This window comes from Brevibacillus sp. SIMBA_040, from assembly GCF_046535075.1.
Taxonomy (GTDB): Bacteria; Bacillota; Bacilli; order Brevibacillales; family Brevibacillaceae; genus Brevibacillus.
Genome location: NZ_JAWRXI010000012.1, coordinates 1 through 113,713, shown reverse-complemented (window position 1 = coordinate 113,713; position 113,713 = coordinate 1). Strand labels below are relative to the sequence as shown.

The window sequence follows — 113,713 nt, the reverse complement described above, 5'->3', positions numbered from 1 at the left end:
AGAGCAGGAGTCCCAAAAAGATGGATTCAACGGAGGACAGTCCCATCGCGATCCCAGCACCATAGCCTAGAGCCAGGGGAACGATGATACCCGCAACTCCTACGTTGGTAGAGGCTTTGGCTGTACGCTTGAATTCATTGATATCGGTTTCCAATCCGGCAATGAACATGAGGAGGATGACACCAATCTGGCTAATTTCCTTGATGATTTCTGTGTCTGTCACCAGCCCCAAAACGGTAGGTCCGAGAACAATCCCGATCAACAGCTTGCCAAGCACAGACGGTTGACCCAGCCGGACGCTGATGTCCCCGGCAATTTTGGAGGCAATCAGGATGACTGCTAATTGAAAAATGAGCATGTAGTTTCCCCCTTTAGTCAAAATAAAAAGGAGCCTGTAATCACAGGCTCCTAAATGTCGACTGAAAAAAGACAAAAAGAACCCTATGATGACAGGCTCCTCCAGAAATACATAAGCTATTCAGTTGCTTTACGAAAACATTTTAACATGCTAGACAAATAAAGTAAATACAAACTGACAAACGGTTGGGGTTCGTGTCATGATAAGGCATAGATGCGATACGTGAAGCCATTGGACATGATATAAGCAGGAGGAGAATCGTTTTGACACCTGATCAAAAAGTAGAAAAAATCAGCAAGGCAAATGCAGAGCATTACATATGGGGAGAGCAGTGTGATGGATGGCATTTGGTAAAGGGGCAGGAGCTGAGCGTCATTCACGAAAGAATGCCGGGAAATACAGCAGAGGTCCGTCATTATCATGAAAGGTCACGCCAGTTTTTCTTTGTTCTCTCTGGAGTAGCAGTATTGGAGGTAGCGGGAGTAAGGCACACGCTATCTGCACAGGAAGGCGTGAATGTACCTCCCGGGGTAGCACATCAAATGAAAAATGAAGCTGCGGCTGATGTTGAATTCCTCGTGATTTCCCAGCCTACGACGAGAGGCGACCGCATCCATGTAGAATAGATGGAAAAAGCAAAACCCTGATCACAGCTGCGGTCAGGGTTTTGAATATTCTTGAAGTTATTTCATGTTCATAAAGTCGGACATAGCCGCGAAGGCGTCTGTTAAGGCGTGCAAGCTTTCCGCAGTTTGGTAAGCGAAAATAGGCAAACCTACAACAAACAATAATGCTTCTCCGATGTACTTGGCGATCATAAGATCTACCTCCTTTTGGTTTTGATCCATTATGCGGATAGAGCCAAAAATCGGTAACCGTATGTATCGGCATCGCTGTCTGAGTGCTGCATGCGCCGGAATATTCGCGAGCGCATCGGTTGCCTTGCCGCCATCGGGTAGGTTTCAATCATGCACGGATTGATGGGAGATTGATAAGTATCACTCTGTTGCCAATCCAAAGCCAGCTTTGTTGTGGGAATACGCCGTTTCAAATAGTAAAGCGACGTGAAGCATCCCGCAAACAGGGCGAGCAAGGCGAAGAAATCATCCACCGAAAGCAGCAATAGCAAGTCTTCCATGGCGATTCTCCCCCTTTCCTTTGCTTAAGAACGAGGTACCTTGTTCTTAGTATCCACCATTCTACTCCTGTTCACATAATCAGGCAATAGCGAAAAATACGGAGGTTCCTATTTGAGCTTTCCAAGCGACAAATTGACTCGGTAGTTGCCAAAGGCAAGTAATTCTTCCAAAAACGCATTCAACGCGTTCTGGTCTGGTACGCGGACAACGAGCAAATAGCAGCCCTCGCCGCTGATACGATGGGCACCTGTTACTTCGCTACGTTCTTTGGCAAAACGGATGAATGGCTGATGTTCTGTCGTCTTCATAAACATCGTAACCATTGCGGTAAGTGAAGGCCCCACTTTGGTATTGTCGATAAGCGTCGTATAGCCTGTAATAATTCCTTGTTCCTCCATACGCCTGATCCGGTTGCCGACTGCTTGGCCGCTCAAATGGACCTGTTCACCTATGTCCTTCCACAAAAGACGGCCATTTTCACGCAGTAGGGCAAGAATGGAGAGATCGGTCTGGTCGAGCATACTAATCTCCTTTCACGGTGAAAGTGCAGATGCCTGGTTTGTTTCGCGGCATCAGCGTGGAGCTCTGTACAATGAAGGTAATCCATTCTTATTATACCGACGAAGGAGAGATCTGACATGCATATTCAGCTGATCCGGCATGCTACGATAAAGTTTACGTACGGGGGACAGACTTTTTTGGTTGACCCGATGCTAAGTGCTGCGCATACGTTGCCAATGACAACAAATACGCCCAACCCGGTGGCAAATCCACTTGTGGAGCTGCCGTTTTCTGTGGAAGAAGTGCTGGAGGGTGTAGACGCTCTCATCGTGACGCATACACATCCAGACCATCTGGATGCGGAGGCGGTAAGCAAGCTGCCGAAGCATTTGCCGCTGTTCTGTCAGTTACCGGACGAAGAAAAATTGCATCAGCTTGGATTTGAACAGGTCATCGTTGTGGAGGATGAAACCAATTGGCAAGGCATCCAGCTCCGCCGAACAGGCGGACAGCATGGAACAGGAGAGATCGGGAAGCAGATGGGACCTGTCTCAGGATTTGTTTTGCGCGGAAAAGACGAACCGACGTATTACCTCGCGGGAGATACCATCTGGTGTGAAGAGGTAGAACAGACCCTCCAGATGGATCAGCCAAAAGTCATTACGTTATTTGGCGGAGCAGCTCGCTTTTTAGTAGGAGATCCAATCACGATGACCAAAGAAGACATAGAGAAAGTGGCACATGCTGCTCAGGGCAGTCAGATCGTCGTCGCTCATATGGAAACGTGGAATCACTGCCTGCTCAGCCGCAAGGAGCTGCGTGAGTATGTAGCCGCGAAAAATCTCTCCGGGCAAGTACACGTACCAGAGGACGGCGAAAGCCTAGATTTTGAATAAAACGTACCAGAGGACGGCGAAAGCCTAGATTTTGAATAAAACGTACAAGAGGAAAACGAGAAAACTCCGTTAAATCAACGGGGTTTTCACAGTTTTCAACGCTTTTTAATCTCCCCGTCCATCCCAACAAAAAATGCCTGACCACCCCCTAAGGCTGGGCCGAGAAAAAGGGAGAAATAAGCGAAGGTCTTAGGGACACCAACCGAGGCGGAGTGGAAAAAGCGGAACACGGTCTCAGACTCCAACCTTGAGGCGCTTCCATGACCCAGCTGCTTTTGGAGTCGGTTTCGCTTTTGAAACGCAGTCGGACAGGAATGACCCGCGAAGAAGTGGCCCTACGAACCTGGAGCGTTTTCTCCCTTTTTCTCCTCTCACCTTCAGTCCGAGCCAGGTATTTTTAGGCTCTCCCACCATTTGACAAATAAGATCTCACGTAATAAACTATTTTTACGTAAATCATTTATGTCATGAGGTGTTTTTGTGGCACATGAACAACTGGAATCGTATGTAGTCGAGACGCCGGAGCAAGCAATGGCACTATTGAATCCGCTGCGTGCGGAGATATTGAGCCGTCTGGTTGAGCCGGCATCAGCTGCCGAGGTGGCGCGTGGGATCAATGAAATTCCCCAGAGGGTGAATTACCATCTGAAGGCTTTGGAAAAGGTGGGGCTGGTTCGCCGAGTGGGAAGTCGTCAGGTGCGCAATCTGGTTGAGGTGCTGTACCTCGCGATTGCACGGACCTACGTGCTCTCGGAAGGCTTGAACTGGGCGAATGAAACCGTGCAGCAGATGAAGGATCAGGGAGCGCTGTCCCACCTGGTGAATACAGCAGAACGGATCAAGCGTGACGCCCTCCTGTTGATGGAGCGCTCCGATCAGGATCAAGAGATTCCGAGTGCCACGCTAGACACGAGCATCCGTCTCGCCAGTGCCGAGCAGCGCAGTGCTTTCGTGGAGGAGTACGTCTCTCTCGTGAACCAGCTCGTCGAAAAGTATCAGTCGAAAGCAAAAGGACAGGAAACGTATCAAGTGATTCTCGCCGTGTATCCAAAAGAAGGAGGAGAAGAGGCATGAAGGCAGAGGCAGCAGCAACAAGCAAGTCCAGACCTGTAGTCGTATGGGAAAGAAAACCAGAGCAGCAGCGAGGAAATGTGATTGCACTCCCGAACCGAAACACGCAGGGAGGTGCCAGCGAAGGCGAGTCTGTTGTGCAGACGTGGACAGTTGGTCCTGCCGACAGCCCTGCTGTGGTTACACAGGTCTCCTCTGGCTTTAGCCGAGTGGGCAGCAGTTTCTCTTCACCGCAAGCAAGCCGCATGAGTATGGCAGCGTAATCTAGTCTCTTCATTTTTGACACAAACAAGGAGGGTTTTTCATGAATCTGATTCCAGTAGTAGTAGAACAAACGAGCTATGGGGAGCGTTCTTATGATATATACTCTCGCTTGCTCAAAGACCGCATCATTTTTCTGGGGAGTGCCATAGATGATCAGGTGGCAAATGCCGTAGTAGCTCAGCTGCTGTTTTTGGCAGCAGAAGATCTAAAAAAGGACATTCACCTGTACATTAATTCCCCGGGAGGCTCTGTCACAGCCGGGATGGCGATCATCGATACGATGAAATTCGTTGCGCCTGATGTATCTACGATATGCACAGGCATGGCTGCTTCGATGGGGGCGATGCTGCTGGTAGCCGGAGCACCGGGCAAAAGGTTTGCGCTTCCGAATGCTGAAGTCATGCTTCACCAGCCTTGGGGCGGAAGCCAGGGGCAGGCGAGTGACATCAAGATTGCCGCCGATCGGATCATGAGACACCGAAACATGCTATATACGATCATTTCCGAGCGTACAGGCAAGACTGTCGAGCAAATTGAAAAAGACGCCGACCGGGATTACTTCCTGACCGCGGCAGAAGCACTTGAATACGGGCTGATTGATAAGGTGATTGAGAAGCTGTAGAGACAAAGGGAGGGGCAGGGATGAGGATTCTCTTATTGGGCGGGACACGATTTATTGGGCCACATGTGGTAAAAAGACTAGCAGAATACGGGCATGAGCTAGCGATTTTTAATCGGGGGCTTTCATCTGGTGAAGCCCCTCTGCCACAAGGAATGGTCTCGATTAAAGGAGACCGTTCCAAGCTGGGGGAGTATCGAGAAGCTTTCCAGTCATTTGCTCCTGATGTGGCCATCGATTTGTTTCCTTATACAGAAGCAGATGCTCACTTACTGATGGAGACATTTCAAGATTTGACCGGACGAGTGGTAGCGGTTAGCAGCTGTGATGTATATCGAGCCTTTGGACGAGTAAATGGAATAGAAACAGGCCCCGTAGAAGAAGGACCGCTCACAGAAGATTCCCCTCTCTGCCAAAAGCGTTATCCATTCCGTGGTGTTCGTGAAGACCGAAGTGATTATGACAAAGTCCTGGTTGAAAAGGTCGTGCTGAGTCACAAGCGTTTGCCAGGTACGATTGTGCGTCTGCCGATGGTGTACGGACCAGGTGATTACCAGCATCGCTTATACCCTTATTTGCAGCAGATGCGCGATGGCAGAAAAACGATCCTCATGGAAGAGGGCTTTGCCTCATGGAGCTGGGCACGCGGCTACGTAGAAGATATAGCAGAAGCCATTCGTCTGGCAGCTACGCATGACGTGGCCAAAGGTCAGATTTATCATGTGGCGGAGCCTGATTGTCTGACGATGAAGCAATGGATCGAAAGAATCGCGGCGCAAATCGATTGGCAGGGCGAAGTAATCAGTGTTCCTGCCGCAGATCTGCCGGTTCATCTCGTACCACAGATCAATCACCATCAGCACATCTGCCTGGATACAGGAAAAATCAGGCGAGAGCTCGGCTATCAGGAAACGATCACCGATCGGGAAGCCATGCGGCGAACCATCGAATGGGAAATCGCGAATCCTCCGGAAGGTGTCATGCAGATGATCAACTATACCGAAGAGGATGAAATCATAGCGCAGCTAGGCATTATGAAATAAACAGAGAGCCTCGTACATCGTGCGAGGTTTTTCTGCGTCGCAATTTTGGTTTGAATCAAAAGGGGACAGGGAAAGAGAAAGTGTATCGTTTCGACAATATTCGCAATGAATACATATCTTTCAACAACTAGGGGGTTGCGAATTGAAAATCAGAGCAAAATTTATCCTGTCCTTCGGTGTGATTCTCGCCACTATGTTCAGCTCAGGCATCTATATGTATATGCAAACAAAAATGCTTAACGACTCTTATGTAGAAATGATTGAGGACGGAGAACTGCTGACGGAGCTGCGAGAAATGCAGTTTGTTCTGACCGGCAGAAATAATGATGAACGGGCTTACCTGCTGACTGGCAAGGAAGAGTACACCGTAGAGATGAAAGAAAAAGCAGAGAAGGTTCAAGCTCTGTTTGGAAATTTGCAAGGCTATCAAAAACTGTCCGAACCGCAGCGTGAGCTATTAGGACAAGCAGAACAATTGTATACAGCGTATTTGGACGCAAGCAACAAAGCAGTAGATGCACTTCATCACCAAAACCGTGATGAAGCGATTGCGCAGCATTTTGGCAAGGAGCGCGAATCGCGAAAAGAGATGGACACGGTTGTTGCTCAGTTGGTAGAAGATGTGAATGCGGAAAAGAAAGCAGATGAGGCAGATCTAGTCGATCAGCAAGTGGTTTCCAAGGTTATTCAAATCTCCTTAAGCCTGGTTAGTATTTTGCTTGCAATCGTCTTTGCTGCTTATTTGGTACGCACCATTGTCTTGCCGCTGCAGCGTGTGAACAAGCAATTACAGGAGATTGCAGACGGGAACGGAGATTTGACACAGGAGCTGAAGGTATCGTCCAAGGATGAGATCGGGATGCTGGCTCAGTCCTTCAATCGGATGCTGGACAATTTGCGCCAGCTTATTCTGCAAATCAGAGGGCATGCGGAACAAGTGGCAGCCTCCGCTGAGCAGCTGACAGCGAGCTCGGAGCAAACAAGCAAGGCCACAGAACAGATTGCTGAAACGATTCAAGAAATGGCCGCGGGTACGGAACGACAAGCGCAAAACGTAGAGGACAGTCACCAGGAAGTAGAAGAGATGGCCGCGGGTATCGGGAAAATTGCAACACGCGCGCAGACCGTTACGGACACAGCGAATCGTACAGCAAAGCTGGCTGGTGATGGCAATCAGACAATCCAGCAAGCCGTCGTACAGATGAACGGCGTAGAGGACACTATGAAGAGCTTGACCCATTTGATGAATGGATTGGGCGAGCGCTCTGGGCAGATTGTCCAAATCGTGGAGCTCATTACCCAAATTGCCGGACAGACAAATTTGCTTGCACTCAACGCAGCGATAGAAGCAGCACGGGCTGGCGAGCAAGGACGAGGCTTTGCGGTTGTAGCCGATGAAGTAAGAAAGCTGGCAGAACAAGCTTCCTCATCTGCTCAGGAAATCACCCAGCTGGTCGAAGTCATTCAAAAGGAAACGCTCGAAGCCGTATTGTCTATGGAAAAGGGTGCCCAAGAAGTGACCGTCGGGATGGGAGGCGTCGTGCAGGCGGGTGAGGTCTTCTCCCACATTCGCGATGCGGTTTCCGGTGTAGCCAAAGATGTCCAGGACGTATCGGAAGCTTCCCGGACGCTGACAGATAGTACTCAAAAAGTAGCCCATTCCATGCAAATCATCTCGACGGTGACGCAAACTGCAGTCTCGCGTACTTTGGATGTGTCAGCGGCCACAGAAGAGCAGCTCGCGTCCATGGAAGAAATCCACACATCTGCCGCCTCTCTTGCCAAGCTGGCAGAGGATCTGGAAAAATTAATCGGTCGCTTTAACGCTTAACCAAATGTCAAAAGCCTCAAGCTGCATTTTTAAATAGCTGCTTGAGGCTTTTTTTGCTTGTCTCACGCTACAGCCAGGTCACCCCAGCCTCCACAACGAAAGCCGGCGATACACGAGAAAAATCAACACATTCCCCATCGCAGCAGTCAAAAACACGTCCCATGGACCGAGTAGAAGCGTCATCCACCCGGACCCATAAATGGAGAAAACAATCCCCAGCTTGAAAATAGACCCGGTGATTCCGCTGATTCTGCCAATCATATGCGCGGGCGTAGTCTCCTGACGAAACGTCCAGATACAGATATTTTCAATCGTGCTGATGAGCCCTGTGAGAAACAGAGACAGACAAAGCACCCACGCGCTAGAAGCAAATACCATTAGAAGATAGGAGAGACCGAGCAGCAGGATCGTCATCCCCATGATTTTGCCAATCGGAAAGCGTCTGCGCAGACTTGCCACCACAGAACTGCCGAGCAGACCACCAACTCCTGCGACGGAGAGCACGAGACCGAGCTCGGAGTTTTCCAGCTTCAAATGATCCTTGGCAAAGAAAATAATCATCGCATCGTACATGCCGGATGTGGCATTGAGAAAAATCACGAGCAGCGTAATCAACCAAAGAGGACGATTTCCCAGCAGCTCTCTCCAGCCGGCTTTAAACTCCAGCCAAAAGCCGCCTGTTGCCTGCACGGATACATCGGTGCGCTCCAGTAAAGAAATCGCGATCAAAGCGAGCAAATAAGCAATCCCGGTAATGAGCAATCCAGAGTGCAGGCTGGACAGAAGTAGAATAAAGCCGGTGATTGCAGGGCCCATGATTTCAATAAACGTGCTCATGAAAGAAAATCGGGCATTGGCTGTGGTGAGCAAGGGTGTCGGAACGACTTGCTTGATCATACTGACCCGCGCATTGTTGAAGCCATAGTTGAAGGCCATGAGCAGAAATCCTGCAATGTAATAATGGATGACTTGGGCATGACCCGTTTCCGTTAATCCATACAGCATAAACAATAGCACCATCTGTCCAAAGACCATCCACTGGGACCACCGCTTTTTGGAGAAGCGATCCACCAGCACGCCAATGAACATGGCAAGAAGCAAATTCGGCAAAAACTCAATGGATTTCATCGTCGTCATCGTGACGGGTGATTGTGTCAATTCGTACAAAATGAGCGGTAATGCCAATTCATATACCTTTGCTCCACAAGCCAGAAAGGCTGAGGTGAAAAAGAGGATGAGAAACGGTCGATTACGCCAAATGGACTGCTTAGCGGGTGTACCCGATTCCATCGCAGGGGTCGTTTTTGCTAGGGACATGTAAGAAACCTCCTTCTTCGTCTTTATTGTAGCTAGGAAAAGGGGAAGAAAAAGGGTAGAGTATTTCCTAGACGACTTCCCCTTTTAAAAAGAGGTGAGCCCTTACATGCAGATTGCCGAGCATTATTTGCACCTGCGCCAGCATTTTGCGGGTAGACAAGAAAATGAGCAACAAGAGGTTACGTTGGCTGAACTGGGTGCTGTTTTTTTCTGTACGATCCGTAATGCCAAGATGATCATTAAGCAGCTGGCAGAACAGGACTGGATCGAGTGGATGCCCGGCAGGGGCAGAGGAAACGTATCCCGAATCGTGTTTTTGCGAAGCGTGGAGCAGGTGGTTGTGTCTATGGCCAAAGCACATGTCGCGCAGGGGGATCTGGATAAGGCTATGCTCCTGCTAGGCGACCCGAAGATTCCGCTTCGGGCCAAAGAACGCTTTTTTGAGTGGCTGTCAGGGCAGTTCGGATTTCGTTCAGAGGAGATAGAGAAGCGTACTCGCGATACGTTGCGGATGTCCTTTTACAGAACGATACCGGCTCTGGACCCTCCTTTTGTAGGCAGACGGACAGAATCGCATATGGTGAAACAAATTTTTGATACACTCATTCGTTATGACGAGCTGCAAGAAGCTTTTGTACCGCATCTGGCTCATCACTGGGAAGCTGACGAGAGCGGGACACAGTGGACTTTTTATTTGCGAAAAGGGGTATTGTTTCACCACGGCCGTGAGCTGACTGCACATGATGTCGTCTGGACGTTTGAGCGGATAGCTGATCCGAAAACAAAATCACCCTATCGCTATATGCTTTCGGACGTGGAGACAGTCGTGGCTGTTAAAGAAACGACAGTAGGGATCAAGCTCAGACGCCCGAACCATATGCTGCTCTCCTTTTTGGCATCAGATCGAATGTCGATTATTCCTGGCGAGGTCGTCGCCCAAAAAGGCACGGAGTTCACCAGGCTGCCAGTCGGTAGCGGTCCCTTTCGGCTAATCCGAAACGATGAGCAAATGTTTATTTTGGAGGCTGTTCCCACCTATTTTCTCGGCAGAGCACACCTGGATCGGGTAGAAATCTGGGTAGTACCTCAGAACAGCCTGCGGGAGGATTATTTCTCTAGTCTGGGAGAGGTGCACTTCCAGACTTTTTGGAAGAGTCTGGAGCTTCTGGAAAGGTGGAAAGGGCTAGAGCGAATCGAAAGGGGTTCTTCCTATCTTGCCTTTAATCTGAACCGCACGGGACCGCTTCAGAAAAAAGAGGTTCGGCATGCGATCCATAGCCTGCTGGATCGGGAGAAAATGATAGCGGATTTAAGGGGGAATCGGCACGTTCCTGCCGATGGATTTTTACCTGATGAAAAAGCCGTGTCGTCTAATGAAGCCCCGATGGATATTCAAAAAGCGCAGGAGGTACTGCAAAAAAGGATCGACAAGGATGAACGAATCAGGCTGTTCACATACGAAGGAGCAGGAAACGAAAATAATGCAGAATGGCTGCAGAAGCATTTTGCTCAATACGGATTATTGCTCGACGTCACTGTGGTACCGATCGAGGAATTGAAAAAACCGGAAATACTGCTTCAGGCAGATATGGTGTTCTCGGGGGAAGTATTCGATGAACAGTGGGAACTGGGGTTGGTGGAATTGTACAAATCGGACGCCAGCTTCCTGCGAATGATGTGGGACCCCGCTACTCGGGCGCATCTGGATGAGCAACTCGATTTACTCATGCAGGAGCGGGAAAAAGAGGCACAGCGAGAGCATCTTCGCGTGGTAGAAGACTTGCTTCGTGAGCAGCATGCTTTGCTGTTTGTGTACCATGCCCTGCAGCAATCTGCCTATCATTCTGCCCTCGCAGGAGTATCACTGAATGCGCTAGGTCTGGTGGAATACAAAAATATTTGGTTCAAGCAGTAAAGATAGGATGAGAGTGTCTGTTGCATTGCCTATGATTTGCGTTAAGATGGAGCTTACGCTTTAAGAGACGGAGGGAAAAATCATGCAGCTATTCCGTTTTGACCAACCTGCTGGGAGAGCAATCGACCGCTTTGATTCGGTCAATGCTACGATTTCGCGCATCATGCGTACACCAGGCTCCGTGCAGATCGGGTGCATTCATTTGGGGGAAGCGGGTGTCGTTGGGTACCATCCGGCAGTATGCCCGCAGCTATTTCTCGTTGTAAACGGTGAGGGCTGGGTATGCGGTGAAGATCGGAAGAGGGTTCGGGTCGGACCTGGTCAGGCGGCTTTTTGGACAACAGGCGAAGGGCATGAATCAGGCAGTGAAGCCGGAATGACAGCGATCATCATCGAAGGCGAGGGATTGGATCCGGCTAGCTTCATGCCACAAATAGATTCGTAACAGTCGGACGTATCTGGCCATTTTATGCCGTTCCACCTACCGTGTACAAGCTCCTCAGACAAACAGAAGAAAGTCGGTGTGAAAGGCAAATGTTATGGAAAACGCATCTCGTGTTGGGGGCAATTGCTGGCTACTATGCCTACCCTTCCTGGAAGGGCAGTGTGATTGGCGCTACAATGGCATTGCTGCCCGATATTGATCAAGCTAGAAGCAAGCTTGGGAACATGGTTAGACCCGTATCAAGGGCTGTCCAAAAAGGCTTCGGCCATAGAACGATCACGCATTCATGGGTCATTTTGCTCGTTCCTGCCCTGCTGCTAGGTGATTCTCCGGCTGCCCTGGCTGCACTCTGGGGAATACTGTCGCATCTGATCAGTGACATGCTCGTAGGACGTATTCAGCTGTTATGGCCGCTCAGGTTTGGCTGGATTGGTATCCCGCTATCCAAAAAGATGTACACTGCGGTAGATCAAATCGTTTTTTATGCGGCGTTGGGATATATCATCTATGCCGGTTATCAGTGAAGTGATCTTGTCGGAGTTGACGTAGAAGCCCTCCTCGGACAAAAAAATCCGAAAGAGGGCTTCTTTTGTTTATTCCGATTCATTTTTTGCTTTACTAACACAGGTTGAACAGATCAGTTTCCCTTTAAAGTGTAATGTATTTAAGGCATTACCACAGAAAACACATGCGGGTTCATACTTCTTCAATATGATACGTTCATCATCAACATAAATCTCTAATGGATCCTTGATGTTAATATCGAAAAGGTCTCGTAGCTCCTTTGGTAGTACGAGTCGCCCTAGCTCATCGACTTTTCTAACAACCCCGGTTGCTTTCATCGTTTTTCCTCCATTTTTATATAGATAATAGTGAATTTTATTAATTTATACAATCCAAAAAATAAAAAGGAACAATGGAGAAGGAACTGTTTGAGTGATACGAGTATTTGCCAGAACTGATACAAAAAGGATTTGCTCTGATCAGATGAAAGCAGACGTGGGCAGGGTTGTTAACCCGCATGTACCGATATCTGAGAGAACGAACGCAAAGCAAGAGTGAGAAGAGGGAGAACAAGATGAAAGCCTTCCTAGGAGGGCTATATTTAACGTATAGGAATTTATAAGCGTATGACGCTTATGAATTCCGGAGCGCATGTAAACATTCCGCTAAACGCGGTCGCTCCACCTTAGGGAGGTCTCGATAGAGGTTTTCTTATACTGACTAAGGCTACACTGGATCAACCAATTTTATTTCATATCTATCATTTCTAAGATTTCATCGTAAGTCATTTTTTTGATTACGTTGTAGTCTAAGGCTCTAAGTATAAATTCACGACGCAATTCTTCATGCTCATTTTTTGGCTCAGGAAGATTTTCTCCTGTAGCAATAGTGTTAAAGCGTGGATTAAATGTTTCCATATTGTCGTCTGCGTTAAGTTCTACTTTTACTTCTTTTGTAGTTCCGTCATTTAAGGTGAGGAGATAACTTGCCTTTACAAGGTAACCGTCATCAGTAGAGTTTCTCTCAGCAGATAAATTATTAACAGTGACATTCTTGGCAGGTAGAATACCTTGTTTTTGCATGTTCAAATAATTTGCGAACTCTTTATGAACTGTCGATAATTCTCTCTTTACTTGTTCTTTTTCGTCAGGACGGATGTTCCATGTTAGTGAAAAATATGTATTCCAAAGATTATTTTCATCCTTTTGTGTAAAGAGATGGTACCATTCTATTGCAAGTAATTCCATCATGCGACTTAAGGTAGTGTCATGATTTTCTAGACGATCAAGAATTTCCAATTTTTTTCTATAGTCTACAACTGGAGATGGATTATCTTGTACCATTGACACCTCTTTGTTACCAGTATGTACTGTTAGTGCTTGATTATTATTAGCCGTACATCCGGCAATTAACAGGACGGAAAGTGAAATAAGATAATTTTTATTCATCAACTAAACCTCCCAATTTAGGTGAAAATGTAAAATATTATTGTATATGGCTAAATTATATAATACAATCTGATTTGTAATAATATACCATAAAATAAAGTAATTGGTAATATGAAAAAAGTCTTGGTTAGTATGTTTGGCTTAGCTTTAGCAGCATCGGCCATATTAGGTACAGGTACTGGAAAGGTCCAGGCAGCAGGAGAAAATCCATATAACGCTTTTAACTGGTATTATGTTACAGACGGTACTATATTAAGTAAAAAATATAGTAAGACTCATAAGGGAATAGACATTGCAGTCAATAAAGAAACAGTATATAGCCCTCAAAGGGGGACAGTTCTAAGTGCTGGTTATTGGACAAGTGCTGGGAATTATGTGGCAATTGAGACAAAAGATAGAGATCCTGACACTAATACTAAGCTTGTTATAAGGTTTCTTCATTTACATTCCAAATCTGTATCTACAGGTGATTCTGTAAGTAGAGGGGAAGAAATTGCGGTATCGGGTAATACTGGTACAGACACAACTGGCCCTCATTTACATATCGATGTCAACAATGAAGGGGAGTATGATGGGAAATATATTACCTATTCAAATACAATAAACCCTATATTTTTCTGGCCTCGCTACTTCGATGGCCCAACGTTTGCTCTGGATGAGTCCATAAGTGAATCTCATGAAAAGGAATTTCATGACAGTGAAGATGAATTACTACATAAATTTGATAGTGAGGAGTACTTTTTTGAAGATACACTTATCAATTATGTAGGGGAAGAAGAATTTTTAAATTGGATTAACTCACAACCGTTAGAAGAACAAACAGTACCCAATTTTAAAAAGGCCTTTGGCATCTCTGATGAAAAAGAAAAAGAGTTGAAACAACAAGCTTGGGAATAGTCAATCACGTAATTTATAGAAGAAATACGATGACTTGACTACAAATCATTAATGAAAACGACCCGTCTCTGTTTTAATTAGAGACGGGTCGTTTTCAATATTTGTATCTGTCCATGTAGTCTGAGGTATAGAGTCAGTCAAGAAATTTGTGTAACCTAGTAAAACGAACTCTAGCAACTGTCCGTGCTGCGGCTTGACTTGGAGCCTCTATGGGCATGGCTGCTTATGCGATCCAGCGAGTTTTGGTATAGCCCTCGCATTGGCAACCAAGGCGCTATGGCGATATTCGCGGTGAATTTAAAGCGAACACTGAAACTGGCGGACTAAAAAGGGAAATGTAGTAACAAAAAAGCGACACCCACCAGGGAAAACGGAATAGGTGTCGCTAATTTTTTTTACAAAAATCTCAGATCACTGGCAAAACCTAAGTTCTTCAGTGGCCTCCTTTTCCGACGGGGCTCTTTGCTGTACGCGTACGATTATGGCATCATGAATTGTTGAACCAACGCTTCGTTTTCAGCCATGAATTTTTCCAAAGCCATACCAGCTTCTTGCTGGATTTCCATCATCTGCGCATCCGTGATGGTTGCCAGGTTGATTGCATTGGCATCAGACATAGCTGGGATTTCCAGTGCTTTGCCGAATTCCTGTTTGGATTTCACCTTCATGCTCACGCCTTTTGGCATATCAGGTGTAGGATTATCAAAGTTGAGCTTGATACTGCCTTCTGAATCACGGCCATTGTCGCTAGCTGTTTCAGACAAGGTCACATTACCAGAGAGCTTAACAGGCTGAGCTGAATACTCATCAGCAGCTACGAGTTTGAAATCGTAAACGCCTGTTTCCTTCTTGTCTTGCTTCGTTACTTCGAAAGTAGTGTTAAAATCGAAAACAGGATCAGCAGTTTCTTTTACGAGAACCCCGAATTTACCTGCTTTTTTACCATTTTGCTCGGTTGCTTTGTAGGTGAAGGATACTTCTCCTTCTTTTCCTTCTTCAGGAGCATTGAGCGTATAGCGATAGTACGTATCTGCGCCTTTATTGTAGGAAGCAGTGCTGAGCACGAGCTCTTCCTTGTTGTCTTCCTTCACGAGCAGCTTGCGGGACAGGATTTGGTGATCGCCGTCCACCAGTACAACCATTTTGATCTCATCCTTGCTGTTCTTGTCGGTTTCGTTGATATCAGCAATCAGGTCGTCAAAGCTCTGGTCGTAGTTTTTCTTGAATTCGTCCTTGGAAATTTCCTCGACAGGATAACCGCTATCCTTCATTAATGTAGATACTTTGTTATAACGGGTGTAGATCAAATCAAACAGCTTTTCATCTGCTTTTGCTTTTTCAGCCAACTGCTTTACGAGAGCAGATGCTTCTTCTTGATTAAACGTGACTGTAATTTCACGTGCAGCGGCTTGAAGGCCTTCCTCTGAGAATGAAACATCCTTCTTCAGGGTCACTTGGCTGTCTTTCACATGATCTGCGTACAGGAGAGCATAAGGCGTCATGACGCTCTTCACTTCATCTTCCTTGATGGAAACAGCATTGTACAGGTCACGATAAGTGAGGAAGCGCTTCGGCAGCTCTTCACCCAGCTTTTCCTTGATAGCATCACGATCTTTGAGGTCAATATAGCCATATTTTGAATAAAACTCTGGCAGACGGAAGCCCATCAGCGTATCGTTAAGGAAATACTCAATCGTAGCTAGCTTTTTGTCCTTGAGATGAACTTCAAAATTTCCGGTTTGCTGATTCTTTTGCTCGTCGATGTTGCTCTGCATTACAAGCTTGGCGCTTTTGAGCATATCAAGAATTTTTTGGGCTTGCGGATCAGGTATGGTAGCATCTACTGTAATTTCGCTCAACTCGGTAGTTGAATGAACGGGTTTTTCCAAATAAGGCTTCATGTAGGCTTCGTATTCTCCATATGCCTTGGATACATCCGCAGAAAACTTCATCATGCTTTCTGCTTCAGCTTGCAGGTAGATGGATTTTGAGCTTTTAAACAAATCAAACTTGGCGTAGGCGGTCCCTAGTCCTCCTAGCACAACAACAACTGCCGCCCCGGCAATCAGCAGTGTTTTTTTCATACTTTTACGTGGCGGGTTCAAGTTTGGTGTGGTTTCCATGTTTTCCTCCCCTAATCTCTCTCTAATGAAGTACGATTCGCAAAAAGGTTTTTCGCACTCGATTTCGTATTGTACCACAAGGCAGAGTGATGAAAGGGGTTTCCAGTAAAAATTTTCAAAAATGAGGAAGAAAGACCCAAAAAGAGAAGATCACTCATCATCACGAGCAGTATTAAAAAGGGGGAACCGTCGTGGACTTTCGCGTGCTGCAAACGTTTATGATGGCGGCTACAACGGAAAATTTCCATCAGACAGCAGAAGCATTGTATATTGCCCAACCAACAGTCAGTCAGCATATCCGGCAGCTGGAAAAGGAATTGGGAATCGATCTGTTCGAGCGAGTGGGCAAGCGCGTGCGTTTGACGGCTGCCGGAAAGCGATATCTGCCACATGCAAAAGGGCTGCTGGAGAAGTGGCATCACGGAATTGAGGATTTGCAGGCATGGAGGCAAGGCTATCGGGAAAAACTGCAGCTTGCGGTGTCGCCAATCATTGCCCGCGCTCGTTTTTCGCATTTGCTGCATCGTTATACGAAGCTGTATCCGGACGTTGATATTTCCATTAAAATAGTGGATTCCGTAGACATCGGTCCGCTTGTTCAGAGTGGACAAGCAGACTTGGGCTTGACTCGTATTGTACCAGGGGAGTTTCAGCTAGCGACTTATATGCTGTACGAAGACCCTATTGTTTTTGCTGTCCCGCACAGTGGTGGAGATATGGAGGCGCCACTGCCGGATTGGGAGACTGAGGTGCAGTCTAATCGGCTGTTGACTCATAACCATCCGGGGTATTGGGACGAGCTGTTGTTGTTACTACGTCAGCGAGGGCTGTTTCTGCGAACGATGGCTGTGTCACAAGTGGACATTACGAAAAGATTTATCGAGGATGGGCTGGGCGTTTCCTTTTTACCGCGTTCGGCAGTGAATCGAGAGCTTTTTGAAAATCGGTTTATTGAATTACCGACGCCTGGCTTGCAAGTGCCGAATGTCGCCTCGTATCTGCTTGTACCAAAGGGAGGGATTAGCGATCCAGCCCAGCGTTTTGTAGATGTTTTGCAAGCATTGTACTCGCCGATGCCTCCTGTACAGGGTAGCGGGCGTTTCTATTGATTGATTACATTTTGTAATCGATGATTCGTTCTTCTTCTATTTCCCTTTGCATTTGCGAATTAATATACTGAAAGAAAAGAGACGGAAAAGGAGTGGCGATCATGACGAAACAGCATACTTTGGCAATTGGACTGGATGGTATCGCCGTAGCAGAAACCGATTTGAGCCTCGTAGACGGCATTAACGGCATCCTGGTTTACCGTGGGCATTGGGCTCGGGATCTGGCGATTCATCATACCTTTGAAGAGGTTGCGCACTTGCTCTGGTTTGGACATTTGCCGAGCGAGCAGGAGCTGACCGCATTAAAGGATAAGCTGAAAGCAAATAGGGAGCTTCCTGAGCATGTAAAAGGCATCCTCAGGCTTATTCCCGCTGATGTCGATATGATGAGTGTATTGCGCACAGGTGTATCAGCGCTGGGCAGCTCAGCACATGGCTGGCCGCCAAGCATCGATGAGGTTATTTCGTTGGCTGCGAAAATGCCGACGATTGTCGCGTATCGCTTCGCCTGTTTGGAGGGGCGTGAACCAGTGGCGCCAAATGCCGAGCTGGATCACACTGCCAACTACCTGTATATGCTAAAGGGTGAACAGCCTAATTCTGCACATGTTCGCGCACTGGATGCGTATCTGATTTTAACGCAGGAGCACGGCATGAACGCATCTACCTTTGCTGGACGTGTCGTCACTTCTACAGAGTCTGACCTGATTTCCTCGATTGCAGCAGCCATCGGTACACTGAAAGGGCCATTGCACGGCGGAGCTCCGTCTGAAGTGACTGAGATGATCGAGGCGATCGGCACAAAGGAAAATGCAGAACCGTGGCTAAGAAACAAGCTGGAGAATGGTGGACGCCTGATGGGCTTTGGACACCGTGTCTACAAGACAGTCGATCCGCGAGCTACTGCATTGCGCGTCGTAGCATCCGAGCTATCCGCCAACGATCCGTGGTTTGATCTGGCAACACATGTAGAGAAGGTAGGGCTGAGGCTCCTGGAGGAATACAAACCGGGCCGCAAGCTGAATACAAACGTGGAATTCTTTGCAGCAGCAGTGATGCGTGCGGTAGGACTGGATGAAAATTTGTTTACCCCGACCTTTGCTGTAAGCCGCGTTGTGGGCTGGAGCGCTCACATTTTGGAGCAATCCGCTAAAAATCGCATTATTCGTCCGCAATCGAATTACATCGGCGCTATGCCGGAATAATAGATGTGAGGTATCGTACAAAAGCTATCCGCTGCTCGTGGGTAGCTTTTTTTCTTTGCTCATGGCACAGCACTTTTTACGAATAAGCTGGAAAGTGCAACTAAGCATTGCAGAACGAGCTAACTTTTGGGATGATAGTGAAAAAAAGTAAGGAGTGGAGCAAATGGCTTTGTTGGCTACCCCGTTTCAATTCAAAGGGCTTACGTTGAAAAATCGTATCGTCATGCCGCCAATGTGCCAATACTCGGTAGAGGCACATGATGGCACGCCTACTGACTGGCATTTTGTTCATTACATTTCTCGCGCTGTGGGGGGAACCGGACTGATTATCATGGAGATGACGGATGTCGAGCCGGATGGACGTATTTCCAATGGTGATTTAGGCTTGTGGTCAGACGAACAAATTCCTGCCTATGCTCGTATCATCTCCGAAGTACATAAGTACGGTGCAAAAATCGGCATCCAAATTGCTCATGCCGGACGAAAAGCAGAGGACGCAGAGGTTCCCGTATCTTCATCTGCGATCGCTTTTCCGGGGTCCCGTTACAAAACGCCGCGTGCTTTGACAACCGAAGAAGTCAAGCAAATGGTCGTCAAGTTTGCTGAGTCCGCAAGACGTGCGGTTGAAGCAGGCGTAGATACCATTGAGGTTCACGGTGCGCACGGTTACTTGATCCATCAGTTCCACTCTCCGCTCACAAACCAACGGGATGATGAGTACGGTCAGGACAAGGCTTTGTTTGGAGTAGAAGTCATCCAGGCGATCAAAAAAGTGATTCCGGCAGACATGCCACTGATCATGCGTGTTTCGGCGCTTGAATATGTAGATGGTGGCTATGGACTGGAATACAGCACAGAGCTGTGCCGTCGATACAAGGAAGCCGGCGTCGACATTTTCCATCTGTCCAGTGGAGGAGAGGGTCCGATTGGTTCAGGTGGACGTCCGGGAGTTCATCCTGGCTACCAAGTACCGTTGGCTCGCGCAATCAAGCAGGCATTGGGAGTTCCGGTCATTGCAGTAGGAAATCTCGATGATCCGAATCTGGCAGAGGCATCACTCGGAAATGGAGATACAGATCTTGTCGCCGTTGGACGAGGCATGCTGCGTGATCCATATTGGGCGCTCCATGCAATCAAGACGCTTTCTGCTGATGAGCTAGAGCCGCCAAAGCAGTATTCACGGGCATTTTAAACAAGCAAAAGGCCGATAGGAGAGAGGTACTGGCGTAGTCTGCAAATGACTGGGCGAGTGCCTCTTTTTACTGCCATCCTCACACGTGCTGATTTCCGGGAGTACGATGTTGAACATCAGGGCGCTCATCGAAGAGATGGTCAACGTAAGCATCAAAATCCGAATTAATACTTGTTTGTTTTGGTGCGATTGTTCCGTTTGCATTCTCACTCCACCTTAAGGAGTATGACCTGACCATTTCACAAGTGAGCTGGTTGTCAACGGCATATGGTTTGATCTACGCGATTGGGACAGTGACCTACGGAAAGCTCGCTGACAGCTATAAGCTGAAAAATATACTGACCTTTGGACTTCTGGTGTTTGCAGTCGGGTCACTTCTCGGGCTTGTCTCCCAAACGTTTTGGATGGCGCTCGCAGGAAGATGCTTGCAGGCGGTAGGTGCTGCGGCTATACCGGCGACAGCCATGCTCATTCCCGTACGCTACTTCCCGCCAGAGAGCAGAGGCTCTGTTTTGGGAATGACGGCAGTTGGTCTGGCAATTGGCGGTGCACTCGGTCCGGTCGTAGCCGCCTTGATTGTCAGCTTTGCCCATTGGCGCTGGCTATTTGCAGTACCTCTTCTGATTCTCATCACGGTCCCGTTATACCGAAAATATTTGGAGGATGAGCAGCAGCTGACTCGCCGAGCTTTTGATTGGGTTGGGGGCGGTTTACTCGCGATTAGCGTAGCCTCGCTGCTTTTTGGAGTGACGAACACTTCTTGGTGGTTTGTGCTAGGCAGCTTGGTTGCACTGGCGTTATTCATTGCCCGGATTCGTATAGCTGCTGAGCCATTCGTGACACCGACCGTTTTTACAAACAGGTCGTATATAGGCGGTATTGTCATGGCCTTTCTTATAAACGGAATGGGGGTCTCGCTCTACTATTTAAGCCCCTTGTTTCTGGCTCAGGTGCAAGGAATATCGACAAACTGGATTGGCTTTGTCATGGTTCCTGCCGCACTCGCCTCTGCCTTTCTCAGTAGAATGGGCGGCAAACTGGCTGATGCGAAAGGGAACGCCTATTTGTTCTATGTGGCCTCTATTTTACTGTTGACCTGCTTTGGCTTGCTTTCCTCCTTTACTGGCATATCGGTAATCGGAATTGCACTCTTTCTGATTTTTGGAAATGTCGGTCAATCCTTTATGCAGATTACGATGGCCAATTCGATATCCAGGACGCTGTCCAAAGAGCAAGCGGGAGTAGGCATGGGGATTGCTTCGGCGATTTACAGCAAAGTCATTGATATTGGCTCGCAGACTACCTGGAATCCGGTCAATTCGTATGCAAATGGCGTCATTTTCAGCAATATTTACTTTGTTCTGGCTCTTGTGCATGCAGGATTATTATTGTTTTTCTACACGAGACAGGGAAGGGCCAAAAAAGTGGGGGTGCAAGCTGAGGCCTGATCGGTCGTACAGGCCAAACAGTTTCTGTGGTAGACTAAGACAAAATCTTTGACTGGAAGGTGGTCCCAGTTCATTGAAAGAGCTTTCTGCCATTCGGTTTACTGACCAAGAACCTCTGTTTAGCCAAATCTATCACTTTTTAAAAGACGAAATCCTCCGTAATCACTTGCCCTACGAGGAGTTCCTCCCTTCGATCCGAAGCTGCGCCGAGTCGCTTCAGGTAAGCAAAAATACGGTTGAAGTCGCGTATCAGCTTTTGGTATCGGAGGGCTATGTCAAAAGCCTTCCAAAGAAAGGGTATCAGGTGGTTTACTTGGCTGACTCGCCTGCTACCCTTCGCACAACCAGTTTTACGGAACCGCAGCAGTCTGTGATTCGGTATGATTTTCGTTACGGCAATATTGAGCTCGGGACGTTTCCTTTTCACCAGTGGAATAAGCTGCGGAACAAAGTGATCGCCGAGCATCAGCACAATTATATGGTGGAGGGCCTGCCCCAGGGGGAGTATGTTCTGCGAAAAGAGCTCTCGAAGCTACTACATGAAGCACGGGGAGTCATCTCCACTCCGGAGCAGATCATCATCGGAGCTACCCCACAGCAGCTCGTTTCGCTTATCACGCAAATTTTGGATCGAGATCGTCATTTTATCGGGGTAGAAAATCCGGGCTATGACGGTGCGAGAAATACATTTTTACATGGTGGCTACCACGTACAAGGCATCTCGCTCGATACGGACGGTGTTTGCATCGAGGAGCTGTCTCAAAGTGGAGCGAATGCGATGTACGTCAGCCCATCCCAGCAATTTATCCACAAAATGACGATGTCTCTTGAGAAAAGGAGGCAATTAGCCGAGTGGATCGATACCCAAGCGTACCTCATGGAGGATGACTACGAATGGGAATTCAAGTATCAGGAGAGCTATATTCCTTCAATCCAGAGCATGTCTGCGCAAAAGGTCATCTATATCGGGAGGCTGTCCAAAGCGTTGCAGCCTCTCACAAACGTGAGCTATATGGTCCTGCCGTATGAGCTGCTCTCCTCCTTTCACCAGCGAGTGTCTGAATACGACCAACCCGTTTCCCGACTGGATCAACTGACGCTGTCTGCGTTTTTGTCCGATGGATATTGGCATAAGCATTTGCAGCACATGCGAAAAAGTTACACGGAAAAGCGAAATGCATTTCTTTACGCTATCTCTCAATACATGGAGGGACAGGTGAAGGTGGAGGGGAAGGACACAGGATTGCATGCTTTTTTGACCGTGAAAAGGAAGGGGACAGAAGCGGAGCTCATGGAGCGCGCCTACCAAAATGGTGTGAAGGTATACGGAACAGCCAGATACTGGTTTCGTGGCTACACGGAATATCCGACGGTTTTATTGGGATATGGCGCACTCGGTCAGCAGGACATTCGTGATGGCATCAGGCTGTTGGCAGAAGTCTGGTTTGGGTAATGCGCGTCTTGTCTGTCCCAATCATCTTGTACAATCTGTCCCTTCATGGAGCGGTGCGGGTTCCGTTACGATGGACTGGAATCCGACAGAGAAAAGGTGGAGAGACAGATGAATTTTATTTTTGATTTGGATGGGACGATTTGCTTCAAAGGTCAACCGATTTCAACGAGTATACTCGATTGCCTGCTGGAGCTAGAGCAAGCGGGGCATACGGTAGGGTTTGCCTCCGCGAGACCATGCCGAGATATGCTGCCCGTTCTCGACGAGAGATTCAGGAATCATCTTCTTATCGGGGCAAATGGAGCGATGACCTATTATCAGGGAAGCCTTCAGCGCCATGCTCCTATCCCTCATCGGCTGGCAAATGAAATCATTACTATACTAAATGATCACCGCGCGCAATTTTTGATCGATGATAAGTGGGACTACGCCCATAACTGTTTGGCTGAGCATCCCTTTCTCCAAAATATCGATATGCAGCAATCAGCGAGCCGCGTTGACTTTGATCAACTGGATCACGTTCTGAAAATCCTGATTTTGTCGAGTGAGCGCTTTGACGATTTGTCTGCGAGAATGAAGGAGCTCGATGTCACGATGCATTATCATTCGGCGGAGGGAATTCTCGACCTTACTTCTAAAGGGGTAAATAAAATGGCGGCGCTGAACGAGTTTGGTCTTGGCGATGAGCCGTTTATCTGCTTTGGAAATGACATGAACGATTTGCCGCTGTTTAAGCAGGCGCATCATTCCGTATTGATCGGAGGCTATGAACCACTGCTTCCATGGGCAAAGGAAAGGATCACCGTGGACGATCTGGTGGAGCAATCGATCATTGCCAAATTGCGCGAGCTGGGAGTGGCGTACAAGCCTGCCCATACGTAATTGTTTTCAGGTTGAATCGGTTTACAGCCACCATTTTTCCTGCGGCAGAAGCCTAACGTTGGCAGCAGGAAAATTCCGTTCAAACCACAGCTTCATCTGCATCTGTTTGCGCACTCCATTAACAAGGGATGGTGCATAAATAACAGATCACCAGGCTGTGATTGTAAAAGGAAGCGCTCCAGCACATCATCAGAAGGAAAAACGGCAAGGAAAACGGTACGGACGGCTTCATGTCCCTCTAGCATGAAGCCATTAAACCGCTGAACAAACTCGTCTGTGAAAAAAGACCGCCAGTCAAAGCCGAACGGATCGTAAACCATGGGGATGAAGCGGGAAAAGGCCGGGTCAGCGCCCCATTCCTCCATGCGAAACAGCTTTTGCAGCTCTTGTCCGATTCGAATACGCGACTCCATATTTCCCGCCTCCTGTCTACTCATACCCCATTAATACATCACCATGTTCCCGGTTTCCTTCATATGCTTTTCGGCTTGCTTTAACAAAATGATCGTAGCGATGACAAGCAGCAGCAATACCGCCGCTAATAGCCCGACCTTGGGTGCAAGCGCCAGCAGTGTTTCCCCTTCCATCAACAGACCCCGGACAAGCTGAAGCGCGTACGTCAGAGGAAAGCAAAAGGATATGACCTTGGCCCACAGGGGAAAAGCCATCGGGGGGAGGCGAACCCCGGAGAAAATCAGCATCGGCTCATCCAGCACCGTATACAGAAAGCTCGCATCACGGGAAAACAGAAACAGAACCGAGAGAAAGCCACCCCAGACAACAGCCGATACAAGCAGGATGAGAAAGGCGAGGATCGGTGCCCACCAGCCGCTCGGATGAATGCCGCCTACGAAGAGTAAAGCCAGCAGGACAAAGCAAAAGAAAAGCCAGACGCCCTCGACGAGCGAGGAAAGCGAGCGTCCGTATAAAAAAGCGAGTCGGTTGACAGGGCTGATAAAAATCATTTCCATCGTTCCGGCTTGCCTCTCAAAGCTCATTTGCCAGGCGGATTGTACCAGACACCAGTAAAAGATATAGCCGAGATAGCCAGTCAGCAAAAAAAGCGGCAGCCGATCGGCAGCAACGAACCGGGCAAGCGGTGAATCTGGTCCCATACGAAAGGGGGCAAAGGAATAGTAGGCAGTCACAAACATGATGACAGGCCACACCAACAAGCTGAAATAGATCATTTTGCTGTGAAAGGAATGGCGATGTTCTTTTTGAATTTCCGCCCATAGATAGCTCGATAGCTGTCTCATGCTCCCCTCCGATCCGCCATGTGCAGGATGACGTCTTCAAGTGATGGCAGCTGGGTGTGCAGGCGAAGTACAGGAGAGTGGTGTGCTGCTAAAAGGGACAGGAGTGGCGTTGTCATATCATTTTCACCACGGAGTATGACCTCCCATGTCTTGTCGTCGGTTTCGGTTACCAGGCGGTGTCCGCCATAACGCATAACCAGCTGGCGCAGATCGTGATTCAGCGAATCCGAGAGCGCAGGAATGACGACATGCAGGGTCGTTTCCAGATTGAGCGATTTGGTTAGATTCGCAGGGGTATCGTGGGCGACCAGCTTCCCTTTGTTAATGATGTACACCTCGTCGCATAGCTCCTCAACCTCATGTATATAGTGACTGGTCAAAAGGATTGCCTTCCCTTGCTCCGACGCCAGCTCTTTTACATGCTTGCGCAATTGCCGGGCAATCGGGGCATCCAGTCCCAGTGTAGGTTCATCGAGGAACAAATAGCGCGGGTCATTAATCAAACCACGTGCGATTTGCAGGCGTTGCTTCATGCCTTTGGAATAACGCTCGACAGGTGTATCAGCTGCATCCATGAGTCCGACCTGTAAAAGCAAGGCATCGATCCGGTGCTTTAAGCCCTCGCCTCTGAGCCCGTAGAGACTGCCAAAATACTGCAAATTTTCCCGCCCGGTCAGGCGCCAGTACAGCATTCGTTCACCACCGGCAATCATGTTTACTTTTGATTTGACGAACCGATCGTCTTGAACTGCGTCATAGCCATCCACTGTGATCGAGCCGCTCGTTGGGGTCAGCAGAGTAGAGCACATTTTGATCGTCGTTGTTTTCCCCGCCCCGTTTATTCCGAGCAGCCCGATGATTTTTCCTGGCTCCATGCGAAAGGAAAGATCAGAAACCGCCTCTACCTCCGTCCATTTCCGCAATAGCCATCCGCTTTTCTCCTTTACCCGATAAACCTTTCTTACATTTTCCACGATGAGCATGATGTCGGCCTCCTTTTAGCCAAAGATAGATTCAACTACGCGTTTTTCCATTCGCCGCATACTCCATGTCCCAATCCATAGATAGACGAGGGAAAGCCCTGCCATATGAAACAGCTGCGGGGAAACAGCGATCAGCGGTTTGCCCTGGATCACACATTGGCGGAAAGCATCGAGGGCAGGTGCTAGCGGCATGATCTGCCCCAGCGGCTGTAGCCATTCCGGCAGATAGGGAATGGGAAAGGTCACGCCCGAAACGAATGCCATGATGACAAATAGCGTATTTTGCGTAATATACGTATCGCGAAAACGGAGCATAAGGCTGCCCAGTACGAGAGCCTGACAGAAAAAGGCGACCGTAGACAAAATCCAGACCAGAGCGGCACTCCAAACATTCGTATTGGCGAGTGTGAGGCCAAATAGGGCACCGACCACGAGAATCACCGAAAATTCAAACACCGTTCGCATTACCTGCTGGCAGACATTGCCCAAAAAGTACCCCCGGCGAGGGGAGGGAGTGAGGAGGAGCGCCTCTAATGTCCCTTCGCGAAGCTCAGTAATCAGTGAACGACTGACATTCATCAGAGTCGAGACTGCAAAAGCATAGAACGCCCCGCCTAAAATGGCGTAGGAGAGATAGTCGGACGAACCGGAAAGCTGAATGAAGCGATCATCCAGTTGTCCGGCGAACACGTAGTGATAGGCAAAAAAGGCAAAGAGCACGGTGTATACACCTGATAAGATATGGCCGATGACAAAAGACCACGGATAGGCGCGCAGCATCACCAGCGTATTGCGGATAAAGGTGGCTTTGGCAACTTGAAGCACGTTATTTCCTCCAATCGGGTAGAGTCAGTCCTGGCGCAGGCATATCAATAAATTCGTGCAAATCGACTGCCAGCTGTTCGAGGCGTGAGGTGATGCCGCAATAAAACACATAACGACCTCGCCGTTCGCTCCAGACAAAACCGGCATCAACCAGAAGCTTCAGATGCTTATTCACAGCAGGCTCACTAATCCCGTGCAGGTCTGCCAGCTGCTGTGTACAGTAAGGATGGTCGAGCAGCGATTTGAGGATGGCTGTTCGGGTAAGATCACCGAAAACCTTCATCTTCGTAATAAAATCAGCGGGAATGGCTGACTTGACTGCTGTCCCTGGGACATCGACGGGGAATCCTACGCTAATTTGATCGCCATAAATACCCAGCAAGAGATGGGGCGCAACGTAGGTAGATACACGCAGATGAATATGTGCGAGCTGCTGATAGGTAAAGGAATACGTTTTTGCCTTGTGAAAATGAATGGCGTCTTCATGTACGTGCATGCGAGGGTGCACCTGTGACAAAAAGCGGATCGGATCAGCGCCAATCAACTCTTGTGCCTCATGTACCGCGCGGACGAGCCACGGCTCGATGCGACGCTCCTCAGCCTGGAAGTAAGGGAGGTAGTCGTAGCAAAACTCCAGAAAGCTGCGTTTGGTTGACAATGGATGGCGCAAAAGCTCTCGATGCTCTGGCTTGAGCTGTTCAAACACATCATCGGTTCGTCCCTCCAGCCATTGCTTGATTTGCTTCGGATGATAGACGGGACCGATCATGGCTTCAGCAAACTCACTGGCGTCCAGGGCTTGGATGCGTTCCAGCCCTGCTTCAACAGAGTGCTGGTACATCTCTTCCCAAGGCATCAGGACGTCCATGATGTCAAGAAATTTGGAGGACATGGCAGAGAAGTAATGCAGCTTTTCCGTGAGTGGGCGGGGTAGCACAGCCAATGTTTCCTGCGCCCAGCCGAGACGCGTGACATGGTGCTCAGGGTTTTCGAGCACATGCAGGCTGAGAAAAAATTCATGACCGGGCACATACGCAATCGAGAGGTGCTTTTTGAGCCAGATCGGCAAATCCTGCATAATGAGTTCCTCCTTTCTTTTACGGTGTGATTTCTTCGATTAACCATTTGGTGAATCCATTTTTAGGGTAGGCAAAAGTGAAGAGATTATGCCGGAAGCTGTGCTGAATGTCAAGGAAAGAAAAACAACCGCTGCTCCGAAAAGCACGCGGTTGTGTAACAATCAAGCTATGTCTCGGTTTGTGGCGGCGAAATGGAACGAAGTGCTTGCACAGCTTCCTGCATGGCTTCCAGATCAGCGTCATGAAGCGATTGCTCCTGGTAGCGATACTGTTCGTAGTAGCCGGTAATTCGGGCTGCCAGCTCTACCCGGGTTGGATTCGGCAAAGGATGTTTCTGAATCCGACGCAAAAACTCCTGACTGGTCTCATGGCGATGAATCGTGAAGCCTTGCTTCGCCATTTCCTGCAAAAACTGAAAGTACGCATAGCGAGCAGGCTCCTCAGCTGGACCTACCGGTTTTTTAAACCAATGGGAGACATCCCATGAAGCGTTCTCCCCCTCGGGGGTGTTGGCGACAGAGGTATAGACTGTAGGAGAAGCTTCAGTAGCTTCCTGTTCACGGTCTTGACTTGCCTGATACCGCCTTTTCCACATGTATCTACCCAGAACAATCAGAAAAACGAGTATGACTGCACCGATCAAGTAAGGCTCCAAGAAGGAAAACAGAGGCTCACCCGTAGCGACCTGTTCGTGAGGCATTTCTTCGGCTTGCCCTGGATTGTTTAGCAAATCATTCACACGCTGGTCCTTGCCCATTTTCTCAGACAAGCCCTCGATCCATTCCGTCAGTTTTTGGAGCACGGGCTCGAGCAGAAAATAAAGTGCTGATCCGATGGGCCCTTTTAGCCATGACCACAGCAGCTGCAATAAACCAAGCAGGGCAGAGCCGACGACCAGATAAAGAGTAGTCAGAAGAAGGCGGGAGCCCAGCACCTGAGCTCCGAGGAGCCATTTTATCCGGGTAGGCAAGCGCACGGGTAAAGACTCCACACGCAAAACGTACGCACCCATGACTACGAGAAGATAGCTGCCGAGAATAAGGGCTAGCATTGAATAATAGGCGCCAGGGTCAAAGGTGTCAGGATGAGCAACGGAACCATACAGACCAGCTACAAGCTGCATCAAGCAAACCATCAGGGCCAGGACAAACCGCCTCTGCAAGCTAGCGTGCCCTATACCGTCAGCGGAAACGGAATGGATTCGCCAATAAAAGATTCCTGTCAACAGTAAAGCGACCAGCCAGGAGCCAAACATGTAAAAACTGAACAGCCCGACGCAAGCGACAGTAGGGTAGAGCAAAAGATGAAAAAGCAGACTGCGACCACCACCATGGTAGAGCCAGCTTCCAGCTACGAGCAGTAGCAAAGCGATCACACAAAAAGTGAGCATGGGCATAAGTCCAGCAGACATCCAGCCAAGCATCATCAAGCTGCCGCCGATCAACAAGGCTTCTAGCCAAAAAGCAAGCGTCCAGCGGCTTATCATGGAGAGCGTCATCTCGCAATCACTCTCCTTTTCTCAAAACGTCTCTTCGCTTCAAAACGGCGCAGTACCGCCTGCTCCTCAGATACATCAAGTACCGCAACGTTATGCCCACGTTGAAGCAAGCGCTCGATGGAGGCGTGAGTGTCATCGTCGAGTCTTGGTGTGACGAGCAGGATCGCTTCTTTTGCTGGGCTATCTTCGAGACGGCGCAGCAGGTGAGCGAGCGGGGTGGTGACGTAGTGGTGCATCTGAGCGAGCTGTGTCATCACGTGCAAATGATGGTTTTTCCCGCTTCCCGCCGGCAAATGGTAATGCTCGCGTCCCCGTTGCTTTACGGTGAGGAACAGCTCGTAGCCAAACGATTTCTTTCTGCACAGCACAGAGAGGGCCGCCAGACAAGAAATGGTACGTTCATTGACTGTATCATTGTGGCGCTGCAGCATTGGCTCATAAGAGGGGAGGATATGTCCCACGATTCGCCAGTTCGGCTGGGCGGTGTGCTCGAACAGTCGTGTCTTAAATGAGCCTGTCTTGGCTGTTGCACTCCAGTGAATGTGCTTCATGCGGTCACCCGGTATATAAGGCCGTACCCCGCGCTGAAAGGTGACATCCTCTAGCTGCCTTTGACGAGAGAGTCTGCCTCCGTCCGGCTCTGTTTCGTTTAGTGAAAATGGGGGGAGAGGCAGCGGCAACGGATAGACCAGCAAGGAAAAAGAAAGGGGCATAGTCAGATCACTGCGTTCCTCTCCAAACAATGACAGGGACTCGGAAGCCGCCTCCGTCAGCCAAACAGTACCGCGTTTATGCGGGGTGAGCGTGAGGGTCCGGGTCGCACTCTGGCGCATGGGAAGATCAAAGCGAAGCCGAACGACTGTCCGCTGATTACTGACCTTCACCTCATCTGCCCCTTCTACTGAAACATGCTCAGGCAGCGAAAAGCGAATCCAGGTAGCGGGCAGCGGCAACCACGAATGATTGTGCAGGCGCACCGTTACATGGACTTCTGTTCCCGGCATGACTCGGTATTGATCAGAGGACCATTCCAGCTTTACCCACCTCGACATTGACGAGAGCCACCAGCCTTGCATTGCAGGCATGAAAAAGAAGAAGCCGCCAAACAGCCAGAGAAACCAGCTGCCGGAAAACAGGGCAAAGAGCAGCAAGAGAAAGCCGATGACATGAAAGGTTTGCTTTGTGTTCATTTCGTTACACGCTTTCTTCCACCGGAGCAGGCACACTTGTCAAAATTTGCTCGACTACTTCCTGCTCGGTTACATGCAGCTCAGCCTCGATCGATAGTCGAATGCGGTGAGTGGTGAGACTCGGAAACACTTCTTTGACATCGTCTGGCAAAACATAAGAGCGACCCGCCAAAAAGGCAAACGCCTGTGCCGAGCGCAACAATGCGAGCATAGCGCGTGGGCTGATTCCGACTTCAACTGAGCGATGCGAGCGCGTAGCTTCTGTCAGATCGATCACATAATCTTCTACGGCTTGGCTGACGTGAACCGCCGCGACTTCCTTTTGCAATGCAGCGATTTGTTCCACTGTGATGACTGGATTTACCTGCTCCAGAGGGGATTCACTGCGGAATCGCTTCAAAATTTCCTTGGAATCCGCGCGTGTACCATAGCCGAGTGACAGCTTGAATAAGAAACGGTCTAACTGCGCTTCTGGCAGAGGGTATGTCCCTTCGGATTCAATCGGATTTTGGGTGGCAATCACAAGCAGCGTAGAGGGCAATGGCAAGGTGATGCCTTCGATCGTTACCTGACGTTCCTCCATGCACTCCAAAAGTCCAGATTGGGTGCGAGGAGTAGCCCGATTGATTTCATCTGCGAGCAGAACATCCGCAAAAACGGGACCTTTGCGTAGTTCAAATTCGCTTGTTCGCTGGTTGAAAACATGCAGCCCCACCACATCGGAGGGCAAAAGATCTGCAGTAAATTGCAGGCGATTGTAGCTGCCACCGATTGCCTGCGCCAATGTTTTGGCGAGCACTGTTTTCCCCATGCCGGGTAAATCCTCAAGAAGGACATGACCCCGTGCCAAAAGGGCGGTGACCAGCAAACGAATTTGTTTTTCTTTTCCGACAATGACATGGTTGACGGTAGTAAGCAGTGAATCTAGAGAAGGATGGGCCATCGTAATTCTCCTTTATATCAGTAAAAGTGCTGGTGAAAAAAACTTTTCTGTACCGTCTAAAAAACTTCTATTAAAAAGTGCCCGTTCCTTCATCGACTTTCCGCAATAAAGATTTTTTTGCAAATTTTTGAAATCCAAGCCCGAATAAGGAGGCACCTACGATGAGCAGGCCCATTCCCATAAAGAGCGGGCGAATCCCTACTGTGTCGCCGAGCTGACCACCTACCCAGACTCCGAGAGGCATGGTCGCGCGGAGGATCAAAAGCCTGACCGAAAAGACTCGCCCCATCAGGTGGGGAGGGACAGAGCGCTGATACAGGCTTGTGCTGTGAACGTGAAAAAAGGGCGCAAAAATACCCGCTAATACTTCGATTGCAATCGCCAGCCACAGATTGTGTGTGAAGCCCAGCGCTATAAATGTCGCGCCTCCAATCGCTAGCGAGCCTAGCATGAGAATGTGCTGCTCGATTCGCCCACTCAGCCGTGGGATGACGAGTGAGCCAAGCAAATAGCCAAGTGGATATCCAGCTAGAAAAAGTCCAACGTGAAAGGAGGAACCAAGTAGCTCACCGGTAATGTACGGGAGGTTGAGAACCAAGGTAATGCCTACAGCGAATTGAACGAGAGCTGCGTAAATGCTAAGCCAAAAGAGAAGCGGCTTTTCATAAAAAACAGCAAGTCCTTCCCGAAACATAACTACCCACGATTGCGATCGGGGAGCTTCCACAGTTTGGCTTTCACACAGTAGCAAAAGTCCGCCACTCAGAGCATAGCCAAGTGATACCAAGCCGATTACAGCTGTGCCTCCGATCCATGCTACAAGCAGTCCACCCAGGGGAGGTCCCGCGATCATTGCAATTCGCAACGCGCTGTCCAAATAGGCATTTGCCTGCACCAGACTCTCCCCTTTGACAATAGAAGGCAAGAGTGACTGGCTGGCAGGAACATAGAGCGGCTGGATCAGACCGTTGAACAAAGAAATGAGATACAGCGGCCAAAGGGCTTCAGGCTGGATGAGGATAACCCCGAATGTGAGGAAAAACACGCCGCTTCTCATCCATTGCGAAAAGACCATGACACGCTTTTTGTCGAATCGATCGAGATAAGGACCAATAATCAGCTGCAAAACTAGCGAGGGCAAGAAGTAGAGGAGCCACATCCCGCCAACAGCGGCCTCGGAGCCTGTAGCCTGGTAGATCAACCAGCTTGAAGCCAGCGTACCAAGTGAAGCCCCCAGCTCTGAAATCAATTGACCGAACAAAATCAGGCGATACGATCGTAAACGCCAGACGGAAACGGGCTGTTCAGCAGTTATCATCGGCCATATCCCCCAAAAATTGCTGCAGCAGGACGGGCATTTTATCCAATGCTTTGCGCTTGAATCTGTATTTGTTCCCTTTTCCCTCGACGAGGTGAGCGGAGCGCAAAAGAGACAGATGGTGATGTACAGTAGACTTGGCAACGCCTAATCTCTCAGTCATTTCTTGCAGACTCATCTCTTTTTCCGAAAGCATTTTGACCAGGCGCAGGCGGTACTCATCTCCCAGTACCTTCAACGTTTGCACCAGCATCTGGGACGGACGATACGGGTCAGCAGTGTCATGCAGGCTCTCGTCAGCTACCGGATAGTAAAAAATCTTGGTCCCCGCGTCATTGGCGTGAATGGTCCAAGGGCGGTATATGATTTGGGGGATGAGCAGCACACGGGTAATAGCGGGTTCCGGCGGATAGCTGCCATGTGTCGCCCACTCGACAAAAGCTTCGGCAGAAAGCCTTTCCTGCATCGCTTTTTTATGTCTGCAGTCACGCTCCAGAATACTGCTGATTTCAGCTTCCCGCGGCTTCACGTGTGTGTTGTACCAGCCCTCTATCAGAAGCAGCAAGTGGCTACGCAGCTTCTCCGGCTCGGTGGAGCCAATGTGAGCGATATAGGCCGGGAAAAAGAGGTGAGAGCGACAGGCATTCTGGAGTGCGTAAATCGCTGAGTCACTTCCACGTGCGGCCTTCTGACGCAGGTCTTGCAGCTCCTCGCCCAAATAGGGAAGAGCCTGATAACGCAGCTCCTCCGATGGCAACCCTTTGACATAGGAGAGAAAGGTGGACAGGTCAGAAAACGATTGCTGATGCAATAGTTGCAACAAGGTTTTCCACGTGTTGTTTTGTTTGGCATAGTCTAGCTCACGCAGGGTGACGGGATCGAGCTCATCCATAAGCTGTTGCCAATACTCTGCTGGCTGCTCCAGCGTCGGTCGAATGTCATCATAAGTGACAGCTGCAATACCGAGTGCCGCTTCAAAGAGAGGGGAAAACGACAGCTCGAGATGATAGGTTGTGCGTTCTGTGCCAATATTTAATAGGTTCATGTCTGGATACCCTTTCCAAATGAAATGATAGGTTGATTATAAAATATTCGAATATCATATTCAATGTTTTTCGAATTTAATCGAAACGCACATGAAAAAGCACGTAACTCTCTTAACGAGTTACGTGCTTTTTGGGCGGTGTTCAATTAGCTGACAGTGGAAAGCTCAGTTGCTTTTTTCAATGCCTGCTCCAGATCGCCAATAATATCCTCAATCGCTTCTGTACCGATCGAGAGGCGGATCAGCCCAGGTGTTACACCTGCTGCAGCCTGCTCTTCTTCATTCATTTGTTGATGCGTGGTGCTCGCTGGGTGAATGACGAGCGACTTGGAATCGCCCACGTTTGCCAGATGGGAGAATAGCTTCACAGATTCAATCAGCGTCTTGCCTTCTTTTACGCCGCCGCGAATACCAAAGGTAAGGATTGCGCCAGCTCCTTTTGGCAAATACTTTTGCGCAAGGGCATGATCGGCATCGCCCTCCAGACCAGGATAGCTAACCCATTCAACCGCTGGATGGTTCTGGAGGAACTTCGCCACTGCGAGAGCGTTTTGGCTATGGCGCTCCATGCGCAGATGCAGTGTTTCGAGTCCCTGCAGGAACAGGAAGGAGTTGATAGGAGCTACAGCAGCACCGATGTCACGCTGAAGCTGTACGCGAGCTTTGATGATATAAGCCAGCGGGCCCACAGCCTCTGTATAAACGACGCCATGATAGCTAGGGTCTGGAGTCGTCAAGCCAGGGAATTTACCGTTGCTCCAGTCAAATTTACCGGAGTCAACAATGATACCGCCGACTGCTGTACCATGACCGCCAATGAATTTGGTGGTGGAGTGGACGATAATATCAGCACCATGCTCAAATGGACGGCACAGGATTGGGCTGGCAAAGGTATTGTCAACAATCAGCGGAACGCCGTTTTCGTGAGCGATATCGGCAATCGCTTGCAGATCGGCTACATTGATGCGTGGATTGCCGATGGTTTCGCAAAAGAGTGCTTTGGTGTTTTCGTTGATCGCTGCACGGAAGTTCTCAGGATTGGACTGGTCTACAAAGTGAACCTTGATTCCGAGGCGTGGAAGAGTATGAGCAAACAGATTGTACGTACCGCCGTACAGGCTGCTGGACGCTACGATCTCATCTCCTGCATGCGCGATATTGAGAATGGCAAACGTAATGGCTGCCTGACCAGACGCTGTCGCCAAAGCACCTACGCCGCCTTCCAGAAGAGCGACACGTTTTTCAAAAACGTCCTGTGTCGGATTCATGATCCGTGTATAGATATTGCCCAATTCTTTCAAAGCGAACAAATTCGCTGCATGCTCTGTATCACGGAAAACATAGGAGGTCGTTTGGTAAATAGGGACAGCACGTGAGCCTGTTACAGGGTCAACCTCTTGTCCCCCATGGACTGCAAGTGTTTCTGGCTTCCATTGTTGTTGATCCGACATCATCATCTCTCCTTTTTCTATGGTAGAATGAATGCAATAAAAAACGGAGCCATTCTCCTGAGAAGAAGAAGGCTCCGGTCATGCGCGGGCTTGCGTTCATCTCTCAGAATCTATGGATTCTGCAGGAATTGGCACCGCGCATAGGCATATGCTGGTTGCCGGGTTTCATAGGGCCTGTCCCTCCACCGCTCTTGATGAATAAGTGTGTCAGTTATTGTTGTCACAATTGTATGAAAAACAATGCTTGGCTGTCAATCTTTAATTATGAGTTATCAGGGTGGAATAGAGGATATTTTATCGCGGACGCTGGAGGAGGAATCGAGATTGCAGGATGAACCTACAACAAACCAACAGAAAATAGCGAAGAGAATCGCGTTGATCGTTCTCAACCTGTTTTGTTATGGGCTTGTCATCTATTACGGTATTTTTGTCATCGAAAACGGAAGCGGACTCAGAGAAATCAACGAGTTTGGAAAATGGATGTTTATGCTCGTCTGTCTGCTGCTGGCATCCCTCTACGGTACGCTTCGCATCGTGACATGGATTCGTGAAGGGAAGATATAGAACCGTCACAAATTTGCCTTTGGACGTTCACACTCCGCTGTGGGACCCGTTAGAAATGAGTAATTCCGTATGATATGATGAGAGTTGATCATGATGCGTGTAATGTACATATAGGAGGATAAATGACCATGGAAAATAGCGTAAAGGAAATTACACCTCAGCAGCTTTTGGAGAAGCTGGAGGCAAATGAAAATGTACAAGTGATCGACGTACGCGAGCTGGAGGAGTGGAATTCTGGTCACATTAAACAGGCAAAGCTCATCCCGCTTGGTTTTTTACCGCATCGACTAGAGGAACTGGATAAAGACACTCCGATTGTGATGGTGTGCCGCAGCGGTGCACGCAGTCACTCAGCTACGGAATATTTGAGTGCACAAGGCTATGACGTGGCGAATATGGTAGGCGGAATGCTGGCATGGCCTGGTGAGAAGGAATAGGCATACATAGAGAAAAACGTTTGGGAAAGCAGGGGAGGAAGCATTCGTGAGTGAAGGCGCACAGCCACAACAGGCATCCGGGCTGCAAAAGCACTGGTTTACTGTGTTGGCAGGAATTATTATTCTGGCAATCGTTGGGGTGTTTGGCTACAAGTACATGGCGAGAGAACAAATTCCCGTTATGAAGCCGCTCCAGGACTTTTCCTTGGATAACAGCAACGGGTCTGCCTTTACTTTTTCAGAAGGAAAAGGGAAGGTCCGCTTGGTTGAATTTATGTTTACCAATTGTCCCGATATTTGTCCGGCGACTACCTACAACATGTCTAAGTTGCAGGATCAGTTAAAAGAAAAGAACCTGTTTGGAAATAAGGTAGAATTCATCTCCATTACGTTTGATCCTGATTTCGATACAGCTGAGGTCTTGCAGCAATACGCGGATAAATTTAAAGCCGACCAAAGCGGCTGGCAGTTCCTGCGTGGGGATGCACAGGCTGTAGAAAAAGTGACCAAGGACTTCGGAATTGCGGTTTTGAAGCAGCCAGATGGCACGATCGCCCATACTGCTCGCATGTTCCTCGTCGATGGTGACGGAAACATGCGTCGCGCGTATGGGATGGCAGCCGATATGGACATGGATCAGATGATGAAAGAAATGGTACAGCTAGCCGACTAGCTCATCGTGTTTCTTCATAAGTGATACGCACCATTTTTTCCGTTTTGGTTTCAAATTCAATATGAACGAGTAGCGCCCACCTGCGATTGCCCTCCTGGAGCAAAAGCTTAAACGTCTCCTCAGACGTGGTGGGCGTTTTCTTTATGCGTCCGACGTGCAAATAATCAACGATTTGAGCGTGAGGATGCTTTTGCTTTGTTTGCTGCATGGCGATTCTGCCCCATTTGGCATAAGGGGGCTGGGCTTCGGCAGGTGGAGCTAAAGACAAGCTCATCAGAAAAACGATCAGGACCGAAGTGAAAGAGATAATACGCGGGAATCTGGAAAAGACAAGCATACAGGGCACCTCCGACACAGGAAATATCGTACCGCTACGAAATAGTGTGTGCACAAACAACAAAAAGTTCATCTGGTCGGTTCTGACAGCGTGCCAGCTTGCTTTTCACCTCTATGGTTAGGTACAATTTTCCAGTCGATAATAAATACCAATTACTTAATATGTGTAGAATGGTGAGACTGGATGAAACGAACGCCTCGCGTTGTGTTACAATAAGAATGGCATGCTTAGTTCGGGTTCCCCAAAAAAATCATGCACGATGAAGTTAGGAGGAAAGAGATTGGGCGACGTTAAGATTTTCGCGATGGGCGGCCTCGGCGAGATCGGAAAAAATATGTACTGCGTCGAGTATGAAGATGAGATTATAATCATTGATTGCGGGGTCAAATTCCCCGAGAATGAAATGTTCGGCATTGATTTGGTTATTCCGGATGTATCCTATTTGGTGGATAACCAACATAAAATCAAGGCACTGCTATTGACGCACGGACATGAGGATCATATTGGGGCGATTCCTTATATTATGCGCCAAATCAAAGTGCCGATCTACGGTGGTCGTCTGACCCTGGGCTTGGTCAAGGCGAAGCTGGAAGAGCACAAAATGCAAAATGACGTAAAGATGATTCCGATTTCGGAAGACACGGAAATTCCCTTCAACCGGTTGAAGGCCACTTTCTTCCGCACGAATCACAGTATTCCGGATTCCTTTGGGGTCGTGCTGCACACACCAGAGGGTATGGTCATCCACACGGGTGACTTCAAGTTTGATATGACACCAGTGGGACAAACAACGGAGTACGGTAAAATTGCCAAGATTGGTGCGAGCGGCGATGTATTGGCACTGCTCTCCGATAGTACGAATAGTGAGCGTCCTGGCTATACCATGTCGGAGCGAACAGTAGGCGATGGCATCCTGGATGTGGTCCGCAAAGCGCGTGGGCGCATCATTCTTGCTACCTTTGCTTCCAACGTACACCGTCTGCAGCAAGTAGTGGATGCGGCTGAGCAATGCAATCGCAAAGTAGCGGTAATCGGTCGCAGCATGGAAAAGGTATTTTTGATTGGACAAGAATTAGGCTACATCCAGATGCCTGAGGGCATGCTGATCGACATCAAGCACATCGACAACTATGCGGACAACCAGGTGCTGATTATTTGCACAGGCAGCCAGGGTGAGCCTATGGCTGCGCTGACGCGTATTGCATCGGGCTCTCACCGTACGGTTTCGATCTATCCGGAAGATACTGTCATCATCTCCGCGTCACCGATCCCTGGAAATACGATCAATGTGAGTCGGACGATTGACAAGCTGTATCGCGCAGGGGCAAACGTAGTACTTAGTCATGCATTTGACATCCATGCATCAGGACACGGTAGCAGTGAAGAGCTGAAGCTGATGCTTAACTTTATCCGTCCGAAGTATTTCATTCCGATCCATGGAGAATACCGGATGCTCAAGACGCACTCCAAGCTGGCGCAGCAGGTGGGGATTGAAGAGAGCAATATCTTTATCATGGATAATGGCGATGTCCTGAATTGCAACCGCGAAAAAGCGTGGCTGAGTAAAGTACAAGCGGGTATCGTTCTGATTGACGGCAGCGGTGTAGGCGATGTTGGAAACATCGTGCTGCGCGACCGCAAGCATCTTGCTGAGGACGGCCTCATGGTAGTTGTAGTCAGCCTGGATATGAAAAACTTCAAAATCCTGACTGGCCCAGATATCGTGAGCCGTGGCTTCGTCTACGTGCGCGGGTCCGAGTCTCTCATCCAGGAAGCGACAATGCTCGTCCGTCAACGACTGCAGGAAACACTGGAAAAGAAAATCAAAGAGTGGTCTGAGCTGAAATCGCAAATCAACGAGGTTATCAAGCCGTTTATTTACGAGAAGACAGGCCGTAATCCGATGATCCTGACGATTTTGATGGAAGTGTAGCCAAGGCGCACTTGTTGATTCTCCAACGGACATAATCGGGGTATAATATACGTATTAAAATGCGTTAGATAAAGGAGAGGTTGCCCAATGATGTCATATGAAGCATATATGAGCCAAGTGATCCAACCGATGCGTGATGAGTTGACTCGCAACGGATTCCAAGAGCTTCGCACTGCAGAAGAGGTAGAGCAAACACTGCCTAACCAAAAAGGCTTGTCGCTGGTTGTAGTGAACTCCGTTTGTGGCTGCGCAGCAGGTCTTGCTCGTCCAGCGGTTGTTCATTCCTTGAATCACTCCACAAAGCCAGACCATATCTTCACTGTATTTGCTGGACAAGACAAAGAAGCTACTGCAAAAGCTCGTGAGTATTTCGAAGGCTATGCACCATCTTCCCCGTCTTTTGCAATCATGAAGGATGGCAAGATCATGACGATGATCGAGCGTCATCAGATCGAGAACAACGATCTGCAAACGATCGCCAACCTTTTGACCAGTGCTTACGAGAAGTACAGCGAGTAATCGAATAGAACGTACACCAAGACGCTCGGAAACGGGCGTCTTATTTGTCAGATAGGAGGTAGAACCAGAATGAAAACCCGTTCATTTGGACGAGACCCACATCAGGTCTCGATACTTGGGTTCGGAGCCCAGCGAATTGTTGATGAGCATGACTGCACGGAGGACAAGGCAGTCGCCATTATTCGCCGTGCCGTGGAAGCAGGCGTCAACTATTTTGATACAGCTCCCAGCTATAGTGATGGCCAGTCAGAAACACGTGTTGGTCTTGGACTAAAGGGCTTGCGCGATAAGGTATGGATCGCGACGAAAACAGGCGGCCGGACTCGTGATTTGGCGCTCAAGGATTTGGAAGGCAGCCTGAAACGGCTCCAGACCGACTATGTCAACGAATGGCGCATGCACAACATCATGCAGCCACACGATTTGGAAGCGATTTTTGCCAAGGGCGGGGCGCTTGAAGCATTGCTGGAAGCGAAGGAACAAGGGCTAATCAAAAAAATCAGCATTAGCGGTCATACGGACCCGCGTCTTTTGGCAGAAGCCATTCGCCGTTATCCGTTTGACAGTGCGCTGGTAGCTCTTTCTGCGCTCGATCACTTTATTTACAGCTTCGCCCACGATTTCGTGCCGCAAGCAGTCGAAAAAGGAGTCGCGGTGATCGGGATGAAGGTAATGGGCCTTGGAAAGCTGGCTCCATGGACAGAGCAAGCGCTTCGTTATACATGGAGCCTGCCTGTCACGACCTCAATCCTTGGCGTCAGCAAAATGGAGGAGCTAGAAGCTGATCTTGATGCTGCAAATGCATTCGTGCCGATGACAGATATTGAGCGAGTGAAGCTGTTCCGCGAAATCATGCCACTGGTTCGCCCGGATGTCCTTCGCTGGAAAGCTCGTGAGTGGATGTCAGGAGAATGGTATCCGCTCCCGGAGCTGCCCTTTCTACAGCAACAGGACAAGTGAGTGGAGAAGTCCTTTTTTTCCTTAATGCGGGAAAGGGGGCTTTTTTTCTGTTCATTATTATACTAAAATATTTAATAAATTGAAAAAGAGTGGAGGGTATATGCATGAGCAAGCTTGTGGTTATTACAGGCGTGACCAAGGGATTGGGCAGGGCGATGGTAGATCGCTTCCATGAAGCCGGCTGGACAGTAGCAGGCTGCGGACGCACTGAGGAAGAAGTGATGAGACTTCGCAGCCATTTCGGAGATAAGCATGATTTTACGGTAGTCGATGTAGTGGATATGGGACAGGTAGAAAAATGGGCAGAGCATGTCTTTGCTGGAGCTGGTGTTCCTGATTTGCTGATTAATAACGCTTCTATCGTGAATCGCAACAGTCCTGTCATGAACCTCACAGCGAGTGAGTTTTCCACAGTCATGAATGTGAATGTGAACGGCGTTTTCCATGTTACTCGGGCTTTTTTACCTGAGATGATTCAGCGTGGGCTGGGAGGAGTCATCGTCAATATCAGCTCTTATTGGGGCAGATATGGTGAAGCGATGCTAGCTCCTTACTGTGCTTCCAAGTTTGCCATCGAAGGCTTGACCCAGTCGCTCGCTGCAGAATTACCTGCAGGAATGGCAGCGGTGGCCCTCGACCCCGGTGGAAGCATTGATACTTCCATGCTTCGTTCATGCTCGCCGGCTGAAGTGACATCTGCACCGAATCCAGATGCGTGGAGCCATGTTGCAGTTCCCTACATAATGGGGCTTGGTTCAGAAGCGAACGGAAAGTCGCTCACATGCCCGCCAGTAAACTAATGAATCGTGGATAGATAAGCTGTCAGAGAATTTCTCGGCAGCTTTTTTCATTTATAAAAACTCTGTATTTCAAGATTTCCCTTACCAATGAAAAAAGTTGCGATCTTTTCCCATCATTTTCCGTCCTATATAGATGTAGGAGCAAAAAGGCGGATAGCTGCGCAGCGACCCTTTTTGAATGAATCAGAAAGTATACCCCTCTCGTACTCTCATCCTGGTTCAACAAGAACAGCCTACCTCTAAAACGCGGTCGCTTATTCATAAACCGACCTGGACAAGAGGTTTGCTTATAGGAGGATTAAACAGATGCAGGACGATAGGATGATTGTTGAGGAGGTCCTTCAGGGGAACAAGGAAGCCTTTTCTCAAATCATACAAAAATATAACAAGAGAGTTCGTTTGCTTATCCGCAAAATGGTTGGGCAATCCCTGCATGAGCAGGATATGGCTCAAGAAATTTTCATCAAGGTATATTATCACTTGGGCGAATACAACCATAGTTTCGCATTTGGCGCCTGGTTGTACAGGATCGCGACCAATTATTGCTTCGATGAATTGCGCAAGCGAAAAAGATCTCTCCCAGTAACAAGCGAAGAAGTGGAGCTGTCTACGATTCAGACACCTGAACTAGAGTATCTGGCGAAAGAGCAAAGAGCCTATTTGCAAAACCGGATGATGACCCTCGAGCCAAAATATCGCATCGTCCTGGAACTGCGGTACCTCCAATTTATGAGCTATGAAGAAATTAGTGAAAAGCTAGGTGTTCCGCTTAGTACCGTTCGAACACGCATCTCTAGAGGAAAATCGAAGCTAAGAGATTCCATAACGAGAACAGGAAAAGGGGGTGACTTTTATCTATGACATGCTTGGATAAAGTCATGCTGGACGCTTTTTTGGAAGACCGGCTCTCTTTCGAGGAGAAGCAAGAGATACAGCATCATTTGATGACATGCAGCTCGTGCTTAAACAGGTTTGAACAATACATGGATGGACTGGACATGACTGATGACGTCGAAGAACAATGGCAGACAGAGACAATCGTCCAAAATGTCATGGAAAAACTCCCTGCTTATCCCTTGAAGGTGCTCAAAACGATTGACCCTCAATCATCCGTTCGAAAAAACTGGAAAAAACGGAGTGTGGATATAGTGAAGAAAACGACAATAGCAGTTGCTGGATTGGCAGTAATCGTAACACTCGGAACGGCTGTTTCCCCTACATTTGCTTCTTATGTAAGTGGATTGTATCAAGCCGTAGGCATCTCGAGCCCTGTAAGCCAGATCAAGGGACCTTATGCAAATGTTAGTAATCAAGTCGTCAGCTTATTCGATGAGAAGCAGACGGATCGGGGAATACTTGCAGCGGCTGCCAAAGGGTTTGTAAAACCACTCGATTTGAAAGCGACAGATCAGGAGTTAACTGTGGAAGTAAAGGCAGTTTTGGCTGATCCATTACGCTTGGCGATTTTGGGATCTGTGACAAAGCAAGATGCACTAGTGGAAGACTCACATATGATGATTAACACTTTTAATGTAGACGAATTCCGTGAGTTTCGACTAAAAGACAAAAACGGGAAAGTATTGACTCCATTCTACAAACAGAGCGAGTCATCCGCTTGGATGGTACTGCCAAACGGTAAAAATTTTTTGATTCAACGAGACCTAACCAATTTTTTTGATGAAAAGAATCCGCTACCAGACGAACTCATTGTAGAGCTACGAGTGAAGCACATGGGTGAAACAAAAGGAACCTGGAATCTGGATATTCCGATTGATATGCGACCAGCCAAGGCTGCTTCGAAAACATTAGCGATCAACAAGCAGTTTTCTGGTCCACAAGAAACGCTCGTTGCTCTACAGGAGGTGCGGTATGCGCCAAGCGGTACACAATTCGTGTTTTCTGAGAACAAAGCAGGGAAAGGAAAAAGCTTTCTTCATTATCAGTTAATCGATGAAAAGGGTACAAATCTTGGCAGCTGGGAAGAAATAAGAGAGCGATTTTATGAAGGTGACGACTACCCTGATACAAATATGATCTGGAATGCCGAAGCTGTAGACTGGTATGTAACGAAGAAATGGATTCACATGTTGACCCCAATTGACAGTACGCAGAAAGCAACAATGAAGCTGGATGCTGTCTTTACGGAGGAGAAGTCCTCTTTCCGTACAAAACTGAACTTTGCTGAACTGGAGAAAAAGCCGATAAAAGCGGAGGTTGATGGAAATCAATTTAGGTTCCAATTGGTTAATAAGCAAAGTGATAGCGGGCATATCATTTACACAATAAAGATAGAAGGAACGCTTGCCAAAGACATTGCTGCTGTTGCTATGAGAACTTGGAAAGCAACAGATGAGCATGGGGAAGAAGCCGCGAGAGTGATAGGGTACATGTCCAAAAAAGGAGTACAGAAAGATGGTAGGGTAGAGTTCAGTGGCGAACTCGGCATCATTAGCGAAAAGAAAGATTTGAAAGAGGTTACGCTTTCGTTTGACCAGATGATCAAAGAGCACAAGGTGGACTGGGAAATTCCACTTCAACCAGAAAAGTAATCGTTCGTGTCGATACATGGATCTACAAAAAAGCCGCTCGTTCCTGAAAAGGACTCGGGCGGCTTTTTCGGCAAAAAATATGTCTAAAGCGACGAGCTGGCTGATTGACTGGGCTTTTCGCGCTGGAAAAAGGAATGGAGCAGACAGAGCAGGACAGAGCCGGTCGCGACCACAGTTGCGAGCAGCAAGGTAGGCTCAACCCCACCCTGGTCGTACATGTAGCCAATCGCAAGGGGTCCGAGCAGTCGCCCTCCTGTCGTGATTGCCCCCACCACTCCTAAATAAAACGGCGCGAACTCCCCGGTTCTTTCCGTAATAAATGTAGGAATAGTAGGAGAGATTAGCATTTCGCCAAATGTCGTAATGATCATCCCGGCGACAAACGCAGAGTAACTGTCATGGTACATAAACATAAATCCAAAGCCTACTGCATAGAGAACCGCACTAACAATGAGCTGGGCAGACAGATTTTGCCGCATAATGCGCTTGAGCCAGGACGTAATCGGCTGACCGGCGAAAATGATGATTCCATTGATCGTCCAAAGCCAGCTGTAAGAGGACAACGGCATGCCTTTTTCGGTAATATAAGGAGCTACTCCTGTATTCCAAACCGTATTCGAAAAGAAGATAAAGGCAGCACCCAACGCCATGAACAAATACAGCTGGTAGCGAAGCAGCAGTGCAAATGAATTTGTGCGCTTTTTATCCTGCGCAGCTTCATTGGCGGAATCGCCAACCAGTTCTTGATGAGAGATGTTTTTCATAAATAGGAAGAAAAACAAGGCAAAAAGTAATGTGCTCACACTGTTGAACAGAAAAGTAAGCTGAAAGGAAAATGTTGCGATCACACCAGCCAAGGAGGTGCCGATTGCCATCCCTAAGTTATTTCCAACATAGACAATGTTAAACAATTCTCTGCGCTGCTCTTTCCAGCGAAACCCGATAAATGCTTGGATGGCTGGAAAGGACAGGTTGAACGTGAAGCCGAGCCCAGTCATGAGGGCCAAATAAACGGGCCAGCTATGAACAAAAGGAATTGACATCTGAATGAGGCCTTGCACAACCAGCGCTCCTACAATAAGCCGCTTGGCTCCGAGCCGATGAAATAGCGATCCGCCAACGAATTGCCCTACGATTCCGGCCAAGGATTGAATCATTAATACAAAGCCGGCTTCAGTCATGGAGCGTTGTAAAATCGTATGTACGTATAGCGTAGTCAGGGGCCACATGAATGCGCTGCCAGAGGAGTTGATAAAGCTGGCAATCAGGAAAAACAGCGCTTCCCGTGGGTAACGATTAAGCAGGGAGGTTGGGGAAAACACGGTGACTCACCCCTCGATGGATTGGTTTACAAATAGTATAACGAACATTAAAAACATTGTAAATTAAAATATATAATAAGTTGAATCGAACCAAATAAAGGCTGCTCCACTTTCTGCAGTTTCGAGTTATACTAAACAAAGTGGAGAGTTGAGTTACACGGATACGAAGACTAAAGGTGGAGTAGTTCTTTATGCGAATATGGAAACGAGTGTTGCTCCTGATGCTTGTAGTCATCGCTACAACAGCCGGGTACTACGGATATTCCTTTTATCAGTTTGCACAAAATATTCAAGAGCCCAATGTGATTACGCCGCCGCCACTAGATGGTGGAGCAGCAACAAAGGCAGCCGAGATCCCGCAGTGGGATGGCAAAGAGCGAGTCAATATCCTGCTGATGGGTGTAGACCGCAGAGGTATGAAAAACAATGGTCTCCCGCGTTCGGATTCGATGATGCTGGTCAGCGTAGATCCGTTGACGAAGCGTTATGATCTGTTCTCCATTTTGCGGGATACCTATGTGGATATTCCGGGCAATGGAAGCTCTCGAATCAACTCGGCGATTGTCGATGGTGGACCGGAGCTAGCTATGAAGACCGTAAGTCAATTTACGGGATTACCTGTAGATCGCTACGTCATTACTGATTTTGAAGGCTTCAAGGCACTGATTGACGCCGTAGGCGGTGTGGAGCTGGATGTGGAGAAGAATATGTACTACCACGATCCGACCGACAAGGGTGTATACGACATTCATTTGAAAAAGGGCTTGCAGCAGTTAGACGGGAACAAAGCGTTGCAATACGTTCGCTTCCGTCATGATGCTACCTCAGATTATACGCGCACCGAGCGGCAGCGTAAATTATTGGCCGCAATAGCAAATCAGATGAAAAACGGTACGACTTTGATCCAATTGCCAAGCATTTTGAAAGAAGTTACGCCGTATGTCCAAACGAATATCGGCTCGATGGATATGCTGAAGCTATCCGCACTTGGACTCAGCTTGAATACACAGTCGCCAGGAAATTACCAACTGCCGCCGATGGGAATGTTCCGTGAATCTCACAAGGCAGGATCGGTTCTGGTCCCCGATGTAGATCAAGTTCAATCCTTTATTCAGGAAAAGCTTCAGCCGCCCACTGCGGAAGCTATGCAGCCGATGGATGAAAGCAAGAGCAGCACGCCAAATTGAGCGTGCTGCTTTTTTTGTGTGTGGTGATGAAAGGATTGGGGCAGACTAATCCATGATTTTCTATGCATTGAGGTGAGCGTGGATGGATCAGAAGGGCGCACGCAAATGGTTTACCCATACAGGTGATTTGGTAACCGAGCAAATTGATGAGCCAAATGAGCGCGTGTGTCTTTACTATTTATCCAGTATGGCAGACGCCAAGGTCGTCTACAGTGAGCTCATTCCAAAGCTTAGAGAGATTTGTCTGGGCGATGTAGGGATTGAAGAGATCGAGCGGCATTTAGGAGGAGCTGGCAGCAACCGAATCTATGAGGAATCGGAAGCAATCAAGCGGTTACTCAGCGGAAACATTTACGTTCACGTAAAAGGAGCAGCTTACGGAATTGCCATTCCGAGCGACGGTACCGTAGGCAGAAATATTCAGGCTCCAGAAATCGAAACGGTTGTTCTGGGGCCACAAATAGCCTTCGTGGAAGATCTTCAGGTAAACATCTGCATCATACGCAAATATATGTCGACTCCTCGGTTGTTTCATGAAAGGTTGACCGTGGGAAATACGATCCCGATGGATGTTTCGATCCTCTACCTGGAGGGAACTGCTGATACGGAAAACGTGAATACTGTGCGTGAGCGTATTCAGAACCTGGAGCTGGACAGCAGCATGGACTCGGCCATTCTAGCTCAATATATTGCAGACAACGAAAAGTCATTATTCCCTACCTTACAGCAGACAGAACGCCCGGATCGCGTCATTCATGGATTGCGAGAGGGACAGATCGCCATCCTGGTAGAAGGAAGTCCGTTTGCGTTGCTTGGTCCCACGACCTTGCTACAATTTTTTCAGTCGCCAGATGACTATTACTTGCGCTGGAGTCTGGCTACATTCAACCGGACGATGCGTGTATTTGCCATGATTTTGTCGCTGATTTTGACCCCTGTTTACGTGGCGGCACTTACATACCATTACGAGATGATTCCAGCAGACCTGTTGCTTTCCCTTGCCCAATCACGTTCACGTGTGCCATTGCCGCCATTATGGGAAGCGATTTTGATGGAGCTCATCATTGAGCTTTTGCGGGAAGCAGGTGCCAGATTGCCTACCAAGGTCGGTCAAACGATCGGTATCGTAGGTGGTATTGTTATCGGTCAGGCGATTGTGCAAGCGGGATTTACGAGCAACATCCTGATTATTATCGTGGCCCTTGGTGCGCTCTCTTCGTTTATCGCGCCCAGCTATATGATTGGCTCGACCATTCGAGTCATTCGCTTTCCCATGATCTTGTTGTCGGGATTATTGGGGGCTTTAGGGATTGTTGTTGGCTTTAGCTTTCTGGCCAGTCACTTGCTGCGTCAGACCAGCTTGGGTCGTCCGTATATGTATCCGATCTACCCGGTTCGTTTCTCGGATTGGAAAGACGGCTTTATTCGTGCACCACTATCTTCCCTGACTGAGCGAAACCATTTTTTCTCGCCCAAAAAAGTACGTCGTTTTGATCGTGACAAGGCAAAAGAAAAGAAAGACATCGACGAGTAAGAGAGGCTCTTATGGACACCAATATTGAGGTAAAAAAAGGGAACACGATATCAGCGTTTCTGGCTGGATTTATGGTTCATGGTACCCAACTTGGAGTCGGGGTTCTTGGTTTTCAGCGTGTCATCGCAAAGGAGTCAGGACATGATGCGTGGATATCGGTCATTATGGCCGGGCTATTTACCCATCTGACCGTATGGGTGATTGTGAAGACCTTGCAGAAATACCCCTCGTCAGACATATACGGAATCCAGAACGACGTGTTTGGAAAGTGGATCGGGACGTGCTTAGGAGTCGTTTATTTGACGTATTTTTTTATGTCAGCGGGTGTGGTATTACGTACCTACATCGAAGTGGTGCAGACATGGGTGTTTCCGAATTTGCCGACATGGATATTGTCAGCGATCATTCTCATTCTTGCTTTTTACACGGTCTTGGGAGGGATTCGTGTAGTCGCTGGCTATACGTTCTTTTCAGTGGCGGTCACGATTTGGCTCATATGTGACCTGTACTTTCCGCTACAATTTGCACAGTGGGAGTATTTATTTCCGATTTTGGATACGAACATGGAGCAGCTTTTCAAAGGCATGGTAGCAATGTCGTTGACCAGTATCGGCTTCGAAGTCATCTATGCCGTGTACCCGTATGTGCAAAATAAGGAAAGAGTGGTTAGCAGCACACAATGGGCCATACTCGTTACCTATTTGATCTATACGTTAGTCATGGTCGTGTCGCTGGTCTTTTTTAGTCAAGGACAGTTAATGAGAACGATCTGGGCGACGCTCAATCTGAAAAAAATGGTGTACATGCCTATTATGGAGAGGTTTGAGCTTGTAGGCATTTCCATGTGGCTACTCGTGGTTCTGCCAAACATCATGATCTTTCTCTGGGCTTCTGCACGTGGGATCAAACGATTGTTTGGCTGGAATCTGCGCAAATCGTTGTATTGGATTTTACCTATCATTTACATCGCTTCACTGGCACTTCTCACCAGACAGGAGATGAATCGGCTCAACGACATTTACTCCAAAATCGGAATGTATGTCGCCTACATATATCCGTATTTTTTGTATTTAATGGTCATCATAAAGCAGCGTGCCAAGCGAGCGAAGGAGGGTGCGTCAGATGCATCTATACCCGAATAGCCAGAAAAAATGGTTCATGCATTATTGGGCTATGTGGTGCTCCCTAATCTTGATGATGACAGGCTGCTCGGACAGGCAGATTTTTGACGAGACGGGCCTCGCTACCGTAGTTGGTTATGACCAGTTGAAAGATAAAAATATTCGCGCCACCATCGTGATGCCCTCGATCAATCCGGAAGCAAAGGAAAAAATTCAAGTGATTTCTGCTGTGGGCGAAACCAGTAAAGGAATTCGCGACCGTACGAATTTGCAATCAGATAAGCGGATACTGGGAGGGCAAATACGCGTAGCCCTGTACAACGAGCATTTTGCCCGAAATGGAATTGGCAGCATTATTGATACGCTGTATCGGGATTCCTCTCTTTCCAGCAGAGTCTACCTCTGTGTATATGATGGAGATACTTATGATCTCTTGACATACCCGTATAAGGAAGAAGGAAATATCGGGATCTATATGTATAGAATGATTGAACAAAATATAAAAGGAGAAAAAATCCCTTCGTCTACCATGCATGAATTTTTCAGGGCTTACTATGATACAGGGATCGACCCAATCATGCCCTTTATTACGCGAAAAGGAGACGAATTGATGATTAAAGGGGTCGCCTTGTTTCGCGGCGATCGCTATGTGGGATGGATCTCGCCTAAGGAAGCTTTTCTGATCAAGCTTATTCATGGCAAGTTCAAAATTGGTAGCTATGATACCTCAGTGCCTGCTCAGATTTTCGGTCAGACCCCAAAGGATCAAAGTAATAAAAAAGATAAAGTACAGCTCGTCTTTGATACCATTTCAAGTGTCTCCAAAATCAAGCTGGAGCAAGCATCCCCTCCGCACTTTAATGTCCATGTTCGCTTGCATGCACGTATTCTTGAGATGACGCTTCCGTTGAAGCTGGAGGACCCCAAGATGATGAAGATTATGGAAAGGGCGTTGGAGCAGGAGATCGAACAGGAGCTGCAAAAGGTAATCAAAAAACTGCAAGCGATGGGTGTCGATCCTGCTGGCTTCGGCATCGTGTATCGTGCGAATCAGAGGGGCATGTCCGAGATGACCGTAAACGAATGGAGGAAGATGTTTAAGGACGCACAGTTTCAATTTCATGTGAAAGCAACCATCATCCGAAATGGCGTCATGGATTAGAAAAAACTTTTACCTACTATTACTATTGACTTACTATTTTCAAAAGCGATATAATCCGACTTGTATCATGAAAATATGCAAAACGAACATAATATACGTGGAAATCTTTCTTATCAAGAGAGGCGGAGGGACAGGCCCTATGAAGCCCGGCAACCGGTCTATTTTCGAATAGACGTCGCGGTGCCAATTCCTACAAGATTGATTGGATCTTGATAGATGAGAAGGGTGGATGCGAACGTATAAATTGCGTTGCAGCCCCTTTTTCGTTTGATGAAAAAGGGGCTCGTTTGTTTTTAACGGGAGGTGGAAATGGTTGATTCAACTGCGAGAGCTGCATAAGAGCTATCTGGTACAGGGAAATAAAATCCCTGCATTACTGGGGATTAACCTCTCAATCAAAAAGGGAGAGATATATGGGATTATTGGCCATTCCGGTGCGGGGAAAAGTACATTAATTCGTTGTATGAATCTGCTGGAGCGGCCAACTACAGGCGAGGTCATCATTGACGGTGTTGATTTGACCAAGCTGGATGATCGGAGGCTGCAGGAGCAGCGCCGTCACGTCGGTATGATTTTTCAACACTTTAATTTGCTGTCATCGGCTACGGTTGGTGAAAACGTCGCTTTTCCGTTGAAGCTGGCAAAGCGCCCCAAAGCCGAGATCAAGAAAAAGGTGGACGAACTATTAAAGCTGGTGGGCCTTGAGGATCATCGGGACAAATATCCGGCACAGCTGTCAGGCGGACAGAAGCAGCGGGTAGGGATTGCACGGGCTTTGGCGAACGACCCGAAGGTACTCTTGTGTGATGAAGCTACATCGGCGCTCGATCCACAGACGACCAACTCCATTTTGGCGCTGCTCCTCGATATTAATCGCAAGCTGGGGCTGACTATCGTACTCATTACACATGAGATGCAGGTCATCCGCTCCATTTGTGATCGGGTAGGTGTTATTGACGGTGGCCTGATTGTAGAGGAAGGCGATGTGCTTGAAGTATTCCTCAAGCCGAAGCACCCGACCACACAGGAATTTGTAGAGCAGGTGGCTGATTCTCATGAGCTGCGCGAAATGGTAGCGCATGAGAAGGCTTCCGGTAATCGCACGATCGCACGCGTCACCTTTTTGGGGGAACAGACGTACAAGCCGATTCTGTTTCAGACGATGCAAGAGACAGGTACTGTGTTCAGCATCCTGCAAGGGACGATCTCACGGATGAAAGATACGCCGTATGGTCAGCTTGTTGTCGAGCTGGAAGGCAATGCAGAACAAAACAAGCAGGCAATCGAGAAGCTGCGTGAGCGTGGCCTGGAAGTGGAGGTGATCTAGATGGAGTGGCTGGAACTAAAAAATGTGGATTGGTCTGAGATTGGAATTGGGACAGTAGATACACTCTCCATGCTTGGTTTTTCAACCTTGTTTACCATCTTGATTGGATTGCCGCTGGGCATCATTCTGTTTCTCACCTCAAGAGGGCAGCTTCTGGCCAACCGTGGATTTTATCTCGTCGCATCTTTTATTGTGAACGTCCTGCGTTCCGTTCCTTTTATCATTTTGATGATCTTATTGATTCCTGTTACCAAAGCGATTGTAGGTACCTCGCTGGGAGTACTTGGCTCCATCCCGCCGCTGGTCATCGGGGCAGCGCCATTTTTTGCCCGACTGGTCGAAACCTCTTTGCGGGAAGTAGATCGCGGGGTAACGGAGGCAGCACAATCCATGGGTGCTTCGAATTGGCAAATTGTCTGGAACGTACTTTTGCCGGAAGCCCGCTCGGGTCTGATTGCAGGGATTACGATTACGACAGTCGCCCTCGTTTCCTATACGGCGATGTCCGGGGTTATCGGTGGCGGTGGCTTGGGTGATCTGGCGATTCGCTATGGATATCAACGCTTCCAGACTGATGTCATGATTGTTACTGTTGTTATTTTGTTAGTGTTGGTTCAGATCTTGCAATCGCTGGGGGACCGTCTGGTTCTCAAATACAGCCGCAAGTAAGGTCTTTCCATAAATCGTTTTAGAAGTGGTTTACAAATAAAGGGGGAAATCTACTGTGAAGAAACTGGTTGTATCTGTACTTTCTACTGTATTGGCATTTTCTTTGGCAGCTTGCGGAAGCAAAACAGAAACCGCTCCTGCTCCATCTACAGGTGGCGCACAAGGTGGACAACAACAAGAAGTTACGTTGACTATTGGTGCTACTGCTGTACCACACGGGGAAATCCTGAAGTTTGTTCAACCTAAGCTGAAGGAACAAGGTGTAAACTTGGTGATTAAAGAATTCACTGACTATGTACAACCAAACGTACAAGTAAATGAAAAACAACTCGACGGAAACTTCTTCCAACATAAACCATACCTGGAGCAATTCAATAAAGACCAGAACATGACTTTGGAGCCTGTGACTGCGGTACACATTGAGCCATTCGGTGCTTACTCCAAAAAAATCAAAAGCGTTGATGAGCTAGTTGATGGCGCAACAATCGCACTGCCAAACGACGTAACCAACAACGGTCGTGCGCTGGCTCTTCTCGAAAAAAACGGTGTAATCAAGCTGAAAGACGGCGTAGGCATCAGCGGTACGGTAAAAGATATCGTAGAAAACAAGAAAAACGTGAAATTCAAAGAAGTTGAGGCTGCTATGCTGCCGCGCGTTCTGGATGAAGTAGATCTGGCTCTGATCAACACTAACTATGCATTGGAAGCGAAGCTCGTACCTACCAAAGATGCTCTGTTCATCGAAGACAAAGAATCTCCATATGCAAACTTCCTGGTAGCTCGTCCTGACAACAAGGATTCCGAAGCAATGCAAAAGCTGGCGAAAGAACTGAACTCGCCTGAGGTGAAAAAATTCCTCGAAGACACATACCAAGGCGCGATCATCCCAGCGTTCTAAGTAACCAATTAATTGAGCGATCACATAAACCCAATCTGCCTACTACGGCTGGTTGGGTTTATTTCCCTTAACAATAGAATAAATATTCATAAAATTAAATTAAATATCTTCAAACCCCATTCTCAAGCCCATTTCTGTCGAGTATATTGGTGGCGATAGAAAATGTTTGATAAGGGGGAAAATTTGAATGAGACAGAAAATTTCTATCATTGCCAGTATGATTATGATTGCGGGAAGTATTTTGGCAGGATGTGCAGGAGGTGGACAGACGCAGCCTCAGCCTCAGCCGAATTCGCCAAGCTCGGGTGAAGTAGCGCAGGTGGCAGCATCGAAAGCTCCGCAAATGTTCCGTGCAAACCTGACGAGCGAGCCTTCAACGGCTGACCCTGGGTTAGCCAAGGACGCCACATCAGGAACGGTCGTGAGGGCTACATTCGACGGCTTGACTCGTCTGGATGCTGCCTCCAAGCCGATGAATTCGGTGGCTTCAGACGTAAAGGTCTCGGAGGATAACCGGATCTATACTTTCACGCTCCGCGATGCCAAATGGAGCAACGGCGATCCAGTGACTGCCCAAGACTTTGAGTTTGCCTGGAAGCGAGTGCTCGATGCTAATCTGGGAGCGGAGTATGCCTATCAGCTTTATTACATCAAGAATGCCGAAAAAGTGCACAAAGGGCAGGCAAAAGCTGGTGAGCTCGGCGTGAAGGTCATCGACGACAAGACATTAGAGGTAACACTGGAGAATCCGACACCATTTTTCCTGGAGCTGACTGCCTTTTATACGTATTATCCTGTACCGAAAAAAGTGGTGGAAGCAAATCCGAAGTGGGCATTCGAAGCTGCGACACATGTGGCGAATGGTCCGTTCAAAATGACGGAATGGAAGCACAAGAGCAAGATCGTCTTGGAAAAGAACGAAAACTACTGGGATAAAGACACGGTTAATCTGGATAAGATCGAGTTTGTGATGATTGAGGACGATAGCACGGCGCTGGCGATGTTTGAAAACAATGAGCTGGACTGGGCAGGTCAACCACTGGGGGGATTGCCAGTAGATGCGATTCCATCCCTCAAAGAATCCGGAAAGCTGGTCATTCATCCAAAGGCAACCATGTACTGGTACAAGATCAACACGACCAAGGGACCGCTTAGCAACGCAAAGATTCGCAAGGCATTGGCGTATGCTGTAAACCGTCAAACGATTGTAGACAACATCACACAGGTAGGACAGGTGCCTACGATGGGCCTCTTGCCGCAATCGATGATTGTGAAGCCAGAGGGCTACTTCAAGGATAACGATGTCGAGACAGCCAAACAGCTGCTGGCAGAAGGCATGGCAGAGCTAGGCTTGACCAAGCTGCCTCCGATCTCACTGTCGTATAATACGACGGATCGTCACACCAAGATCGCCGAAGCACTGCAAGACCAGTGGAAAAAAGGCCTCGGCCTCGATGTGAAGCTTTCCAACAAGGAATTCAAGGTGCATTTGCAAGACATGCATGAGCTGAAATACGAGCTGGGACGCCTCGGCTGGAACGCAGACTTTAATGACCCGATCAACTACCTGGAAATGTTCCGTGACGCCAATACAGGGAACAACGATACCGGCTGGGAGGATCCACGCTACCAAGAGCTGTTGAAGCAATCTGCTTTGGAAGGAAATCCGGAGAAACGTAAAGAGCTGTTTGCCCAAGCTGAACAAATCTTCATGGATGCTATGCCTGTGATTCCGCTCTTTACGGATGTAGACGTATGGGTGCAAAGTGACAAGGTAAAAGATGTACAAGTCGATGGACTCGGATTCATTGATTTGAAGTGGGCAAGCAAAACGGAATAAACCGTTGAAAGCTTCGTAACAAAAAAGCGGGCAAGAAGTGAAATTCCGCAGCCACTGATAAAAGGCTGCCGAATAATCTTCTTGTCCCGCGTTTTTTAGTCAGAGAGAAAGCCTACCAGTGAATTAAAATCCTAAATCGAGCGTTTTGCCTGTTTCTGCGTAGGTTTTGATGTTGGAGAGAATCATTGGCCAATGCAGGCTTGTACTGGCGTAAGAGGGATGATCCTCTTGCCATTGGTCGTTAATGAGGGTTAACTTTGTGCATTTGCCGACCGGCTCTAGAGTAATCGTAACACGTGTCTCCAGTTCAGCATGGTTTTCACGGTAGGAAGGACCAGGATGCTCGAGGTAGCTGATGATTCGGTTTGGTTCAAACTCCAGCAGCTTACCATATACATGCACGGTTTGGTCACCATCGTTTCCTGGCCCCACATAAGCAAGCTCTTCCCCAACTTGAAATGTAGAGCGAATCGTGCATCCCCAGAAAATAGCAGATACACCTTCATCAGAAACAAGAACATGCCATACTTCCTCGGGCGTAGCGGCGATATAAAAATCGTAATGAAGATCCATGTGCGTACCTCCTGTGATTTCTAAAGTTTGGAATTGAAAACGTTTCTTTCAACCACTACTCTAAGTATAAACAGGAATTGGAAGGTCGTATTGTAAAAACGCGACAGGAGGCCGGGCATGGACAAAATCATAGACAAGTTTCCGAAGGGCGTTCTGCATGCATTGATCGCAGAAAAAAAGTTTTCACTCACCAGATTACAGCCGTCAGCAGAAATTGGCTATTTTGTGCAGCATTACTGGATTGTCAGATGGGATTTGCGCGGTCAAGCTCCCTATTCCCAGGTAGTAATTGCACATCCAAACGTAAATCTCGTATTTGAAAAAGGGGCGAGCGGGGTTTTCGGGGTAGCCAAAACGACCTCCTCCCACTTGCTGAAAGAGCAGGGCTGGGTCTTCGGAATAAAGTTCAAGCCCGGGGGCTTTTATCCGTTTCTGAAGGCGCCTGTCTCTACATTAACTGGCAGTGTGATCGGTCTTGAGGAAGTATTCGGTATCGATACAGATCAGCTTGAGACTGAAATCCTAAGCCAGCCTGATGATGCAGCGATGATGAGACTTGCCGAGCAATTTTTAACTGCCCATTTGCCAGAGCGTGATCCTAACACCGCACTGATTGCCGATATCGTCCAGATGATCCAGCAAGACCGGACGATCCTGAGGGTAGAGGATGTAGTACGCACCTCTGGCATGAATAAGCGCACCATGCAGCGAATGTTTGATCGGTATGTAGGCGTCAGTCCGAAGTCAGTGATCCAGCGTTATCGCCTGCATGAAGCGGCTGAGCGTATGGATCAGGGAACCGTGAAGGATTGGCTGGACCTGTCCATCGCTCTGGGCTACTACGATCATTCCCATTTTATTCGCGATTTCCGGTCGATCGTGGGTGTTTCACCAGAAGAATATCGTCAATACAGGTAAAAAGAAAAAAGAGCTGGCCTCCGCTAGAAACGGACGGATCAGCTCTTTTTCTATATGATGTCAGCCGATGTAACGCGGTCTTTTAAAGCCGGCTTCTTTGGTCGCAATCACAACAATTCCTTCTTCAGAATCCAGTACAGACGGTCCATCGTGATAAATGACGCCCTGAAGAGAGGGAATGGCACCATGGACCTTTCTCGCTCGTTGTGCCAACAAAGAGCGCCAAACTTGCCGGGCGACGTGTCTGGATACGGGTCTGACGTGTCCGGCTACAGTCATGTGGGCATTCGGTTTTCGAGATGGCATGGCATCGTTCCCCTTTCTAATATCGTTTCAAAATAATAGAAGAGATCTTCATTCATACGGATCAGCTCTTCCGCGATTTCATTTAGCTCCATGGGTACATCCTTGGCTAGCAGATGAATCGTGAACACAAAGATTTTCGCCACGGTAAAGCTAAGGATCAGCTCTTTATCATTCCCATACTTTTTGCCCGTGTACGAGATAACCTTTTTATTGGTCAAAAAGGAATCGACAACGTAGCTGCGAGGATGGGTGTTACTTACATTGTATTCCAAAAAGTACGTTTTTGCATGATCTTTTATCGCGCCTGAGACCCCGATTTGTACCAACGCTTTGCTATCTTCTGTCAATTGAAACAGCGTTGTTCCTTTCACCCGAAAATCTGCCATGGGGCAAAACTCATTATGCAGGGCGCCCAGCACAGCATGGATTCGAGGAATCATCTGGTCGCTGGACTCAATGGCAGAGAGGAGAAACCGCGCATGAGACTCCAGGCTACGGATATAGCCCTGACTTTCTTTTTCGGATCGCCCCTGCTCTAGTGGCCCAAGTTTTTGAAGCTGTCGCCTGATCTGATGACAGGCAGAACCGATTTTTGCTGGAAAAAGGGAAGATTCGGTCGGGTGCTCATACGTGATGGGGGTAATCCCGAGCAAGTCTGTTGGCAGATGCAGTCCTTCGACATAACGTGGGGTCAAGAATAAGACTCGTTCGATTCCGAGCCGACCTGCGAAGAGACCAAATTCAAATATTACATTATCGCGCACTGTTTTGACTTCCTGTTTTCGGTAGGTGGTCAAGTCATCGGGTGTAAAAACAAAGACGGCAAAATCCACCCTTCTGGTCATTTCAATCAGATCGTGAAGCGTGACACTGCTAGGGTCAAAAACCCCCTGTGGCCAGACGATACAATCAGCATCATGCTCGAGTGCTGTCTGAATTTCATAAGCGACCGATAGACCTTCGACGGACGATCCGATAAAAATCTCCGGCTTCTGTTTCGCGTACATGCTGCCACGCCCCTTCTGGCAACCATTACTCACCAAATCCAATTACTCCCAGTGTAGAGGAATTCTCCTTTTTTGCATAGTTTTTCTTGCTTGAGGCATACTGCATCTGATGAAGTTTTCGAATTTATTTCCCTTAATATAATTTGATATTCGAATAAAACATAATTAAATTTGATTAAAATGTCTTCAATATTACTAAAAATGCAGTATATTGTTGAAGTAGCTTTCAATGGAGTTTTACCGATATAAAAGGGGGTCAACACCAATGAAAAAAAGCGTATTTGCAGCTATGAGTTCTATTCTGGTTTTGAGTGCGGCGCTGGCAGGCTGTGGCGGCGGCGGTGAAAAAACCGGTGAACAAGGAGCTTCTACTGGTAACGAGCAAACTAGCGGTCCAAAAGTATTGCGCATGAACATGCACAGCGAGCCACCAACAGCTGACCCTGCGTTGGCTGAGGATTCTACTTCCGGTGCGCTTCTGCGTGCAACATTTGATGGACTTACTCGTATTGCTGAAGACGGCAAACCACACGAGTCCGTAGCTGAAAAAATCGATGTATCCGAAGATGGCTTGACATACACGTTTCACCTGCGTGACAGCAAATGGAGCAACGGCGATGCTGTAACAGCAAAAGACTTTGAATATGCATGGAAGCGAGCACTCGATCCGAAGCTTGGCTCCACTTACGCATACCAGCTGTACTACCTGAAAAATGCTGAAGAGTACAATATGGGCAAAGCGAAAGCAGACGATGTTGGCGTAAAAGCACAAGATGATAAAACGCTTGTAGTGACATTGAAAAATCCAACTCCATTCTTCCTGGAGCTGACTGCTTTCTACACGTACTTCCCGGTTAACCAAAAAGTAATTGAGTCCGATGCAAAATGGGCTGGAGAAGCGAAGTCCCACGTAGGTAACGGTCCGTTCAAGATCGATACTTGGGAGCACAAGAGCAAGATCGTTCTCGCTAAAAACGACAACTACTGGGATAAAGATGCTGTAAAACTGGACAAGATCGATTTCTCCATGGTTGAGGATGAAAACACTGAGCTGTCCATGTTTGACAATGGTGATCTGGATTGGGCAGGAGCTCCTATGAGCGCACTCCCTACTGACGCTGTTCCAGCATTGAAAGATTCCGGCAAAATGGAAACTCGTGCAATTGCGGGAACTTACATGTACAAATTCAATACGGAGAAAGCGCCTTTCAACAACGCGAAAATCCGTAAAGCGTTTGCGTATGCGATCGATCGTAAGTCCATCATCGACAACGTAACGCAAACAAACCAAGAACCAGCAATGGGTCTCGTACCTCCAACAATGGCTGTTGCAACAAGCCCTTACTTCAAGGATAACGATGCAGAAACAGCGAAAAAATTGCTGGAAGAAGGTATGAAAGAAGAAGGCATCACCAAAATGCCTACTCTGACTCTGTCCTTCAATACTTCTGAGGGTCACAAGAAGATTGCAGAAGCGATCCAAGACCAATGGAAAAAAGTATTGGGCGTGGACGTGAAGCTGGAAAACAAAGAGTGGAAAGTATTCTTGGATGACATGCACCAAGGTAAATTCCAAATCGCTCGTTCCAGCTGGACTGGTGACTACAACGATCCATACACCTTCCTGGATCTGTTCAAGAACAAAAAAGGCAGCAACAACGATACCAACTGGGAAAATCCTAAATATCAGGAGCTGCTGAACAAATCTGCTCTTGAAAAGGACCCAGAAAAACGTAAACAAATCCTGGCTGAAGCAGAAGCAATCTTCATGGATGAAATGCCTGCAGCGCCAATCTACTATTACACTCATTCCTATGTGAAGAGCGACAAAGTAAAAGGTGTTGTTCTCGACGGTCTGGGCTTCGTAGACTGGAAATGGGCAGACATTCAATAATCGAAGAACCAAATAAGTATGAGAGAAGAAGGGCAAATACGCCCTTCTTTTTTGTTTGTATGTTTGAATGATAAACTTTCTATTTATTCAAAATTTTATAACTAAACAAAAATAAAGTTGCTGCCACATTCAGTTCAGGAGGCTGACTTTCAAAAAATAAAGAATGAAAAAAGTTCATAAACCCTTATTTTATAAGGGTTTATTGGCTTTTATAGAAGGCTGGATTCTTTTTCTGTTTTATTTTATCGATAAATTTAATTTTATATTTGATTAACAATCTTTATAAATAAATAAAAATTTATTAAATCAATCTAAAACATGTTTAAAAATAATATAAAAGCATGTATATTGAAAAAAGATTTAGAAAAGGGGGATTACTTGTATGAAAAAGAATGTTTTCGTAGCAATGAGTTCTATCCTCGTCCTTGGTGCAGCCCTTGCAGGTTGTGGCGGCGCGAGTAATGAAGCAGCTAAACCAGCAGACAACAATGCATCTCAAGGAGCTACAACTGAAAATGCAGCTGGTCCAAAAGTATTGAAACTGAACCTGCATTCTGAGCCACCAACAGCTGACCCAGGTATTGCGGAAGATACTACTTCCAGCACAATCATCACAGCTACCTTCGAAGGCCTGACTCGCGTTGGCAAAGACAACAAAGTACATGAAGCAGCAGCTGAGAGCTACACTGTCTCTGAAGACGGTAAAAAATATACATTCAAAATCCGCGACAACAAATGGAGCAACGGCGATGCTGTAACCGCTAAAGACTTCGAATTTGCTTGGAAACGCGCTTTGGATCCGAAAACAGCTTCCAACTACGCATACCAGCTGTACTATGTGAAAGGTGCAGAAGCCTACAACAAAGGTACTGGTAAAGTAGAAGACGTTGGCGTAAAAGCAGTTGACGATAAAACTTTGGAAGTTGAGCTGAACAACCCAACTCCGTTCTTCTTGGAACTGGTTGCATTCAAAACATACTTCCCAGTTAACCAAAAAGTAGTTGAAGGCAACGAAAAATGGGCAATGGATGCGAAAACCATCGTTGGTAACGGTCCATTCAAAATGGAAACATGGGAACACAAGAGCAAGCTGGTTGTTGTGAAAAACGACAACTATTGGGATAAAGACAATGTAAAACTGGACAAAATCGAGTTCTCCATGGTAGAAGACGAGAACACTGAGCTGTCCATGTTTGAAAATGGTGAGCTGGATTGGGCAGGATCTCCGACTTCTGCTCTGCCAACTGACGCGATCCCGGCTTTGAAAGAATCCGGAAAAATGACAACTCAACCAATCGCGGGTACCTACTTCTACCGTTTCAACACGGAGAAAGCACCGTTCAACAACGCGAAAATCCGTAAAGCATTTGCTTACGCGATTGATCGCCAAGGCCTGATCGACAACATCCTGCAAGCTGGTCAGCTGCCTGCAACAGGTTATATACCAATGAGCATGGCGCTGAACAAAGATGGCTACTTCAAAGACAAAGACCTCGAAGCTGCGAAGAAAATGCTCGAAGAAGGTATGAAAGAAGCTGGAATCAGCAAATTCCCAGCAATCACTCTTTCCTACAACACTTCTGAAGGTCACAAAAAGATTGCTGAAGCAATCCAAGACCAATGGAAGAAAAACCTCGGCGTAGACGTGAAGCTGGAAAACAAAGAGTGGAAAGTATACCTGGATGACGTGCATCAAGGTAAATACCAAGTAGCGCGTGCAGGCTGGTTGGGTGACTTCAACGATCCAATTAACTTCCTGGAAATGTTCAAGGATAAAGACGGCGGAAACAACGATACTCGTTGGGAAAATCCGAAGTACAAAGAACTCTTGAACCAATCCGCTCTGGAACCAGATCTGGAAAAACGTAAAGCAATCCTGGCTGAAGCTGAGCAAATCCTGATGGATGAAATGCCAATCATGCCAATCTACTACTACACACAATCTTGGGTTAAAAACGACAAGGTTGACGGCGTAATCATCGATGGTCTGGGTGCGGTAGACTACAAATACGCTGACATCAAGTAATCAAGAAATGCTATCAAAAAGGGGAGAGGCGCTTTGTGTGCCTCTCTTCTTTTTTTGCCAACTAATGGACAAATGACCAATCCACTAAGCGACTCCTGACATAGAGTGAAAGGGAACAAACTGTGATCAGGAGGGATAACTGTGGATCTTGGCAAATTGCTGAGCATTGTAAAGTCGATTCCCAAGGATAAGCTGAAGACAGATGCTGGTTTAAAGGATGTCATTCGTGATATGGGCAAAAAGGTAGGGAAAAATTTCACGGATAAAGAATTGAACGGCTATGTCGCACAGTTTCGGCAGATGTCGAAAACGGAAAACGTCGGCAGTTTGATGAATAAGCTGTCCAAGAAAGGCATCGATGCGAAAGATTTGAACAACATCAAGAAGCGCTTTAAATAAGGGACAAAAGTCAGGTTATAAGGAGGGAGGTGGGACTATCGCTGCCAAAACAAAAAGGAAGCATAAGCTGACCGGCTCTCAGAATCATCTGATTGAATCAATGAACAAGCTTACAGACGCTAACAACTTGAACAATGCACAGATGATGCGCGAGATGAATCGGGTGCGTCAGGAACTACAAGATATGAAAAATACGCTCGGACGGCTCAAAGCAAGACCGGTAATCGAGCCTAGGCGAGGAATACTGTTCGGAGCTCGCCGTCGCCCGCCGGTACAGACTGTGCCGGAAAAAGCAAAGCCTGCCTTTTCGCTCGAAGATCTACTTCCACTATTGCCACATCTCAGCGGGGCGATCCCCCAATTAAAGAACCCCAAAGTAGCGGATTCGATCAAGGTCCTGTCTAATCCAGCTGTGCTGTCGATGATTCAGCAGTTTGTAGCGAGTGGAGGATTAAATATGCTGAAGGGATCGGGATCTGTTGAGCAGGTAAGCAGGAGAGAGAGACGTGGATTGTTTCGGTAGCAAGTCATGGAGGCGTTCAATTAAGGAAACGCCTCTTTTTTTCTGGAGAAGAGATCTGTATCTTTTGTTGGATTTAAAAATCAGACTTTTCTCACTATACAAAAAAATTGATCTTTCACATAATTATTTATGAATATATACTTCTTAATTATGAGGAGGACAAGCATGTTTAAAAAAACGGTAATTCCTTTCTGCCTTGTGGCGAGTTTGACGTTCGGAATAACTGCTTACGCTGCACCACATCCATCGAGCAGTGCATTTGACAACAAGATCGTCAAAAGAATAAAAGTAGACAACATCTACAATATGGTCAAGGAATTATCAGAGGAACCGAGAGTAGCCGGAACAAAATCTGAGCATGATGCTGTTACATATATAGAAAAGAAGTTTCAATCGTATGGGTATGATACAGAACGGCAGCCATTTGAGTTTTACAGTTATTCAGGACCGACCGATTTTTCTTTTTCCGTTAGCGGTTTTGAAGAGACAGACTGGGAGCTGGGCACCTTTACCTATGGAGTGAACGGCAGCGTGACTGACGAAATCGTATACGCGGGGTTGGGAAGAGAGAACGATCTGGACGAAGTGGATCTGGATGGCAAAATTGCGCTGATCAAGCGCGGGGAGATCTCGTTTGCGGATAAAGTGAAAAATGCGGCAGAGGCAGGGGCAAAAGCTGTTGTTATCTTCAATAATAGCTCCGGCACCATTAACGGGACACTTGGAGGGCCAGATGACAGCTATGTTCCCGTTTTGGCGCTTACGAAGTCGCAAGGTGAGGAACTCTTGGACCGATTGCAAAATGGTGAAGCGCTGACCGCAACAGTCACCGTAGAAGGTGCAAAGACGAAGGAAAGTACATCTTATAACGTGATCGCCACTAAAAAACCGGATAAAAATAAAGATAATGGGCAAATCATCATAGTCGGTGCTCATCACGACTCGGTAGAAGGGGCGCCAGGTGCTAACGACGATGCTTCCGGTACAGCGACAACACTTGAGCTGGCTCGTGTTATGGCGAATATGCCGACAGATACAGAAATTCGCTTCATTACATTTGGAGCAGAAGAGAACGGACTTCTCGGCTCCTATGCCTACGTGGAATCAATGTCGGAAGAAGAAGTCGAAAATACGGTGGGCATGTTCCAGATGGACATGGTTGGTAGTAAGGATGCCGGAAAATTGATCATGTATACAGTAGACGGGGAGAAAAATGTAGTCACAGACTTGGGGGCAGCAGCCGGATCACGTTTGTCCGAGACTGTAAACTATGGTAGGGAAGGGCGAAGCGACCATGTTCCCTTTGCCGAGGCGGGAATTCCTGCAGCGCTGTTCATCCATGCACCGGTAGAGCCTTGGTACCATTCACCGGAAGACAGCATCGATAAAATAAGCAAGGACAAGCTTCAGGAAGTAGCTGAGATCGTAGGAGCAGCTGTTTATCAAATCGCACGTCCTGATACACCAGCATTGAAAAAAGCGCACGTTGCTCCAAAGCCTGTCGATTACGATTTTGAGGAAAGAGAATTGGAATAACGACTGAAGAATTTAAGAGAATGTAGACCAAAAGTGCCGGAAATCGGCACTTTTTTCTTTTTCGACAGATTTGGTACCAAAAGACTACAAACTTTACAGGTCATGATGCGTCTAATAAAATGGTGAACGTTGCACAATTGCATAAGGCCAAAAAACAAAACAGACATCAACGGAGGAGGACAGGATGAAAAGACGATTGTACCCGTTACTTCTAGCGATGCTAGTCCTGCTGCTGATCCCCGGTTGGGCAACAGCTGCAAAGGCAGCGAACGAGGAAGCCGTCAAGCTGATGATTGGTGGACAAGCTACTGAGCCTGATGTGCCGCCAGTCATCAAAAATGGACGTACATTGGTTCCTGTTCGTGTTATCGCGGAAGGTCTCGGGGCTGAGGTTGCATGGAACGAAAAATCCCGAACAGCCGTCATTACGCGGGGAGCACAGCAGCTTTCTCTCACGCTGGATTCAAAAAAAGCCGTGGTGAACGGCAAGCAGGTGACTCTCGATACGGCACCTGTCATCGCAAAGCAGCGCATGCTATTGCCGCTGCGCTTTGTCGGAGAATCACTCGGAGTGACAGTAGGCTGGGATAACAGCAGCCGTACTGTAATCGCAAACGAAACGCCGCAGGTTCTGTTGAATGGACATGCCCCCTCCCAAGCGATCAAGACGTATCAAGTGTCAGACACGATGTATGTTTCTGCACAGGCAGTAGCAGAACAAGTCGGACAAAAAGGATTTGCCTGGAAAAGACCCGAACGTGGTATGACGATTGACGACCAATTGGTTCTTCCATTAGAGCAAATCGAAAGTGAGCTTGGAGGCTCGTTTAGTTGGAATAAGAAAAAGAACATGATTGAGATCGATCGATTGAATCATCTGAAGGATTTATCGATGGATGGAGATCGTGTAAGTATTAAGACGTCGATGCCAGTCCAGGCTCAAGCATTTGTGCTGACAGGACCACATCGCATTGTACTGGACTTGCCGCAAACCTCCTTGGATGACAAGCTCGTGGATCTGCTTGGCGAGCAGAACAGCAACATCGGAAGTATCGGTGAGACAGAGGAGGTACAGCGGGCCTCGCAAGACGACGAGGACGAGGACGAGGACATGGATGAGGATACGGAAGAGTCCTATTCTTCGGATGAGCAGGCAGCAAAAGCAGACGTACAGCAAGATGAGCCACTGATCTCGGCGCTGCGTTTTAGCCAATACAGTGCTTCACCTGATACTGTTCGTGTCGTCATTGAACTGAACCAAAAAAGCCAATACAGCTTGGTTAATACAGATGACGGCATCGAGGTCAAGCTGACACCGAAGCCGAAGAAAACCGGGTACCTGATTGTGGTTGACGCGGGTCACGGTGGTAAAGACCCTGGTACATTAGGTACTGCGGGCAACCATGAAAAGGATTATAATTTGGCTGTAGCCAATAAGGTTGTTGAGCTATTGAAGCAGTACCCAGAGTTTCAAGTAGTACCGATTCGCACTACAGATGTCTTTTATGAGCTGTCAGAGCGCGCAGCTATCGCGAACGATCGAGAGGCTGATTTGTTCCTGTCGATTCACGCAAATGCAGCTCCAAGTGCGAAGGCGGGCGGTACGGAAACCTTCTATTATAATGCTAACAGTAAAACTTTTGCGGAAGTCGTACATAAGCATCTTCAAGGCGCGACGAAATTCCAGGATCGCGGTGTCAAGGCAAGCGGCTTTTACGTGATTAAAAACACGCATATGCCGGCCGTTCTGACGGAAACAGGCTTCTTGTCCAATCCGGCAGAAAACGCGCAGTTGACGAACCCTGCTTTCCAGGACAAAATTGCCCAAGCGCTTGTTGCGGCGATCCGTGAATACTATCAGTCGTATCAGTAAGGGAGGTTAATTCCGATGAAAAAAAGTCGTATGATCTGGATGGCAGCTTTTGCCATGGTGCTCATGGCTGGTTGCGGGCAAAAAGCAGCTCCAGCGCCGCAGCCAACGACTCCGGTTGAACAGCCGTCTGGCTCGACTCCATCGACACCTGAGCCGAAGCTGACGAAGCAAAACATTTCTGTGTACTATTCGGATGCCGATTTGATGGATTTGCAAAAGGAAGAGCAGGAAGTTACTTTTGCCGAGGACATCGAAAAGTACAAAAAAACGCTCTCGATGCTAGAAAAGCCCCAGAAGACAGAGGAGCATTTTCCGCTTTGGAAAGACTTCCACTATCATTCCGTGGCATTTGACAAAGGGACGTTGACCATTGATGCAGACAGTAAAAACCAGTATAATCTCGGAGCTGGTGGCGAAGGTATGGCACTATCGGCTTTGCTGAAAACCTTTTTCCAATATGCTGAAGTACAAAAGATTGTGATTTTGGAAGACGGGAAAAAGACAGAATCGCTGATGGGTCACGTAGAGATCACTGAACCATTTACACGCGATAGCGTCAAATAGCATCCACAGAAAAAACGGCACGTCCTGAACCACTCAGGATGCGCCGTTTTTTTATTTCAATAATCAGGTTCGTTCCCTGTCGCTAACCAGGAGCTTGATGGCGTAAATCCCCGCCAAGCCGACTAGCGTATAGACGATTCGACTAATGAGAGAGTCTGCCCCACCAAAGAGGGTTGCGACTAAATCAAATTGGAAGAGCTCGATGAGTCCCCAGATTAAAAAGAATAGGCAAAGTATCCCCCACAGTAAGTCCATTTCATACGACTTGGCTCTCATCTTTAAGAAAGCTTAACAATGGCAACACAATACAACAACATTCGACCTGTATAGTTTGTACTTGTAAGAGAGAAAAAAACCGACCCTTTTAAGGAGGATTTTCATCAAATGAAAAAACTCAGCAAAATGTTTATGGCGCTGACTTTTGTAGGAGCTTTGCTAGCAGGTTGTGGAAGCAATAATGCTGCCCCTGCACCAGCGCAACAACCAGCAACAACAACACCAGCACCATCTACTCCAGCACCAGAGGCAAGCAAGCCAGCAGCTTCTAGTGAGCCAATCACAGCAGTAGGTTCTACCGCATTGCAACCACTCGTAGAGCAGACGGCTAAAGATTTCATGGCAAAAAATGAAGGTGTTCAAATTCAAGTACAAGGCGGAGGTAGCGGTACTGGTCTTAGCCAAGTAGCAAGCGGTGCTGCAACGATCGGTAACTCCGACATTTATGCAGAAGAGAAAAAAGGAATTCCAGCAAACGAGTTGGTTGACCATAGAGTAGCTGTTGTAGGTATGGCAGCAGCTGTAAGTCCAAAAGTGAAAGTAGACGATCTCACAAAACAACAGCTGATCGACATCTTCACAGGTAAAATCACAAACTGGAAAGAAGTTGGCGGCGATGATATGAAAATCACGCTCGTAAACCGTCCGAAATCTTCCGGTACTCGTGCAACATTCAGCAAATTTGCTTTGGATGGAAAAGAAGAAGCAGAAGGCATCACAGAGGATTCCTCGGGTACAGTTCGCAAAATTATTGCTGAGACACCAGGCGCAATCGGATACCTCGCTCTGTCCTACTTCAATGATACTGTAAAAGCGTTGAAACTGGATGGCGTTGAAGCAAATGCGGAAAACATTACGACAAACAAATACCCGGTTTGGGCATATGAGCATATGTACACAAAAGGTGAAGCTTCTGGCAGTGCGAAAGCATTCCTGGAGTTCATCCTGAGCGATGACGTACAAAAGAAAACAGTAACGGAGCTGGGCTTCCTGCCGATTACTGACATGAAAGTAGAACGCGACGTTGAAGGAAAAGTAACTCAAAAATAAATAATCAATCAGTAAAGCAAGATAGAGGGGTGGGGGGGCGCTTACCCCTCATTTTGCTTGTAAAAATGTAAATAATTATTTGCTAGTACAAGAAGTTTTCTTACGTTAAGTCGTTTTCTTTCCGGGAGGGAGAACATGAACCATCGTACCTACGGGTCAAAGACAGAACGGCAATCCATGATTGCGCGAAAAATGCTGACGTACAACAAGCGTCAGTTTACAGAGAATCTGACAGGCAGAACCATAGCATTGGTTTGTGCAGCATTGCTAGTCGTAGTTGTTTTGTCCATCACCTATTTCATTGCATCCAAAGGGCTGTCCACGTTCTTTGTGAACGGGGTCAGCATCACAGAATTTTTAACGCAGCTTAAATGGGATCCAGAAGGTGAACCGTCAGTATACGGTGTATTTCCCTTTATTCTTGGTTCATTTTTAGTTACTGCATTGGCTGCACTGATTGCTGCTCCACTTGGCATTGGTGCTGCGATTTTCATGACAGAGATTTTCCCGAACTTCGGTAAAAAAGTATTGAAGCCGGTGATCGAGCTGTTGGTGGGAATTCCATCAGTCGTATACGGCTACGTAGGACTTACCCTACTTGTTCCTTTTATCCGTGAGCAGTTTGATGTTTTAGGCTTTAGCTTGTTGGCTGGGGGGCTTGTACTGGCTCTGATGATTTTGCCAACGATCACGAGTGTGGCTACTGATGCGATCCAGGCAGTGCCTCAGGATTTGCGCAATGCATCACTGGCTTTGGGTGCTACACGCTGGCAAACGATTTGGAATGTAGTTTTGCATTCCTCGCTTCCAGGCTGTTTAACCGCGATTGTTTTGGGGATGGCACGCGCTTTTGGTGAGGCCTTGGCGGTACAGATGGTTATTGGTAATACAACCAAGCTGCCAGGCAGCATATTGGACCCAATCAGTACGCTGACGAGCGGAATTACGCTCAACATGGGGAATACGATTCAAGGTACCCCTTACAATAACGCGCTTTGGTCGATGGCTTTGTTGCTCTTGCTCATGTCTTTCATCTTCATCATGATATTGCGGATTCTGGGCAGAAAGAGGATGGTGAAATAGATGAAAGCGAGAGTAATGGACCGCGCTGCTACGATTATTTTGACACTGATTGCCGTTTTGATTATCGGTACACTGGTAGGGCTTCTCGGCTTCATTTTGTCGCAGGGGTGGCACAAGCTGAATCTGGACTTTCTGACGTCACCACCGGATATCGTCAATGCAGGCGGCGGGATCGGACCGCAGCTGTTTAACTCTTTGTACCTGCTTGTTCTAACGATGCTGATCGCCTTGCCGCTCGGCATTGGTGCAGGTATTTATATGGCTGAATATGCGCCGGATAACAAGTTTACACAGTTTATCCGGATGAGTATAGAAGTATTGTCTTCCCTTCCTTCGATTGTTGTCGGTTTGTTTGGTTTGTTGGTATTCGTAAATATGACGGGATGGGGATACACCTTATTCTCGGGTGCACTTGCCCTGACAGTGTTTAATTTACCGCTTCTGGTTCGTGTTACAGAGGATGCGCTGCGTAACGTACCGCGCAGCCAAAAGGAAGCGAGCCTCGCACTTGGCATCACCAAATGGCGGACGATTGTCTCCGTCATTTTGCCGGCAGCTTTGCCTGGTATTATCACAGGTGCAATTCTCGCATCGGGACGTGTTTTTGGTGAGGCAGCAGCTTTGCTGTTTACAGCGGGTATGTCTTCGCCGAACCTGAACTTCACCGATTTCACATTAAACAGTCCGACTTCGCCGCTCAATCCGTTCCGTCCAGCTGAGACACTGGCTGTCCACATCTGGAAGGTGAACAGCGAAGGGTTGACGCCAGATGCACGTGATGTTGCGGATGGAGCAGCCGCCGTACTCATTATTGCTGTTTTGCTCTTTAACGTCTCGGCCCGTTGGTTCGGTACATGGGTGTACAAGAAGATGACGTCAGGATCAAACTAGGAAGAGGTGGTAAGCATGTCCGTACTCACAATGCAAGACACAGTGCAAGACGCCAAGAAGGACACGATTATTCAAACAAAGGATGTTTCTGTCTTTTACGGGGAAAAACGCGCAGTCAACAATATTAACATGGATATCGAACGTAATTCTGTAACGGCCTTTATCGGTCCGTCTGGGTGCGGCAAGTCGACGCTGCTCAGAAGCCTGAACCGCATGAATGATCTGGTTCCTTCCTGCCGTGTAACAGGCTCGATCATTGTTGATGGGATCGACATTACGAGTGAGCAGGTAAACATCGAGGGCTTGCGTCAAGTCGTGGGAATGGTCTTCCAACGCGCCAATCCATTTTTCAAATCGATTTACGAAAACATTGCGTTTGCGCCTAGATTCCATGGCCTGACTGATAGACGCGCATTGGACGAATTAGTAGAAAACAGCTTGCGCAAGGCTGCGCTGTGGGATGAGGTCAAAGACCGCTTGCGAGAATCAGCGCTGTCGCTTTCAGGCGGACAGCAGCAGCGGCTTTGCATCGCACGTGCCATCGCCATGCAGCCGACTATATTGCTTTTGGATGAACCGGCCTCGGCGCTTGATCCGATCTCTACGATGAAAATCGAAGAGCTGGTGATGCAGCTCAAGGAAGAGTACACGATTGTTATTGTGACGCACAATCTGCATCAAGCAGCGCGCATCTCTGAAAAAACAGCGTTCTTTTTGTTAGGTGAGCTGGTGGAGATGGATCAAACTTCTAAAATCTTTACTTCCCCGGAAAATGAAAAGACAGAAGCCTATATTAGCGGTCGATTCGGTTGAGAAAACCCCTTCCCTTGCAGCACTAACACTGCAAGGGAGGGGGTTTTTGTGGTCAAATTTGCGTTCGAAAAGGAAAAAGAAAAGCCCTCTACGCGGAGGGCTTTTCGACTGTACGGAAGAAGCGTATTTCCTGTTCCAGATCTTCTACAATCCCTGTCAGACGCTCTGAATCGTGCAAGAACTGCTCTGAGAGGGAGAGGCTTTCCTGGTTGGCTGCGACCGCTTGCTGGGTTCCTGAGACGACCTCTGTAGCAGATAGGGCGAGACTGTCTACTCGCTCCTGAATGGTCCTGCTTTGGCGGTAAATCCATTCAGAAAGCTGGCCGATTGATTCAAACTGAGTTGTGAGGATTTCACTAATCTGTACGGTTTTGGTGAATATATCGGTAGCTTCGTGAAGCGTGTTAATTCCATCTACAGTAGCGTGATCTGTGGTTTCCAAGCATTCCGAGACGTTAGCCATTCGATGCTCGCCGGCTTTGAGAGCTTGTTGAATACGGGTTGTTGCCTCTTCTGTTTGCTCGGACAGCTGGCGAATCTCGTCTGCGACGATTCCAAAGCCGAGTCCCGCCTGTCCTGCTCTTGAAGCTTCGATACGTGCGTTAAACGATAAGAGCTTGGTCCTTTTTGAGATAGAGGATATCAAATCAAGGATTTCTCTGATGTCATTCATGCTTTCCTTCATGGAGGACATGGCGTGAAGCGATGCTCGCATGTCTTCTGAAATTTTTAGCATGTTTTCTTTTAAGTGATCGATGGATAGAGCTGCCTTGGTACTTTGCTCACGTGACTCCTGATTTTGGATCATCGCTGTTTGCATGGAGTCATTGATTTCCGACATTTCCGTTGTGATACTTTCCATGATGGAGTGAATCGTATCGATTTGTACTTGCTGCTGATCCATCTCCAGCGACAGCTTTTCTGTGACAGCGACGACCTCGGTCTGCATGGCATGGGAATGGCGTGAGCTTTTGCCGACGTGCTGGGCGACTTCCTTGACGTCAGAGATGACGTACTGAATTTTCCCGATAATGGTGCGAATTTGTCCGCTCATGCGATTGAAGCTGTCAGCCAGCTGCCGAATTTCATCATTGCTTTTTACATGCATCGTTAATAACAGATCGCCTTCGCTGAACGCAGCCATTTTCTGTTGAACTTCCTTGATAGGCTGAACAATTTTACGGACGAATAAGTACAAAAGCAGGGCCAGTGCACAAAGACCAATCAACGAGACGGCCAAGATCGTCAGCTGCAGTCGATTCACTACTTGCTTTACTTCGAGGACAGATTGGACAACAATAATTCCCCAGCGGAGAGAGTCGTCGAAGCGATAAGCGGCAAAGTAATTCGTACCATTCATGAGCATTTCTTGCACGCCAGTCTGACCGGATAGCACATGCTGAACGACTGGCAGCTGATACAGTCCTGGACGCTGTAGGGCGTAGTTTTGATCAGGATGGGCAACGAGCTTCCCGGTTTGATCGACAATCATGGCGTAGCCTGTTTCCCCTAGCTTGATTTTACTGATCGATTCACTCAGCTTCGGCACAGAGACAAAAGCGACAACGACGCCAACAGGCTCATCATCTTCGTTTCGCAAGGCAATCGAGATTGCTATTTTCGGAAATTCAGTCTGCGAAAATTGGAAGACATCAGAGACATAGGTTGTTTGTTTGTCAAAGGCTCCCTTGTACCAATCTGTTTTTCTGGGATCGTATTCGTTATCGAGCGGAGAACCGGGAAAAGTGACGAAGCGTCCGTCATTGGTTGCTACTTGTAATTCTGAAATAGTAGGATTGCTGGTTACGATTTCGGAAAAAATGCCAAACGATTGACCGTTCGTTATTTTGCCATTCTTGTATGTAGAAGCATACGATTGTAAGGCAGTGACGATTGTCTTTACCCGGCTGTCTACCTCTTGCAGGGCTGCGCCGGATGCATCCTGCAGTTGTTGTTTTGTTTTTTCGTTAAGCATGGCCTCTGATTGGGAACTAATAAAAAAGGCCGTAATTGCCATCATCCCGATAACCATTGTCATAATTCCAAAAAATAGCCTAGTAAAAATAGAACGATAATGAAATGACGAGTTGCCTAATGTCCTTTTTTTTCTCAGCATCAAGTGCTCTCCCCTTATTCGACAAAACGTTCAGCTTTATTGTAGGTTTTGCCAGAGGGGGCGTATATGGTTTGTCGGCAACATTTACCATAACTTTACCTAACCCGAAATCTTTATGGAAACTTAATAAACATCACATAGAAGCATAACATTCTGAAGCTATAGTGATGTGGTGAAGAATGTTGCAACAAAGAAAAGGAGCGAGGACCTTATGAGCGTTATTTCGGTGCGAGAGTTAAACCTCTTTTACGGAAATAAGCAAGCCCTCTATGATATAAATTTAGACGTAGATTCCCATTCCATTACGGCCTTGATTGGGCCATCGGGCTGTGGGAAATCCACCTTTTTACGGACGTTGAATCGAATGAATGATTCCGTTCCTAATACAAAGATCACAGGATCTGTGAAAGTCTTTGATGAAGATATTTATAGCTACAATGTAGAAGTGGAAAGACTGCGTAAAAACATCGGGATGGTTTTTCAGCACCCGAATCCGTTTCCGAAAAGCATTTATGACAACGTGACATACGGTCCGAAATTGCACGGCCTGATGGATCGACACAAGCTGGACGAGATTGTAGAGACAAGCCTTAAGGCAGCAGCCCTCTGGGATGAGGTTAAGGATGTGCTGAAAAAGCCTGCTACGGGATTATCAGGCGGACAGCAGCAGCGTCTTTGCATCGCTCGTGCTTTGGCCGTTCAGCCGCAAATTTTGCTGATGGATGAACCAACCTCCGCGTTGGACCCGATTTCGACTGCAAAAATCGAGGAACTGCTGGAGGAGCTAAAAGGCATTTACACGATTGTGATCGTGACGCATAACATGCAGCAGGCAGCGCGTATCTCTGACAAAACCGCCTTCTTCTTGAACGGAGAGCTTGTGGAGTTTGACAATACTCCGGTTATTTTCCAAAACCCATGCGATAAAAGGACAGAAGATTATATTACCGGACGTTTCGGATAATTCTCTCTTGTAGTATGGTAAAAAGAGCGACCATCGTGGTCTGCTCTTTTTCTTTTTTTGACGAATAGCCATAGTCAGTTTTTTTATTGTGAGGTGAAAGGTACAGTGGTTTGGATTTCCTTGATTATTTTTGTGGTCACGCTGACGCTTGTCATCTGGCAGCCGCGTGGGTTGTCGATTGGTTATCCGGCGGTAGGTGGGGCCATCTTGGCGCTGCTCACAGGTGTCGTGACAATGGCAGATGTAGCGGAGGTAACTTCGATTGTCTGGAATGCGACCTTTGCGCTGATCGGTATTATTATTATTTCTCTTATTATGGACGAGATCGGCTTTTTTGAATGGTCGGCGCTGCACATGGCGCGACTGTCCAATGGAGATGGGCGGCTGATGTTTGTCTATGTCATTTTGCTCGGAACAGTCGTCTCAGCCTTGTTCACCAATGATGGCACAGCCTTGATCTTGACCCCGATTGTACTGGCACAAGTTCGGGCGCTGAAGCTGGATACACGTATGGTACTAGCATTTGTGATGGCGAGCGGCTTTATTGCTGATACGAGCTCTTTACCTTTTGTGGTCAGCAATTTGGTCAATATCGTCTCTGCCGACTACTTTGACATCGGGTTCGCTGAGTATGCAACGCGCATGGTCCTGCCGAATCTGTTTTCTGTGGCAGGTAGCTTGCTGGTCCTGTTTCTTTATTTTCGCAAGGATATTCCCAAGCGAGTTGATCTAACCCAATTGAAGCAGCCGCAAGAAGCGATTCGGGATCAGGGCTTGTTCCGTCTGTCCTGGCTGATCCTTGGCGTGCTTTTGGTTGGCTTTTTTATCAGTGAGTCCATTCATACACCTGTTTCATTCATTATTACCGGAGCGGCAGCAATTTTTTGTCTTGCTGCGCGTACCAGCAAAATCATTCAGATGCGGAGAATCATGAAGGAAGCGCCATGGGTGGTCGTCATTTTTTCCATCGGGATGTACGTGGTCGTCTGGGGTGTACATAATGCGAGGCTGACTGATCTGGTCAGGATGATGCTCGATACACTGGTCGAGGATGGTCTCTTGGCTACTACGATCGGGACAGGCTTCATTGCAGCGGTACTTTCCTCGCTGATGAACAACCTGCCGACCGTCATGTTCAACGCCCTTGCAATTACGGGAACGCATGCGGAAGGGGTGTTCAAAGAAGCGATGATCTATGCCAATATCATCGGCAGTGACCTAGGGCCAAAAATTACACCGATCGGCTCACTTGCGACCTTGCTATGGCTGCATGTGCTAGGGCGCAAAGATGTGAAGATCACATGGGGGCAATACTTTCGGACAGGGATCGTGCTGACAGTGCCGACTTTGCTCTTTACCTTGCTCGGTTTATATGTGACGCTCCGTTTCGTGGGCTAGTGCAACGAATAGGAGACCATTTACTCGGAGAAAATAGGCGCATCGCACCGTAAAAGGAGGATGTTTCCATGTGGCAAGGTTGGCCGATTGAACGTGTGCTGATTTTGTTTGCAGGACTTGCGTTTGTGTTGATCGCCGTTCAGGTCACGCTTTTTCACGCAAGGCAAAATTTTCGCCATTGGGCAATGTGGGTACCTGTGCTTGAGCTTCCGGTGTTTGCCGTGACGGCTATTGTCCTATCCTTCGTGAATGCAGGCTGGCTTCGCTGGGTATTTGCTTTTATGATGGTCATCGGACTTGCGAGCGGAGCAATTGGAGCCTCTTTGCATGCGGCGGGTGTCCGGCAGCGCGTAGGAGGCTACTCACAGAGTCAGAATTTCCTCGTAGGTCCGCCGATTATTCTTCCCCTACTCATAACAGCCATGTCGGCATTAGGGCTTCTCGCCCTGTTTTGGGGGTGAACGAGATGGCCAAGCATAGTCACTATCCATCCTATGACGTATGGGACCAGCACAAGGAATGGGACGCCCACACCCAAAAAATCGTCGGGAAAAGAAGATCGCCCCAGGTTGCCCATCAATTTTTTACAGAGACCGAAGCGCTGCTGCTGCAAACCGTCGTGAGCGTGCTCGTGGATGATCACCGACTGGAGGTTCTCACCTTTGTTACGCAGCATCTGGATGATTCGGCTGTAAGCCCGATCGGAGAGTCGCAGAGGAAGGTCGGAGTCCCGCCTAAAAAGGAATTGTACCGTCTTGGACTGGCAGGCGTAGAAGCAGAGAGTCACAGTACATATGGAGCCAGCTTTGTTGCCTTGAAGCCAGAGGAGCAAGAGTCAGTGCTTCAGCGGGTAGCAAGCGGGAAAACACAAAGCGAGCAGGCATGGACCGCTGCTAATCCCGTTGATTTTTTCAAGAAGCTCCTGCAAGACACTGTGGGAGCCTACTATTCTCATCCGCTGGTTTGGTCGGATATCGGTTATGGTGGCCCTGCTTATCCACGCGGGTATGTACGGGTGGAAAAAGGTTTGACGGACCCATGGGAGGCGAAAGCGAATGGCAACGGATGACCGGGTTACACATAACAGTGATCATTACGAAGGTTACCGCTCGCGAGGAATGGACAAGCGCAAGTATGCGGATGAGGCGGATGTGTGCATCGTCGGGGCCGGAGCAGCAGGCGGGGTACTCGCCTATGAGCTGGCAAAAGCAGGTCTGCGTGTCGTTGTGATTGAGGCAGGACCGTTTTGGGACCCGCAAAATGACTTTGCCAGTGATGAATTATCGATGCGCAGATTAGCGTGGCAGGAGACACAGCTAGTGGCGGGAAATGATCCGCTCAAGCTGGGCCACAACAATTCCGGGCGAGGTGTAGGCGGAGGAACTGTGCATTTTACCGGAGTCTTCCTGCGCTTTCATGAAAGTGATTTTCAGACGAGGACGATCGATGGGGTGGGAGAAGACTGGCCGATCCGTTACAAAGATCTTGCTCCTTATTACGATAAAATCGAAAAAGAAATCGCTGTGTCGGGTCCGGATCATTTTCCCTGGGGAGCTTTCCAAGGTCCTTATCCGTATCCGGTAAGAGAGCCCATCAGTGCCAATGCCCAGCTGTTCCGGGAAGGCTGTGACAAGCTTGGCTTCGATAGTGTCGTTGCTCCGCTGGCAATTTTGTCAGCACCCTTTGATGGGAGGCCACCGTGTATCAATCGCGGCTTTTGCAATCAGGGTTGTATGCCCAATGCCAAATACAGCGGCCTGATTCACCATATTCCCAAAGCGATTGCCCACGGGGCAGAGGTGCTTTCTGACTGTATGGTCACGGAAATTTTAATGGCAGGTGGCCGGGTGAGCGGGGTGCTATTTCAGCATGAGGGCTTGACTCATAGACAAATGGCACGGGTGGTCATTCTTGCCGGCTTTGTCGTCGAGACACCGCGACTCTTGCTTCAAACTACTACTTCTCGTTTTCCAAACGGGCTTGCCAATTCGAGCGGATGGGTCGGGAAAGCGATCATGCCTCACTCGAGTCATGATGTCTACGGGCGTTTGCCGGATGAGGTTCGTCTGTACAAAGGAACTCCGGTACTAGCCCTTACCCAGCATTTTTACGAAACGGATCAGAAGCGTGGCTTTGCCAGGGGGTATACGTTGAGTGCTCACGGGGCAAGACCAGTCGGAATGGCAGGCGCGATCTCGGCAGAGCGGGAGGACGGATCATTTTTATGGGGAAAAAGGCTGCGAGAGACAATGCTCGACTACAACCAGTTTGCGAGAATTACACTTGTAGGTGAGGTTTTGCCCAATCCAGATAATACTGTGACTTTGAGTGGGAAAAAGGACGAATACGGTATGCCGATTCCACAGGTGACATTCAGCTACGGGGAAAACGACCGCAAGCTATATCAGCATGCCATCGGACAAATGAAGCGAATCATCGAGGCTGTTGGAGGAACTCCGGAGCATGTCGTCTCCGATACCGCTCATTTGATGGGGGGCTGCCGCATGGGAGATGACCCGGAAACCTCTGTCGTCAACGATTTTGGTCAAGCTCACGACATTCCCAATCTTTTCATAGCAGGTGCTTCTACCTTTGTCACATCTGGTGGCGGTAACCCGACAAACACAGTAATGGCGCTGGCTGCGCGTACTGCTGACAAGCTGGTGGAGGCTTTGTCCCGTAGAGATGTTTAATGATCTTTCACGGAACTTTTACGTTCATATCTTCCCGACCTTATAAGGCATATAGTATACTGGGATACAGATATGCAAGGCAAAGGTGGGTTCGTATGGAAATGGATTTGATGCAGGTACTGTTTTTGTCAGAGGTTTACAAGCTGCTAGGTGACAAGACGCGCTTGACGATCATGGCCCTCCTGCAAGTACAGTCCTTATGTGTTCGTGATCTTGTGGAGATTCTGCAAACGTCCCAACCCTCGGTTTCCCAGCACTTAGCTAAGCTAAAGACACATGGTTTGGTAAAAGAGCGCAGAAAAGGACCGTGGGTATTTTACTCGGTCAATACGGAGTGCGCTCCTGCAGTCAAGCAGATTCTTTCACACTTGCCGGATATGTCACCAGTCATCAAACAAAAATCAGCCGAGAATGAACCATCCTTCGGCTGAAGCGTCTTAGGAGCGTTGGATCAAACAAGATCCAACGCTTTTTTTCGTGGAGGAAAGTTGAGGCGCTACTTACCCTTCTACAATAAATGTTTTGCTAATTCTTCCTTGTCGAAGCCATGAATGACAATTTCGTCGCCATTTTCCTTTTTAATATGTGTGACGGGGGTCATATTTGCACCGAGGTTGATTGCTTCCTGGAAGTAGGTATCGTTCTTACGAATATCCCTGTCTTCGAAAGCAATTTGCTGCTGGGTCAGCCACATTTTTTCTTCCTGACAAGGACCGCAGGTTGTTTGCGTGTAAATGATTACAGTATGGGCCATGGTAAATGCTCCTTTCTCTCGATAAAACGGAATGGAAACAAATCAATTCGCGTACGGCACAAAAAATCCTGCTCACGTCAACACTTCTAATGCGTGTTCAAAAGTAGGTTTTTTAAAAACATCTTCTAGCATGCCCGAAAGCTGAACCTGCTTTTTCTACCAGTATTCTGGAAAAATGAGGATGGATACGATCGGAGTGCAACGTACAAATTAACTTCAGTGACGTCGAGGAGGTGAAAGGAACAATGCCTAAGCAAAACAATCAAGCTGGAATGAACCAAGCGAATCAAGCGCAAAGCACTGCAACTGAATTCGCAAGCGAGACTAACGTATCGGAAGTTCGTCGTCAAAACCAACAATCCGCTGCGCAGTCTGCTTCTCAACAAACAGCAGGTCAAGCTACTGAATTCGCAAGCGAGACTAACGCAGCTGAAGTTCGTCGTCAAAACCAACAATCTGCTGCGAAGTCTGCTTCTCAACAATCTTCTGGCCAAGCTACTGAGTAGCCAGTGGATAACGAACCCTCGCAATTTGCGGGGGTTTTTTTGCGTTGCAGCTTGCCAACAATAAATACGAATGATACTGTGAGGCGTGAATCCAAAAGACGGGAGAGAGCCTAGTCGATGATTGTTGGCATTGGTGTAGATATAGTGGAGATTGAACGGATTTCTAAGCTGGTCAAGCGCCAAAAAAGTGCGATCAGCCGATTCTTAACGATAGAGGAGCAACAGCTCTTGCAGGGCAAGCCAGAAGCGAGGCAAGCTGAGTTTATTGCCGGACGATTTGCAGCCAAAGAGGCGGGATCAAAAGCACTTGGCACAGGGATCGGGGGAACAATTAGCTTTCTTGACATGGAGATCGTACCGATCGAACTCGGAAAACCGGAAATGAAAATAAAGGATGAGGTTTACCATAGACTTGGGCTAGACCCTTCAAATGTACGGATACACCTGAGTATTTCACATAGCAGTGCTTATGCCATTGCGCAAGTCGTTGTGGAACAAGTTTAAACTTGTCTGCATATTGGGACGAGGATGGACATACATTTATATCGCGTAGATCAGGAGGGACTACCTGCTCTTACAGGAAGAGTAAGTCTTTAGCCGATCAAGCGATATCGCGTCCCCATAGGCAAAAAGCGACAAGTGACACGATGAACGCTGCATGAGGCGATAGACTGACAGATTTCCCAGGAAATAGACAGGGATGCCCTTCTTTGTCGAAAATTTTGACAAGGAGGAATTCATTGAATGAAACGAGCAGCTTTACCACTGGTGTTATTGTTGGTCTTCTCTCTGCTGCTCGGCGGCTGCTTTGGTCAGAAAACACCAGAAGATGTGGTGAGCGACTTGAGCGGTACGCTGGGGAAAATGTCGGGGTACAAGTCTCAAGCAGTTTTGACCATGCAGACGGGCTCTACGCCGATGGAGTACGATGTTCAGGTTTGGTATGAGAAACCGAACAATTATCGGGTCGCACTCACTTCCAAGCAGCGTGGCATCACACAGATTATCTTGAGAAATGGGGAAGGGGTTTTTGTCCTGACGCCTCATTTGAACAAGAGCTTCCGCTTCCAAAGTGGCTGGCCAGAAAACAACGGACCACTCTATCTTTATGAAACACTCGCGCGCAGTATTATTGACGATGCTGAGCGACAAATGAAGATGGAAGAAAAGCAGTATGTATTCGAGGTCAAAGCCAACTACAGCGGCAATCGTTCACTTACGAAGCAAAAAATTTGGCTGACAGAAGATTTCAAACCTACGCATGCAGAGATCATGGATTCCAGTATGCAGCCACTGGTGAAAATCAACTTTACTGAATTTGCGTTCAACCCATCCTTTGATAAGGATGCGTTTGACAAGGATCGCAACATGACAACCAGCTCACTGCCTTCGATCCCAACGATGGGCACGAACGGGCAGGTCATGGAGCAGCCTAATAGTCAGTTTGGTGTGATTGTACCTACTTATGTTCCAGAAGGCGTGAAACAAGGAAATATAGAGCCAGTGACAAAAAATGGTGTGCGGACGGTCGTCCTGAACTACAAAGGCACCTATAACTACAAGCTGGTTGAGGCACGTCCGACCGAAGTCTCGGTCACATATGAGCAGGGTATGCCAGTTAACCTGGGCTTTACAGTAGGAGTCCTGGCGCAGACGGACGACAATCGCCGTATTCTCACATGGGAGCTGGACGGCGTAGAGTTTATGCTGGCGGGAGACTTGCCTGAGGAAGAAATGATTTCCGTGGCACAGTCTACGTACGGTGTCGGCGGCAAATAATGATGGGAGAGGGGACGGTCAAAGCCGTTCTCTTTTTTTTTCGTGACTTTCCCTCAAGTTTTCCACTTTTATCAAAGGGGAATCTAAAAAACCACTTGTACACTTAGTCATGTACCCAAGAGGTACGGTACATCACAACAGCAGATGAAAGGATTGAGTGTATATGTTTAGTAAAGCAAAATTGGGGATGCTTTTGGGAACGATGGCAGCGGTTCTGAGTCTGGGTAGCCTAGGCAGCGCCTTGGCGGCAGATACGGCACAAACACAAACAACACAAAATCAACAATGGAATAAACCTGCACAAGTGAACTTTGCAGGAGGCAAAATGGACCACCGCGGCGGATTCGGCATGAAGGTTTCCTACAAGGAGAACACGGAGCTGCTTTCCCTTCTGAAGCTGGATGCTGACAAGCTGCAAGAAGAGCTGAAAGCAGGCAAGTCCTTGGCAGAGATAGCAGAGGCTCAGGGCGTGGATACAGATGACGTGGTAGCACTCCTGGTGAAGCAGCAGGAAGCAAAGCTTGCGGAGGCGGTAAAAGCAGGCAAGCTGACCCAAGAGCAAGCTGACAAGATGACGGAAAATGCAAGCGAGCTTGTTAAGGATCAGGTAGAGAACACGCATACAGGAAAAGGCTTTGACAAAGGAAGAGGCTTTGGTGGAGGCTACGAGAAGAACGAAGAGCTGCTCTCCCTTCTGAAGCTGAACGCTGACAAGCTGCAAGAAGAGCTGAAGTCAGGCAAGTCCTTGGCAGCTGTAGCAGAAGCGCAGGGCGTAGCTACAGATGATGTGGTAGCACTCCTGGTGAAGCAGCAGGAAGCAAAGCTGACGGAGGCAGTAAAAGCAGGCAAGCTGACACAAGAGCAAGCGGACAAAATGACGGAAAACGCAAATGAGCATGTCAAAGCTCAAGTAGAAAATACGCACCAGGGCAGAGGCTTCGGCAAGCCGTTCGGTGGAGGCTTTGAAAAGAATGAAGAGCTGCTCACACTCTTGAAACTGGATGCTGACGGACTCAAAGAAGCGCTCCAGGCAGACAAATCGCTCGCAGCAGTAGCGCAAGCGCAGGGAGTGTCGACAGATGATCTGGTATCTCTTCTGGTGAAGCAGCAGGAAGCCAAGCTTGCAGAAGCGGTAAAGGCAGGCAAGCTGACACAGGAGCAAGCTGACAAAATGAATGAAAACGCAAGCGTCCGGGTAAAAGAGATGGTGGAGAGCACACATCAAGGCAGAGGACCGGGTAAAGGTATGGGCTTCGGCTTTGGTATGAACAAAAATGAAGAACTACTTACCCTCCTCAAGCTGGATGCTGACAAGCTGCAAGAAGCTCTGAAAGCAGGTAAATCACTTGCGACTATCGCAGAGGAGCAAGGTGTAGATGCAGACGATGTCGTAGCTCTTCTAGTCAAACAGCATGAGGCACAAGTAAAAGAGGCGGTAGCAGCAGGCAAGCTGACACAGGAGCAAGCTGACGAGCGCAACGAGAAGCTGACAGAAATGGTTCAAAAAATGGTTGATGGAAGCTTTGAAAAAGTAGTCTTCCCACGCCATGACAAGGATCAAAAAGAAGCAAAAGAAGAAAACAGCGAGGCGTAATTCGCTAGAGCTAACGAAAAAGAAACTCCATTTATTTGGGGTTTCTTTTTCTATTCCGTCAATTGACACATGACAGCAAAAAAGGATACATTCAGAGTAACTTATATCGATTGAGGTGGCATGCTTTACATGAAAAAACCGACTACCGATGTTTTGTACCAGGAGGAATCGAGCTACAAGGACATGCTATTGCGAAAAACATGGCGCATGCGTATTAGTGAAACCATCCTATTTGTTATTGGGATGATGATCCTGGCACAGATTCTTCCAACCAATAACACAACCTTCAAGGTGCTTGCTTTTGCCATTGCGATTGCAGTCGTTGGTCTGTCCCCCTTTTTGTACAAGTCGATTCTGCGACCGATGTACAAGCTGACGAAAACGCATCTGATCATTACCATGTCTGGGCAAGAGACCAGCTACCCGTTATCTGAGGTGGAGCAGATCAACGAAGGACGTCATTTTTACAGACTGGCGGGCAAGAAAGAATCGCTAATGGTTTCCCGGCAGTTTCTCACACACTTAAATGAGCGCTTGTTTTACTATAAAAAAGGGAACAAGAGGAGATAAAAATGAAACCGTTTTGTCGTGACACTTGGGTTGAGGTTGATTTGGACGCCATCCGGGCCAATGTCGAGACGTTCAGACGTCATTTGCCAGCAAGCACAGGCATTATCGCTGTGGTGAAGGCAGATGGCTACGGCCATGGAGCAGTCCGTGTGGGAGAAGAAGCGCTGGCGAGTGGAGCAGATTCGTTGGCTGTTGCTATGCTCGATGAAGCGATCGTACTGCGTGAGGCGGGGGTTCAGGCGCCTATACTTGTGCTTGGATTCACACCTGCCCGGTCAGTGGAAATTGCCAGCAGGTTGAAAGTACAACTGACTGCGTACAACAGTGAATGGATTACCCAGGCCAACGCTCTTTTACAACAGGCGAATCTGGAATCGATTGGATTGCACATCAAGGTCGACACCGGAATGGGACGACTAGGAGTCCGTACACAAGAGGAACTGATGCAGGTAGTAACTGCTGTAGAACAGTCCTCCAAGCTGGACTGGTCTGGCATTTTTACTCACTTTGCCTGCGCGGATGAGCCAGATACTACCCATGTGCGACGACAACACGAAACGTTTCAAACTTTGTTACAATCTTTGTGTGATGCTGGCAAAAAACTGCCCATGATTCATTGCTGCAATACGGCTGCTGCCATTGCTTTTCCCGAATGGGGGTATGATAGCATCCGTTTGGGCATAGGTTTATACGGATTGTATCCTTCGCCTTACATGAAAGAGCGCAAGGATGTTTCACTTGTCCCAGCCCTCTCGTTAAAAACAAGAATTGCTCATGTAAAAACAGCTACACAGCCAATGACGATCAGCTACGGAGCTACGTATTGTGCGCAGCCTGGCGAACAGGTAGCTACTCTGCCGATCGGGTATGCTGACGGCTTCTCGCGTCTTCTGTCCAACTCGGGAGAGGTACTGTACAACGGTTCTCGCTCACCGATTATCGGCAAGGTTTGTATGGATCAAATTATGGTGAGACTGGAACAAGGGACGGGTCAACCAGGTGACGAGATCGTCCTCTATGGAAAATCGGGCGATGAGGAAATCTCGTTGGATGAGGTGGCAGCACGAATCGGCACCATCAATTATGAGGTTCCCTGCATGCTGAATTACCGGATTCCTCGCGTTTATTTCCGCAACCAGGAAGAGGTCGGTGTTTTTCATCCGCTTACGATGAAGCAGGTTGCTCAAAAAACTGTAAATAACTAGCAAGCAAAATCCAGCAGGAATTTGAATGCGAAACGCGAATACTAGTTAAGCGCAAAAACAGGCTATTCATGTGAAGAACGTTATCGTCGTTTTTCATTATAGGTAGATGTGGCCGCTTAGCGGTTTACAAAGCGGACATGACCGTTTTGTTTCAGAGCGTATGGATAGGTATATTTTTGCAATGGTTTCGACATAATGGTATTGTTCGTACTGACACATTTTATCAGTAGAGCAATCGTAGCGGATGGAAGTTACGGTCATGGTTGGAGGTGGATTTGTCTTGTCGAAGTCAAACACGAAACGCATCATGATCAGTTTGCCACAACACTTACTTCAAGAAGTTGATGGCGTCATTCAAAAGGAAAAATCCAATCGCAGCGAATTTATTCGCCAGGCGATGCATTTGTATTTGAAGGAGCGTAAGAAACGCACGATCCGTGAGACGATGCAAAAAGGGTACATGGAGATGGCTAAGATCAATCTGAAAATGGCATCGGAGGCTTTTGGCGCAGAGGAAGAGGCTGACCATACTCTTGTCCGCTTAGTTAGCGGGGTGTAACCAATGATTGTCAAACGCGGCGATGTGTTTTTCGCGGACCTGTCACCGGTCGTTGGTTCTGAGCAAGGAGGCGTGCGGCCTGTTTTAGTCATTCAAAACGACATTGGAAATCGATTTAGTCCGACGGTCATCGTCGCAGCCATTACGGCGCAGATACAAAAGGCAAAGTTGCCTACGCATGTTGAGATTGACGCAAAAACATATGGATTTGATCGTGACTCCGTCATTCTGTTGGAACAAATTCGAACCATTGACAAACAACGGCTGACCGATAAGATAACCCATCTTGATGATGAGATGATGGATCGAGTTAATGAATCCTTGCAAATCAGTTTGGGACTTATTGACTTTTAATGAATGGATCAGACCCTTGGAGAGGAAAAGCCACTTGAGAAATGCAAGTGGTTTTTTTGCATGCCTTTTTGCGCAAACATACAGTGGTCGAAAGAATAAAAAATATAGGCTTTCCTATTGAACTTGGTCATATGTCAAGTTTTCTGATGTGGGGGGCAGGGAATCCCCACGCATGTAGCGAATTTAGTTCGTGAAGAATTGTAGACAAAATGTGACACGATTTGCTTTATATTCCGAGGTAGAGAAAAACTTCGCTTCGCATTCATTATATTTCTACCTATCAAGTGAGGGCGGAAGGGGTTTTTTGATTGTGGCAGTGCTGTTACCCTGAGACAATCAATATTGAAAAAGAGACGGATATTGTGGCAGCTAGACAAGTAGGGAGAAATATGTCGAGACAGCTTGGCTTTGGCACAATCATGCAGTCGCGAATTGCCACCTCCATTTCAGAATTGGCTCGCAATATTTATTTGTACGCAGGCAAAGGAACGATCACCATATCACCGGTAGAACGCAACGGTTCGATCGGATTACAGCTGACAGCCGTTGATGCGGGACCTGGAATTCGTGATATTCGCAAAGCGTTGGAAGATGGATTCTCTACTTCCGGTGCACTCGGTGCCGGATTGCCAGGAGTCAGGCGCATGATGGATGAGTTTGACATTCAGAGCTCGCCAGAAAAAGGGACCCGCGTCGTCGTTGTGAAGTGGCACAACCAACCAGAGGAAGGTGGACGGGAATGGTAGCCCGGAGCTTGGAAGAAGAGTACGTAAAAATTCTTCGGGATTACCTGAGTGGCCTCTCGGAAGACCAGCTGTACGGTGCTCAGCAATTAGGGAAATGGCTTCTCTCCAAAGATATTTCGCCAGAGGAACTAACTGACTTGCACGGAAGAGCACTGGAAAAGCTGGGGGAGGTACCAGAGTTTGTACGGGCCTCCTTTTCCATTCTGACCGAAGTAATGATTGAATACGGAATTGAACACAGATCAGTGAATAGCTGGAGAAACCGGCATCAACAGATGGAGTCGGAGATCGCAGTAGCATCTGCTATGCAGCAAACGCTTTTGCCACGTGAAATTCCTGTTTACCGAGGCATGGAGATTGGCCTGGTGAGCGTTGCAGCTCATCAGATTTCAGGCGATTTTTATAATGTGATTACACAGGACGACCATCGGTTTTGTCTCACCATAGCAGATATTACGGGAAAAGGAATACCAGCGGCGATGTGCATGTCCATGCTGAAATATGCCATGGACAGTCTCGGGGAAATCCAGATGGGTCCAAACGATATGCTTCGCCATCTAAATCGCGTCGTGGAGCGAAATATCGACAGCAGTATGTTTGTAACTATGCTTTTGGGAAGCTACGATACGAATACTCATCGCTTTCGTTATGCGGTAGCAGGACATGAACCAGGCTTCCTCTACCGGGCGAAAACAGGCCGTTTTTACGATCTGGAGGGCCAGGGTGCGGCGCTTGGACTATGCCAGGATACGGAGTACGAGGAGTACGAGATCCACCTTGAGGAAGAAGATGTTCTGATTCTTCTGACTGATGGTGTAACAGAACGCAAAATTAACCGATATTACTTGCACAGGGACGAGCTTATATCCTATTTGCAAGCAGAGGTAGGCTCATCGGCACAGCATATGGCCGATGCAATCTACAGCAGGCTGCTTCTGCTTTCCCAGTTTGAACTGCCAGATGATTACACCATGATTGTACTACGAAGAAACTGAGCAAAGCTCGGGAAGGAGCCTGAGGATGGATCTGACAATGGAAACAACGAGCACAGAAAACGAGCATTATGTGATCTTGAGGGGCGACATCGACGCTTATACAGGGGCACAAGTGAAGGAGACGCTGATGGCGCTGGCCAAACAGCCTAATGCGGCAATGATTAGCGTCAATTTGGAAGCAGTAGAGTACATGGATAGTACGGGAATAGGAATTTTCATCGCGGTCATGAAAGCTTGCAAGCAGACGGAGTGTACCTTTCAGGTAGACAAGCTGTCTTCTCGCGTGGAAAGGCTGTTTCGCATTACTGGCTTGTACGATCATATTGCCATCCACAAAGGAGAGAGCGAGTAATGGGTCAAAATGGACCTAAGGCAGACGTGATTCAGCTGACCTTCCCTAGCCAGACAGAGTATCTGGGAGTGGCTCGTCTGACTGTATCTGGTGTAGCCAATCGCATGGGATTTTCCTACGAGGACATAGAAGACATCAAGCTAGCAGTGGGAGAAGCCTGCACGAATGCGGTTGAACATGCCTATGGAGAAGACGAAGAGCCTGGTGCGATTCACATGTCGTGCCACGTTCATTCCGATCGTTTGGTAATTGTAATCTCTGATCAGGGAGTTGGATTTACAGGAGAGTTTAAGCCGGATCAACTGACCCCGATTTATTCGGGCAGGGACATTGATGATCTGGAAGAGGGCGGACTGGGACTCTATCTGATCCATACGCTGATGGATGAAGTCGTGATTCGTTCGGACCGAGGCGTGGCAATTTCCATGACCAAGTATGTTCGTCGGGATGGGGTGGCTGGTGATGATGACTGGACAATCTCGAAAGCAGAAGTATAGTGCTGAGGAGTTAAAGGAGCTTACCCACCAATATTGGCAAACTGGACATGCCCATCTGCAGGAGCAATTGGTGAGGGCCTATACTCCTCTCGTAGAGACATTGGCCAAAAAATTTGTCCGCGGACAAATCATGCACGAAGACTTGATTCAGGTCGGAATGATTGGCTTGCTAGCTTCTCTACGCCGATTTGACCCGTCCTTTGAGAGAAGCTTCGAAAGCTTTGCCATTCCCACTATTGTGGGTGAAATCAAACGGTATATTCGGGACAAGACCTGGAGTGTTCATGTGCCGCGAAGAGTAAAAGAACTGAGTCCAAAAATTAAGCGTGTCGTTGACGAATTGACCACACAACTCCAAAGATCTCCCCAAATCTCAGATATCGCGCAGCACCTGGGTGTGACCGAAGAGGCCGTGCTGGAGACATTGGAAATGGGGCGCAGCTACCATTCCCTCTCCATGGACAGCGAGCTGGAAGCAGATAACGACGGGCATACCATTACGCTGTTAGACCTCGTAGGCTCGGCGGAGCCGGGTTACGACCAGATCGAACAGCACATGATGCTGGATCGAGCCCTGCATGTACTGGACAAACGGGAAAAAGAAATCATTCATTTAACTTTTTATCAAAACTTGAGCCAGAAGCAGGCAGGAGATGTCATGGGGATGTCCCAGATGCATATATCGAGGCTGCAGCGACGGGCATTGGGGAAGCTGCGAGAAGCATTGAGAGTGGATCATCTGGAAACAGTAACGTGAGTGAGCACGTAAAAAAGGTGTCGGCTGGCACCTTTTTTCTTTTTCAGGTTTCCAGACTTTGCAAACAAATATGGTACAATAAACGGCGAAGTACGATCGCAGGAGGATATGTATGGAGCTTACGTTGATGATCCAGACCGTTGCCCAAGATACAGGCGTTAAGCCTCATCAAGCGGAACGCACGATTACTCTTTTGGATGAGGGAAACACGGTTCCTTTTATAGCCCGCTATCGAAAAGAAATGACCGGGCAGCTGGACGAGACGCAGATTCGAGCCATTGAAGAACGCGTTCGTTATTTGCGTAACCTGTCTGTACGCAAAGAGGAAGTCGTACGTCTCATTGAAGAACAAGGCAAGCTGACAGAAGAACTGAAGGCGGCCATTGAGCGTGCAACAAAATTGCAGGAAGTAGAAGACCTGTATCGTCCTTATCGCCAAAAGCGGCGTACGCGAGCGACCATGGCAAAGGAAAAAGGGCTGGAGCCGCTTGCTACTTACCTGCTCAGCCTCCCGAAATCAGGAGCGCCTGAAGCAGAGGCAATGGGCTACGTTAACCCGGAAAAAGGAGTAGAGACAGCAGAACAAGCTTTGCAAGGTGCTATGGATATCATCGCCGAGCAATACTCTGACGACCCGGATATTCGCCAATGGGTTCGGGAGCGTACCATGCAAAAAGGCTTGCTGGTATCCGAGCAAAAAGCGGAAGAAGCAGACGAGAAAAATGTTTATCAAATGTATTACGCATATAATGAACCTTTGAAAAAGGTAGTTCCTCACCGAGTGCTGGCGATTAATCGCGGAGAGAACGAAGGCATTCTCAAGGTAGCGGTGGAAGCCCCTGTACCAGAAATCCTGGCCTGGATCCAGCGCCGCGTCATTTCCCGTGAGACAGTCGTACGCTCTATTTTGGAGACGACGGTAGAGGATGCCTATAAACGCTTGATTGCACCATCCATCGAGCGCGAGGTACGTACAGAGCTGACAGAAGCGGCTGAAGAACGTGCGATTCATATTTTTTCAGAGAACCTCCGCAATTTACTGCTTCAGCCACCTGTAAAAGGCAAAGTAGTGCTCGGTGTGGACCCGGCATTTCGTACAGGCTGTAAGCTGGCTGTCGTAGATGAAACCGGCAAGCTGCTGGAGGTCGCCGTTGTTTATCCGACTCCACCCGTAAACAAAGTGGCGGAGGCATCGGCAAAGGTCAAGCAGATGATTGAAGCATACAGTGTTACCGTAGTGGCGATTGGCAACGGAACGGCGTCACGAGAGACGGAGCAGTTTATTGCGACGCTGCTGAAGGAACTGAAGCGAGACGTTATGTATATCATCGTCAATGAGGCTGGAGCGTCTGTTTATTCGGCTTCCGCAGTGGCCAAGGAAGAGTTTCCAGACCTGGATGTGGCAGAACGCAGTGCAGCATCCATCGCTCGGCGCTTGCAGGACCCGCTTGCTGAACTGGTCAAGATCGATCCGAAGTCCGTTGGGGTAGGACAATACCAGCACGACGTATCCCAATCGCGTCTGGCGGACAGCCTCCAGTTTGTAGTCGAATCGGCAGTTAACCATGTCGGCGTGGACGTCAATACGGCATCACCTTCGCTGCTGCAGTATGTGTCAGGGATCAGTCGGCAGGTCGCGGGCAATATTGTGAAGAAGCGCGAAGAGGTCGGGAAATTCACTACTCGTTCCCAGCTCAAAGAAGTTCCTCGTCTTGGCGCTAAAACGTATGAGCAATGCATTGGCTTTCTACGGATCGTCGATGGAAATAACCTGCTGGACAAGACTCCGATTCACCCTGAGTCCTACACGGCTACTCACAAGCTACTTGCGATGATCGGCATTGCGCCGGAGCAAATCGGCAGCGAGCTGTGCCGGGAGCGGCTGCAAGCGCTGGATGTGGCTGCAACAGCAAGTCAGCTGGGGATCGGGGAGCCGACATTGCAAGACATCGTAGAGAGCTTGCTTCGTCCAGGGCGCGATCCGCGTGATGAACTCCCTAAACCACTGCTGCGCAGCGATGTTCTCCAACTGTCTGATCTCGCTGTAGGCATGAAGCTGCAAGGTACGGTACGGAATGTAGTGGACTTCGGGGCATTTGTGGACATCGGGCTGAAAAATGACGGTCTGGTACACATTTCCCGATTGAGAAAGGGCTTCGTCAAGCATCCGCTTGATGTGGTCACGGTAGGCGATATTGTGGACGTGTGGGTAGTTGAGATTGATGAGAAGCGCCAGCGTGTCGGAATGACGATGATCGAAAAGGCAGAAGGCTAATCGCTTCGCTTCAGATACAGCAAAAAGGCGGCCTCCTCATTTACTGTGGACGGCCGCCATGTTTTTCCCAATATAGGAACCAACAACTGTTCAACAAACGAATTTGTCGAACGTCCTTCCCAATGAAGGCACGCTGCAATTGCCTACGCATCCATTGTGGCATGAAGGTACCTCCTGGATTTAATCGTCTATTGGCAATGTATGCAAGAGACGAGCAGGAGGTACCTCTTTTTGTAAAACTTATTCTTCTTCGTTTAAAAACTCCAGCTGTGCTTGCAGCGCACGAATCTCGGTCAACAAGGAAATAAGCGGATACTCGCTCTCCTGTAGGGAGGCAAAGCGACGCTCCAGCTGGCTTACGTAATCCAGCCCCTCGGTGATCGATAGGTCATTTCCCAGAAGTTCCAGATCAGCGCACTCAGCCAGAACTGCCGGCAGCTCAGGTCGATCGGAAATCGTCAGTTTGTCGATTTCCTTATACAGCCGCTTAAAAAGTGCGACCAGCTGATACATATGAGATTCCGGGAGTGCAACAAAATGCAGCCCTGTGTTCTCCTGCAACATCAAATAGCGCATGAGCTCCTCCACCATTCTACTTTTCTTCCACCCAGTGTAGCCTATCTGTCTAGCACTTTTCAACATTAACTGCTATCGTGAAAGAAGAAGAGAAGCGGAGGAGATGAGATGACCGATCAGGAATTGCAAATGCTGGTGGAGACAATATCCAGCGAGTTTTTTGCCACGCCCTTTCGCCATCAGGCCCGCTTTAACAGCAGATTGCGCACGACGGGCGGTAGATACCTGCTGCGCTCGCACGATATTGAGCTAAATCCTCGGCATTTGGAGGAGCATGGTTTAGAAGAGCTGGCAGCGATCATCAAGCATGAGCTGTGTCACTATCATCTGCATATTGCGAAGAAAGGGTACCGTCATGCGGATCGAGATTTTCAGGTGTTGCTTAAACAGGTGGGAGGAAGTCGATACTGTCAGCAAGTAGGCAATGGTCGCACGGTTTTGCCCTATCGCTACGAGCTTGTTTGCCGGGCATGTGGGATGAGCTACAAGCGCAAACGCAAAATGAACCCGGCCAAGTATCGGTGCGGACGTTGTAGCGGCAAGCTGGTGCTGCGCGAATTAAAAGAGATAGCTCAGCCCTAGGGTGCGCGTTGCCGGGGCTTTCTTGCACGTCTTTTGACAGCAGAGGTATAATGAATTCACTATGCAGTAAAGGAGCGTTTGAGGTGGCACAAGATGAATTTTCCTTGATCCGGCAATGGACAAGTCGGTCGGACGGACAGGAAGGGGACGGCTTGACCGTCGGGCTCGGGGATGATGCCGCCGTTTTTACGCCAGGGCACGCGATGGAGGTCGTTGCTTGCTGTGATGCTATGGTGGAAACCGTCCATTTTTTAAAAACAACCATGAGCCCGAGCGACATAGGGTACAAGGCAGTCATGAGCAACATTAGTGATGTGGCAGCCATGGGCGGATATGCGAGGTACGCATTGGTCAGTATTGCGGTATCGCCAAAGTGGTCGCCAGAGGAATGCAGTCAAATCTATGATGGCATTTATCAGGCTTGTGAGCTGTATGGTGTGCGTGTCATTGGCGGTGATACGGTGTCTGCGCCAGATGCCCTTCACCTGTCAGTGACGGTGCTTGGCGAAGTGGAAAAAGGCAGGGCCCTTCGCCGCTCGCAGGCTGCCGCCGGACAGACTGTGTTTGTTACCGGGCATATCGGAACCTCGGCAGCGGGGCTTCACCTGCTGTTGCAGGAAAAGAATGGAGCTAGCAGCTCTGGCGTGTGGAGGGAGCTGGAGATAGCTCACCAGCGTCCGCTGGCTCAGGTTGCTGCGGGGAGACTGCTTCTCGCTTCTGGGGTATGCAGTGCCCTAAATGACGTGAGCGACGGTCTGGCATCGGAGCTATGGGAGATTGCGGAAGCGAGTCAAGTAGCGATATCAGTCGATGCTGCGCAGATCCCTATCAGAGAAGATGTCTGCGCTTATGCAACACAGGTAAACAAGGACCCTTTGGAATGGGCTTTTTATGGGGGCGAGGACTACCAGCTCGTTGGCACAGTTGAATCGAGCAAGGTAGACGAGATTGCACAGAAATTCGCGTCCGCTGGTATTCCATTTGCTGTTATTGGCCGGGTAGAGGCACAGAGTGAGGACGGAGTGCCAGCTCTTTCCCTGATACGCGATGGCTTGCAGCTTCCGTTGCCTAAAGCCGGCTTTAACCATTTTGGGCAGCGTGGATGAGGAGTGATAACGAACATGACATATACATGGAGGCTTTCGGGTGCAGTACAAACACAGCGCTTTGCTGCATGCTTGGCAGACCAGCTGCAGCCCGGTGATTTGCTTGCACTCGAAGGCGATCTTGGTGCAGGCAAGACTACATTTACGCAAGGGTTGGGGCGAGGACTTGGCGTTCGGCAAGTAGTGAACAGTCCGACGTTTACAATCATAAAAGAATATCAGGGCCGTTTGCCGTTATACCATATGGATGTGTATCGGGTAGGCGATGATGTAGACTCGCTTGGGCTAGACGATTACTTTTTTGGCGAAGGAGTCTGTGTGGTAGAGTGGGCTTCCTTGATCGAAGAGGTGCTTCCAAACGAGCGATTGACCGTTTACTTGCGTACAGAAGGAGCAGAAGAACGGACGATTGAGCTGGTGCCTCAGGGGGCACGATATGTGAATTTGTGTGAGGAGTTTGATTTTGATGCGTGTACTGGCAATTGATACATCCAATCTGGTGTTAAGTGTAGCTGTCGTAGAGGAAGAGAGAGTCCTGGCAGAGATGACAACCAACCAGCAAAAGAACCACTCGATTCGACTCATGGATTGTGTCAGTGAATTGCTGGACGCAACAGGTACCTTGCCAGAGCAGCTCAGCGGATTGGGAGTAGCCAATGGACCTGGCTCCTACACGGGCGTAAGGATCGGGGTGGCGTCGGCAAAGAGCATGGCATGGTCACTAGACATTCCCGTGATCGGAATTTCCAGCCTGCAGGTAGTGGCGATGAATGCACTTGGCTTTCCAGGAATGATTGTGCCACTGTTTGATGCCCGCAGAGGACAGGTTTACACAGGATGCTATCGTACAGACGGCATGGAGAGCGTACGGGCGTGTGAAAACGAAAAAATCATTCTGCTCGAGGAGTGGCTTCCACACCTTCGTGATCAGGCACAGGGAGAGGCGATCCTGTTTCTTGGCGAAGACGTTCGGATACACAAAGAAGCGATTGTGCAGGTGCTGGGTGAGCAGGCGAAGTTTGCCTCTCCCGCTGCGAATCATCCCCGAGCAGCCCACATCGGTTATCTGGCGATGAAAAAGCTGCAGGATGGCACGAATGCGCATGAGCTGGTTCCGGAGTATCTCCAATTGGCGGAAGCGGAAGCAAAATGGCTGGCCCAAAAGCAGGAGGGTTTGGTAAAGGAGTAATCATATGAGTCAACATACAGATTTGGAATACCGCTTTATGACGATGCAGGATGTTGGGGCAGTCGCCGAGCTGGAGCGGTTGTCCTTTTCAACACCGTGGCCGCATGATGCTTTCGTCAACGAGCTGACGATGAATCCGAATGCGCGCTATGTCGTTGTCGTTCATCAGAATCGAATCGTCGCCTACTGCGGCATGTGGATTGTGCTCGATGAAGCGCACATCACGAATGTTGCGGTTCATCCGTTGTTTCGGGGAAAGAAAATCGGGCTCGGGCTTATGCTCAAAATGATGAGTGTAGCGAGATCGTTTGGTGCACAGAGCATGACACTAGAAGTACGGACTTCCAATGTTGTGGCGAGAAATATGTACATCAAGCTCGGATTTAAAGAGCATGGAGTACGCAAAGGGTACTATTCGGACAATAACGAGGACGCAATAATTATGTGGGTGACATTGTAATGAACAGGACATATAACTCGCGCTACGAGATGCGCGTACAAGAAGCTTATCAAGCACATAAAGAGTCAGGTGCTCCGACCTATATTTTGGGGATTGAAACCAGCTGTGACGAAACCTCCGCATCCGTTGTTCGGGACGGATGCGAGGTGCTCTCCAATGTCATTGCTTCACAAGCTGATATTCACAAACGATTCGGCGGGGTGGTGCCAGAGGTAGCCTCCCGCAGGCACGTGGAGAACATTACGCTGACGATCGAAGAAGCATTGGCCGAGGCAGGCAAGACACTGGCTGATATTCAGGCGATTGCCGTCACGTACGGTCCAGGACTCGTGGGGGCACTATTGGTTGGCGTAGCAGCTGCTAAGGCTGTATCTTTGGCGAGAGGAATTCCACTGATCGGCGTTCACCATATCGCAGGCCACATCTATGCGAACCGTTTGGTAGAAGAAATGGATTTCCCGCTGATTGCGCTGGTCGTTTCGGGAGGCCATACTGAGCTGGTCTGGATGAAGGAGCACGGTCAATTTGAAATTTTGGGCGAAACGCGTGATGACGCTGCTGGTGAAGCCTATGACAAGGTAGCACGGGCACTGAATTTGCCGTACCCAGGCGGTCCACACATTGACCGACTCGCGCACGAAGGCGAAGCGAATGTACCGCTTCCTCGTTCGTGGCTGGAGCCAGGCTCGTACGATTTCAGCTTTAGTGGCTTGAAGTCAGCTGTACTCAATACCTTGCACAATGCCGCTCAGCGTGGAGAGTCGATCGAGCCAGCGAATCTCGCGGCCAGCTTTCAGGACTCGGTAACAGAGGTACTCGTAGAAAAAACGCTCCGAGCTGTACGTGAATACGGAGCGAAGCAGGTGCTTTTGGCAGGTGGCGTGGCAGCCAACCGCGGATTGAGAGATCGGCTGCAGGAGCGGTGCAAGGCAGAAGGAGTTCCACTCGTTATTCCTCCATTCTCGCTCTGTACGGACAACGCTGCCATGATCGCAGCGGCAGGCTATATCAAGTATGAAAAAGGACAATTTGCCAAGCTGGATCTTAATGGTGTACCAGGCTTGTCGCTTACTGAGCAGTAATGACTGATCAAATAAAAAAGGGAGTTATCCACATTTGGATAACTCCTTTTTCGTTGTACCAAAAAGCGAAGGGCTTACATCTGATAGACACCTTTTTTACTGTACAGAGCCTTTGATTTTTTCAAAAAGAGGACTCAATTTGGAGCCGAGCTGCTGGTATAGCTCCTGTTCCTCTGCTGTCAGCCTGTCTTCATGAGGAACTCCATTTTGATCAGTGATCTTCAGCTTTAGCTGCATCAGCTGCTTGGTTAAGGCCACATATTCTGTAAATTCCTCGTCTGTCAGCTTTCCTTTGGCTTCTTGAAGAAAGGCTTCTATCTCGTTGTAGCTTTGCTGGGTTCCTCCCCGTTCCATAATTGCTTTGGAATCTCCAAAGATTTGATCAGCCAGATAGGGAGTGGCTAGAGCAGCGGTAGGAATCAGAATGGCTATTGCAACGATGCTGGCAAGCAGTCTTTTTTTCATGAGCGGTTGTCTTCCTTTCTTTTGCTGCAAAAAGTGTTGATACGTACGGTGGACTCGTTTCTCTACTTCAAGCGGAATCGGCATTTCTTTGCCTGCTTGAAGCAGCTCCTCACGCAGTTGTTTTTCAATGGGCATATAGGTCACCTTCCGCTATTGGGTATCGTTTTCGTAATTCCTTCAGTCCAAGATGGTGTCTGGACTTGACTGTACCCAAGGGAATTTTCAGCAGGTCAGCGATTTCTTCCAGAGAGTAATCGTGAAAATAGCGGAGTATCACAACTACCCGTAGCTTGTACGACAATTGGCGAACAGATCGAAACAGCTCAAGCTGCGACTCTGATTGCAGAACGACTCGCTCTGTCCAGTCATATTGCTGCGTAGCGAGCAGGCGATTGCGCTCAAATATACGCAAGCGGCGCCAGGCTTTTCTTTTCCAATCCTGGACTTGTCGTACGGTAATACCGTGCAGCCAGTAGCGAAAAGGCCTGCTGGGATCATATGTGTGATAGGAACGCCACATGCGAAGGTAAACCTCATTTACGATGTCCTCGATCTCCTGCTTGTTGAAGACGAGGAAGGCGACTGTGCGATAGACGTCCTGATGCGTCGCATGATAAACCAGTGGAAATGCCGTTTCGTCTCCTAGAATCATTTTTTCTAGGAGTGGAAGTAACTCTTTATCATTCATGGGGGCCCCTCCTGAACGTGTTACAACTCTATATTCGCTCTTTTGCAGGAAAAGGTTCAGTATTCAGGCTGCATGTTCCGTTTATCTACTGTATCGGCAGATTGATCGGCTGAATTTGGAGCAGAACAATAAATTATCCACAAGGAAGGATAACTTTGCGGGTTGTTCACACCCCCACCTGTGAATACTGGTGATAACATGAAAAATGACCGGGAAAATCGCCGGATGAAGCAATTTAAGCTTGTGGATTATCCTGTGGAAAATGTGGATAAGACGAGTAGAGTTATCAACAGGAGGCATCTCGTGAAGACAAAAATCTTGCTCAGTTTACTTGCATTCCTAATATTGTTTGCAGCTACAAATATCGGAAATCGCATAGCCACAGCTAAAGAAGCTCAGCAAGTACTCGTGCTGTTTGTGGAGGGAATGTCTTTTTTAGACATGGAGACCTTCGCAGGTAATCCGGCTGTGGATAAATGGGTAAAGGAAGCATCTGCTGGCGCTGTCTCTATGCGCACACCTGGAGCACGGACTGCCCCGAACGGCTATTTGCTTATGGGAAGTGGCGGACAAGCCCAGTACAGTGTAAAAAGCGGAACGGCCTATCACACTGCCGAGTCGTTGTCAGCTAGAGAAACAGCTGGAGACCGGGTGAGAGAGCTTGGCGGAATAGCAGAAAACAATCTAGGGTCATCGATTGTGTACCCGGGGATATATCGATTGCTGGCAGAAAATGAGGACAAGCCGTTTTCGGCGAGGATAGGGCTGTTGGGAGATACTCTTGCTGCTAAAGGAATTCGGGTGTCAGCTTACGGCAATGGAGATTATGAAGACGCAAGGCAGCGCCACAGTGTCCTGTTTGCGATGGATGGAAAAGGACGCGTGCCGTATGGTGATATATCAGCAAACAGTCTGCTGCCTGCCAATGGCTATCCGTATGGGGTGAAAACAAACTACACGCATATATTCAACCAAATCCAGGCTGATCAAAAGTCGGGGGTTATTACGGTTCAGCTTTCCGATTTGGCGCGTCTCTACCAGCTGGCAAATGATATGGAGCCTACACAGTTTGCCCGTCACTATCATCAGGTGCTAACGGACTTGTCTCATTTTGTGGATCAAGTGCTACAGCGACAAAAAGAGAACCAGCTCATCATTCTGACTTCACCAGCGGTCCATGCGGTAGCGACAAAGGAAAAAGTGCTGCTATCTCCGATTCTCATTTGGAACAACAAAGACAGAGGCCTGCTTACATCTGCGACGACACGTCAATCCGGGCTCATTAGCGGAGTAGATATTTTGCCAACAGTTTTAGCGTGGTTAAACGTACCGCTACCGAGTGATTTGGCTGGACATGCCGTGAAGGTAGACCTGGAGAGAACAACGATGAATGAACTGCTGGATCAAGTAAAGCAAATTCATCACACATATGCCACAAGACCTGCCGTCATCTATACATACGTCATGCTGCAAATCATTACGCTTGCCTGTGCGGCGCTATTGTGGTTGTGGGGGAAAAGAAGGACGGGCTCGATATACGCCGGGCTGCGCCGCGGTGTTCGTCTCGCACTATTGGCACTTCTCTGGTTTCCTCTCCTATTGCTGGTGGAAGGGGTGCTCGGATGGAATGCTTCCGGGCAGGTTGTTTTAGGCCTGCTCATCACAGTGGCGCTACTGGCTGCCTTCCTGCAGGAGCACCGCTCGCTTTCACACACGACACTAATCATAAGCGGTGCCACGGCATTTGCAATTTTAATCGACGGGTGGAGTGGGGCGACGATGATGCGCCATTCATACCTCGGCTATGACCCTGTCATCGGGGCTCGCTTTTATGGATTAGGCAATGAATACGAGGGTGTACTAATCGGCAGTGCGATCCTGTTTGTGGCTTCGCTTTATCAGGCCTACAAGCAGTCGGGTAGCCACGACTCGCCACGCAAAAGCGTCCTGTTGCCGGGGACGGCTGCCATTTTTTTCGGACTGGCGCTGTACTATATGGTGGCTCCAGGCTTGGGTACGGACGCAGGCGGCTTTCTCGCCGGATTAGTTGGTTTTTTCGTTGCCTTTGCAAGGCTGCAGGGCTTACGGATTGGCAAAAAGGGCCTCCTGATGCTAGCAGGAGGCCTGATGCTCGGTGTCGCTGTATTGATAGCCGGAAGTCTGCTAACCGATCAGCCCTTAACACATGTAGGGCGTGTTTCCCAGCAGATCGTGTCAGGAGAATGGGCGGAGGTTGGCAAGATGCTGGAGCGCAAGCTGGCTATGAATCTGCGGTTAATCCGGGTTTCGATGTGGAGTAAGGTGTTCGTCGTATCTCTGGTCGTGCTTGGCTTACTGGCGCTTAGAAACGATCGATTCCTGCGCCATTTGGCACTGGATACACCATTTCTGGTTAAAGGCTTTGCTGGTGTAATCGCAGGTTCACTGGCAGGACTGGTGCTGAATGACTCTGGTATCGTGACAGCAGCCACCTGCATCGTTTTTCTCGTCGTTCCCGCACTTTATGCGGCTTTGGAGGAGCCGGCACATGAGCGCTGCTCGACGTGAGGTTATGCCTCGGAGAGCTCGCTCCATTCGTCATACAGCTGCTCCAGCTCTTGTTTTGCGGCATGAATCTGATCGTTTCTTTCTTTTGCCTGGACATGGTCACTATAGATCTCAGGAAGACACAGCTCTTCTTCCCATTTGGTAATATCGGCTTCCCGTTTTTGGATCGCGGCTTCGATCTCTTCCAGACGGCGCTGGCGTTGGCGTTCCCGCTTCTTGGCTTCCTTATCCAGCTCGTAGGATGATTTTTCAGGTTGAACAGAGGCAGCACTGCCTTGCTTTTTGGCAGGGAGTGCTGCTTGCTCGGCTGCAAGCTCCGCCAGCTCTTGCTTTTTCTCTACATAGTAGTCGTAGTTGCCCAAATAACTGGTCACACCATCACCTGTTAGCTCAAGCACCCGGGTTGAGATTTTATTCAGGAAGTAGCGGTCATGGGAAACGAACAGGATGGTTCCCGGATAATCGTAGAGCGCATTTTCCAAGACTTCCTTGCTGAAAATGTCCAAATGGTTAGTAGGCTCGTCGAAGATCAGGAAGTTGGCTTGCCTTAGCATGAGCTTTGCCAAGGATACACGTGCGCGTTCTCCGCCAGACAGGTCGGAAATGCGCTTTTGTACATCATCCCCACTGAATAGGAAGTTGCCTAGCAGCGTACGCACGTCTTTTTCCAGCATTTGCGGATACTCATCCCAGATTTCACCGAGCACCGTATTGCGTTCGTTCAGATTGCGATGCTCTTGGTCGTAATAGCCGATTGTGACGTTGCTGCCAAAATCTATGCTGCCACGAAGCGCGCTCAGCTGCTCCACGATCGTTTTGAGCAAGGTGGATTTGCCAATCCCGTTAGGTCCGACCAGCGCGACTCTCTCTTCGCGTTCAATCTCAAACGTAATGCCCGAAGAGAGGACAGCATCCGGGTAGCCAATAGCGACATTCGCTGCCTTCATCACGATGGTTCCGCTCATTTTGGAAACATCAAAGGAAAAATGGACCGATTTGTTTTTCATGATCGGCTTGTCCATGCGGTCTATTTTTTCTAATGTCTTACGTCTGCTTTGTGCGCGCTTGGTTGTTGTGGCACGAGCGATGTTTCGAGCGATAAAATCCTCCAGCTTGGCGATTTCATCCTGCTGCTTTTCAAATCGCTTCAAATCTTGCTCCAGCCGCGCAGCCTTTTGATCGAGGAATTGACTGTAGTTGCCGACGTAACGTGTGGCACGTGTTCGCTCGATTTCATAAACAACGGTCACCAACTTGTCGAGGAAGTAGCGGTCATGGGATACGACGAGGATTGCTCCCTGATAGTTTTGCAAATAGGTTTCCAGCCAGGTGAGTGTTTCAATATCCAGGTAGTTGGTCGGCTCATCGAGTAGAAGAATCGTTGGAGACTGCAGCAGCAGCTTGGCCAGAGCCAAACGTGTTTTTTGTCCGCCGCTTAGCGTACGAATCGGCGTCTGGTAATCCATATCGGCAAAGCGAAGTCCGTGCAACACTCCGCGAATCGCCCCCTCATAGCTGTAACCTCCGCGCTCCTTGAACGCTTCTGAGCGGTGAGAGTAATTTTCCAATAGCTGCTGGTAACGTTTTTCATCAGCGAGGATAGCAGGATCGCCCATTTTTGCTTCCAGCGCACGCAGCTCCTTTTCCTCGACCTGCAGATGAGCAAATACAGAAAGCAGCTCGTCCCAAATGCTTCTCTCCGATTCCAGCCCGCTGTTTTGTGCCAAATAGCCAATCGTTACCTCTTTGGGAATCCGTACAATTCCGCCGTCGTAGCTCAGCTCGCCAGCGAGAATCTTCATCAAGGTAGATTTTCCGGCACCATTGACACCAACGAGCCCAACGCGTTCACCCGTTTGTATTTGCAGGGAAATGTCTTGTAGAATGGTCTCGACACCATACGTTTTTTCTATATGTTCAGCTTGTAGCAAGATCATGTGGTTCACCTCTTTATATACTAATGCAAGTGTAGCCTAGAGAGAGTGTACGGGACAAGCCTAGAGGGGCGTTGTTTGAACCCGTGCAAAAGGAGAGCGGTTGAAAGTGGACAAAAAAGCGGATAAAAAACAGCTCCGAACCCATATTATGGAGGCGCGAAAAACGATGTCTCCAGAAGAACGCAAGCTTCGATCTGAGAGAGCATGCAGTCATTTGCTGGCATGCGAGCAAGTGGTGAGCAGCAAAGCAATTATGGCCTTTCATCCTTTTGGAGCCGAGATGGATATTCTCCCGTTTATTGAGCAAGCGAAAAAACGAGGACAGGAAATCTGGCTGCCCCTGACACGCCCTTCTGAGCGGCGTCTGGTTCCGTACGTATTTAGTGGACCGGAAATGTTAAAGCAGGGAGTATATGGTATCTGGGAGCCCGATCCGGAAAAAGCGGTGCCTGCAGACGTAGAAAAGCTCGACGTGGTGCTCGTTCCTGGTGTGGCATTTGATCGATTCGGGGGTCGCATGGGCTATGGAGGCGGCTACTACGATCGTTTTCTTGCAGGACTTATGCATCGCCCATTTTTACTAGGAATAGGATTCTCCATGCAGGTAGTAGACCATGTACCACTTGAGCCGCACGATATACCACTGGATGCTTTGGTGACTGAGGAAGGCCTTTTTCATTCGTGAACGTTTTGTGTCAGGAACTCTCTTTTCTGACAGTACTATCTACAGCACGGACAAAAAAGTGTACAATACTATCGAATGAAAAAACGGAGGAATGAGCTGTGGGCAAATGGAAGGTAGGCGTAATTTCGGCAAGTGATTCGATTGCCAGAGGAGAGCGGACAGATGATCGTATTCCGATCATTCGTCATCTGACAAGGGAATGGCTGCACGTAGACGTCGCTGTATACCGTGCCGTTACCGATGATATGGAAGACTTGAAGGAAAACATGATCGAATTCGTGGATCGGGAAAAGTGTGACCTATTGATCGTAACAGGCGGGACCGGTCTTAGCCCGCGTGATGTCACCCCGGAAGTGACAGCATGGGTGATGGACAGACCAGTTCCAGGGCTGGCAGAAGAAATGCGCCGTGCCGGCCTGCAGCAATCTCGTCGTGCGATGTTGACACGTGCGGTTGCGGGTACGCGTGGAAACTCGTTGATTATCAACCTTCCTGGCAATCCAAAAGGCGTAGAGATCTGTTTCAACGCGATCGGCGATATGCTGGCGGATGCCTTGCACATTTTGCAAGGAACAGGAGAGGCCAATGAAGATTGGGGAGGATTGGGTTGGTAGAAAAACCACAAATGCGTGAAGTGCCTGTACGTGAAGCGATTGGCATGATGCTGCCACACGACATGACACAAATTCTGCCCGGAGAATTCAAGGGCCGGTTGTTTAAAAAGGGTCATGTTGTTACGGAAGCAGACATCGAGCCACTCTTGTCGATCGGAAAAGAACATATTTATGTGCTAGAAATGCCAGAGGGCTTCATTCATGAGGAAGAAGCGGGGATTCGTATTGCCAAAGCTGTTTCCGGAGAAGGTTTGACCTTGACACAGCCGTACGAAGGCAAAGTCTCGATGAAAGCATCTCGTTCCGGTTTGGCTAAGATCAACGAGGAAGCCGTTCATGCGCTCAATGCATTGGAAGGTATTGCATTTTCTACCATGTATGGAGATCAGGTGGTCCATCCCGGTCATACACTGGCAGCCACCCGGATTATCCCGCTGATCATGGAGGAGACTCGTATTATCCAACTGGAGGAGCTGGCGAAGCAGTTTGGTGAGCCGATTGTGCAGGTAAAGTCTTTCCTGGATAAATCGGTTGGTCTCGTCACCACGGGTGGAGAAGTTTTTTCAGGACGAATTGCAGACAAATTCGGTCCGGTGATTCGCTCCAAGGTAGAGGCGCTGGGCTCAACGGTTGTGGAGCAGCGTTTGGCACCTGATGACAAAGATGCGATTGAGCAGGAGATTCACTATTTCCTCGATAAAGGTGTCGATTTGGTACTGGTTACAGGCGGCATGTCTGTGGACCCTGATGACCGTACACCAGGAGCGATTGCAGGTGTAGGGGCTGAAGTGGTAAGATATGGCACACCGATGCTTCCGGGGTCCATGCTGATGGTTGCTTACAAAGGTGACACTCCAATCCTGGGCTTGCCTGGGGCTGTTATGCATGAGACATTTACTTCGTTTGACGTTTTTCTACCACGGATTTTGGCAGGAGAGAGAATTGAGGCTTCTGACATGACGAGGTTGGGATATGGTGGTTTACGAAAGTGTTAGCTGGTTAGACTGACAATTAACAGGAAAAAGGAGTGAAGGCAAATGGGCAGTATCGGGATTCCTGGATTAATTTTAATTTTGATTTTGGCGCTTGTCCTGTTTGGTCCCAAAAAGCTTCCAGAGCTGGGACGTGCCGTTGGTCATACCTTGAAAGAATTCAAGAACGCGACGCGCAGTCTGACTAGCGATGAGGAAGACGATGATGATGCAAAGCGCAAAGAGCTGGCTGCAAAGGATACAAGCAAGGACGCTACTACAGCCAAGGCTGCGGTTGTGACTGAAAAGGATGCGTTTGACCGCGAAAAGATTGAGCGTGAAGTACGTGAGAGAATCGAACGCGAGCGCCTTGAAAAGGAAATCCGCGAAAAGCTGGAAATGGAGCGCACGCAGCTAGAAAAGGAACAGCAAAAGGCGTAATTGGGTAAGGTGGTTGCCATGACGGATCAAGAAATGACAGTGGTTGAACACCTGACGGAGCTGCGCAAGCGTATCATTTGGGTGTTGGCCGTATTTATTGTCGCGTTGATTGCCGGCTTCTTCTGTGCCGGTCCGCTCATTGAGTATTTGAAGCAAGAGCCGATTGCAGATGGAGTGCCGATCATCTCCTTGCATCCCTCGGACGCACTTCGCGTGTACATGCAGTTTGCTTTTCTCATTGGAATTGTTGCCACTCTTCCTGTGGCACTTTATCATGTATGGCGGTTTGTTTCACCCGGTTTGGAGAAGAACGAGCGGAGAGGGACGCTTTATTTTATCCCGGCTGCAAGCTTTCTGTTTGTGATTGGCATTTTGTTTGGTTATTACGTGGTCTTTCCGATGATCATGCAGTTTATGACCTCGACGTCTGCCAGCATCGGGGTAAATCCTAACTACGGCATCGGCGAGTATTACGGATTTATGTTCAACATGGTAATTCCATTCGGTGTGTTGTTTCAGCTCCCGATCATTGTCATGTTCCTCACGCGTCTGCGTATTCTCAATCCGATGAGGCTGGCAAAGGTACGTCGGTTTGCCTATTTCGGTTTAACTGTTATAGGTGTTACGCTGACGCCGCCGGACATTGTAAGTGATGTGTTGGTTATCATCCCTTTGCTGCTTTTGTACGAGCTGAGCATTTGGCTGTCACGGGTTGTGTACCGTAAGCAGCTGAAGGAGCAAGAGGAATGGGAAAGTGAATACAGCTTGGAAGCGGACGAGGTTGTTCGCTAACGACTCATGAAGTCTCCTGTTTTCAAAGCGGGAGGCTTTTTTTATTTGCTCTTTCTGTGGTAGGTTCGATTCCTTTACGCATGGATGTATATAACGGTGAGATGGGAAATACTAGGAAAGCTATTTGAGGGGAGGTGCATTCCAACAAGATGTGGCTGATTCTATGCTTGGCGTTGTTTTTTTCTGGCGGGACGGCACACGCAGCGGAGCAGGTAGAGCTGTTTGACTCTGATCAACAAAAGGTCGTCGCGACATTTGCCAATACTGAGGTGTTTCAGGCTGAGGCGCAAAAGCTGCTGCACAGTGTGAGTGGACGTGTGCTTGAGCTGAATCCGTCGCTTGAGCATGCGATGATTGTCAGGATACCGCTAGCTCCTCCGCAGCACTTGACGCATTCCTCTTCGGGGATTGATACAGATATCGCGGAGATGTTTGTCATTATGCCGAAAAAGGGAAGCCGACCGCCATGGATGATTTTACATACCAAGCAATATGAAACGGTAGTCGTAGAGTTTGGAGCAAAAGTGGAGCAGCTTCGAAAGCAGGTTCAGCTTCCATGAACACAAGAACAAGGACAAACCCGGCCCGTCCGAAAAGGGGCGTGCCGAGCTTGTCCCATTCGCCAAATCATTTAGTTGCGAGGTGTCAAAAAAGCTTGTGTGTAGTAGTCCGCGATCACTCCAACACCTAATTGGGTAAAATCCTTTTCCAAAACGTTTTTGCGATGACCTGGACTGTTCATCCAGCTTTCATGGGCTTCAATCGCATCGGGATAGCCGGCTGCGATATTTTCGCCTGCCATGCTGTAGGGGACCGAGGCTTGCTTTAAACGGTCAAAAGGACTGGTGCCAGTCGTAGCGGAGACGTGATCGAAGAAATTGTTCGCCTCCATGTCATGACTATGGCCTCTTGCTACCTGGGCCGCCTTTTCATTCCACTGAAGTGCAGGCAGCTTGTAGCGATAGCGTGAAACGTTAACCAGATCAAGAATTTGTCGCTCATATGCCTCGTTTACCAATTCACGCTCGCCCACGCTCAGGGCAGGAGGGTTAAAATCGGGTGCCTTTCCTTGATAAGACCATTTTGTATCGTAAAAGCCCCCGCGCAATAGCATCTGGGTGTCAATCATGCGGACAGCCGTTACTTTATTGTCATTTTGCTTGTCCAGATAATAGATAAAGGGCGTGCCGTTTTGCATAACCAGAGGACGCTGCTGTTTTTGGTTTGTCATCTGGATTTGGGCACCCATATAAGAAAAGGAGACGATGTCTTGTAGATCATATTGACGCTCTAGCGACTGCTGGCTCATGCCAACACCGACATTGCCCAGTGTGGCTTGTGGAGCCAATGAGTACAGGTCGACTACTTTGTTGTTTGCTATGCCTACCTGTATGTATTTTGCTGGGTCACTATTATAGATCCACCATTGATAGCCCAGACTGCTCGGTTCGATGCGGACTGGCTTTCCTAATTCTTTGGTTACTTCCTCTGATGACATGCCGATTGTCAGTCCAAATAGAGTCTGGAGAGACGTTTTTTTCGCGATAGCAGGAGCCGTGGTGTCGCTAGGTGTCTTAGCGGTTGTGCTAGCGGGTACGGCTGGTGGCAGAGCAGCTGGTGCAGCATCCGTGGGCGGGTTGGGAGCGACTGTAGGCTCGACAAATGCGGGAGGTTGTCCAACCCAGGCAAAATGGGTAGAGCCATCCCAGCCTACTGGTTTGTTCAGGTGGCGACCAATGATGGACAACGGGACATAAACGGTGCCGCGATACTCAATGGTGGCAGGGAGTTCCTTTCCGCCTTCTTTATAGTAGCCGGGCTTTTCGCTGGTGGCGATTTCCCTCCCGTCCCAATAAATCGAGGCAGGATAAATACTGACACGAATAAAGGAAGTATTATCGGATGAGAAGAAGCGGCCAATCCCCAGGACACAGAGGACGACGATCCCGATCCAAAGCCATTTGTGCATGTGAGGGTTCCCTCCTTGAGAGTAGCTCTGTTCTGATTCTATGATTGATTTATATGACAGGGTCTGGTTACTAGAACTGAATACTAGGGCGGCTGCTAGAAAAAAGGGTTTAGAGATTTCAAATGGAAAAAAGTGAGGGAAACTACTTGCAAAGTACATAGTGATTCAATTATTATAGGAATTGGGTGTTAGCACTCATACAAGACGAGTGCTAACAACAGTAAATTTGTTTACCTACATTTTTTGAGGAGGGTGTTTTTAGTGCTTAAGCCATTGGGTGACCGTGTGGTAATCGAAGCTATCTCCAAAGACGAAACGACTGCAAGCGGTATCGTTTTGCCTGATTCTGCAAAGGAAAAACCGCAAGAAGGCCGCGTAATCGCAGTAGGTTCTGGTCGTGTTGCTGACAACGGCGAGCGCATCGCGTTGGAAGTAAAAGACGGCGATAAAGTAATCTTCTCCAAATACGCTGGTACTGAAGTAAAGGTAGACAATAAGGAATACCTCGTGCTGCGCGAATCCGATATCCTCGCGATCATCGGTTAAGGCTCTTGACATAGGAAGTCGAACGAAAAACACATAACAGGAGGTAGAGATAAGATGGCAAAACAAGTGAAATTCTCTGAAGACGCTCGCCGCTCGATGCTCCGCGGTGTTGAAACACTGGCAAACGCAGTAAAAGTTACACTCGGTCCAAAAGGCCGTAACGTGGTACTGGAGAAAAAGTTCGGTTCTCCATTGATCACAAACGACGGTGTAACCATCGCGAAAGAAATCGAGCTGGAAGACGCTTACGAAAACATGGGTGCGCAGCTGGTTAAAGAAGTTGCTACCAAAACAAACGACATCGCAGGTGACGGTACTACCACTGCAACTGTTCTGGCGGCAGCGATGATCCGTGAAGGTCTGAAAAACGTAACTGCTGGCGCTAACCCAATGGTTATCCGTCGCGGTATGGAAAAAGCAGTTCGCGCTGCTGTTGAAGAAATCAAATCCATCGCAAAGCCGGTTGAGAACAAATCCTCCATCGCGCAAGTAGCTGCTATTTCCGCTGACGATCCAGAAGTAGGAAACCTGATCGCTGAAGCTATGGAAAAAGTGGGCAAAGATGGCGTAATCACTGTTGAAGAATCCAAAGGATTCGTAACAGAGCTGGAAGTTGTAGAAGGTATGCAATTTGACCGTGGATACGCTTCCCCTTACATGATCACTGACACTGACAAGATGGAAGCAGTTCTCTCCAACCCATACATCTTGATCACTGATAAAAAAATCTCCAACATCCAAGAAGTTCTGCCTGTACTTGAGCAAGTAGTACAAAGCGGCAAACCTCTCTTGATCATCGCTGAAGATGTAGAAGGCGAAGCATTGGCTACTCTCGTAGTAAACAAACTGCGTGGTACCTTCACAGCTGTAGCGGTTAAAGCACCTGGCTTCGGCGATCGCCGCAAAGCTATGCTGCAAGACATCGCTGCTCTGACTGGCGGCGAAGTGATCACTGAAGAGCTGGGTCTGGATCTGAAATCCACCAAGCTGGAACAATTGGGCCGCGCTGGAAAAATCGTGGTTACCAAAGAAAACACAACTGTTGTTGAAGGTGCTGGCGACAAAGCAGCAATCGAAGGCCGCGTAGCTCAAATCCGTCAACAAATCGAAGATACTACCTCCGATTTCGATCGTGAAAAACTGCAAGAGCGTCTGGCTAAACTGGCTGGCGGCGTAGCAGTTGTTAAAGTCGGTGCAGCTACTGAGACCGAACTGAAAGAGAAAAAACTCCGCATCGAGGACGCTCTCAACTCTACTCGCGCTGCAGTAGAAGAGGGTATCGTACCTGGTGGTGGTACTGCTCTGATCAATGCGATCAAAGCGGTTGAAGCGATCAAAGTAGATGGCGAAGAGGCTGTTGGTGTGCAAATCGTACTCCGTTCCCTGGAAGAGCCAGTTCGTCAAATCGCAGCGAACGCAGGTCTGGAAGGATCTGTAATCGTAGAGCGTCTGAAAAAAGAAGCTGTAGGTATCGGCTTCAACGCTGCTAGTGAAGAGTATGTAAACATGCTTGAAGCTGGTATCGTAGACGCGGCGAAAGTAACTCGTTCCGCACTGTCCAATGCAGCATCTGTAGCAGCTATGTTCCTGACTACAGAAGCAGTAATTGCTGACAAACCAGAAGAAAACAAAGCTCCTATGGGCATGCCAGATATGGGTGGCATGGGCGGTATGGGCATGATGTAAGAAACGGGATACCGTTTCGAGAGGGAGGCAGACAATCGTCTGTCTCTTTTTTTTGCTATGGGCTTTGGGTCAGCTGATATGCACGAGGATGATTCTTATGAACTATTATCTGAAAAATACGAATATTTTGTTGAAAAAATATTTCCGAATTCTATAATAGATTGTAAAATATTACTACATAGAGAGAATTGCACAGAAGACAAGCAGCATAAATCTTGCATGGAGGAGATCTTTTGATGAGACGTGTAGGGGTTTGGTTGTTTTGTGTCTTGCTACTGTTTGTTTTGGCTGCGTGTAATGGAGGGACTTCAGCACCAGCGTCAGGAGGGCAGACTGAAGGATCGACTGCACCAGCCACAGAGCCGGCAAAAGGGGAGCCGGTGGAGCTTGTCATGTACAGCTGGCGTACAGAGGATAAAGAGGCGTACGCCAAGTTCATTGCCGAGTTTGAGAAGCAGCATTCCAACATCAAGGTGAAATTCAAATCGTTTAAATCAACGGAATACAACACGATTCTAAGTAATTCTCTCACATCAGGGACGGGTGTAGATATCGTACAGCTCCGTCCGTACTCTGGTGCGACTTCGATTGCAGACGCAGGATACCTGCTGCCACTGGATGAGGTAAAAGGAGTAGCAGAAATAGAGCGAACTTACCTGGATGCTGCACGCGGCAGCGATCAGAAAGTATACGGGATACCGCTCTCGATCAACTCTGCTGTTATTTTCTACAACAAGAAGCTATTTGAGGAGAACGGTCTGGTCCCGCCGCAAACCTGGGATGAGCTGCTGCAAGTCTCCGCAGAGCTGCAGAAAAAGGGGATCATTCCAATTGCTCAGGCAGGCAAGGCATCCTACCTGCTGTCAATTACCCATAGTGTCATTGGGACGAGCTCCTATGGCGGAAACGAATACGTCGATCAGCTCTTAGCAGGGCAAGCCAAATTTACCGATGGAGCTTTTACGGAGTCTATCAAGCGGATGCAAGAGCTAGCTCCTTTCTTCCCGCCCGATTTTATAGGTATTGATGACAAAGATGCGCAAGCTCTTTTTTACACGGGCAAGGCAGCCATGTATATAAACGGCAGCTACCGTCTGGAAACCTTTGAAAAACAAAGCCCTGATTTGCCGATTGATATCCTGCCGGCTTTAGCGAAGGAAAAGGGTGGAGAGACTCCCATGATTAACTGGGTGGATGGCTCTTATGGAATTGCCAAGTCCACGAAGCATCCGGAAGAGGCCAAGGTTTTTGTCGAGTGGCTCGCGTCCAAGGAATTCGGACAGATGTTTAGTGATGATCTGAATCGTCTAAGCGCGATTTCTGGAGTCACTCCGAAACATCCACTGGTGCAGAAAATGACGCAGCTAAGCGAAAAGAGCATGGCACCCTTTTTGATGCTGGTTCACTTTGGCGAGGGGACTCCTACGACGAAGACTACGTTTGAAGATTCACTCCAAGGGCTGTATATCAACAAGATCGATGTCGACAAAGTAGCAGGAGATACCCAAGCTTCTGCTGATAAATGGTTCAAACCGAAAAAGTAAGGCTGGAACGAGGAATATGGAGGTACAGTCGGGCCTGACTGCTTGGCTGTACCTTATTTTAAGGAGGAACCCCATTACCATGCCTGTACTGGAAAAAAAGACTGTGAACAAAACAGAGACGGCTAGAAAACAGAGTGTGAACTGGAAAAAGCACATGGTTCATTTGTTTTTGCTTCCTGCTCTGCTCTTTTACATTTGGTTTCAGGTATATCCTATTTTTTCTGCATTTCTGAATAGCTTCTTTGCGTGGGATGGACTGAAGCGAGGCTCTTTTATCGGCCTGGAAAACTTCGTACGGCTGTTTACTGAATCCCCTTTCCAAGAGACGTTTTTCCGTGGACTGGGCCATAACGTTATCTTTTTTATCGGAATTGTGATCACCAAGCTGGCAGTGGCTTTTCTGATTGCACTTGTCATCAACAGCAAAATCCGCGGCAAAGAGTTTTTCAAGATGGTGATCTTTTTGCCCAAGCTACTATCGGTAATCGTGGTAGGTTTCTTGTTTAGCCTGATTCTCAATCCTACTTACGGTGCCTTGAATACCTTTCTTGCGTTTATTGGGCTGGAGGAATGGGCCAGACCGTGGCTTGGCAGCCCTGATACTGCCTTGTACACGATCATTTTGGTGAATAGCTGGTATGGACTCGGATTTGCCGTTCTTATCTTTCTTGCGGGCTTGCAGTCAATCCCGACAGAAATATACGATGCTGCCAAAATTGATGGGGCTTCCGGGTTTACTATGCTTTGGAAGATGACGATTCCGCTGGCTATGCCTTCGATTATGGTGATGACGATTCTTAGCTTTATTGGAGCTTTTGAGACCTTTGAGCTTATTTTCGCGATGCAGGGCTCGCAGGCAGGACCTTACTTTTCAACGGATGTGTTGGCTACCTACTTTTACAGGCTGGCATTTGGCTCTGTAGCTGGCGGGGAGTCGATTGGGCTTGGATCGGCATTGGCGGTAGTACTTTTCCTCATGATATCGAGTGCAACGGCCGTTCTGCTCTTTTTCTTTAAACGAAGGGAATATGAACAGTAGGAGGGAGAACATGACGGTACGTCTCGGCCAGTATGCAAAGTATCTGTTGCTGTCACTATTTGCTTTTTTAGCGCTGTACCCTATCTTTTTGATGATTGTCTCTTCTTTTAAAAGCAATATAGAGATCCTCACTGAACCGCTTGGGCTGCCTCATTCCTTATCGATTGAAAATTACGTTTCCGTATGGGAGAAGGTCAACTTCGGCTCCTATGTGTGGAACAGCATCTATGTGAGCGGGCTGTCTGTCTTTTTCATTCTGTTTATCTCATCGCTTGCAGCCTTTTACCTGTCGCGCTACACGTTTCGCTGGAATTCGTACGTCCTGTTCTTTTTTATGATCGGCCTGATGCTGCCGATGAAGCTTGCTATTTTGCCACTGTACATGATGATGCTGAAGCTGCAGCTTTTAGATACGCTCACTTCTCTGGTGATTTTGTATGTGGCGGGCGGCATTCCTTTTGCGGTATTTGTGTTCTACGGATTTTTTCGAACGCTGCCTACTGAGCTCGATCAATCCGCGAGACTGGATGGATGCAACGGGTTTCAGGTGTATTACAAAATCATCTTGCCACTCATGAAGCCAGCTCTTGCCACTGTGGGGATTGTTCATCTGATTGGGGTGTGGAACGATTTCTTTTATCCGCTGATATTTTTGAAAAGCGAGGAGCTGAGCACTATTCCTTTGGGGGTGCTTACTCTGTTTGGTGAATACGATACAGAGTGGAATCTGCTTTTTGCCAGCTTAACCATCTCTTCTTTACCGATGATTATTGCTTTTTTGTTTGCATCCAAGCAATTTATTGAAGGACTGACGTCGGGGGCGATAAAATGAGCAAGCTTTGGGTAACTTTTGATTTGGATGGCACACTTATGCAAAATCCTTTTGGGGCATGGGTTTTTCCGGAGATCGCAGAGGTGGTCTCCGGGAAGCTGGGGCGAGAGATCGATATTATTTCGGAGATGGTCGCCGAGCATGAGCTTCGAATGGAGCAAGGCAGGTATGTAGAAGCGTATGATTGGGATGATATTTTAGGTTTGCGATGTAAGCAGCTGGGTATGGAAGCGCCCTTTGAGATAGAGCCGTTGTTGCGAAAACATGCGGTCGCACCTAAGATCAGTTTGCTAGAGTCCGGAATTTTGGATGTATTGGGTGCGATCAAATCGCGTGGTTATTCACTGGCGGTTGTAACCAATGGGTTTTACAAGTTTCAAGCCCCAGTAATGGAAGGCTTGGGCTTGCTCGATTACTTCGATGAAATATTGACGCCTGAAAAAGTGGGGACGGGAAAGCCTGATCCGAAAATGATTGATGTGTTGACAGAAGAGGTAGTCGCTCATGTTGGAGATAGACTGGATCACGATGTTCAAATGGCCAATCGAAAAAACGTAACTTCTGTGTTCGTTGATCGAAATCTCCCTGATGAATTAAAAGAGTTCGATCCTCGCCAGCGCTCGAGTGATCAGAGAATGAGAACAAGGTGCCTGGAGAAGTGGAAGAAAGAAAGTAGAAACACTACTGCTACTGCTCTTTCGAGTGTATTGATACCTGCAGTGGTGATTCATTCTATACAAGAACTATTGACGATTTTAGATGAGCGGAAGGGGGGGTAAAATTTATTCTTTCTTTTGCTTGCAATTCTGTTTGGAACTTGTTAAGATAGACCTTGTCGCTTTTGAGGGTATTTTTAAAGAGAATGAAAAAAACTTGAACTTCTAAAAAATAACCCTTGATTTTAAGAGAAAGACCTGATATAGTTTAAAAGGTCGGCGCCACGAGCGCTAACAACGAAAATGCTCTTTGAAAACTGAACAGCGAAAGCGTTAATGAGTCTATCATTAAATGATTTGCCAGCTTTGAACCAGTA

General features: G+C 48.2%; 118 protein-coding genes, 1 pseudogene and 2 riboswitches (1 of these 121 cut by a window edge). Of the genes and pseudogenes, 85 read left to right on the top strand and 34 right to left on the bottom strand.

All coding sequences use genetic code 11. The features are described from left to right. A protein-coding gene (locus SB752_RS20760) for a cation:proton antiporter (protein WP_410717463.1) crosses the window boundary here: on the bottom strand, positions 1 to 358 show its beginning. It extends 809 nt beyond the left edge of the window; the window shows 358 of its 1,167 coding nt (coding positions 1-358); it begins with the start codon at positions 356 to 358; the stop codon falls past the left edge of the window. A 263-nt stretch (positions 359 to 621) separates the two neighbouring features. On the opposite strand from SB752_RS20760, the gene SB752_RS20755 reads away from it, so the two are divergent. Continuing rightward, positions 622 to 984, top strand: a complete 363-nt coding sequence (locus SB752_RS20755; protein ID WP_410717462.1) for a cupin domain-containing protein — start codon at positions 622 to 624, stop codon at positions 982 to 984. Between the two features lie 57 nt (positions 985 to 1,041). On the opposite strand, the gene SB752_RS20750 is transcribed toward SB752_RS20755, so the two are convergent. The 3 genes from SB752_RS20750 to SB752_RS20740 form a co-directional block, all read right to left on the bottom strand. After that, on the bottom strand, positions 1,042 to 1,176 hold the full coding sequence (locus SB752_RS20750) for a hypothetical protein (RefSeq protein ID WP_268811895.1): 135 nt from the start codon (positions 1,174 to 1,176) through the stop codon (positions 1,042 to 1,044). Positions 1,177 to 1,205: 29 nt separating this feature from the next. Continuing rightward, complete coding sequence (locus SB752_RS20745) at positions 1,206 to 1,496, bottom strand: hypothetical protein (RefSeq protein WP_410717461.1); 291 nt, start codon at positions 1,494 to 1,496, stop codon at positions 1,206 to 1,208. A 108-nt stretch (positions 1,497 to 1,604) separates the two neighbouring features. Beyond that, positions 1,605 to 2,018: an Lrp/AsnC family transcriptional regulator gene (locus SB752_RS20740; RefSeq protein WP_410717460.1), complete on the bottom strand. Its 414-nt coding sequence runs from the start codon at positions 2,016 to 2,018 to the stop codon at positions 1,605 to 1,607. Positions 2,019 to 2,135: 117 nt separating this feature from the next. Between SB752_RS20740 and SB752_RS20735 the strand changes: the two genes are divergently transcribed. The 6 genes from SB752_RS20735 (at position 2,136) to SB752_RS20710 (ending at position 7,722) form a co-directional block, all read left to right on the top strand. Beyond that, positions 2,136 to 2,894, top strand: a complete 759-nt coding sequence (locus SB752_RS20735) for an MBL fold metallo-hydrolase (RefSeq protein ID WP_410717459.1) — start codon at positions 2,136 to 2,138, stop codon at positions 2,892 to 2,894. A 480-nt stretch (positions 2,895 to 3,374) separates the two neighbouring features. Beyond that, positions 3,375 to 3,968 (top strand): winged helix-turn-helix domain-containing protein, encoded by a 594-nt coding sequence (locus SB752_RS20730; protein WP_410717458.1) that lies wholly within the window; start codon positions 3,375 to 3,377, stop codon positions 3,966 to 3,968. Continuing rightward, complete coding sequence (locus SB752_RS20725; protein ID WP_410717457.1) at positions 3,965 to 4,228, top strand: hypothetical protein; 264 nt, start codon at positions 3,965 to 3,967, stop codon at positions 4,226 to 4,228. The genes SB752_RS20730 and SB752_RS20725 overlap by 4 nt, the downstream gene beginning before the upstream one ends. Positions 4,229 to 4,269: 41 nt before the next feature. Further along, complete coding sequence (gene clpP, locus SB752_RS20720; RefSeq protein WP_410717456.1) at positions 4,270 to 4,851, top strand: ATP-dependent Clp endopeptidase proteolytic subunit ClpP; 582 nt, start codon at positions 4,270 to 4,272, stop codon at positions 4,849 to 4,851. A 20-nt stretch (positions 4,852 to 4,871) separates the two neighbouring features. Then, the gene (locus SB752_RS20715; protein WP_410717455.1) at positions 4,872 to 5,891 is read left to right on the top strand and encodes an NAD-dependent epimerase/dehydratase family protein; all 1,020 of its coding nucleotides are present in this window, start codon (positions 4,872 to 4,874) and stop codon (positions 5,889 to 5,891) included. Between the two features lie 142 nt (positions 5,892 to 6,033). Then, complete coding sequence (locus SB752_RS20710) at positions 6,034 to 7,722, top strand: methyl-accepting chemotaxis protein (RefSeq protein ID WP_410717454.1); 1,689 nt, start codon at positions 6,034 to 6,036, stop codon at positions 7,720 to 7,722. A gap of 78 nt (positions 7,723 to 7,800) precedes the next feature. Here SB752_RS20710 and SB752_RS20705 read toward each other — a convergent pair whose 3' ends face one another. After that, on the bottom strand, positions 7,801 to 9,039 hold the full coding sequence (locus SB752_RS20705) for an MFS transporter (RefSeq protein WP_410717453.1): 1,239 nt from the start codon (positions 9,037 to 9,039) through the stop codon (positions 7,801 to 7,803). 106 nt (positions 9,040 to 9,145) lie between these two features. Between SB752_RS20705 and SB752_RS20700 the strand changes: the two genes are divergently transcribed. The 3 genes from SB752_RS20700 to SB752_RS20690 all read left to right on the top strand — a co-directional run bounded on the left by SB752_RS20700 (position 9,146) and on the right by SB752_RS20690 (position 11,923). Continuing rightward, positions 9,146 to 10,954: an SgrR family transcriptional regulator gene (locus tag SB752_RS20700; RefSeq protein WP_410717452.1), complete on the top strand. Its 1,809-nt coding sequence runs from the start codon at positions 9,146 to 9,148 to the stop codon at positions 10,952 to 10,954. 82 nt (positions 10,955 to 11,036) lie between these two features. Further along, on the top strand, positions 11,037 to 11,399 hold the full coding sequence (locus SB752_RS20695) for a cupin (RefSeq protein WP_410717451.1): 363 nt from the start codon (positions 11,037 to 11,039) through the stop codon (positions 11,397 to 11,399). Positions 11,400 to 11,488: 89 nt separating this feature from the next. Beyond that, positions 11,489 to 11,923, top strand: coding sequence for a metal-dependent hydrolase (locus tag SB752_RS20690; RefSeq protein ID WP_410717450.1), 435 nt, complete (start codon positions 11,489 to 11,491; stop codon positions 11,921 to 11,923). A 69-nt stretch (positions 11,924 to 11,992) separates the two neighbouring features. Here the strand turns inward: SB752_RS20690 and SB752_RS20685 are convergent, their stop codons facing one another. After that, on the bottom strand, positions 11,993 to 12,241 hold the full coding sequence (locus SB752_RS20685; protein ID WP_410717449.1) for an AbrB/MazE/SpoVT family DNA-binding domain-containing protein: 249 nt from the start codon (positions 12,239 to 12,241) through the stop codon (positions 11,993 to 11,995). Positions 12,242 to 12,649: 408 nt separating this feature from the next. Continuing rightward, positions 12,650 to 13,351 carry a hypothetical protein gene (locus tag SB752_RS20680; RefSeq protein ID WP_410717448.1) on the bottom strand — a complete coding sequence of 234 codons (702 nt, stop codon included), beginning with the start codon at positions 13,349 to 13,351 and terminating at the stop codon, positions 12,650 to 12,652. A 111-nt stretch (positions 13,352 to 13,462) separates the two neighbouring features. Between SB752_RS20680 and SB752_RS20675 the strand changes: the two genes are divergently transcribed. Beyond that, positions 13,463 to 14,248, top strand: a complete 786-nt coding sequence (locus tag SB752_RS20675) for a M23 family metallopeptidase (RefSeq protein WP_410717447.1) — start codon at positions 13,463 to 13,465, stop codon at positions 14,246 to 14,248. Between the two features lie 479 nt (positions 14,249 to 14,727). Here SB752_RS20675 and SB752_RS20670 read toward each other — a convergent pair whose 3' ends face one another. Next, complete coding sequence (locus SB752_RS20670) at positions 14,728 to 16,371, bottom strand: hypothetical protein (protein WP_410717446.1); 1,644 nt, start codon at positions 16,369 to 16,371, stop codon at positions 14,728 to 14,730. Between the two features lie 191 nt (positions 16,372 to 16,562). Here SB752_RS20670 and SB752_RS20665 point away from each other — a divergent pair, with 191 nt between their 5' ends. From SB752_RS20665 to SB752_RS20655, 3 genes are all read left to right on the top strand, one after another. Beyond that, the gene (locus SB752_RS20665) at positions 16,563 to 17,480 is read left to right on the top strand and encodes a LysR family transcriptional regulator (RefSeq protein WP_410717445.1); all 918 of its coding nucleotides are present in this window, start codon (positions 16,563 to 16,565) and stop codon (positions 17,478 to 17,480) included. 101 nt (positions 17,481 to 17,581) lie between these two features. Beyond that, positions 17,582 to 18,685 carry a citrate/2-methylcitrate synthase gene (locus SB752_RS20660; protein WP_410717444.1) on the top strand — a complete coding sequence of 368 codons (1,104 nt, stop codon included), beginning with the start codon at positions 17,582 to 17,584 and terminating at the stop codon, positions 18,683 to 18,685. A gap of 163 nt (positions 18,686 to 18,848) precedes the next feature. Then, positions 18,849 to 19,877 carry an NADH:flavin oxidoreductase/NADH oxidase gene (locus SB752_RS20655; RefSeq protein ID WP_410717443.1) on the top strand — a complete coding sequence of 343 codons (1,029 nt, stop codon included), beginning with the start codon at positions 18,849 to 18,851 and terminating at the stop codon, positions 19,875 to 19,877. On the opposite strand, the gene SB752_RS20650 is transcribed toward SB752_RS20655, so the two are convergent. Next, positions 19,863 to 20,081 (bottom strand): hypothetical protein, encoded by a 219-nt coding sequence (locus SB752_RS20650; RefSeq protein ID WP_410717442.1) that lies wholly within the window; start codon positions 20,079 to 20,081, stop codon positions 19,863 to 19,865. The genes SB752_RS20655 and SB752_RS20650 overlap by 15 nt on opposite strands. On the opposite strand from SB752_RS20650, the gene SB752_RS20645 reads away from it, so the two are divergent. From SB752_RS20645 to SB752_RS20635, 3 genes are all read left to right on the top strand, one after another. Then, the gene (locus SB752_RS20645) at positions 20,045 to 21,325 is read left to right on the top strand and encodes an MFS transporter (RefSeq protein ID WP_410717525.1); all 1,281 of its coding nucleotides are present in this window, start codon (positions 20,045 to 20,047) and stop codon (positions 21,323 to 21,325) included. The two genes, SB752_RS20650 and SB752_RS20645, sit on opposite strands and share 37 nt — an antisense overlap. A 73-nt stretch (positions 21,326 to 21,398) precedes the next feature. After that, on the top strand, positions 21,399 to 22,778 hold the full coding sequence (pdxR, locus tag SB752_RS20640; RefSeq protein ID WP_410717441.1) for a MocR-like pyridoxine biosynthesis transcription factor PdxR: 1,380 nt from the start codon (positions 21,399 to 21,401) through the stop codon (positions 22,776 to 22,778). A gap of 108 nt (positions 22,779 to 22,886) precedes the next feature. After that, positions 22,887 to 23,660, top strand: coding sequence for an HAD-IIB family hydrolase (locus tag SB752_RS20635; protein ID WP_410717440.1), 774 nt, complete (start codon positions 22,887 to 22,889; stop codon positions 23,658 to 23,660). Between the two features lie 104 nt (positions 23,661 to 23,764). Here the strand turns inward: SB752_RS20635 and SB752_RS20630 are convergent. From SB752_RS20630 to SB752_RS20580, 11 genes and pseudogenes are all read right to left on the bottom strand, one after another. After that, positions 23,765 to 24,073, bottom strand: a pseudogene (locus tag SB752_RS20630) (Nif3-like dinuclear metal center hexameric protein); the annotation flags it as partial. A gap of 30 nt (positions 24,074 to 24,103) precedes the next feature. Further along, complete coding sequence (locus tag SB752_RS20625; RefSeq protein WP_410717439.1) at positions 24,104 to 24,919, bottom strand: ABC transporter permease; 816 nt, start codon at positions 24,917 to 24,919, stop codon at positions 24,104 to 24,106. Further along, a complete protein-coding gene (locus SB752_RS20620) occupies positions 24,916 to 25,902 on the bottom strand; it encodes an ABC transporter ATP-binding protein (RefSeq protein WP_410717438.1) in 987 nt (328 codons plus the stop codon). The genes SB752_RS20625 and SB752_RS20620 overlap by 4 nt, the downstream gene beginning before the upstream one ends. A gap of 15 nt (positions 25,903 to 25,917) precedes the next feature. Continuing rightward, positions 25,918 to 26,727, bottom strand: coding sequence for an ABC transporter permease (locus tag SB752_RS20615; protein ID WP_410717437.1), 810 nt, complete (start codon positions 26,725 to 26,727; stop codon positions 25,918 to 25,920). Between the two features lies 1 nt (position 26,728). Next, complete coding sequence (locus tag SB752_RS20610; RefSeq protein WP_410717436.1) at positions 26,729 to 27,805, bottom strand: ArsR/SmtB family transcription factor; 1,077 nt, start codon at positions 27,803 to 27,805, stop codon at positions 26,729 to 26,731. Positions 27,806 to 27,972: 167 nt separating this feature from the next. Next, positions 27,973 to 29,304: a DUF4129 domain-containing protein gene (locus tag SB752_RS20605; RefSeq protein WP_410717435.1), complete on the bottom strand. Its 1,332-nt coding sequence runs from the start codon at positions 29,302 to 29,304 to the stop codon at positions 27,973 to 27,975. After that, positions 29,301 to 30,494: a DUF58 domain-containing protein gene (locus SB752_RS20600; RefSeq protein ID WP_410717434.1), complete on the bottom strand. Its 1,194-nt coding sequence runs from the start codon at positions 30,492 to 30,494 to the stop codon at positions 29,301 to 29,303. Before SB752_RS20600 ends, SB752_RS20605 begins: the two co-directional genes overlap by 4 nt. Positions 30,495 to 30,498: 4 nt before the next feature. Continuing rightward, positions 30,499 to 31,437, bottom strand: a complete 939-nt coding sequence (locus tag SB752_RS20595; protein ID WP_410717433.1) for an AAA family ATPase — start codon at positions 31,435 to 31,437, stop codon at positions 30,499 to 30,501. A gap of 70 nt (positions 31,438 to 31,507) precedes the next feature. Continuing rightward, the gene (locus SB752_RS20590; protein WP_410717432.1) at positions 31,508 to 32,755 is read right to left on the bottom strand and encodes an MFS transporter; all 1,248 of its coding nucleotides are present in this window, start codon (positions 32,753 to 32,755) and stop codon (positions 31,508 to 31,510) included. Further along, the gene (locus SB752_RS20585; protein ID WP_410717431.1) at positions 32,742 to 33,800 is read right to left on the bottom strand and encodes an ArsR/SmtB family transcription factor; all 1,059 of its coding nucleotides are present in this window, start codon (positions 33,798 to 33,800) and stop codon (positions 32,742 to 32,744) included. The genes SB752_RS20590 and SB752_RS20585 overlap by 14 nt, the downstream gene beginning before the upstream one ends. Positions 33,801 to 33,946: 146 nt before the next feature. Next, positions 33,947 to 35,251 carry a homocysteine synthase gene (locus SB752_RS20580; protein WP_410717430.1) on the bottom strand — a complete coding sequence of 435 codons (1,305 nt, stop codon included), beginning with the start codon at positions 35,249 to 35,251 and terminating at the stop codon, positions 33,947 to 33,949. Positions 35,252 to 35,344: 93 nt separating this feature from the next. After that, positions 35,345 to 35,452: riboswitch (SAM riboswitch) on the bottom strand. Positions 35,453 to 35,575: 123 nt separating this feature from the next. Between SB752_RS20580 and SB752_RS20575 the strand changes: the two genes are divergently transcribed. The 3 genes from SB752_RS20575 (at position 35,576) to SB752_RS20565 (ending at position 36,925) form a co-directional block, all read left to right on the top strand. Further along, the gene (locus SB752_RS20575) at positions 35,576 to 35,815 is read left to right on the top strand and encodes a hypothetical protein (protein WP_410717429.1); all 240 of its coding nucleotides are present in this window, start codon (positions 35,576 to 35,578) and stop codon (positions 35,813 to 35,815) included. Between the two features lie 128 nt (positions 35,816 to 35,943). Next, positions 35,944 to 36,252 (top strand): rhodanese-like domain-containing protein, encoded by a 309-nt coding sequence (locus tag SB752_RS20570; RefSeq protein ID WP_103108085.1) that lies wholly within the window; start codon positions 35,944 to 35,946, stop codon positions 36,250 to 36,252. Between the two features lie 46 nt (positions 36,253 to 36,298). Then, on the top strand, positions 36,299 to 36,925 hold the full coding sequence (locus tag SB752_RS20565; RefSeq protein WP_410717428.1) for an SCO family protein: 627 nt from the start codon (positions 36,299 to 36,301) through the stop codon (positions 36,923 to 36,925). Between the two features lies 1 nt (position 36,926). Here SB752_RS20565 and SB752_RS20560 read toward each other — a convergent pair whose 3' ends face one another. Continuing rightward, entirely contained in the window at positions 36,927 to 37,262 is a 336-nt protein-coding gene (locus tag SB752_RS20560; protein WP_410717427.1) for a YqzG/YhdC family protein, read from the bottom strand. A 259-nt stretch (positions 37,263 to 37,521) separates the two neighbouring features. On the opposite strand from SB752_RS20560, the gene rnjA reads away from it, so the two are divergent. From rnjA to SB752_RS20530, 6 genes are all read left to right on the top strand, one after another. Further along, positions 37,522 to 39,195 (top strand): ribonuclease J1, encoded by a 1,674-nt coding sequence (gene rnjA / locus SB752_RS20555; RefSeq protein ID WP_410717426.1) that lies wholly within the window; start codon positions 37,522 to 37,524, stop codon positions 39,193 to 39,195. A gap of 87 nt (positions 39,196 to 39,282) precedes the next feature. Further along, on the top strand, positions 39,283 to 39,714 hold the full coding sequence (locus SB752_RS20550) for a BrxA/BrxB family bacilliredoxin (RefSeq protein WP_103108081.1): 432 nt from the start codon (positions 39,283 to 39,285) through the stop codon (positions 39,712 to 39,714). 69 nt (positions 39,715 to 39,783) lie between these two features. Beyond that, positions 39,784 to 40,674, top strand: coding sequence for an aldo/keto reductase (locus tag SB752_RS20545; protein WP_410717425.1), 891 nt, complete (start codon positions 39,784 to 39,786; stop codon positions 40,672 to 40,674). A gap of 104 nt (positions 40,675 to 40,778) precedes the next feature. Then, positions 40,779 to 41,474 carry an SDR family oxidoreductase gene (locus SB752_RS20540; RefSeq protein ID WP_410717424.1) on the top strand — a complete coding sequence of 232 codons (696 nt, stop codon included), beginning with the start codon at positions 40,779 to 40,781 and terminating at the stop codon, positions 41,472 to 41,474. 306 nt (positions 41,475 to 41,780) lie between these two features. Next, positions 41,781 to 42,335 (top strand): RNA polymerase sigma factor, encoded by a 555-nt coding sequence (locus SB752_RS20535; protein WP_103108078.1) that lies wholly within the window; start codon positions 41,781 to 41,783, stop codon positions 42,333 to 42,335. Beyond that, positions 42,332 to 44,023: a DUF4179 domain-containing protein gene (locus tag SB752_RS20530; protein ID WP_410717423.1), complete on the top strand. Its 1,692-nt coding sequence runs from the start codon at positions 42,332 to 42,334 to the stop codon at positions 44,021 to 44,023. The genes SB752_RS20535 and SB752_RS20530 overlap by 4 nt, the downstream gene beginning before the upstream one ends. An 83-nt stretch (positions 44,024 to 44,106) precedes the next feature. Here the strand turns inward: SB752_RS20530 and SB752_RS20525 are convergent, their stop codons facing one another. Further along, on the bottom strand, positions 44,107 to 45,345 hold the full coding sequence (locus SB752_RS20525; protein ID WP_410717422.1) for an MFS transporter: 1,239 nt from the start codon (positions 45,343 to 45,345) through the stop codon (positions 44,107 to 44,109). 191 nt (positions 45,346 to 45,536) lie between these two features. Here SB752_RS20525 and SB752_RS20520 point away from each other — a divergent pair, with 191 nt between their 5' ends. The 8 genes from SB752_RS20520 to SB752_RS20485 all read left to right on the top strand — a co-directional run bounded on the left by SB752_RS20520 (position 45,537) and on the right by SB752_RS20485 (position 55,083). Continuing rightward, the gene (locus tag SB752_RS20520) at positions 45,537 to 46,532 is read left to right on the top strand and encodes an LCP family protein (protein WP_410717421.1); all 996 of its coding nucleotides are present in this window, start codon (positions 45,537 to 45,539) and stop codon (positions 46,530 to 46,532) included. 82 nt (positions 46,533 to 46,614) lie between these two features. Beyond that, on the top strand, positions 46,615 to 48,066 hold the full coding sequence (locus SB752_RS20515; RefSeq protein ID WP_410717420.1) for a spore germination protein: 1,452 nt from the start codon (positions 46,615 to 46,617) through the stop codon (positions 48,064 to 48,066). Between the two features lie 11 nt (positions 48,067 to 48,077). Next, complete coding sequence (locus tag SB752_RS20510; protein WP_410717419.1) at positions 48,078 to 49,208, top strand: GerAB/ArcD/ProY family transporter; 1,131 nt, start codon at positions 48,078 to 48,080, stop codon at positions 49,206 to 49,208. Beyond that, a complete protein-coding gene (locus SB752_RS20505; protein ID WP_410717418.1) occupies positions 49,189 to 50,349 on the top strand; it encodes a Ger(x)C family spore germination protein in 1,161 nt (386 codons plus the stop codon). The genes SB752_RS20510 and SB752_RS20505 overlap by 20 nt, the downstream gene beginning before the upstream one ends. Before the next feature lie 107 nt (positions 50,350 to 50,456). Then, positions 50,457 to 50,572: riboswitch (SAM riboswitch) on the top strand. Between the two features lie 90 nt (positions 50,573 to 50,662). Beyond that, on the top strand, positions 50,663 to 51,676 hold the full coding sequence (locus tag SB752_RS20500; RefSeq protein WP_410717417.1) for a methionine ABC transporter ATP-binding protein: 1,014 nt from the start codon (positions 50,663 to 50,665) through the stop codon (positions 51,674 to 51,676). Continuing rightward, a complete protein-coding gene (locus SB752_RS20495; RefSeq protein ID WP_103108070.1) occupies positions 51,677 to 52,345 on the top strand; it encodes a methionine ABC transporter permease in 669 nt (222 codons plus the stop codon). It begins immediately after the preceding gene. A 55-nt stretch (positions 52,346 to 52,400) separates the two neighbouring features. Further along, positions 52,401 to 53,243, top strand: a complete 843-nt coding sequence (locus SB752_RS20490) for a MetQ/NlpA family ABC transporter substrate-binding protein (RefSeq protein WP_410717416.1) — start codon at positions 52,401 to 52,403, stop codon at positions 53,241 to 53,243. A gap of 187 nt (positions 53,244 to 53,430) precedes the next feature. Continuing rightward, a complete protein-coding gene (locus SB752_RS20485) occupies positions 53,431 to 55,083 on the top strand; it encodes a peptide ABC transporter substrate-binding protein (RefSeq protein WP_410717415.1) in 1,653 nt (550 codons plus the stop codon). A gap of 123 nt (positions 55,084 to 55,206) precedes the next feature. Here the strand turns inward: SB752_RS20485 and SB752_RS20480 are convergent, their stop codons facing one another. Further along, entirely contained in the window at positions 55,207 to 55,656 is a 450-nt protein-coding gene (locus SB752_RS20480) for an SRPBCC family protein (protein WP_103108067.1), read from the bottom strand. A gap of 117 nt (positions 55,657 to 55,773) precedes the next feature. Between SB752_RS20480 and SB752_RS20475 the strand changes: the two genes are divergently transcribed. Continuing rightward, positions 55,774 to 56,574, top strand: coding sequence for a DUF6597 domain-containing transcriptional factor (locus SB752_RS20475; RefSeq protein ID WP_410717414.1), 801 nt, complete (start codon positions 55,774 to 55,776; stop codon positions 56,572 to 56,574). 60 nt (positions 56,575 to 56,634) lie between these two features. Here SB752_RS20475 and SB752_RS20470 read toward each other — a convergent pair whose 3' ends face one another. Then, positions 56,635 to 56,880 carry a hypothetical protein gene (locus tag SB752_RS20470; RefSeq protein ID WP_410717413.1) on the bottom strand — a complete coding sequence of 82 codons (246 nt, stop codon included), beginning with the start codon at positions 56,878 to 56,880 and terminating at the stop codon, positions 56,635 to 56,637. Next, entirely contained in the window at positions 56,850 to 57,887 is a 1,038-nt protein-coding gene (locus SB752_RS20465; RefSeq protein WP_410717412.1) for a nucleotide-binding protein, read from the bottom strand. The genes SB752_RS20470 and SB752_RS20465 overlap by 31 nt, the downstream gene beginning before the upstream one ends. 265 nt (positions 57,888 to 58,152) lie before the next feature. Between SB752_RS20465 and SB752_RS20460 the strand changes: the two genes are divergently transcribed. The 7 genes from SB752_RS20460 (at position 58,153) to SB752_RS20430 (ending at position 66,702) form a co-directional block, all read left to right on the top strand. Continuing rightward, complete coding sequence (locus tag SB752_RS20460) at positions 58,153 to 59,781, top strand: peptide ABC transporter substrate-binding protein (RefSeq protein ID WP_410717411.1); 1,629 nt, start codon at positions 58,153 to 58,155, stop codon at positions 59,779 to 59,781. Between the two features lie 382 nt (positions 59,782 to 60,163). Continuing rightward, positions 60,164 to 61,807, top strand: coding sequence for a peptide ABC transporter substrate-binding protein (locus SB752_RS20455; RefSeq protein WP_410717410.1), 1,644 nt, complete (start codon positions 60,164 to 60,166; stop codon positions 61,805 to 61,807). Between the two features lie 141 nt (positions 61,808 to 61,948). After that, complete coding sequence (locus SB752_RS20450; protein WP_103108061.1) at positions 61,949 to 62,206, top strand: hypothetical protein; 258 nt, start codon at positions 61,949 to 61,951, stop codon at positions 62,204 to 62,206. A 100-nt stretch (positions 62,207 to 62,306) separates the two neighbouring features. Continuing rightward, positions 62,307 to 62,729, top strand: coding sequence for a hypothetical protein (locus SB752_RS20445; protein ID WP_410717409.1), 423 nt, complete (start codon positions 62,307 to 62,309; stop codon positions 62,727 to 62,729). A 165-nt stretch (positions 62,730 to 62,894) separates the two neighbouring features. After that, the gene (locus SB752_RS20440; RefSeq protein WP_410717408.1) at positions 62,895 to 64,265 is read left to right on the top strand and encodes a M28 family peptidase; all 1,371 of its coding nucleotides are present in this window, start codon (positions 62,895 to 62,897) and stop codon (positions 64,263 to 64,265) included. A 184-nt stretch (positions 64,266 to 64,449) separates the two neighbouring features. After that, positions 64,450 to 66,138: an N-acetylmuramoyl-L-alanine amidase gene (locus tag SB752_RS20435; RefSeq protein WP_410717407.1), complete on the top strand. Its 1,689-nt coding sequence runs from the start codon at positions 64,450 to 64,452 to the stop codon at positions 66,136 to 66,138. Between the two features lie 15 nt (positions 66,139 to 66,153). Next, on the top strand, positions 66,154 to 66,702 hold the full coding sequence (locus SB752_RS20430; protein WP_410717406.1) for a GerMN domain-containing protein: 549 nt from the start codon (positions 66,154 to 66,156) through the stop codon (positions 66,700 to 66,702). Positions 66,703 to 66,765: 63 nt separating this feature from the next. On the opposite strand, the gene SB752_RS20425 is transcribed toward SB752_RS20430, so the two are convergent. Continuing rightward, positions 66,766 to 66,957, bottom strand: a complete 192-nt coding sequence (locus tag SB752_RS20425; RefSeq protein ID WP_410717405.1) for a DUF378 domain-containing protein — start codon at positions 66,955 to 66,957, stop codon at positions 66,766 to 66,768. A 129-nt stretch (positions 66,958 to 67,086) separates the two neighbouring features. On the opposite strand from SB752_RS20425, the gene SB752_RS20420 reads away from it, so the two are divergent. From SB752_RS20420 to pstB (SB752_RS20405), 4 genes are all read left to right on the top strand, one after another. Continuing rightward, positions 67,087 to 68,028 carry a phosphate ABC transporter substrate-binding protein gene (locus SB752_RS20420; protein WP_410717404.1) on the top strand — a complete coding sequence of 314 codons (942 nt, stop codon included), beginning with the start codon at positions 67,087 to 67,089 and terminating at the stop codon, positions 68,026 to 68,028. A 135-nt stretch (positions 68,029 to 68,163) separates the two neighbouring features. Then, on the top strand, positions 68,164 to 69,111 hold the full coding sequence (gene pstC, locus SB752_RS20415) for a phosphate ABC transporter permease subunit PstC (RefSeq protein WP_410717403.1): 948 nt from the start codon (positions 68,164 to 68,166) through the stop codon (positions 69,109 to 69,111). After that, positions 69,112 to 70,002, top strand: coding sequence for a phosphate ABC transporter permease PstA (pstA, locus tag SB752_RS20410; RefSeq protein ID WP_103108053.1), 891 nt, complete (start codon positions 69,112 to 69,114; stop codon positions 70,000 to 70,002). A gap of 15 nt (positions 70,003 to 70,017) precedes the next feature. Further along, positions 70,018 to 70,815, top strand: coding sequence for a phosphate ABC transporter ATP-binding protein PstB (gene pstB, locus SB752_RS20405; protein WP_410717402.1), 798 nt, complete (start codon positions 70,018 to 70,020; stop codon positions 70,813 to 70,815). Positions 70,816 to 70,903: 88 nt separating this feature from the next. Here pstB (SB752_RS20405) and SB752_RS20400 read toward each other — a convergent pair whose 3' ends face one another. Then, positions 70,904 to 72,931: a methyl-accepting chemotaxis protein gene (locus SB752_RS20400; protein ID WP_410717401.1), complete on the bottom strand. Its 2,028-nt coding sequence runs from the start codon at positions 72,929 to 72,931 to the stop codon at positions 70,904 to 70,906. 211 nt (positions 72,932 to 73,142) lie between these two features. Between SB752_RS20400 and pstB (SB752_RS20395) the strand changes: the two genes are divergently transcribed. The 6 genes from pstB (SB752_RS20395) (at position 73,143) to SB752_RS20370 (ending at position 78,417) form a co-directional block, all read left to right on the top strand. Then, complete coding sequence (gene pstB, locus SB752_RS20395) at positions 73,143 to 73,895, top strand: phosphate ABC transporter ATP-binding protein PstB (protein WP_410717400.1); 753 nt, start codon at positions 73,143 to 73,145, stop codon at positions 73,893 to 73,895. A gap of 105 nt (positions 73,896 to 74,000) precedes the next feature. Beyond that, positions 74,001 to 75,293, top strand: coding sequence for an arsenic transporter (locus SB752_RS20390; RefSeq protein WP_410717399.1), 1,293 nt, complete (start codon positions 74,001 to 74,003; stop codon positions 75,291 to 75,293). A 68-nt stretch (positions 75,294 to 75,361) separates the two neighbouring features. Further along, positions 75,362 to 75,754, top strand: coding sequence for a hypothetical protein (locus tag SB752_RS20385; RefSeq protein ID WP_410717398.1), 393 nt, complete (start codon positions 75,362 to 75,364; stop codon positions 75,752 to 75,754). Positions 75,755 to 75,759: 5 nt separating this feature from the next. Further along, entirely contained in the window at positions 75,760 to 76,362 is a 603-nt protein-coding gene (locus SB752_RS20380) for a gluconate 2-dehydrogenase subunit 3 family protein (RefSeq protein ID WP_410717397.1), read from the top strand. A gap of 49 nt (positions 76,363 to 76,411) precedes the next feature. Further along, on the top strand, positions 76,412 to 77,986 hold the full coding sequence (locus SB752_RS20375) for a GMC family oxidoreductase (protein ID WP_410717524.1): 1,575 nt from the start codon (positions 76,412 to 76,414) through the stop codon (positions 77,984 to 77,986). A gap of 95 nt (positions 77,987 to 78,081) precedes the next feature. Then, positions 78,082 to 78,417, top strand: coding sequence for an ArsR/SmtB family transcription factor (locus SB752_RS20370; protein WP_103108046.1), 336 nt, complete (start codon positions 78,082 to 78,084; stop codon positions 78,415 to 78,417). A 77-nt stretch (positions 78,418 to 78,494) separates the two neighbouring features. On the opposite strand, the gene SB752_RS20365 is transcribed toward SB752_RS20370, so the two are convergent. After that, on the bottom strand, positions 78,495 to 78,740 hold the full coding sequence (locus SB752_RS20365) for a glutaredoxin family protein (RefSeq protein ID WP_410717396.1): 246 nt from the start codon (positions 78,738 to 78,740) through the stop codon (positions 78,495 to 78,497). 245 nt (positions 78,741 to 78,985) lie between these two features. Between SB752_RS20365 and SB752_RS20360 the strand changes: the two genes are divergently transcribed. The 14 genes from SB752_RS20360 to SB752_RS20295 all read left to right on the top strand — a co-directional run bounded on the left by SB752_RS20360 (position 78,986) and on the right by SB752_RS20295 (position 90,929). Continuing rightward, positions 78,986 to 79,246: a gamma-type small acid-soluble spore protein gene (locus SB752_RS20360; RefSeq protein ID WP_410717395.1), complete on the top strand. Its 261-nt coding sequence runs from the start codon at positions 78,986 to 78,988 to the stop codon at positions 79,244 to 79,246. A 117-nt stretch (positions 79,247 to 79,363) separates the two neighbouring features. After that, positions 79,364 to 79,750 carry a holo-ACP synthase gene (acpS, locus tag SB752_RS20355; protein ID WP_410717394.1) on the top strand — a complete coding sequence of 129 codons (387 nt, stop codon included), beginning with the start codon at positions 79,364 to 79,366 and terminating at the stop codon, positions 79,748 to 79,750. Positions 79,751 to 79,990: 240 nt separating this feature from the next. Then, positions 79,991 to 81,025, top strand: a complete 1,035-nt coding sequence (locus SB752_RS20350; protein WP_410717393.1) for a DUF4367 domain-containing protein — start codon at positions 79,991 to 79,993, stop codon at positions 81,023 to 81,025. 163 nt (positions 81,026 to 81,188) lie between these two features. Continuing rightward, positions 81,189 to 82,619, top strand: a complete 1,431-nt coding sequence (locus SB752_RS20345) for a coiled-coil domain-containing protein (protein WP_410717392.1) — start codon at positions 81,189 to 81,191, stop codon at positions 82,617 to 82,619. Positions 82,620 to 82,748: 129 nt separating this feature from the next. After that, entirely contained in the window at positions 82,749 to 83,189 is a 441-nt protein-coding gene (locus SB752_RS20340; RefSeq protein ID WP_410717391.1) for a hypothetical protein, read from the top strand. A gap of 2 nt (positions 83,190 to 83,191) precedes the next feature. Further along, a complete protein-coding gene (alr, locus tag SB752_RS20335; protein ID WP_410717390.1) occupies positions 83,192 to 84,394 on the top strand; it encodes an alanine racemase in 1,203 nt (400 codons plus the stop codon). A 259-nt stretch (positions 84,395 to 84,653) separates the two neighbouring features. Continuing rightward, positions 84,654 to 84,953 (top strand): CopG family ribbon-helix-helix protein, encoded by a 300-nt coding sequence (locus SB752_RS20330; protein ID WP_025845698.1) that lies wholly within the window; start codon positions 84,654 to 84,656, stop codon positions 84,951 to 84,953. 3 nt (positions 84,954 to 84,956) lie between these two features. Continuing rightward, positions 84,957 to 85,307 carry a type II toxin-antitoxin system PemK/MazF family toxin gene (locus SB752_RS20325; RefSeq protein ID WP_005830205.1) on the top strand — a complete coding sequence of 117 codons (351 nt, stop codon included), beginning with the start codon at positions 84,957 to 84,959 and terminating at the stop codon, positions 85,305 to 85,307. Between the two features lie 362 nt (positions 85,308 to 85,669). Next, positions 85,670 to 86,053: an anti-sigma regulatory factor gene (locus SB752_RS20320; protein ID WP_373419737.1), complete on the top strand. Its 384-nt coding sequence runs from the start codon at positions 85,670 to 85,672 to the stop codon at positions 86,051 to 86,053. Further along, positions 86,047 to 87,048: a PP2C family protein-serine/threonine phosphatase gene (locus SB752_RS20315; protein WP_410717389.1), complete on the top strand. Its 1,002-nt coding sequence runs from the start codon at positions 86,047 to 86,049 to the stop codon at positions 87,046 to 87,048. The genes SB752_RS20320 and SB752_RS20315 overlap by 7 nt, the downstream gene beginning before the upstream one ends. A gap of 25 nt (positions 87,049 to 87,073) precedes the next feature. Then, a complete protein-coding gene (locus SB752_RS20310) occupies positions 87,074 to 87,400 on the top strand; it encodes an STAS domain-containing protein (RefSeq protein WP_410717388.1) in 327 nt (108 codons plus the stop codon). Further along, entirely contained in the window at positions 87,400 to 87,897 is a 498-nt protein-coding gene (gene rsbW, locus SB752_RS20305) for an anti-sigma B factor RsbW (RefSeq protein WP_410717387.1), read from the top strand. The genes SB752_RS20310 and rsbW overlap by 1 nt, the downstream gene beginning before the upstream one ends. Continuing rightward, positions 87,866 to 88,654, top strand: a complete 789-nt coding sequence (gene sigB, locus SB752_RS20300; RefSeq protein WP_410717523.1) for an RNA polymerase sigma factor SigB — start codon at positions 87,866 to 87,868, stop codon at positions 88,652 to 88,654. The genes rsbW and sigB overlap by 32 nt, the downstream gene beginning before the upstream one ends. A 112-nt stretch (positions 88,655 to 88,766) precedes the next feature. Beyond that, complete coding sequence (locus SB752_RS20295) at positions 88,767 to 90,929, top strand: Tex family protein (RefSeq protein WP_410717386.1); 2,163 nt, start codon at positions 88,767 to 88,769, stop codon at positions 90,927 to 90,929. A gap of 40 nt (positions 90,930 to 90,969) precedes the next feature. Here the strand turns inward: SB752_RS20295 and cmpA are convergent, their stop codons facing one another. Then, positions 90,970 to 91,092 (bottom strand): cortex morphogenetic protein CmpA, encoded by a 123-nt coding sequence (gene cmpA / locus SB752_RS20290; RefSeq protein ID WP_003389777.1) that lies wholly within the window; start codon positions 91,090 to 91,092, stop codon positions 90,970 to 90,972. A gap of 77 nt (positions 91,093 to 91,169) precedes the next feature. Next, complete coding sequence (locus SB752_RS20285; protein WP_410717385.1) at positions 91,170 to 91,505, bottom strand: hydrolase/acyltransferase; 336 nt, start codon at positions 91,503 to 91,505, stop codon at positions 91,170 to 91,172. A 108-nt stretch (positions 91,506 to 91,613) separates the two neighbouring features. On the opposite strand from SB752_RS20285, the gene SB752_RS20280 reads away from it, so the two are divergent. The 6 genes from SB752_RS20280 (at position 91,614) to tsaD (ending at position 95,924) form a co-directional block, all read left to right on the top strand. Then, complete coding sequence (locus tag SB752_RS20280; RefSeq protein WP_410717384.1) at positions 91,614 to 92,087, top strand: SprT family protein; 474 nt, start codon at positions 91,614 to 91,616, stop codon at positions 92,085 to 92,087. An 83-nt stretch (positions 92,088 to 92,170) separates the two neighbouring features. Continuing rightward, positions 92,171 to 93,193, top strand: coding sequence for a thiamine-phosphate kinase (gene thiL, locus SB752_RS20275; protein WP_410717383.1), 1,023 nt, complete (start codon positions 92,171 to 92,173; stop codon positions 93,191 to 93,193). A gap of 15 nt (positions 93,194 to 93,208) precedes the next feature. Beyond that, a complete protein-coding gene (gene tsaE, locus SB752_RS20270) occupies positions 93,209 to 93,679 on the top strand; it encodes a tRNA (adenosine(37)-N6)-threonylcarbamoyltransferase complex ATPase subunit type 1 TsaE (protein WP_410717382.1) in 471 nt (156 codons plus the stop codon). Next, on the top strand, positions 93,660 to 94,382 hold the full coding sequence (gene tsaB, locus SB752_RS20265; RefSeq protein ID WP_410717381.1) for a tRNA (adenosine(37)-N6)-threonylcarbamoyltransferase complex dimerization subunit type 1 TsaB: 723 nt from the start codon (positions 93,660 to 93,662) through the stop codon (positions 94,380 to 94,382). Before tsaE ends, tsaB begins: the two co-directional genes overlap by 20 nt. A 4-nt stretch (positions 94,383 to 94,386) precedes the next feature. Further along, on the top strand, positions 94,387 to 94,842 hold the full coding sequence (gene rimI, locus SB752_RS20260) for a ribosomal protein S18-alanine N-acetyltransferase (RefSeq protein WP_103108028.1): 456 nt from the start codon (positions 94,387 to 94,389) through the stop codon (positions 94,840 to 94,842). After that, a complete protein-coding gene (tsaD, locus tag SB752_RS20255) occupies positions 94,842 to 95,924 on the top strand; it encodes a tRNA (adenosine(37)-N6)-threonylcarbamoyltransferase complex transferase subunit TsaD (RefSeq protein ID WP_410717380.1) in 1,083 nt (360 codons plus the stop codon). The genes rimI and tsaD overlap by 1 nt, the downstream gene beginning before the upstream one ends. 96 nt (positions 95,925 to 96,020) lie before the next feature. Here tsaD and SB752_RS20250 read toward each other — a convergent pair whose 3' ends face one another. Further along, positions 96,021 to 96,524 carry a DUF3600 domain-containing protein gene (locus SB752_RS20250; RefSeq protein ID WP_410717379.1) on the bottom strand — a complete coding sequence of 168 codons (504 nt, stop codon included), beginning with the start codon at positions 96,522 to 96,524 and terminating at the stop codon, positions 96,021 to 96,023. Next, the gene (locus SB752_RS20245) at positions 96,514 to 97,077 is read right to left on the bottom strand and encodes a sigma-70 family RNA polymerase sigma factor (protein WP_410717378.1); all 564 of its coding nucleotides are present in this window, start codon (positions 97,075 to 97,077) and stop codon (positions 96,514 to 96,516) included. Before SB752_RS20245 ends, SB752_RS20250 begins: the two co-directional genes overlap by 11 nt. A 303-nt stretch (positions 97,078 to 97,380) precedes the next feature. Here SB752_RS20245 and SB752_RS20240 point away from each other — a divergent pair, with 303 nt between their 5' ends. Next, positions 97,381 to 99,624, top strand: a complete 2,244-nt coding sequence (locus SB752_RS20240; protein ID WP_410717377.1) for an alkaline phosphatase family protein — start codon at positions 97,381 to 97,383, stop codon at positions 99,622 to 99,624. A gap of 2 nt (positions 99,625 to 99,626) precedes the next feature. Here the strand turns inward: SB752_RS20240 and SB752_RS20235 are convergent, their stop codons facing one another. Continuing rightward, positions 99,627 to 101,561: an ABC-F family ATP-binding cassette domain-containing protein gene (locus SB752_RS20235; protein ID WP_410717376.1), complete on the bottom strand. Its 1,935-nt coding sequence runs from the start codon at positions 101,559 to 101,561 to the stop codon at positions 99,627 to 99,629. A gap of 106 nt (positions 101,562 to 101,667) precedes the next feature. On the opposite strand from SB752_RS20235, the gene SB752_RS20230 reads away from it, so the two are divergent. From SB752_RS20230 to SB752_RS20205, 6 genes are all read left to right on the top strand, one after another. Beyond that, positions 101,668 to 102,246, top strand: a complete 579-nt coding sequence (locus SB752_RS20230) for a 5-formyltetrahydrofolate cyclo-ligase (RefSeq protein ID WP_410717375.1) — start codon at positions 101,668 to 101,670, stop codon at positions 102,244 to 102,246. A 98-nt stretch (positions 102,247 to 102,344) separates the two neighbouring features. Next, positions 102,345 to 102,860, top strand: a complete 516-nt coding sequence (locus tag SB752_RS20225) for a MogA/MoaB family molybdenum cofactor biosynthesis protein (protein WP_049742275.1) — start codon at positions 102,345 to 102,347, stop codon at positions 102,858 to 102,860. Next, complete coding sequence (locus SB752_RS20220; RefSeq protein ID WP_410717374.1) at positions 102,854 to 103,855, top strand: molybdopterin-binding protein; 1,002 nt, start codon at positions 102,854 to 102,856, stop codon at positions 103,853 to 103,855. Before SB752_RS20225 ends, SB752_RS20220 begins: the two co-directional genes overlap by 7 nt. 42 nt (positions 103,856 to 103,897) lie before the next feature. After that, positions 103,898 to 104,272: a twin-arginine translocase TatA/TatE family subunit gene (gene tatA / locus SB752_RS20215; protein WP_103108020.1), complete on the top strand. Its 375-nt coding sequence runs from the start codon at positions 103,898 to 103,900 to the stop codon at positions 104,270 to 104,272. A gap of 18 nt (positions 104,273 to 104,290) precedes the next feature. Further along, positions 104,291 to 105,064, top strand: a complete 774-nt coding sequence (gene tatC, locus SB752_RS20210; protein WP_410717373.1) for a twin-arginine translocase subunit TatC — start codon at positions 104,291 to 104,293, stop codon at positions 105,062 to 105,064. A 149-nt stretch (positions 105,065 to 105,213) separates the two neighbouring features. Further along, positions 105,214 to 105,624 carry a hypothetical protein gene (locus SB752_RS20205; RefSeq protein WP_410717372.1) on the top strand — a complete coding sequence of 137 codons (411 nt, stop codon included), beginning with the start codon at positions 105,214 to 105,216 and terminating at the stop codon, positions 105,622 to 105,624. Between the two features lie 71 nt (positions 105,625 to 105,695). On the opposite strand, the gene SB752_RS20200 is transcribed toward SB752_RS20205, so the two are convergent. Next, complete coding sequence (locus SB752_RS20200) at positions 105,696 to 107,033, bottom strand: CAP domain-containing protein (protein ID WP_410717371.1); 1,338 nt, start codon at positions 107,031 to 107,033, stop codon at positions 105,696 to 105,698. Between the two features lie 261 nt (positions 107,034 to 107,294). Between SB752_RS20200 and groES the strand changes: the two genes are divergently transcribed. The 6 genes from groES (at position 107,295) to SB752_RS20170 (ending at position 113,459) form a co-directional block, all read left to right on the top strand. Continuing rightward, positions 107,295 to 107,579, top strand: a complete 285-nt coding sequence (groES, locus tag SB752_RS20195) for a co-chaperone GroES (protein WP_049742269.1) — start codon at positions 107,295 to 107,297, stop codon at positions 107,577 to 107,579. Between the two features lie 54 nt (positions 107,580 to 107,633). Continuing rightward, positions 107,634 to 109,265, top strand: a complete 1,632-nt coding sequence (groL, locus tag SB752_RS20190; RefSeq protein ID WP_410717370.1) for a chaperonin GroEL — start codon at positions 107,634 to 107,636, stop codon at positions 109,263 to 109,265. A 236-nt stretch (positions 109,266 to 109,501) separates the two neighbouring features. After that, on the top strand, positions 109,502 to 110,809 hold the full coding sequence (locus SB752_RS20185) for an ABC transporter substrate-binding protein (RefSeq protein WP_410717369.1): 1,308 nt from the start codon (positions 109,502 to 109,504) through the stop codon (positions 110,807 to 110,809). Between the two features lie 79 nt (positions 110,810 to 110,888). Then, the gene (locus SB752_RS20180; protein WP_410717368.1) at positions 110,889 to 111,848 is read left to right on the top strand and encodes a carbohydrate ABC transporter permease; all 960 of its coding nucleotides are present in this window, start codon (positions 110,889 to 110,891) and stop codon (positions 111,846 to 111,848) included. Between the two features lie 10 nt (positions 111,849 to 111,858). After that, on the top strand, positions 111,859 to 112,680 hold the full coding sequence (locus SB752_RS20175) for a carbohydrate ABC transporter permease (protein ID WP_410717367.1): 822 nt from the start codon (positions 111,859 to 111,861) through the stop codon (positions 112,678 to 112,680). Then, positions 112,677 to 113,459, top strand: a complete 783-nt coding sequence (locus SB752_RS20170) for an HAD family hydrolase (protein WP_410717366.1) — start codon at positions 112,677 to 112,679, stop codon at positions 113,457 to 113,459. Before SB752_RS20175 ends, SB752_RS20170 begins: the two co-directional genes overlap by 4 nt. Positions 113,460 to 113,713 lie beyond the last annotated feature (254 nt).

What these genes read in the sequence shown, in the direction of transcription:
- SB752_RS20750 (WP_268811895.1), bottom strand. Translation starts at nt 1,176, where the DNA reads ATGATCGCCAAGTACATCGGAGAAGCATTATTGTTTGTTGTAGGTTTG.
- SB752_RS20745 (WP_410717461.1), bottom strand. Translation starts at nt 1,496, where the DNA reads ATGGAAGACTTGCTATTGCTGCTTTCGGTGGATGATTTCTTCGCCTTG.
- SB752_RS20740 (WP_410717460.1), bottom strand. Translation starts at nt 2,018, where the DNA reads ATGCTCGACCAGACCGATCTCTCCATTCTTGCCCTACTGCGTGAAAAT.
- SB752_RS20735 (WP_410717459.1), top strand. Translation starts at nt 2,136, where the DNA reads ATGCATATTCAGCTGATCCGGCATGCTACGATAAAGTTTACGTACGGG.
- SB752_RS20725 (WP_410717457.1), top strand. Translation starts at nt 3,965, where the DNA reads ATGAAGGCAGAGGCAGCAGCAACAAGCAAGTCCAGACCTGTAGTCGTA.
- clpP (WP_410717456.1), top strand. Translation starts at nt 4,270, where the DNA reads ATGAATCTGATTCCAGTAGTAGTAGAACAAACGAGCTATGGGGAGCGT.
- SB752_RS20715 (WP_410717455.1), top strand. Translation starts at nt 4,872, where the DNA reads ATGAGGATTCTCTTATTGGGCGGGACACGATTTATTGGGCCACATGTG.
- SB752_RS20705 (WP_410717453.1), bottom strand. Translation starts at nt 9,039, where the DNA reads ATGTCCCTAGCAAAAACGACCCCTGCGATGGAATCGGGTACACCCGCT.
- SB752_RS20700 (WP_410717452.1), top strand. Translation starts at nt 9,146, where the DNA reads ATGCAGATTGCCGAGCATTATTTGCACCTGCGCCAGCATTTTGCGGGT.
- SB752_RS20695 (WP_410717451.1), top strand. Translation starts at nt 11,037, where the DNA reads ATGCAGCTATTCCGTTTTGACCAACCTGCTGGGAGAGCAATCGACCGC.
- SB752_RS20690 (WP_410717450.1), top strand. Translation starts at nt 11,489, where the DNA reads ATGTTATGGAAAACGCATCTCGTGTTGGGGGCAATTGCTGGCTACTAT.
- SB752_RS20685 (WP_410717449.1), bottom strand. Translation starts at nt 12,241, where the DNA reads ATGAAAGCAACCGGGGTTGTTAGAAAAGTCGATGAGCTAGGGCGACTC.
- SB752_RS20680 (WP_410717448.1), bottom strand. Translation starts at nt 13,351, where the DNA reads ATGAATAAAAATTATCTTATTTCACTTTCCGTCCTGTTAATTGCCGGA.
- SB752_RS20675 (WP_410717447.1), top strand. Translation starts at nt 13,463, where the DNA reads ATGAAAAAAGTCTTGGTTAGTATGTTTGGCTTAGCTTTAGCAGCATCG.
- SB752_RS20670 (WP_410717446.1), bottom strand. Translation starts at nt 16,371, where the DNA reads ATGGAAACCACACCAAACTTGAACCCGCCACGTAAAAGTATGAAAAAA.
- SB752_RS20660 (WP_410717444.1), top strand. Translation starts at nt 17,582, where the DNA reads ATGACGAAACAGCATACTTTGGCAATTGGACTGGATGGTATCGCCGTA.
- SB752_RS20655 (WP_410717443.1), top strand. Translation starts at nt 18,849, where the DNA reads ATGGCTTTGTTGGCTACCCCGTTTCAATTCAAAGGGCTTACGTTGAAA.
- SB752_RS20650 (WP_410717442.1), bottom strand. Translation starts at nt 20,081, where the DNA reads ATGCAAACGGAACAATCGCACCAAAACAAACAAGTATTAATTCGGATT.
- SB752_RS20635 (WP_410717440.1), top strand. Translation starts at nt 22,887, where the DNA reads ATGAATTTTATTTTTGATTTGGATGGGACGATTTGCTTCAAAGGTCAA.
- SB752_RS20625 (WP_410717439.1), bottom strand. Translation starts at nt 24,919, where the DNA reads ATGAGACAGCTATCGAGCTATCTATGGGCGGAAATTCAAAAAGAACAT.
- SB752_RS20620 (WP_410717438.1), bottom strand. Translation starts at nt 25,902, where the DNA reads ATGCTCATCGTGGAAAATGTAAGAAAGGTTTATCGGGTAAAGGAGAAA.
- SB752_RS20610 (WP_410717436.1), bottom strand. Translation starts at nt 27,805, where the DNA reads ATGCAGGATTTGCCGATCTGGCTCAAAAAGCACCTCTCGATTGCGTAT.
- SB752_RS20605 (WP_410717435.1), bottom strand. Translation starts at nt 29,304, where the DNA reads ATGACGCTCTCCATGATAAGCCGCTGGACGCTTGCTTTTTGGCTAGAA.
- SB752_RS20600 (WP_410717434.1), bottom strand. Translation starts at nt 30,494, where the DNA reads ATGAACACAAAGCAAACCTTTCATGTCATCGGCTTTCTCTTGCTGCTC.
- SB752_RS20595 (WP_410717433.1), bottom strand. Translation starts at nt 31,437, where the DNA reads ATGGCCCATCCTTCTCTAGATTCACTGCTTACTACCGTCAACCATGTC.
- SB752_RS20590 (WP_410717432.1), bottom strand. Translation starts at nt 32,755, where the DNA reads ATGATAACTGCTGAACAGCCCGTTTCCGTCTGGCGTTTACGATCGTAT.
- SB752_RS20585 (WP_410717431.1), bottom strand. Translation starts at nt 33,800, where the DNA reads ATGAACCTATTAAATATTGGCACAGAACGCACAACCTATCATCTCGAG.
- SB752_RS20580 (WP_410717430.1), bottom strand. Translation starts at nt 35,251, where the DNA reads ATGTCGGATCAACAACAATGGAAGCCAGAAACACTTGCAGTCCATGGG.
- SB752_RS20570 (WP_103108085.1), top strand. Translation starts at nt 35,944, where the DNA reads ATGGAAAATAGCGTAAAGGAAATTACACCTCAGCAGCTTTTGGAGAAG.
- SB752_RS20560 (WP_410717427.1), bottom strand. Translation starts at nt 37,262, where the DNA reads ATGCTTGTCTTTTCCAGATTCCCGCGTATTATCTCTTTCACTTCGGTC.
- rnjA (WP_410717426.1), top strand. Translation starts at nt 37,522, where the DNA reads ATGAAGTTAGGAGGAAAGAGATTGGGCGACGTTAAGATTTTCGCGATG.
- SB752_RS20550 (WP_103108081.1), top strand. Translation starts at nt 39,283, where the DNA reads ATGATGTCATATGAAGCATATATGAGCCAAGTGATCCAACCGATGCGT.
- SB752_RS20545 (WP_410717425.1), top strand. Translation starts at nt 39,784, where the DNA reads ATGAAAACCCGTTCATTTGGACGAGACCCACATCAGGTCTCGATACTT.
- SB752_RS20540 (WP_410717424.1), top strand. Translation starts at nt 40,779, where the DNA reads ATGAGCAAGCTTGTGGTTATTACAGGCGTGACCAAGGGATTGGGCAGG.
- SB752_RS20535 (WP_103108078.1), top strand. Translation starts at nt 41,781, where the DNA reads ATGCAGGACGATAGGATGATTGTTGAGGAGGTCCTTCAGGGGAACAAG.
- SB752_RS20530 (WP_410717423.1), top strand. Translation starts at nt 42,332, where the DNA reads ATGACATGCTTGGATAAAGTCATGCTGGACGCTTTTTTGGAAGACCGG.
- SB752_RS20520 (WP_410717421.1), top strand. Translation starts at nt 45,537, where the DNA reads ATGCGAATATGGAAACGAGTGTTGCTCCTGATGCTTGTAGTCATCGCT.
- SB752_RS20515 (WP_410717420.1), top strand. Translation starts at nt 46,615, where the DNA reads ATGGATCAGAAGGGCGCACGCAAATGGTTTACCCATACAGGTGATTTG.
- SB752_RS20510 (WP_410717419.1), top strand. Translation starts at nt 48,078, where the DNA reads ATGGACACCAATATTGAGGTAAAAAAAGGGAACACGATATCAGCGTTT.
- SB752_RS20505 (WP_410717418.1), top strand. Translation starts at nt 49,189, where the DNA reads ATGCATCTATACCCGAATAGCCAGAAAAAATGGTTCATGCATTATTGG.
- SB752_RS20495 (WP_103108070.1), top strand. Translation starts at nt 51,677, where the DNA reads ATGGAGTGGCTGGAACTAAAAAATGTGGATTGGTCTGAGATTGGAATT.
- SB752_RS20485 (WP_410717415.1), top strand. Translation starts at nt 53,431, where the DNA reads ATGAGACAGAAAATTTCTATCATTGCCAGTATGATTATGATTGCGGGA.
- SB752_RS20480 (WP_103108067.1), bottom strand. Translation starts at nt 55,656, where the DNA reads ATGGATCTTCATTACGATTTTTATATCGCCGCTACGCCCGAGGAAGTA.
- SB752_RS20475 (WP_410717414.1), top strand. Translation starts at nt 55,774, where the DNA reads ATGGACAAAATCATAGACAAGTTTCCGAAGGGCGTTCTGCATGCATTG.
- SB752_RS20470 (WP_410717413.1), bottom strand. Translation starts at nt 56,880, where the DNA reads ATGCCATCTCGAAAACCGAATGCCCACATGACTGTAGCCGGACACGTC.
- SB752_RS20465 (WP_410717412.1), bottom strand. Translation starts at nt 57,887, where the DNA reads ATGTACGCGAAACAGAAGCCGGAGATTTTTATCGGATCGTCCGTCGAA.
- SB752_RS20460 (WP_410717411.1), top strand. Translation starts at nt 58,153, where the DNA reads ATGAAAAAAAGCGTATTTGCAGCTATGAGTTCTATTCTGGTTTTGAGT.
- SB752_RS20455 (WP_410717410.1), top strand. Translation starts at nt 60,164, where the DNA reads ATGAAAAAGAATGTTTTCGTAGCAATGAGTTCTATCCTCGTCCTTGGT.
- SB752_RS20445 (WP_410717409.1), top strand. Translation starts at nt 62,307, where the DNA reads ATGAACAAGCTTACAGACGCTAACAACTTGAACAATGCACAGATGATG.
- SB752_RS20440 (WP_410717408.1), top strand. Translation starts at nt 62,895, where the DNA reads ATGTTTAAAAAAACGGTAATTCCTTTCTGCCTTGTGGCGAGTTTGACG.
- SB752_RS20435 (WP_410717407.1), top strand. Translation starts at nt 64,450, where the DNA reads ATGAAAAGACGATTGTACCCGTTACTTCTAGCGATGCTAGTCCTGCTG.
- SB752_RS20430 (WP_410717406.1), top strand. Translation starts at nt 66,154, where the DNA reads ATGAAAAAAAGTCGTATGATCTGGATGGCAGCTTTTGCCATGGTGCTC.
- SB752_RS20425 (WP_410717405.1), bottom strand. Translation starts at nt 66,957, where the DNA reads ATGGACTTACTGTGGGGGATACTTTGCCTATTCTTTTTAATCTGGGGA.
- SB752_RS20420 (WP_410717404.1), top strand. Translation starts at nt 67,087, where the DNA reads ATGAAAAAACTCAGCAAAATGTTTATGGCGCTGACTTTTGTAGGAGCT.
- pstC (WP_410717403.1), top strand. Translation starts at nt 68,164, where the DNA reads ATGAACCATCGTACCTACGGGTCAAAGACAGAACGGCAATCCATGATT.
- pstA (WP_103108053.1), top strand. Translation starts at nt 69,112, where the DNA reads ATGAAAGCGAGAGTAATGGACCGCGCTGCTACGATTATTTTGACACTG.
- pstB (WP_410717402.1), top strand. Translation starts at nt 70,018, where the DNA reads ATGTCCGTACTCACAATGCAAGACACAGTGCAAGACGCCAAGAAGGAC.
- SB752_RS20400 (WP_410717401.1), bottom strand. Translation starts at nt 72,931, where the DNA reads ATGCTGAGAAAAAAAAGGACATTAGGCAACTCGTCATTTCATTATCGT.
- pstB (WP_410717400.1), top strand. Translation starts at nt 73,143, where the DNA reads ATGAGCGTTATTTCGGTGCGAGAGTTAAACCTCTTTTACGGAAATAAG.
- SB752_RS20385 (WP_410717398.1), top strand. Translation starts at nt 75,362, where the DNA reads ATGTGGCAAGGTTGGCCGATTGAACGTGTGCTGATTTTGTTTGCAGGA.
- SB752_RS20380 (WP_410717397.1), top strand. Translation starts at nt 75,760, where the DNA reads ATGGCCAAGCATAGTCACTATCCATCCTATGACGTATGGGACCAGCAC.
- SB752_RS20375 (WP_410717524.1), top strand. Translation starts at nt 76,412, where the DNA reads ATGGACAAGCGCAAGTATGCGGATGAGGCGGATGTGTGCATCGTCGGG.
- SB752_RS20370 (WP_103108046.1), top strand. Translation starts at nt 78,082, where the DNA reads ATGGAAATGGATTTGATGCAGGTACTGTTTTTGTCAGAGGTTTACAAG.
- SB752_RS20365 (WP_410717396.1), bottom strand. Translation starts at nt 78,740, where the DNA reads ATGGCCCATACTGTAATCATTTACACGCAAACAACCTGCGGTCCTTGT.
- SB752_RS20360 (WP_410717395.1), top strand. Translation starts at nt 78,986, where the DNA reads ATGCCTAAGCAAAACAATCAAGCTGGAATGAACCAAGCGAATCAAGCG.
- acpS (WP_410717394.1), top strand. Translation starts at nt 79,364, where the DNA reads ATGATTGTTGGCATTGGTGTAGATATAGTGGAGATTGAACGGATTTCT.
- SB752_RS20350 (WP_410717393.1), top strand. Translation starts at nt 79,991, where the DNA reads ATGAAACGAGCAGCTTTACCACTGGTGTTATTGTTGGTCTTCTCTCTG.
- SB752_RS20345 (WP_410717392.1), top strand. Translation starts at nt 81,189, where the DNA reads ATGTTTAGTAAAGCAAAATTGGGGATGCTTTTGGGAACGATGGCAGCG.
- SB752_RS20340 (WP_410717391.1), top strand. Translation starts at nt 82,749, where the DNA reads ATGAAAAAACCGACTACCGATGTTTTGTACCAGGAGGAATCGAGCTAC.
- alr (WP_410717390.1), top strand. Translation starts at nt 83,192, where the DNA reads ATGAAACCGTTTTGTCGTGACACTTGGGTTGAGGTTGATTTGGACGCC.
- SB752_RS20330 (WP_025845698.1), top strand. Translation starts at nt 84,654, where the DNA reads ATGGTTGGAGGTGGATTTGTCTTGTCGAAGTCAAACACGAAACGCATC.
- SB752_RS20325 (WP_005830205.1), top strand. Translation starts at nt 84,957, where the DNA reads ATGATTGTCAAACGCGGCGATGTGTTTTTCGCGGACCTGTCACCGGTC.
- SB752_RS20315 (WP_410717389.1), top strand. Translation starts at nt 86,047, where the DNA reads ATGGTAGCCCGGAGCTTGGAAGAAGAGTACGTAAAAATTCTTCGGGAT.
- SB752_RS20310 (WP_410717388.1), top strand. Translation starts at nt 87,074, where the DNA reads ATGGATCTGACAATGGAAACAACGAGCACAGAAAACGAGCATTATGTG.
- rsbW (WP_410717387.1), top strand. Translation starts at nt 87,400, where the DNA reads ATGGGTCAAAATGGACCTAAGGCAGACGTGATTCAGCTGACCTTCCCT.
- sigB (WP_410717523.1), top strand. Translation starts at nt 87,866, where the DNA reads ATGACTGGACAATCTCGAAAGCAGAAGTATAGTGCTGAGGAGTTAAAG.
- SB752_RS20295 (WP_410717386.1), top strand. Translation starts at nt 88,767, where the DNA reads ATGGAGCTTACGTTGATGATCCAGACCGTTGCCCAAGATACAGGCGTT.
- cmpA (WP_003389777.1), bottom strand. Translation starts at nt 91,092, where the DNA reads ATGCCACAATGGATGCGTAGGCAATTGCAGCGTGCCTTCATTGGGAAG.
- SB752_RS20285 (WP_410717385.1), bottom strand. Translation starts at nt 91,505, where the DNA reads ATGCGCTATTTGATGTTGCAGGAGAACACAGGGCTGCATTTTGTTGCA.
- SB752_RS20280 (WP_410717384.1), top strand. Translation starts at nt 91,614, where the DNA reads ATGACCGATCAGGAATTGCAAATGCTGGTGGAGACAATATCCAGCGAG.
- tsaE (WP_410717382.1), top strand. Translation starts at nt 93,209, where the DNA reads ATGACATATACATGGAGGCTTTCGGGTGCAGTACAAACACAGCGCTTT.
- tsaB (WP_410717381.1), top strand. Translation starts at nt 93,660, where the DNA reads ATGCGTGTACTGGCAATTGATACATCCAATCTGGTGTTAAGTGTAGCT.
- rimI (WP_103108028.1), top strand. Translation starts at nt 94,387, where the DNA reads ATGAGTCAACATACAGATTTGGAATACCGCTTTATGACGATGCAGGAT.
- tsaD (WP_410717380.1), top strand. Translation starts at nt 94,842, where the DNA reads ATGAACAGGACATATAACTCGCGCTACGAGATGCGCGTACAAGAAGCT.
- SB752_RS20250 (WP_410717379.1), bottom strand. Translation starts at nt 96,524, where the DNA reads ATGCCCATTGAAAAACAACTGCGTGAGGAGCTGCTTCAAGCAGGCAAA.
- SB752_RS20245 (WP_410717378.1), bottom strand. Translation starts at nt 97,077, where the DNA reads ATGAATGATAAAGAGTTACTTCCACTCCTAGAAAAAATGATTCTAGGA.
- SB752_RS20235 (WP_410717376.1), bottom strand. Translation starts at nt 101,561, where the DNA reads ATGATCTTGCTACAAGCTGAACATATAGAAAAAACGTATGGTGTCGAG.
- tatA (WP_103108020.1), top strand. Translation starts at nt 103,898, where the DNA reads ATGGGCAGTATCGGGATTCCTGGATTAATTTTAATTTTGATTTTGGCG.
- tatC (WP_410717373.1), top strand. Translation starts at nt 104,291, where the DNA reads ATGACGGATCAAGAAATGACAGTGGTTGAACACCTGACGGAGCTGCGC.
- SB752_RS20205 (WP_410717372.1), top strand. Translation starts at nt 105,214, where the DNA reads ATGTGGCTGATTCTATGCTTGGCGTTGTTTTTTTCTGGCGGGACGGCA.
- SB752_RS20200 (WP_410717371.1), bottom strand. Translation starts at nt 107,033, where the DNA reads ATGCACAAATGGCTTTGGATCGGGATCGTCGTCCTCTGTGTCCTGGGG.
- groL (WP_410717370.1), top strand. Translation starts at nt 107,634, where the DNA reads ATGGCAAAACAAGTGAAATTCTCTGAAGACGCTCGCCGCTCGATGCTC.
- SB752_RS20185 (WP_410717369.1), top strand. Translation starts at nt 109,502, where the DNA reads ATGAGACGTGTAGGGGTTTGGTTGTTTTGTGTCTTGCTACTGTTTGTT.
- SB752_RS20180 (WP_410717368.1), top strand. Translation starts at nt 110,889, where the DNA reads ATGCCTGTACTGGAAAAAAAGACTGTGAACAAAACAGAGACGGCTAGA.
- SB752_RS20175 (WP_410717367.1), top strand. Translation starts at nt 111,859, where the DNA reads ATGACGGTACGTCTCGGCCAGTATGCAAAGTATCTGTTGCTGTCACTA.
- SB752_RS20170 (WP_410717366.1), top strand. Translation starts at nt 112,677, where the DNA reads ATGAGCAAGCTTTGGGTAACTTTTGATTTGGATGGCACACTTATGCAA.